This window comes from Tenacibaculum haliotis, assembly GCF_025215075.1.
Classification (GTDB): Bacteria; Bacteroidota; Bacteroidia; order Flavobacteriales; family Flavobacteriaceae; genus Polaribacter; species Polaribacter haliotis_B.
Window position 1 is genome coordinate 230687 of the sequence record NZ_JAOBTH010000027.1, and the last position, 115343, is coordinate 346029.

The following is a 115343-nucleotide window of genomic DNA, read 5'->3' on the forward strand; positions in this document are numbered from 1 at the left end:
GAACTAGGCATATCAAACATTGCGTCGGTTAAAATAGCTTCACATAACGAACGTAATCCACGAGCACCCAATTTATACTCAATTGCTTTATCAACAATATATTGTAATGCCTCTTCTGTTAAAGTAAACTCAACATCATCCATCGCAAATAACTTTGTATATTGCTTTATAATAGAATTTTTAGGTTCTGTTAAAATGGCGCGTAATGTTTTTGCATCTAACGGATTCATGTAACTTAATACAGGTAAACGACCGATGATTTCTGGAATTAATCCAAATGATTTTAAATCAGACGGAATGATGTATTGCAACAAGTTACTTTCATCAACCTTATCTTCATCTATTGAAGCACTATAACCAACTGCTTGCATATTTAAACGCTTACTGATGATTCTATCAATTCCTGAAAAAGCACCACCAGCGATAAATAAAATCTCTTTGGTATCTACTTCAATAAACTTCTGATCTGGATGCTTTCTTCCTCCTTTAGGAGCAACATTTACAACAGATCCTTCTAATAATTTTAATAACGCTTGCTGAACACCTTCCCCAGATACATCTCTAGTAATTGACGGGTTATCTCCTTTACGAGCTATTTTATCAATTTCATCAATAAAAACAATACCTCGTTGTGCTTTATCTACATCGTAATCTGCGGCTTGTAATAAGCGACTTAAAATACTTTCAACATCTTCACCTACGTAACCTGCTTGCGTTAAAACGGTAGCATCTACAATAGAAAATGGTACGTTTAACATTTTAGCAATTGTACGTGCTATTAATGTTTTACCAGTACCTGTTTCACCTACTAAAACAATGTTAGATTTTTCTATCTCAACCTCATCTTCATCATCTTTAGACTGTAATAATCGTTTATAGTGATTATAAACGGCTACCGACATTCCTCTTTTGGTTTCGCTTTGTCCAATGATATATTCATCTAAAAAAGCTTTAATTTCTTTTGGCTTTCTTAACGTTAAATCTTTAGATAATCCTTCTGATATAGCTCCTTTAACTTCTTCTTCTACTATTCCGTGTGCTTGCTCTATACATTTATCGCAAATGTGCGCATCCATACCCGCAATTAATAAATCGGTTTCTGGTTTTTTACGCCCACAAAAGGAACATTCTAAGTTTTCTTCTTTCGACATTTTATGCTACTTTATAACGTTATAACGAGTTTACAACGTAATCTCGTTATAACAGTAATATATTATTTTCTTGTTAAAATTTCATCTACCATTCCGTACGCTTTTGCTTCGTCGGCTTTCATCCAATAATCTCTATCAGAATCTTCTTGTACTTTTTCGAAAGTTTGTCCTGAATGATCTGCAATGATATCATATAATTCAGTTTTTAACTTCCCGATTTCTTTTACGGTAATTTCCATATCAGAAGCTTGTCCTTGTGCACCTCCCATTGGTTGGTGAATCATAATACGAGAATGTGGTAATGCAGAACGCTTCCCTTTAGCACCCGCACACATTAAAACAGCGCCCATAGATGCTGCCATACCTGTACAAATTGTTGCTACATCTGGCTTTATAAATTGCATGGTATCGTAAATACCTAAACCTGCATAAACGCCTCCTCCTGGAGAATTAATGTATATTGAAATATCTTTGCTTGCATCAACACTTTCTAAGAACAATAATTGTGCTTGAATTACATTGGCTACTTGGTCGTTAACTCCTGTACCTAAAAAGATAATTCTGTCCATCATTAAACGAGAAAAAACATCCATTTGGGTAATGTTCATCTGACGTTCTTCCATAATATATGGCGTTAAACTACTTGTTATTTTACCTAAATATGTACTATTTATTCCGTGCTCTTTTGTTGCGTATTTTTCGAATTCTTTTCCGTAATCCATTTTAAAAATGTTTTTTGGGTTATAAGGTGTAAATATAAGAACTATTTCGTTAGTATATTACTACTGTTTATGGCTAAAAAAACCTGAATTTACATTCAGGTTTTTTTATATTGTAACAACTTAAAACTGTTATTTATATACTTCTTTGATAAAGTCTTCGTAAGAAAGTTCTTTAGCATCGAAACTCATGTTCTCTTTATAAAAACCTAATAATTTTTGGCTAATTAATTGAGATTGTAATTTTTGAGCTTCTTCTTGGTTTTGTAATACTCTACCAGCAATATCGTCTAACTCTTTTTCTTCTGGATTCATGTTACCAAACTGTGCCATTTGCGAACGGATAAATCCTTTTGCATAATCCACTAATTCTTTATAATCAATCTTAATATCGTTATCCTTCATAACCTTTCCTTCGATTAATTGGTAACGTAAACCTTTTTCAGATTTATTATATTCAGCTACAGCTTCTTCAGCAGTTAATTGCTTTTCACCTGCAGTTTGTAACCACTTTTGTAAAAATTCAGTAGGTAACTCAAACTTTGTATTCTCTACTAAGTTTTCAGTAATTGCATTTAATAATTGCTGATCTGCTTGTTGCTGAAATTGTTTTTCTGCGTCTTCTTTAATTTTATCTTTTAAATCAGATACTGTACTTACACTTCCGTCAGCAAATAATTTATCAAATAATTCTTTGTCTAATTCTGCAGCTTCTGTTTTTGTTACTTCTTCAATTGTAAAAGCAACAGCAACATCTAAACCATGAACCGCTTCATGAGCAACACCTAAAGCATCTTGCAACTTGTGCTCATCTTCAAATAAGCTCTTTGTTTTTAACTCTAAAACATCACCAACCTTAGCACCTACAAACTTTTTTAAGTTTGTTTTACCTTTAATATCTTTTACAGAAATTGTTGATTTTTTATTAATTTCTTCTGCTTCGTTTGCAAATGTACCTGTAATGTTAGCTTCTTCTGTAGCTGCATCAATAGGTGATATTTTACCGTAACGTGTTTGAATATTTTCAACTTCTTTAGTTAATAACTCATCTGTAGCGATGATGTTATATTGCGTAACCTTATTTTTAGGCTTCAAGTTTACATCAAATTCAGGAGCTAGCCCTAATTCGAATTCAAAAGAAAACTTCTCCGCATCCCAATTAAAATTATCTTCTATTCTTGGTAATGGATTTCCTAAAATATCTAATTTTTCTTCGGCTAAATATTTATTTAATGATTGTTGTAAAAGTTTATTTACTTCATCAATCATTATTGATTTTCCGTATTGTTTCTTAACCATTCCCATTGGCACTTGGCCTTTTCTAAATCCTGGAATGTTTGCTTTTTTACGGTAATCTTCTAATTGCTTTGTTACTGTAGCTTGATAATCTTCAGCAACTATATCAACTTTTATAACTGCGTTTAACGCATCTACGTTTTGTTTTGTAATATTCATCTTAAAATATGTTTCTTTAAAATCGGGTGCAAAATTACTCTTTTATTTATTTAGAAACAAGACAATCAGTTACAAGAGCAAAGACTTGTTTTAAGCTTGCATCTTGATTCTTATCCTCTTGGCTCTTTTTACTTCTTCTCTTCTTTTAATAACGAGAACAAGAATGATCTGAATATTGATAACAACACACTAAATAAGAGTGCTGTGAAAAATCCGTTTACGGCAAAACCGCCTACCAAATTACTAGCGAATAATATAATAACAGCGTTAATTACAAACAAGAATAACCCAAGCGTTACAATAGTTGCTGGCAAAGTAAAAAACACTAATAACGGACGTACAAACATATTTAACAACGAAATTACTAACGCAACAATTACTGCGGTTACATAACTTGTTACCGTTACTCCTGGCAATACACTTGCTAATACGATAACTGCTAACGCGGTTAGCAATAATTTTAAAAATAGTTTCATTACTTTTATTGTTTTACTGATAAAAAGCGATAATCGTACCAAAAAAGATAACCTGTAAATTTGTCAGTTTTAAGTTGATATCTTTATTTTTTTAACCACACGAACCTAAACGATGAACAAAGACAATCTACAAAACTACATACAATCAATACTGCCAATGCCTAGTGAAAAAGCAAAATTATTGACAGAAAAATTCGAATTGATTGAAATTAAAAGCAATATTGATATTTTAACAGAGAACAAAACTCCGAGAGCGACTTATATATTAGAATCTGGACTCGTAAGATCTTACACAGTTGATAGTAATGGCAATGAAATTACTACCAATATTTTTTCTCCTTTTTGTTTTGTAAACGACTTTCTATCATTTTTTAAACAAAAACCTAGTAGCGAAAATTTTCAAAGCCTTACCGATTGTGTTTTATGGAAAATGAAATACGAAGATGTACAAGAAAGTTTTCATAGCATACCTGAATTTAGAGAGTTTGGTAGAATGATGTTGATTCTGAATTATTCTAACCTTAAAAATCGCATGCTAGGTATGATAAAAGATTCTGCCGAAAAACGTTATTTAAAATTAATGAAAAAGCAACCTGAAATCCTTAAAAGCGTGTCTTTAAAAATCGTAGCTTCTTATTTAGGTATTACCGATACTTCGTTAAGTAGAATCAGAAAAGAAATCTCCTTAAAATAATATAAATACACCTACATTTAGCATCAAAAAATCAAGTTGATTCCTAAAGCGTTTTCTACTAACTTCGCTAACTAAAATCACCCTTTTTCTAATTCACAAATGCGATATTTTATACACTTAGGATTCAATGGTACCGATTACAGCGGTTGGCAAAGACAGAATAACACCCAAAATACGGTTCAAGAAACCTTAGAGCAAACACTTTTTAAACTCTTTAAGAAAAGAATAAGCGTTTATGGTTGCGGCAGAACCGATGCTGGTGTACATGCTAGCCAATATGTTATAGACATTAATATTGATGAAGCACCTAAATTCGATTTAAAATTTAGGCTGAACAAAAATCTACCCAATAGCATCGCCGTTTTTGAAATATTTAAAGTCAACGAAGACCAATATGCGCGTTATGGAGCAGTATCACGCACCTACGATTACTTTATCCATTGGAAGAAAAACCCAATACTATTTCACAATAGTTCTTTTTATGAAGATTTAATACTAGACTTCGACTTAATAAAAAAAGCTGTGGCTCTTATTCGTAAAACTAGAGACTTTAAAGCATTATGCAAACAACCACATTTATACGATAATACACTGTGTGAGATAAGTAATTGCGAATTATTTATTGATGAAGCACAAGGACGCATGCGCTTTACAATCACCGGTAATCGTTTTTTACGCGGCATGGTAAGAATTTGTGTTTATTATTTACTAGAAGTCGGACGCTGTAAAATAACTTTAGATGAATTTAACGAAATTTTAAATCTGAAAAAAGAACAAAAAGTTAAGTATTCTGCGCACCCAAACGGTCTTTTTCTCAGTAAGGTGGAATACCCTTTTTTAAAGCTGGATGATTCATATAATTTGGTTAAAATGCTGAGTGTTGGATTGGAGTAATTAAACAGAAACACCTCCAAAAATCAATTTAAAAAACCGATAAGCGCTGTATAAAAATCCTTCGGATTTTCTGCATGTAGCCAGTGCCCTGCGTTGGCTATTTTTTTTATAGTAGAATTCGGAAAATGCGCATTGATAATCGGCTCTTCATTTACCGAAATATAACCTGAATTTTCACCTTTTAAAAACAAGGTTTCTCCTTCAAAAACGGTAAACGAAGGTAAGGCTTCACCAACTTCGTTATTATTTTCTGTTAATGATTTTAAATTAAAACGAAAAGCTAGTTCATCTTTCGTTTTTCTGTACACGTTTTTCAGTAAAAATTGTCGCACACCAGCTTCTGGAATTAATCCTGACAGTTTTTCATCAATCAGTTTTCGTGAATTTTGAATCGTAAAATCAACCGAATTTAAAGCTTCTAAAATATCATGATGATGTGGCGGATACATTCTTGGCGAAATATCAGCAACTATTAATTTATTTACCAATTCTGGATACTCAGTTGCGAATAACATTACTGTTTTTCCGCCCATTGAATGCCCTAATAAAGCTACCTTTTCTAAATTATGATGTTGTATGTAATTATACAAATCGGCAACCATTACTTCGTAATTAAATTCATCAGAATGAAAACTACGACCATGATTTCGTTGATCTATTAAATGCACCTCAAATCCGTCTTCACCTAATTTGTTCGCATGACTTTTCCAATTATCACCCATACCAAAATAACCGTGTAAAATTAACAACGGTTTTCCTTCACCTACTATTCTAGAATGTAAAATTTGCATCTTATTGTAATCTGTGTAAATACATATTTACCACGTTTTCTAAACCTAAATACAACGACTCAGAAATAAGCGCGTGCCCTATAGAAACTTCCGCCAAATTAGGGATATTCTCTTTAAAAAACTTGATGTTTTCTAAACTTAAATCATGTCCTGCGTTAATACCTAAACCTAATTTGTGTGCTAAAATTGCAGCATCAATATAAGGTTTTATAGCTTTTTTATTACCTAAATCAAATTGTGTAGCAAATTCTTCAGTATATAATTCAATACGATCTGCTCCTGTTTTGGCTGCGGCTTCAATCAACTTTAAATCTGTATCAATAAAAATTGAAGTTCTAATTCCGTTATTTTTAAATTCAGAAATAACTTCTTGTAAATACGATTGATTTGCAACAGTATCCCAACCAGCATTTGATGTTAAAGTATCTACACTATCTGGCACCAATGTTACTTGTGTTGGCTTTATTGCCAACACCATTTCCATGAATTGATCAATCGGGTTTCCTTCAATATTATATTCGGTAGTTACAATCGATTTTAAATCATAAGCATCTTGGTAACGAATATGGCGCTCATCTGGCCTTGGGTGAATTGTAATTCCTTCTGCGCCAAAATCCTGAATATCGACTGCTACCTTTAATAAATCAGGTGTATTTCCTCCTCTAGAATTACGCAACGTCGCAATTTTATTAATATTTACGCTTAACTTTGTCATCTCATAAAATTAGATTACAAAGATAAATCATTAAAACATTTTAAACTATATTCGTAGTAATGAATATCAACGATTTTATACTGAAAGAAATTAAAGCACTTACTTTAAAAAGCACTGTAAAAAGTGCTCAAAAAGTATGTAAAAACTTACCTATAACACATATTCCTATTGTTGAAAACGGAAAATTAGTTGGTTGCTTACCAGAAAGCGATATTCAAACTATTGAAGATAAAAATCAACAACTTAGTGAATACGCTTATTTGTTAGATCATTTTTATGCTAACGAGAAAACTACCTTACTCGATTTAATCGTGCTATTTGCTGATAATGACTGTAATTTAATTCCCGTTTTAAATAAAGAAATGCAGTATACTGGTTACTATGAATTAAGCGATGTTTTAGATGCTTTTGCTGATAGTCCTTTTTTACACAACGAAAGTGACACTTTAACCATAGAAAAAAGCAAAAATGATGCTTCAATGGGAGAAGTTGCCCAAATAATTGAAACCAATGGCGCTAAATTATTAGGACTCTATATTTCTTCTGAAAATCAAGATAACATTCAAATTACCTTAAAAATAATTACGGAAGAAATAAATGAAATCATTCAAACTTTTCGCAGGTACGATTATACTGTTATCACAAAACATGAGGATGATTTTTACTTAGAAGAATTAAAAGACAGAGCCTCTTATTTAAGAAAATACTTAGATATGTAATTTACATATCTCTATCCTAAAAAATTATTACAAGTGAAAAAAGTAGCTATTTACGGTCAAGCTTATACCATTTCTGCTGAAAAGGAAATTAAAATATTAGTATCGGCATTAGAGAAAAACAAGATTGTTGTTTTTTTTGAAAAAGAATTTTATGACTTATTGGTTGAAAATAATTCTTTGACAAAAAAATATCCTACATACGCTCATTTCAATGATTTATCTAACTCTTTTGATATGATGTTTACTATTGGAGGTGACGGAACATTCTTAAGAGCTGCAACTTATATTCGTGATTTAGACATTCCTTTTTTAGGAATTAATACTGGTAGACTCGGTTTTTTAGCTACGGTACAAAAAGATCAGATTGAAGAAGCGGTTGCTTTGTTATTAGAAAATAATTACACCATTCAAAAAAGGTCTTTATTACAAATAGAAACTACACCACAAACAGAAGAATTTACAGAACTAGATTTTGCTTTAAACGAAATAACTATCGCTCGTAGAAACACCACTTCTATGATTGGTGTAAAAACATATTTAAATCAAGAATACTTAACAAATTACTGGGCAGACGGCTTAATCATATCAACACCAACTGGGTCTACTGGTTATTCTTTAAGTTGTAATGGTCCTGTAATACTACCAGATTCTAAAAGCTTTGTTATCACCCCTATTGCACCACACAACCTAAACGCAAGGCCAATGGTAATACCAGACGACATTGTAATTCAATTAGAAGTAAGTGCTCGTGAAAAAGATTTTTTAATCTCGTTAGACTCTCGTATCACAACGATACCATTAGGAACACAAATAAAAATACAGAGAGCTTCTTTTACTATAAAAAGTATTTTACTTCAAAATCAATCACATCTAAAAACACTAAGAGGTAAGCTTTTATGGGGAGAAGATACTCGTAATGAATCTTTATAAATACACTTCATAGCAATAAAACCTCAAAAAAAAGGTTAATCAAGAAGGTATATTATTAACTTTTTAAAGCAAATTCATTTTACTATATTTGCACGCTATTTTTACAATGAAGAAACTTTTTTTATTCATATCATTTGCTTTAACAGCAATTACAATACAATCGCAAACTCACGAAGTAGGTGTTTTCGTTGGTGGCTCTAATTACATTGGTGATATAGGTCATACAAACTACATATATCCCAATAAAATTGGAGGTGGCTTAATATACAAATACAACCTAAATCCCAGAATCGCGTTAAGAGGAACTTACACATACATCCCTGTTTCTGGTAAAGATAGTGATGCAGAAAATTTATTCCGTCAAAAAAGAGGATATCAATTTACAAACAATATCCATGAATTTGCCGCTGGGTTAGAATTTAATTTTTTTGATTATAATATTAGCAACTACAATACAACCTTCACACCTTATTTATTAGCTGAAATTGCCGTTTTTAACTACTCGAGCCCTGTAAAAAGAACTTCTCCCACTACAATTCGTTTAAAAAATAAATTTTCATATTCTTTACCTGTAGGTATTGGTATTAAAGGGAGATTAGATGATCATTTAGCTATTGCATTTGAAACAGGAGTTCGTTTTACACTAGTAGACGATATTGATTTTACAACGGATAAAATAGCTAATTTAAATTTTGGCGGTACAGGAAATGACTGGTATGTATTTACTGGATTATCAATAGTATATTCTTTCGGACGACCTCCGTGTTATAAAGGATTAACAGAATAAAAATGAAAGACAAATTACATAGTATTAATTTACAGAAAGTTCCAAATCACATTGCCGTTATTATGGATGGCAATGGAAGATGGGCAAAAGGTAAAGGAATGCAACGTGTTTTTGGTCATAGAAATGCTTTAACTGCCATTAGAGAAACAGCTGATGCTGCGTCAGAAATTGGTATTAAATTCATTACTCTTTATGCCTTTTCTACTGAAAACTGGAACAGGCCTAAGTTAGAAGTAGATGCCTTAATGAGCCTACTTGTTAACACTTTAAAAAAAGAACTTCCAGATTTTCAGCGTAAAAATGTAAAAATAAATGCCATTGGTAATCTTACTAGCTTACCAAAAAATGCTCAGAAAATTTTAACTAAAGTTATTGATCAAACTAAAGACAATACCAAAATCACGTTAACCTTTGCTTTAAGCTATGGTTCGAGAGAAGAAATTGTTAATGCTTTCAAAAATATATCTGAAAAAGTTGTTAATAACGAGCTTGATATTGAAAAAATAGATGAAAAAATTATAAATAACCATTTATATACGTTTAATTTGCCCGACGTTGATTTAATGGTACGTACAAGTGGGGAACAAAGAATCAGTAATTTTTTACTTTGGCAACTAGCATATGCCGAATTATATTTTACAGAAATATTATGGCCAGATTTTAGAAGAGAAGATCTTTTTGACGCCGTAATAGATTATCAAAACAGAGAGAGAAGATTTGGAAAAACAAGTGAACAGATTGAGACCAATGAATAAATATTCTTATTTAGTAGTATTTTTAATCGCTTTTTTATCAGCGAATACACAAGCACAAGACATCATAACTAAAGACAGTACTGTCACAAGCAATGTAATCCCTTACAAAAAAGGAGAACAATATATCTTGGGTGGAATCACTGTAACTGGTCTACAAAAATTTAGTGAACAAACCATAAGGGTCTACACGGGTTTAATAGATGGGCAGCCTATAAAGTTACCTGGTGATAAACTTACCAGTGCTATTAAAAAACTTTATGAAAGTAAACAGTTTAGCGATGTTGATGTATATCTATCTAAAAAAGATGGAGAAACTGTTTATTTACTATTTGATGTTACCGAACTACCTCAATTAGCTGACATCTCAATTTCTGGTCTTAGTAAATCAAAAGCAAGAGAACTTAAAGAAGAAACTGAACTTAAAAAGGGTATTATGGTTACTGATAACCTAATCGTAACTACTAGAAATTATATAAAAAAGAAATATACTGATAAAGGTTTCTTAAAAACTAAAGTTTCTCTAACAACAAAAAAAGATACTTCTGACATAAACACTGTTAGTATGGATATCTTTGTTGATAAAGGAAAACGTATAAAAATTAAAGAAATTAATTTTATAGGAAACACGGCAATGTCTAATGGAGACTTGAGAGGATTCATGAAAAACACAAAACGTAAGGTTTTAGGTCGTTTTTGGAAATCTTCAAAGTATGTTTTAGATGATTATAAAGAAGATTTAGAAAGCATTCTTGAAAACTACAGTGAAAACGGATATCGTGATGCTCGTATTCTATCTGACAATCTTATTTGGAATGACGACAATACTATTAATTTAGAAATCACCCTAGAAGAAGGTCGTCAGTACCGTTTTGATGAGATTAAATTTATTGGAAACAAAAAATTCTCAGATGAATTCTTACAAAGGTTGTTACGAATTGATAAGGGGGATATCTACAATGGAAAAGTTTTAAAAGAACGTATTTCAGGAGATGGCTCACCTAACTCTCAAGACATTCAAACACTTTACCACAACAACGGATATTTATTTTCTCAGATAAACGCGATAGAAACAAAAGTAAAAAATGATTCTATTACTGTAGAAGTTCGTATTCGTGAAGATGAGCAAGCTACTATTAAGAAAGTATCAGTAGCTGGTAATGAAAAAACAAATGACCATGTTATTTACAGAGAATTACGTGTAAAACCAGGTGATTTATTTAGTCGTGAAAACATTATTCGTTCAATTCGTGAAATTGGTCAATTAGGATTTTTCGATGCCAATGTAACTCCTGATGTTAAACCTGATTATCAAAACAAAACTGCTGATATTGAGTTTTCAGTTGCAGAAAAAGGCGGTAGTCAAATAGAACTGCAAGGTGGTTATGGTGGTGGATCATTTATTGGTACCTTGGGATTATCTTTTAATAATTTCTCTATTAGAAATATTTTCAATAAAGAAGCCTATAAACCACTACCAATGGGTGATGGTCAAAAATTATCATTACGTTTACAAACAAGTAGAACCTATAACACCTATAGTTTCTCTTTTACAGAACCTTGGTTAGGGGGTAAAAAACCTCAATCTTTATCTTTCTCAATTTATTTATCTGATCAATATAGATATGACTATAATACAAACTCTGTTGATAAAAATCAAAGTTTGAGCATTATAGGTGCTTCAATCGGCCTAGGAAAGCGTTTAAATTGGCCTGATGATTACTTTTCTTTGTCTCAAAGTATAAGTTACCAAGGAATTGAGTTACATAATTATGGATACCGTGTAGGTTCTTCAAATGACGTTATTAGTGACGGTAATCTTAACAACCTAGCATATACAGTTGCTTTTGGTCGTAATTCAGCTGGTCCAAGTTTAATTTTCCCTTCATATGGTTCAGATTTTTCATTAACTGCCAAAGCTACTTTTCCATACTCATTAGTCAATGGCAAAGATTATGATGAACCTGAAAACCCAACTAACAGTGAAAGACAGGCTTATTTATCTGATAAATACAAATGGCTTGAGTATTATAAAATTACTGCAAAAGGAAAATGGTATACCTCTTTATCTGAAAATAATAAATTAGTCTTAATGTCTAATTTTGAAATGGGGTATTTAGGATCTTATAATAAAAAGCTAGGGTTAACACCTGTTGAAAGATATTTTGTTGGAGGAGACGGAATTGCTCAAGGGCAACTAGATGGCCGAGAAACTATCGGATTAAGAGGTTATGAAAACAATAGAGTATCTTCTCTTGATGGTGGTTCTATCTATAATAAATTTCAAATGGAATTACGTTATTCCATAACAGACAAACCTTCTGCATCAATTTATACTTTAGGGTTTTTAGAAGCAGGGAACTCTTATAACAATTTTAGCGAATTTAATCCGTTTAGACTGAAACGTTCTGCTGGATTAGGTGTCCGTATATTTATGCCTGCATTTGGTTTACTAGGTATAGACTTTGCTCATGGATTTGATCCATTACCTGGACTGACTGAAAAATCTGGTTGGCAAACACATTTTATTATTGGAAGACAGTTCTAAAACCTTACATTTGTAATGTGTCTGGTTTTTTGGCACGGTTTTTTCTAAACACATTATAGCAAGATGAAAAAAAACATTTTATCAATAGTTCTTTTACTTATTACTAGTAGTGTTGTTGTTGCACAAAAAAGTCAACGCATCGCCTATATCGACATGGAATATATACTTCAAAATATCCCTGAATATTTAGAAGCTCAAAATTCCTTAGATGCTAAAGTTTTAAAATGGAAAACGAAGTTAGACAAAGAAAGTAGAGCTATAGAAGTTCTAAAAACTGATCTAACAAACGAGAAAGCTATTTTAACAAAAGATTTAATTGATGAACGCGAAGAGGACATTACAATTCAACAAGAAGCTTTACGTAGATTAGAATCTTTATACTTTGGCCCTAAAGGTGATATGTATAATTTAAGAAGACAATTAATAAAGCCTATTCAAGATCAAGTTTTCAATGCTGTTCAAACAATTGCTTCAAGAAAAAAATATGATTTTGTTTTTGATAAATCTGGTGAGTTAGTAATGCTATATTCTAACAAAAAACACGATATTAGCGACCTTATTGTTAAAATGATTAATATTGATCAGAAGAAACAAGCAAAAAAAGATAAAGTTGCAGCAAAAAAGGAATTACTTAAAAATGAAGGCTTAAGTGATGCGCAAAAAGCAAAAACAGCTAAACAAGAAGCACTCAGAAAGAAAAAACAAAATGACAAGCTTGCTAAAATTAAGCTAATAGAAGAAAAAAGACAAGCGAAGCTACAAGAAAGGGCTAACAAAAGAAAATTGCTAATAGAAAAAAGAGAAGCCTTAAAACAAGCACAAGAAGAAGCTAAGAAACAAGCAATACAAGAGAATAAATAAATCAAGAATAGAGAACATTAAATTAAATTAAAACAAAGATGAAACATTTTAAGACGTTAGTATTAGTTGCAATTTTCACAATTGGATTAGGTAGTGTGGCAAATGCACAAAAAACTGCACATATAAATACAGATAAATTATTATCTGAAATGCCTGCAACTAAAGCTATGAAAGCTGAGTTAGAGAAATTAAATAAGACCTACCGTGACGACATTGAAGCTATGGCTAAAAAAGCAGAAGCTAAAATGAAAAAATACGAAGCAGAAAGTAAAAGTCAAACACAAGAAGTAAACCAAAAAAGAGCTATTGAAATTCAGCAAGACAGACAAAGAATTGGTCAGGCTCAGCAATCTGCTAGTCAGGAGATGCAGAAAAAATACCAAGAAAAAACAATTCCTATTTTAAAGAAAGCTGAGCAAGCAATTAAAGATGTTGCAGCTGCTAAAGGAATTATTTATGTATTTGATGCTGCTCCTGGTAAAGGATTAATCGTTTATGATAAAGGTGAAGACATTTACGGAGCTGTAAAAGCTAAATTAGGTTTCTAATAAAACCTTTAAAATATTTTATAAAAATCCTGCTGAATTCAGCAGGATTTTTATTTTTGTATATCTATGACTAAACAACAGCAACAACCTATTGGTATATTTGATTCAGGTATAGGAGGTACTTCTATTTGGAAAGAGATTCATGCGTTACTTCCAAACGAAAGCACTATTTACTTATCCGATAGTAAAAATGCTCCTTATGGACAAAAATCAAAAGAAGAAATACTTAATTTATCTATTAAAAACACTGAGTATTTAATTAATAAAGGTTGTAAGCTAATTGTAGTTGCTTGTAATACGGCAACCACAAACGCCATTGAATATTTAAGAAAAAACTATACTGTTCCTATCATAGGAATTGAACCAGCAATAAAATCGGCTTCAATTCAAACTAAAACTCAAATTATTGGTATTTTAGCTACAAAAGGAACACTTAACAGCGCTTTATTCGAAAAAACATCTGCTACTATTAACAACAACATTACAATCATTGAGCAGATAGGAAATGGTTTAGTTGAACTCATTGAGAACGGAAAAATTCATTCTTCAGAAATGACAACCTTATTAGAAAAACATTTAAGTGTTATCCTAAAATCAAATTGTGACTGTATTGTTTTAGGCTGTACACACTATCCTTATTTAATTCCTCAAATAAAAAAAATTATTGGAAACGATATAAAAATTATTGATTCTGGTGAGGCTGTTGCTAAACAAACAAAAAAGGTTTTACTAGAAAATAATTTGTTAGCTAATTCGAAAAATAACATTATCAATAAGTTTTACATCAATAAAGAAAAAAATGTATTGGAATATTTATTAAAAGATTACAGTAAAATTTCTATTGATATTTTAGATTTTTAAAAACTCCCGTTAATGTTTGGACACGCTGAAGCTCTACGTTTTCTGCATAAAACATCTATACCAAAAGAAACTTGGTGAAAACCTCCATTAGAAAAAACCACGTCTCCACTTTGTTGAGTGTACGTATACGCAAACATTAAGTTTTTGTAATTCACACCTACAATAGGAGTTATATAGCTTGCATCACCAAAAACACTGCTATCTAAACTTCTTCTATAAGATAAAGCTGCCCATAATTGGGTAGCTTCAAACTGCTTATAAACTTTAAAATTTAAATCAGCTATTTTCTCACCAGTTTGGTCTTTGTATTGCAACATAACAGAAGGTTCATATTGTAACTTATCTTCATCGCCAAAAAAGTAACCTGCTCCAATAATATAATTTCTTAAATTATAAGACTCAAAATCAGGATTTAAATCGTTTTTTGCAGACAACATAATATTTTTTACTGTAAAATAAGATGAAAAACCTTTATGATGGTATGCCATACCAAAATCGGCATTAAAATAAAAATCACTATTAATAACCTGACTAACTGCTGGATCGTTAACAAAATTTCGTTGATCAACTTCATTTTGAACTACTGACATTGAAAGACCAAATGACAACTGTTTAAACAAGTTTTCATTCCCCATATCTATATGATAGGCATAAGTTCCTTGTAATCCTTTTTGAGAGTGATAACCGTTTTTATCATTAAAAAGAATAAACCCATAACCTGCATTTGAGTTCTCATTAAATTTAGCATGAAAACTTGCAGTTTGTAACGAAGGTGCGTCTTTTACTCCAATCCATTGTTGACGTGCAGTTAAACGTAACTTTCCACAATCACCAATACCTGCTGCAGTTGGATGCAACAAATAAACATTGTCAGATAAATAATCTGCATAGATTGGCAATGTTTCTTGTCCATAAATTTTTGATATAAAAATCACAAAAAATAAGGCAATAATTTTTTTCATATTTCTCTCCTAATAAATAGCTCTCAAATATAACCAAGAGTCCTTAAAAACATCCTTAATTCTCAAAAAACTACTTTTATTCTTCATTTTTTAACATCTTAATAATTTAATCGATAATTAGATGGGGTTCTTCCTTTCAATTCTTTAAATTTTCTATTAAAATTAGAAATATTTATAAATCCAGATTTTTCAGACACCTCAATAATTGAATACTCACTATTTTTTAAAAATTTACAAGCAGTTTCAATTCTAAGCTCATTTAAAAAAGTGAAAAAAGTTTTATTTGTTCTTTGCTTAAAATATCTACAAAAAGCATTAGAAGTCATGTTTGCTACACCTGCTATATCATCTAACTCAATTTTATTAGTAAAATTACTCAAAGTATAATCCATAACATCCCTCATTCTTTTTCCTTCATTATCAGAATACCTTTTTTCATCCAAAAATGATGAAAGAGATATCGTCTCTGATTTCACAATAATAGTTAGTATCTTAATAAAAACAGTAAACTTAACGATATCCCTACTTTTTTTAATTTTTACAAATAAATTCTTTATTTTTTTTTGATTTGAAACTACACTAAAACTACTTTTAATCATGCTAAAAAACATCGAAATCTCCTTAAAATCATCTAATTCAAAAAAATGATCTCCAAATGATTTTTTTGTAAAAAAAAGAGAAATCATACAAGACTCTTTAATCAATGAATTATCACTTTTAAAAACATGCGGCTGATTACCTGCAAGTACTAAAACATCATCTTTTTTATATTCATTAACTGTATCTCCAACAATTAAAGTTCCTTCTCCTTTAAGAATATAACAAAGTTGAATTTCTTCATGTTGGTGTAATTTATCATAAAAAAAAGACCCTTTATCTTCTTGATAAATTAACCCTAGGTTTTTAGTTTTCGGAATTTTAAATGGTAAAACGATCATTCATCAGATTTTAAAACAAAACTATAATATATTATCCTAAAAATTAAACACTATTATTATTTAAGGTAAAATAATATGCTATATGGATAATAAATGAGAAATCTACTACGTGTATCAATTATAACTTTGCCTAAAAAAAACACCATGAGTATAAATTGGAAAGGAGTTATGCCAGCCGTAACCACAAAATTTACTAACGAGGATATTCTAGATTTTAATATGTTTGAAGTGAATATTAAAGCGCAATTAGAAGCTGGAGTTCACGGAATAGTTTTAGGAGGTACTTTAGGAGAAGCAAGTACATTGTCTGACCAAGAAAAAAGAACACTTACAAAAACCACTGTTGCATTAGTGAAAGAAAGAGTTCCTGTCCTAATAAATATTGCTGAACAAACAACCAAAGGAGCAATTTTAGCAGCACAAAAGGCCGAAGAAGACGGTGCTAAAGGATTAATGATGCTACCACCTATGCGTTACAATGCGGGAGACAGAGAAACTGTAACTTATTTTAAAGCTGTAGCTAACAATACATCTTTACCTATTATGGTGTACAACAACCCAGTTGATTATAAAGTTGAAGTTACTTTAAATATGTTTGATGAATTGCTAAAATGTGATAATATTGAAGCAGTTAAAGAATCTACCAGGGATATATCTAATGTAACAAGAATTAAAAATCGCTTTGGAAATAGATTGAAAATTATGACAGGTGTAGACACTATAGCTTTAGAAAGTTTACTGATGGGAGCTGATGGCTGGGTTGCTGGGTTAGTTTGTGCTTTCCCTAAAGAAACAGTTGCCATTTATGAGCTACAGAAAGCAGGAAAAATTAAAGAAGCTTTAGAAATTTATCGTTGGTTTTTACCATTGCTAGAGTTAGATATAAATTCTAAATTAGTACAAAACATAAAATTAGCTGAAGTGGCTACTGGTATAGGTACCGAAAATGTTCGCGCTCCTCGTTTACCTTTAATTGGTACCGAAAGAGCACAAGTATTAAAAATTATTGAAAACGGATTAAAAAATAGACCAACCTTACCTGATTATAAAAATTTATAAAATGATTACAGGAAAAAACTATATAGGAAGTACGTTAACCGCTTCAGGAAAAACAACATATACCACATTTAATCCTGAATTAAATAAGAAAAACAACACTGTTTTTACAGAGGCTACTGTTAATGAAATTAACGATGCCATTTCTTTAGCTTCAAAAGCATTTAAAGAGTACAGTATTGTTTCTGGAAAACAAAAAGCTGGTTTTTTAAATGCTATCGCAGATGAAATTTTAGCTTTAGATAATGAATTAATAAAAATGTATTGCTCTGAAACTGGTTTGCCAGAAGGCAGAGCAAAAGGAGAACGAGGAAGAACTATTAATCAACTACGATCTTTTGCTGATTTAGTTTCAGACGGTTCATGGGTTTCTGCAACAATTGATACTGCTATTCCAAATAGAGAACCAATACCAAAATCAGATATCCGAAAAATGAATATTCCTTTAGGACCAGTCGTTGTTTTCGGAGCAAGTAACTTCCCTTTAGCCTATTCAACCGCTGGAGGTGACACCGCTGCCGCATTTGCTGCTGGATGCCCCGTAATTGTAAAATCACATCCAATGCATGCGGGAACCGGTGAATTAATAGCATCAGCAATTATAAAGGCTGCTAAAAATACAGGAATGCCTAATGGTGTTTTCTCTAATTTAAATTCTAGCGGAATTGAAGTTGGACAACAATTAGTTGCTCATCCAAAAGTTAAAGCAGTAGGTTTTACAGGAAGCATAAAAGGCGGTAGAGCTTTGTTCGATTTGGCTGCAAAACGTGAGGAACCTATTCCTGTTTTTGCAGAAATGGGAAGCGTAAACCCAGTGATACTTTTTCCTAAAGCATTAGAAAATCGAGCAGAAACCTTAGCCACAACATATGCCAGTTCTATAACCGTAGGTACAGGGCAATTTTGTACAAACCCTGGTTTAATTTTAGGGATTAAAGGAGCTCATTTATCAAAATTCATTAATGATTTGGGTCATAAAATTGTAGCGATAAATCCTAGTTGTATGCTACATCCAAATATTATAAAAGCTTATGAGAATAATAAACAAACGGCAATTACTCAAAAAGGATTAACAGTTGTTGCTGATTACGAAAGCGAAGTCCAATCTAATTATGCTCACCAAGTAATTACAACTGTTAAAGGCGAAACATTTTTAAACAATCCAAAACTACATCAAGAAGTCTTTGGTCCTTTTTCTATGGTTGTACAATGTGAAAATGCAATTCAACTAGAAAAAATAATTTCGAAATTAGAAGGCCAATTAACAGGTACTATAATTTCTGATAAAAATGAAGTTGCTAATTATCCAACTATCATTTCTGCTTTACAAAACAGAGTTGGACGAATTATATTTAATGGCGTGCCAACAGGTGTAGAAGTTTGTCCATCTATGGTTCACGGTGGCCCATACCCTGCCTCTACAGATAGTAGGTTTACTGCTGTTGGAATTCATTCTATAAAACGTTGGGTACGTCCTTTTAGTTATCAAGATTGGCCAAATGAATTATTACCTGATGAATTAAAAAACGAAAACCCCTTGGTGATTTTACGTACAGTTAACGGTAGCACTACAAAACAACAAATACTTTAACAAAAATTAACACTTTCTTTAGAAAATCAAAAAAACTAAATATTACTTTTGAGTAAGCTAAAGAAATTGAAAACAAAGCCAGCTTCGTTTTTCTTAATTAGAGAGATTTTGAAGGGTTTTTTCTAGGAAGAATACAAGCTGGCGATTCAATTTAGCATGAAAAAAACTTTCTTTTGCGTTGATGCGCATACTTGCGGAAATCCCGTAAGAGTTATCACTGGTGGTAGTCCAAATTTAATTGGCGCTAACATGAGCGAAAAGCGACAACATTTTTTAAAAAAATATGATTGGATTCGTAAAGGATTAATGTTCGAACCTCGCGGACATGATATGATGAGTGGTTCAATATTATTTCCTCCTCACAATCCTAAAAATGATTTTGCTATTTTATTTATAGAAACTTCTGGTTGTTTACCAATGTGCGGTCATGGAACTATCGGAACCGTTACTATTGCAATTGAAGAAGGCTTAATTACTCCAAAAATTCCTGGAAAAATAAAAATGGAAGCTCCTGCTGGTTTGGTTAATATTGAATATGGTCAAACAGGTAAAAAAGTTGATTGGGTAAAATTAACGAATGTAAAAAGTTACTTAGCTGCTGAAAACTTAACAATTGATTGCCCAGAATTAGGTAAAATTACTTTTGATGTTGCTTACGGAGGTAATTATTATGCAATTGTAGATCCTCAGAAAAATTTTTCTGGAGTACATGATTTTACCGCTAGTAAAATCATTCAATATTCTCAAATTGTTAGAAATAGAATTAATGAGAAATATCCTGCTATGTTTATTCATCCTGAAAACAATACTATTAGAAATGTAACTCACATGCTATGGACAGGCAATCCGATTGACCCAACATCATCAGGAAGAAATGCTGTTTTTTATGGCGATAAAGCTATTGACAGAAGCCCTTGTGGCACAGGAACTTCAGCTCGTTTAGCACAACTATATGCTAAAGGGAAATTAAAAATTGGAGAAAAATTTATTCATGAAAGCTATATCGGAAGCAAATTTACTGGATGTGTAGAGGAAGAAACTTCTTTAAATGGTAAACTAGCAATTATACCAAGTATAAAAGGTTGGGCAAAAGTATTTGGGTATAACACGATTATTATTGATAGAGAAGATGATCCGTATGCTTATGGTTTTCAAGTAATATAATAACGTAATTCATTATTAATTTTCATGAAAATAATTAAAGAAAACATACTAAATAACCACTGTTATACTGTACTTGTTTATCAAAGGATAAATAAAAAACTAGGTATCGATTTTTCAAAAGAAGAAATTGAAATTTTTCTTGAAAAAATACTAAGGGAAACAAATTTAGAACACTACGAAAAGAAAGGTAAAAATTATTATATCACCAATAAAGAACACAATATAAAAATTACAATTAATTCAAATACTTTTAGAGTTATAACTGTAGATAAAATAACACATTAAATGTCGAAAAAAGTATTGATAATCGGAGGCGGTATTATAGGATTATGTACTGCTTATTATTTGCAAAAAAAAGGAAATAAGGTAACTATAATCGATAAATCCGATTTTACAAGCGGTGCTTCTTATGTAAATGCAGGTTTTATAACCCCAAGCCATATTATTTCTTTAGCAGCTCCGGGGATGATTAATAAAGGAATTAAATGGATGCTAAACCCTGAAAGTCCTTTTTATGTTAAACCTCGCTTAGATTATGATTTTTTAAAATGGAGTTGGTTGTTTAAAAAAGCTTCCACTACTCAAAAAGTAGAAAGTGCCATCAAAGTAATTAAAGATATTAACCTTCTTAGCAAAAATCTTTATGAAGACATCAAAGCTTCAAATGATTTCGATTTTTTTTATCAGCATAAAGGATTGTTAATGTGCTACCAAACTGATAAAGCTGGCGAAGAAGAATGGATTACTGGGCAACGCGGGATTAAAGAAGGGCTACATGTTGAAAATTTAACAAAAAAACAAGTTTTAAAGCTAGAACCTGATGCAGGTTTAAATATTAAAGGAGCCGTTTATTACCATTCTGATGCACATATGACACCCAATGAATTTATGCTTCAGTTAAAAAACTATTTAGTAAAAAACAATGTTACTATTTTGGCTAATGAAGAGGTTTTAGATATCAATTTACTGGGAGATAAAGTATCATCGATAAAAACTGATAAACAAGAATTATTTGCAGATGAGATTATTGTAGCTACAGGTTCTTGGTCACAAAAACTACTAAAAAAACTAAATACAACAATTCCGGTTCAGGCAGGAAAAGGGTATCGAATAAATGTGTCTAAAAAAACAGGGATTACAATTCCTGCTATTCTGATAGAAGCCAAAGTTGCAGTAACACCAATGAATGGATTTACGCGTTTTGCTGGCACTATGGAAGTTGATACAATTAACCATACTATAAATACACGAAGAGTTGATGCGATTGCAAAAGCTGGTGAAAAATATTATGATGGATTAAAAATTGAGCAACATGATATAGACAACGCCGCTTGTGGTTTAAGACCTTGTTCTCCTGACGGATTGCCATATATTGGACGCTTATCTAAAGTTAAAAATGTAACTATTGCAACAGGGCATGCAATGATGGGCTGGAGCTTAGGTCCAGCAACCGGAAAATTAGTTTCAGAAATTATATCCGAAGAAAAAACAAGTTTAAATATTACGCCTTTTAATCCAAATAGATTTGATTAAAAATAAAACATCCACTTTAAATTAAAGTGGATGTTTTTATTTTATTTCTTAAAATTAGCGATTCCTTTTTCTAACCAATTATAATATTCATCTACATCTGGTGTGTAAGATACAGGAACTATCAGATTAGATTCGTCATGCGCCATTAATACATAAAATGGTTGTGAATTTGCTTTGTATTTTATGGTTTGTAATTCACTCCACTTTTGTCCAATGTATTTTAATTTCTTCCCAGGGTTTAATTTAGAATTTACAACCTCATCTTCTTTTAAAGCTCTTTTATCATCCACATATAATGATATTAAAACAACCTTGCTTTTTAAAATATTTAGCACCTTAGGTTTTACCCAAACATTCTGCTCCATTTTACGACAATTTACACAAGCGTGCCCTGTAAAATCTATCATTACTGGTTTCCCTACTTTTTTAGCATATGCAAGCCCTTTGTCATAATCGTGAAAAGAAATAATATCATGAGGAGGCATTAAATGCGCTCCTTCTGGTAAACCGCTGTGAGTTTTTTCAGAATTAGTCTCTGAAACTACTAGTGTATTTTTCTTTGTAAACCCTACTCCATATGGAGACTCACTATAATGTTGTGGTGGCGGAAAAGCACTAATTAAATTTAAAGGTGCCCCCCATAAACCTGGTAACATATAAATAGTAAATGATCCTACAATTAACCCTAAAGAAAGCCTACCTACAGAAATATGTTTCTGTGGGCTATCATGAGGCAATTGAATTTTCCCTAATAAATAAAATGTTAAAGCTCCGAATATTGCAATCCAAATAGCAATAAAAACTTCTCTTTCTAATAGATGTAATTGTAAAACTAAATCGGCATTCGATAAGAATTTAAAAGCTAATGCTAATTCTAAAAATCCTAATACAACTTTCACTGTATTTAACCAACCTCCTGATTTTGGTAATGAATTTAACCAACCTGGAAAAGCTGCAAACAATGCAAATGGTATTGCGATAGCTGATGAAAATCCTAACATACCTATAATAGGTGCGATACCCCCTTTTGAGGCAGCCTCTACCAACAATGTTCCTACAATTGGCCCAGTACAAGAAAATGATACAATTGCTAAGGCTAATGCCATAAAAAAGATTCCTATTAAACCTCCTCTATCTGCTTGTGAATCTACTTTTGTTGCCCAAGAACTCGGCAATGTAATTTCAAAAGCACCTAAAAAAGACACTGCAAAAATTACTAAAATTAAAAAGAAAGCAATATTAAACCATACATTAGTTGACAAAGCATTTAAAGCATCAGCACCAAAAACACCTGTTACTACAGTACCTAATAATACATATATACCAATAATTGAAATTCCGTAAATAATTGCATTTTTTATTCCTTTTGCTTTGCTTTTACTTTGTTTCGTAAAGAAACTTACCGTCATTGGAATCATCGGGAAAACACAAGGTGTTAATAATGCTGCAAACCCTGATAAGAAAGCAATAAAGAAAATACTTAACAATCCTTTTTTATCTTCCTTAGTGTCATCATCTACTTTAGCAACATCAGAAGTTGTTTTCTTTTTAGATACACTTTTCGTTAAATCAAAAACCAACTCAATTTCTTTTGGCGGCAAACATTGTTCTTCAGTACAGGCAATAAACTCAACAAAAGCACTAACTGCTGTAATTGTAGGATCAACTAGTTCTATTTCTTGTTCAAAAACAGCTTTATGAGCAAAGGATTTTATATTCATTCCTGCTTCACTAAATAGTTTTGTAAACTTTACTTTTCCTTTAGGTTCTTTGGTATTTCCTATTATTTTTAAAGTTCCTCCATTATCATCATACGTAAAAGTTGTGGGTATAGGCCCACCTTTTGGCACTTCTTGAGAATACAAACTCCAACCATCTTCAATCGTTGCTACTGTTAGTAACTTATATTTTGAATCTGTAATTTTTTCTACTTTGGTTGTCCATTTAATCGGATTAAATATCTGGCCTGTTACCGTTAAATTTATCAATAAACTAAACAGTATTATAAATATTTTTTTCATCTAAATTTTATGGATATTTAATTAATAGCAAAAGATAAATCTATTTCTTTAGGAGGTAAACAATTTTCTCCCGAGCAAACCATATACTCAACAGTTCCTTTTATAATAAATTTTTCATTTGTTTTTAATCTAATACGTTGCTTAAAAACTGCTTTATTATCAAAATATTTAATGCGCATTTCAAACACCTCATCATCTACAACATGCCCTTCTCCTTCTTTGGTGTTTCCTTTTTTTAAGTAACGTTGATCTCCCGTAAATGAAAACACTGTAGGTAATGGGCCTCCTTCTGGAATTTCTTGAGAATAGATATACCACTCATGATCTAAGGTAGCCGTAGCTATTAATTCACTTTCTTTATCAGATATCTTTTTTACGCTAGTAGTCCATTTTACAGGATTATGAATTTGCCCATAAGAGACAAGGCTTATCGTAAAGATTAAGATTGTTATTAATTTCCTCATTTTTATACAATTAAAACTGTTATTCTATTTTTTGTAAAAATAGCATCTTTCTTGCTTAAATCAGCAACAATAAAAAAAGTTTAACTTTTTAATTTTTAAACAAAAAAAAAGAGCAATCATTGCTGATTACTCTTTACTAGTAGCGGGAACTGGACTCGAACCAGTGACCTTCGGGTTATGAGCCCGACGAGCTACCTACTGCTCTATCCCGCGATTTCGAGTGCAAAGATACTTCTTTTTATTCTTTATACCCAAATAAAAAGATATATTTATTAATATTTTTTAAACAAAAAAAAGAGCAATCATTTCTGATTACTCTTTACTTGTAGCGGGAACTGGACTCGAACCAGTGACCTTCGGGTTATGAGCCCGACGAGCTACCTACTGCTCTATCCCGCGATTTCGAGTGCAAATATACCCCTTTTAATTCCTCATATCCAAATAAAACTAGCTTTTAAAAAAATAAAATTAGTAACTCTAAGAATAACAGCATTATAAAAAAAAGTTTTTTTAATTCAAACAACTTATCTTTGCCGCATGACACATAAAGCAGGATTTGTAAACATCATCGGAAACCCAAATGTGGGAAAATCAACTTTAATGAACGCATTGGTTGGCGAGAAATTATCAATTATTACACCTAAAGCACAAACGACAAGACATCGTATTTTAGGAATTGTTAATGACGACAATCATCAAGTTGTTTTTTCTGACACTCCAGGAATCATTAAACCTGCTTATGAGCTACAACAATCTATGATGGATTTTGTAAAATCAGCTTTTGAAGATGCTGATGTATTAATTTACATGGTAGAAGTTGGCGAGAAAGAATTAAAAAATGAAGCATTCTTTAATAAAATCATTCACAGTGAGATTCCTGTTATCCTATTATTAAATAAGATAGACAAATCATCACAACAAGAAGTTGAAGATAAAATTGAATACTGGAAAAACAAAGTGCCTAATGCATTTGTTTATGTGATTTCTGCCTTAGAAAAATTTAATATCGATACTGTTTTTTCAAAAATAATAGAATTACTACCAGAAGCACCAGCCTTTTATCCGAAGGATCAATTAACAGATAAACCTGAACGTTTTTTTGTGAATGAGAAAATTCGCGAAAAAATTCTAACACATTATAAAAAAGAAATTCCGTATTCGATAGAAGTAGAAACTGAAGAATTTTTTGAGGAAGAAAGCATTATAAAAATCCGCTCGGTAATTATGGTGGAACGCGACACTCAAAAAGGAATAATTATTGGCCATAAAGGAACCGCTCTTAAACGTGTAGGAACAGAATCACGTAAAGACTTAGAGTTGTTTTTTGATAAAAAAGTATTTTTAGAACTTTACGTAAAAGTAAATAAGAATTGGCGTTCTAATGAACGACAGTTAAAACGTTTTGGCTATAAAGATTAATTTATTTTTCGCAATAATAACTTTGTAAAATTTTTTAATTCATCCATTTGCTTTTTACCTGTAGATTTACCTAAACTTCCTACAAGATAAAACGCCACCCATATAATGGGTAAAACAACCATCATTACTACGGGGAATATTGACTCCTTTTGTAAAGACCAATTGCTGTATGCCATTATTCCGAAAATTAAAAAAGCAATAGCAACAATAAAATGCAAGAACATAAAGAATGTCCATACTTGTGGCTTCGGACCAAATAGCCCTTTAATTAAAGAAGTTGTTTCAGATAATTTTTCTATTTCGAGATATAACTGAGGCGACCAAAAATGAGTTTCCTTTTTAGGCACATCAATAATTACATGATTGTCTACTATGCTCATTTCATAAACCGTTACATCTGATAAATGATTTTTAATTTCAGCCAACAAAATTGCAGAATTCATCTTAAAATCAATTTGAAACCTTGGCTTTAAAAAAATCTGATTATATAATTGATCATCCATACTTATAAATTATTCGCCTACAATGTAGTAAAAATAGTATACTATTTAAAATTCGGCTTAATTTCATAACGTAAGTTGTATCTTTGCACAAATTTTTGCATAATGAGTAGTATTGTAGCCATTGTTGGAAGACCTAATGTAGGTAAATCCACTTTATTTAACCGTTTAGTACAACGTCGTGAAGCTATCGTAGATTCTGTAAGTGGAGTTACGAGAGACAGACATTACGGAAAGTCTGAATGGAACGGAAAGGAATTTTCTGTAATTGATACTGGTGGATATGTTGTCGGGTCGGATGATATTTTTGAAGGAGAAATACGTAAACAAGTTCAGTTGGCAATTGATGAAGCTGATATTATTGTTTTTGTAGTTGATGTTGAGCAAGGAATTACTCCTATGGATGATGAAGTTGCTAAAATATTACGCCAAGTTAAGAAGCCACTAATTATGGCTGTTAACAAGGTAGATAATGCAATGCGTGATGCAGATGCTGTTGAATTTTACAACCTTGGTTTAGGTGAATACCACACCATTTCATCAATAAATGGTAGTGGAACAGGTGAATTATTAGATGCTGTTGCCAAAGAAATTCCTGAAGAAGAAGAGGTTGAAGAAAACGAACTTCCTCGTTTTGCTATTGTTGGTCGTCCTAATGCAGGAAAATCATCATTTATCAATGCGTTAATTGGCGAAGACAGAAACATTGTTACCAATATTGCGGGTACAACCAGAGATTCTATTGATACAAAATACAATCGTTTTGGTTTTGAATTTAACTTAGTAGATACTGCTGGGATTCGAAAAAAATCGAAAGTAAAAGAAGATTTAGAGTTTTATTCAGTAATGCGTGCAGTTCGTGCAATTGAACATTGTGATGTTGCAGTTTTAGTTATTGATGCAACTCGTGATTTTGAAGGACAAGATGAAAAAATATTTTGGTTAGCTGAGAAAAACAAAAAAGGAGTCGTTATACTTGTCAATAAATGGGATTTAATTGAGAAAGAAACGAATACCATGCGTGATTTTGAAGCAAAAATAAGACAGACCATTGCTCCTTTTAGTGATGTGCCTATTATCTTTACTTCAGTATTAACAAAGCAACGTATTTTTAAGGCAATCGAATCTGCAGTAGAAGTTTTTGAAAACAGAAAACGTCGTATTCAAACAAGTAAATTGAATGAAACAATGTTAGATATTTTGGCTCAAAACCCTCCACCTGCAATTAAAGGAAAATATGTAAAAATTAAATACTGTATGCAACTACCTACGTATACACCACAATTTGCATTTTTCGCTAATTTACCTCAGTACATTAGAGAGCCATACAGACGTTATTTAGAAAATCAACTTCGTGAGCGTTACAATTTTAATGGAGTACCTATTATTATTTATTTTAGACAGAAATAATAATAGCTTTAACATATTTTAACTATTTAAAAGTAGTTTTTTCAGTTCCTTTACGAATCATTAAATAATTCATAAAAAAGGCAATGAAAAAACTACTTTTTGTTTTTACGCTATTACTTACTACGAGTATTTTTGCACAATCTTATCCATTTAAAATTACAGGTAAGATAAATTCTGGAAAAGAAAAAACACCAATTGAAGCTGCTACAGTTCATTTAGAAAGAATAAAAGATAGTACTGTTGTTTCGTACACAATATCAAACGACAAAGGTATTTTTTCGTTAGAAGGAAAATCTTTTCATAAAGATTTAAAATTATTTGTTTCTTATATTGGAAAAGACAGCTATGCTAAAGCAATTTCTTTAGGTGAAAAAACAACTTTTAATTTAGGTATTATTAATCTAAAGGAAGAAAGCAACTTACTTAATGAAGTTGTTATTACCTCTAGAGCTCCTATTACCATAAAAAAAGACACATTAGAGTTTAACGTAAAATCTTTTAAAACAAAAAAAGATGCTAATGTTGAAGATTTATTAAAAAAATTACCTGGTGTAGAAGTTGATGAAGCTGGTAAAATTACTGTAAACGGAAAGGAAGTAAATAAAATTTTAGTAAACGGAAAACCTTTTTTTGGAAACGATCCTAGTATCACTACTAAAAACCTAACAAAAGAAATTATTGAAAAAGTTCAGATTACAGATACAAAATCAAAATCTGAAGCTTTTGCCGGTGAAAAAGGCGATGCCAATAATAAAACAATAAACCTTACTATAAAAAAAGAAAACAACAAAGGTTGGTTTGGTAGAGTTTCTGCTGGTGCAGGAACAGACAAGCGTTACGAAGGTGCAACGATGGTTAATCGTTTTAACAACGACCAACGTTTTAGTGTTTTGGCCAGCACAAACAACATTAACTCTCCTGGTTTTAGTTTTGGAGAGATTCAAAAAATGTTTGGTGGTGGAAATAATTGGATTGGCGGAAACGGTAGCTTCAGTATTAACGGAAGACGTTTTGGTGGTGGAAGCGGAATTGTAAAATCTAAAACTGCTGGTGCAACTTATGCTGATCAATACGGAAAAGGCTTGGATGTTAATGCTAATTATTTTTATTCTGGAAGTAATTCAAATGACGAATCAAAAAGCAATAAAGAATATACACTTCCTGACGGAAAATATTTCTCTAATGCTATCTCAAAATCAAATGATGAAAATCATAACCATAGTATTACTACTGAGTTTGATATCGAAATAGATTCAACCTTCTTAATTAATGTAAAACCTTCTTTTGTTTTTAATAAGAGAGAAGGAAGTAACAATAGGCAAGAAGAATCTTTAGATGAAAGTAATAACTTAACCAACAGTTACACCAGTAATTCTTACGCTAAATCTGAAGCTAACAATTTTAAAAACACTATTGATGTTACTAAAAAAATAGGGTCTAAAGGTGCGTTTATTAAAGCATCTATTACTAATCAAATAGATAAATCAGATACTGAAGAAGTAAACGAATCTACTATTGAAGTATTTGGTAGTAATGCTAGTATAGAAAATAGAGATCAAAAAAGTACTATCTCAAATAACTTAAATAGCTTTAATACAATGATAACTTATCGTTTTCCTTTAGCTAAAAAATTATTTTTGGATGCAAAATATAGTTATCAAAGTGATGAAAGAGAAAATAAAGAAGATACTTATGACTTTAATAACACTTCTCAGCAATATGCTGATTTTAATCAAAACTTAAGTTCTGATTTTACGTATAATGACATTGCAAAAACACCTTCTTTAGAATTGATTTACAAAACTAAAAAATGGCGTTTTAATTTCGAAACAGGTTATGTAAACAGAACTTTAGAGAACAACGATAAATTACGCCCTAATTTAAGTTTAAATAAGAAATTTAACAACATCGCTTTAGATGCAGGATTCAGGTATCGATTCGATTCAAAAGCTTCTATTTATTTCGATTATCGTTTAACAAACAGAGTTCCTGGCATTAATCAAATTCAACCTTTTGAAAACGTTAGCAATCCATCAAATATAATTACTGGTAACCCAGAATTAAAGCCAACGCAAAATCACCGAGCTTATATTAACTTCAATAAATATAATTGGCAAGCTGGTACTGGAATGTATCTGTATATAAGCGGAAGTATGTTTAAAAATCAAATTATTTCTAACACTACAATTTCTGATGAATTTATTAGAAATTCTACCTACGAAAATACTGATGGAGGTTACGACTTTTTTGGAGGAGGTAGCTATAGTAAAAAGGTAAAATTAGATTCTATTACTACTTTAAAACTTAGAGCAGGTTCAAATATCAGCATATATAAAAACTTTAATATTCTAAATAATATAAAAGAAGGGGCACAAACAACTGCGTTAAGGCCTAACTTAGGAGTAACTTTAGAGTGGAATAAACTTATTTCTATTGAAACACGCTATGACGTTTCTTTTTCGAAAACAAAATACGATATAAACACTACTCAAAATCAAGATTTCACAAGGCAGACATTAACGATAAGAACAAAAACAAATTTTCCTAAAAAATTAGAGTGGAGAAATGATATAAAATATACTTACAACCCTAATATTGTTGGTTTCGACAAAGCAGCTTGGTTTTGGAATGCAACCTTAGCTTATTCGGTATTAAAAGACCAAGGAACTATCAGTTTAAAAGCCTATGATTTATTAAATCAAAATACAAATGCGCAACGTAGAGCTAGTTCAAATTACATTGAAGATTCTCAAAGTACTGTGTTACAACAATATTTTATGTTAGGCTTTAGCTGGAAATTTAACAGCTTAGGTAAAAAGGGAAAGGTGCGAGATTACAATATGCATTTTTAATCACTAAATTATCACTTAAAAAAGTCCTTATTTTTATAATAAGGGCTTTTTTTATACCCGCATTAATGAAAGCTAAATAAGTCTTTTACGACTAACAGTTTACAATTTTGTAAATTTGCAATAGATTAATAAATAATTTCATGGTAATTAGAAAATTAAACACGTTTAAAGATATTGAATTACCCTTACAACTAAATATTAGTTTTAAGAAAATCTACGATATGTTTAAAGAGTATACAAGTGACAACTCTAAAAACCATCCTTTTAATACATCTGCAAGGGTTATCATAAATGAAGTTGAAAAACATCCTGAACTTATAAACGGATTTTCTGACCTCACATTATTAAAAAAACATGAAGGAATTATAGATGTTTTACTAGAAGCATTATTCCCTGAAATATTAACGCTAAACGAAATTAAAGCAGCTACCATTCCTTTTTCTTTTACTTCTTTTAAATTTACAAAACGTTTAGAAAACATTCTTAAAAACGCAGGAGAAGATTACGAACTAAAGGTTAGAGATTTTGAAGATGACAAAATGTATATTATGGCATGTACATTTATTTTAAATGCAGTATACCAACATCCTATTGATTTAAAACGTCCTTTTTTCTTTGATATTCCTGATAAAAATTTGGAAAAAATAAAACATTACCGAGTAGCTTTTAACGGTGATTTTATGGATGTTACTCCCTCTGCTACCGCACCAAAAATAACAGAAAGCGACATTAAAATTCTTTTAGATAATTATGATAACATTGATGCTTGGAAAGAAAAATTCCCACCAAACAGTTATATTTTTAAAGGATTTGGGTTAATGAATTTATTTGATGTTACCGCTGATGAAAATATTTCATCAATAAGAACGAGTCTTTTACAAAAAGATGACGGTAGTATTGTTGAAAAACTTCGTAAAGATTTAAGTGAGTTTTATAATATTAAAGATTTAAAAGTTGGCTTTTCTATCTTTGAAGTTTCTAATTTATCATTACAAAAAATAAGAGTTAAAAAATCTGAAAGTATTATTTTCTTAGATGATGAAAAAGAAATAACTTGTAGCACTTTTTTTTGTGATCATTTAATTTCTAAAATTTTTTACGAGCAACAAATAATTGCAATTTCTAACACTAAAAATTACGGAAAGTCATCAAACGAAAATGAATTTTCTCTTAGGTTAAAGAACAAGAATATTGGGAGTATTTTACTAATTCCAATCAAAGCGAGCGAAAATAACGATGTTGCTTTATTAGAAATAGCTTCACCAAGAGCATATGAATTAAACTCTGTAAATCAACAAAAACTATCTGATATTATTCCGGTTTTTAAGGCAGCCATCGATCGCTCTTCTAAAGAGTATTTAAATATTTTAGAAGCAACTATTCAAGAACATTACACTTCTTTACACCCAACCGTAAAATGGAAGTTTTATGAAGCTGCTGAGCAATACCAAACAGACCTTTATTCTAAAAAAGAAAATATAAAAATCGAACAAATTGTATTTAAAGATGTATACCCTTTGTTTGGTCAATCTGACATTAAAGGATCTTCTTTAGCCAGAAATAACGCTATTAAGGAAGATTTAATAATACAACTTACTTTAGCTATAGATGTACTTAAAAAAGCTTGTGAATCTGAGAAATTACCTATTTACAAAGAATTAATGTTTCGTGTAAATGAATACCTAAATGAAGTGACGAGTTGTTTAAAATCTGGAGATGAAATTGTCATCTTAAATTTTCTTAAAAATGAAATCTACCCTGTTTTCAAACATATTAAAGAAATTAATAACAGCTTAACAACCATTGTAAACACTTACATGGATCGTTTAGACAACAATTTACAGGTAGTTTATGAAAAACGAAAAGCATATGAACAAAGTGTTACTTTACTAAACGATAAATTAGCCAAATTTATAGATGCTAAACAAGAAGATGCGCAAGCAATGTTCCCGCATTATTTTGAGCGTTACAAAACAGATGGTGTAGAATACAATATGTATATCGGAGAATCTTTAACTAAAGATAAAAAGTTCGATGAAGTTTACTTATACAATCTTCGTTTGTGGCAATTAAAAGTTATGTGTGAGATGGAAAACGTGGCAAACACCACACGTAAATCAATGGAACATGATTTACAAGTTGCCTCTTTAATATTAGTGCATAGCAATCCATTATCTATAAAATTTAGAATGGATGAAAAACAATTTGATGTAGATGGTGCTTATAATATTCGATACGAAATTATAAAAAAACGAATAGACAAAGTTCATATTAAAGGAACTAATAAACGGCTTACAATTCCTGGTAAAATTGCCATCGTATACTCACAAGATAAAGATGCTAAAGAATACTTGAAATATATTAAATATTTACAATCTAAAAAATTATTAGGTGAAGTTGAAAATCTAGAACTCGAAAATTTACAAGGTGTTTCTGGACTAAAAGCTTTACGAGTAGCAGTAATTTACCAAGAAGATTTTGACAGTAAAAAAACAATCTCTATCGATGAATTAATGGCTGAATTTAAACAATAAAAAATAAACCCTCAGAATTAAATTCTGAGGGTTTATTTTTATAATATCCCTGCTGTTTCTTGTATTCTAAAAGCAACCGCAAAAGCAATTACACTTGCAATTATACCAATCATAAAAACGGTATAAGTAACTCGTAATAATTTATATTTCCTATTTAAAACTAAGCCTAAAAAATACAAATCTTTAGTAAGTGATCCGTATAAATAATCGCGATCTTTCATCATTTCATCCATTGCCCATTCAAAATCTGGCAAGTTCATTTGATGAAAATTTCCGAAGAATAATAAATTTACTTTTTTATTTGCAACATCTCCTTTTGTAAACTTACCTTCTGTTACATTTGGTCGCGTAGCCATTATTGATAAAATGATAGAAGCAACGGTAAACAAAATAAAAACAATTGACGGAATAATTAAATAATGATTCGACGGATTGTCTAATTTCGGAATTAAAGTAGACAGTGTCATCGAAATAATAATCGCATTTACCGATAATAAAATATTCGCTTTCGTATCTGCAATATCACTTAAAGTAATATGATTTCTTAAAGCCACACGAAACATTGTTTCTATACCTCGTTCTGGCAATTCTACTTTATTTTTTTTAAGTGCTAAGGCTTCTTTTTTCTGCTTTAACTTCGTGTTTTCTTGTGCTATTTTTTTTTGAGTTTTTAATAACTGTGCTAAATTCTTACTTTCTCCTTTTCCCCAATTTTTAGTCGCAAAATCAGTATGAAATCTATGATTTGTTAAAAACTGAATGTTTTCTTCATTCCACTTCTCATCAGAAACAATACATTCTTTAGTTAATTCCCATTCTTTTCTTAACAAAGAAGTGTAATCGCTAAAATTCTTACTTCCTAAATGAGAACAATCAGCATCACGAATTATTTTCTCTAATTCAGAAGTTGGTTTTACGCCCATTTTTGTTGCTAAAATTAGTTTTGAAACTTCTGAAACAACCTTTTCGGAAACGTTTTGCTCGTTAAAAAATGCTTCCGCAATCTTAACACTTTCGTTTTCATGATTTTCAATCGATTTTGTATAACCGGTATCATGAAACCAAGCAGCTAATAATAAATGGTTTGCAGATTCTTCATCAATCTTCAATCCCTCAATCAATATTTGAGTTTTCTCTACAACTCGCTGGGTATGAAATACACTATGATACACAAACGAAGATTCTAATTTTTCGTTTAAAAAATTAACTACGAAATTTTCAGCTTCAATTAATAAATTTTTCATCAAAATGGTTTTAACTATAGTAAAAATAATATTTAATTCTTACTAAGTGTAAGTTTGTCGAATATATTACGACTATCTTACTATATTTTTTGCCCAAAATTTTCGTATTTTTAATATTAACTAAAAAAAGGATTTTGATATGCTAACTTGGAAAAACATTATACATTTTGCTGTAAACGGAAATCCAACTCCATCAAAGAGGGTTGAAAAAACAGAAACTGAGTGGAAAGAGCTACTAACTCCTGAACAATTTAGAATTACACGATTAAAAGGAACCGAACGCCCTTTTTCTGGCGAATTATGTACATCTTACGATGAAGGGCAATACAATTGCACATGTTGTAACACCCCTTTGTTTGATTCGACAATTAAATTTGATTCAAGTTCTGGTTGGCCGAGTTTTACGCAACCTATTACCGAAAACGCCATTAAATACCACAAAGATAGTACACTAGGAATGGTTAGAGTAGAGGTTTTATGCAATACCTGCGATGCTCATTTAGGGCATGTTTTTCCTGACGGACCTGAGCCAAGTGGACTAAGATATTGTGTAAATTCAGAATCTATGCAGTTAGCTGAAAGTAATTAAACTTCACAACAAATAAGAACAAATGACAACTAAAAATTTACAAACAACTACTTTAGGTGGTGGATGTTTTTGGTGTACAGAAGCTGTTTTTCAAAAAGTAAAAGGAGTAGAAAAAGTAGTATCCGGTTACGCTGGCGGAAATGCTCCTGGTCATCCAACATATCGCGAGGTTTGCTCTGGCTTAACAGGTCATGCAGAAGTTATACAAATTACTTTTGATGCTACTATTATTTCTTACGAAGATATTTTAGTTATTTTTATGACCACACACGATCCTACAACCTTAAACCAACAAGGAGCCGATCGTGGAACAGAATATCGTTCTGTAATTTTTTATCACAACGATTCTCAAAAAGTATTGGCTACTGAAGTCTTAAAACAAATACAGCAATATTATGAGAACACAATTGTTACAGAAATAAGTGCTTATACCAATTTTTACAAAGCAACTCAAGAGCATCAAAATTATTATATCAAAAACACAAAGCAAGGATATTGTACATTTGTTATCGAGCCTAAATTAGCGAGACTTAGAAAATTACATGCTGATAAATTAAAGTAACCTCTATTCTCTTTTCAAAAAAATTATGAAACTAAATATTCAAGATACTTTTAACAACGAATTACCTGCTGATAAAATTACAGGAAGCGAACGCCGACAAGTTTTAGATGCTTGCTTTTCGTATGTTGAACCTAAAAAAACAGCTAATCCAACATTAATTCACGTTTCAAAAGAAATGTTAGAAGCTGTTGGTTTATCCGAAGAAAACGCAACATCTGATAATTTTTTAAATGTTTTTACAGGGAATAAAGTACTCGAAAACACACACCCGTTTGCCATGTGTTATGGCGGACATCAATTTGGAAATTGGGCAGGGCAATTAGGTGATGGTCGTGCCATTAATTTAACCGAAGTTGTACACAATAATCAACGTTGGGCAATTCAATTAAAAGGCGCAGGTGAAACTCCATATTCTCGAACCGCAGATGGTTTAGCCGTTTTACGTTCTTCAATTAGAGAGTATTTATGTAGCGAAGCCATGTTTCATTTAGGCGTTCCAACCACGCGTGCATTATCGTTAAGTTTATCTGGTGATGAAGTTTTACGAGATGTTTTATACGACGGAAATCCTGCATATGAAAAAGGAGCAATTGTAGCTCGTTTGGCGCCAAACTTTATCCGTTTTGGTAACTTTGAAATTTTATCTGCAAGGCAAAACCATCCTACTTTAAAAAAATTGGCTGATTATACTATCAAACATTTTTATCCTGAAATTACATCCGAAGGAAAACAAAAATATCTCGATTTTTTAACTGAAGTAAGAAATAAAACTATCGATATGATTGTGCATTGGCAACGCGTTGGTTTTGTACACGGAGTGATGAATACTGATAACATGTCGATTCTCGGATTAACAATCGATTTTGGTCCTTACGGATGGTTAGAAGGCTATGATTTTGGTTGGACACCAAATACAACAGACAATCAACATAAGCGATATCGCTACGGAAATCAGTCGCAAATCGGACTATGGAATTTATTTAAACTCGCAAATGCTTTGTATCCGCTTATTGAAGAAGTAGCTCCTTTACAAGAAATTTTAGATGTATATGCTGATATTTATAGCCAGAAGCAATATGAAATGATGAAATCTAAATTAGGTTTATTTTCTGAGGATGCAAACGATAAAGAGTTAATTGGGCGATTAGAAGAAACCTTGCAATTAACAGAAACTGACATGACGCTTTTCTTTAGAAATTTATCAACTTTTACTACAGAAGATGATTTTGAGAGCGCTTTCAAAAAAATTGAAATTGCTTTTTATACGATTGATGAAGTTAAAGGTGAAATTAAAAATCATTGGGCCGATTGGTTTAATCGTTATTTAAAAAGACTACAGCAAGAAACCTTTTCTGATCAAGAAAGAAAAGAAAAAATGGATTTAATAAATCCAAAATATGTACTTAGAAATTACATGGCGCAATTAGCAATTGATGCTGCTGATAAAGGCGATTATAAATTAATTGATGAATTATATCAACTATTAAAAAACCCGTATTCAGAACAACCAAAAAATGAAAAATGGTTCGCAAAACGACCAGAATGGGCTCGTCATAAAGTTGGCTGCTCTGCATTAAGTTGTAGTTCGTAAAAAATTGTATTTTTAAAGAATAGAAACTTACAGTGCTAAATGACATACGAATTCAAAGAAATTATACAGCAAGTTATTTTAAATCAACAAAAAGGCATACAAAACGTGTTAGCTACCGTTGTTGACTTAGATGGTTCTTCGTATAGAAAACCTGGAGTTAGAATGTTACTATCTGACAACGGAGAAATGATTGGAGCCGTTAGCGGAGGTTGTGTAGAAAAAGAAGTTCAACGAAGGGCACATTCGATTTTTGGAGATCATAAATCGAAAATTATAACCTACGATGGGCGTTATCGATTAGGTTGTGAAGGTATTTTATATATTTTATTAGAACCTATTAAAATTTCAACAGCATTTATTAACGCTTTTGCTAATAATTTATCGAATAGAAAATCATTTAACATCCAATCTTTTTATAAAAAAGAAGATGAAGTTTTCGGGAATTTTGGTTCTGTAATTCAGTTTAATAAAAATCAGAAATTTACTTTTTCTGAACATTTTAATCCAATAAAAAACGAACAATCACTTGTTTTTAAGCAAACTCTAAAACCTTTATTTCGTTTGTTGATTATTGGTGGAGAACACGATGCTGTAAAACTTTGTTCACAAGCAACTCAATTAGGTTGGGAGGTAGATGTAGTTACATCTATTAACGACCCAAAAGAATTAGTAGATTTTCCAACAGCAAAATCGGTAGTAGCACAAACTCCTGAAATTATTGATTTAAACGATGTCAATGAGCATACTGCAATTGTACTTATGAATCATAATTTCACGTATGATTTGCGTTGGCTCGTAAAATTACAAGGACAAAACCCTGTTTATATCGGTATTTTAGGTGCTGCCAAACGACGTGAAAAATTACTAAATGAATTGTTTGATTTTGCTCCTGAAATAAATGATGTTTTTTTAGACAAAATACACACACCTGCAGGTTTGCATATTGGTGCAGAAACTCCGGAAGAAATTGCATTGTCTATTTTAGCAGAAATTTTATCGGTAGTTCGTAAAAAAGAAGTGTTTTCTTTAAAAAAAATTACAGGTAAAATTCATAACTAATTTATGAAAAAAACTGCTATCTTAATACTTGCGGCAGGGAGTTCCAAAAGAATGGGAACTGCAAAACAACTACTTCCTTACAAAAAAACCACTTTATTAGGCTGGGCTATTTCGCAAGCAAAACAAACAAAAACAAGTAGTATATTTTGTGTTTTGGGAGCAAATGTAACAAATATTAAAGAAAAAATTAAGCAGCATAAAATTGATATTATTTTTAATACCAATTTTAAAAACGGATTAAGTAGTAGTATTGTTGCTGGAATCAATCATTTAATTGCTGAAAATTTTGATGCTGTTTTAATTATGTTAGCCGATCAACCAAATGTAAATTCAAGGTACTTAAATGAATTGATAATTACATCCGAAGAAAATCCCAAGAAAATAATAGTTTCTAATTATACAGATAAAATTGGAGTTCCCGCTATATTTCCAAAACACTATTTTAATCAATTAGTAAATTTAAAGGGAGATAAAGGTGCTTCGCTTTTTTTGAACAATCATGTATCTGAAACTATAAAAATGCCTCTTTTTAACTTAATTGATATTGACACCAAGGAAGATTATCAAAACCTTATAAAATAATGTATCCATATCACAACAAAATAAAACTGCGAATTAAAAATGGCGAGTTAATCAAGTTTGAAGATGTTAATAAACACAAACAAATCTCACCTTACTTAGTACTTTATTTTAATACCGAGTCTTATATAATACCTATTAGAGAACATCGATTTGAAGAATATAAATTACTTTTACAGTCCAATTAATCAGCTTATGAATTTTAGATCTTTTCTATATTTTATTACCCTCTTTTTATTAACTGGTTGCGCAACCTATAAGGCACAATATGCCTCTGATAAAAAAGGTGAAGAAATAAATTCTGATAAAAAAATTGCACACTCTTTTTATTTAGTTGGTGATGCTGGAAATTCCGATTTAGGCTCAGTATCGCCTGCTTTAGCATATCTAGATAAACATATTAGTAGCGCAACCGAAAACGCTACCCTACTTTTTTTAGGCGATAATGTTTACGAAACAGGTATTCCTTACGAAAACTCTAAGCAATATCCTTTAGCAAAGCATAGAATTGAAGCACAAACTGCTATTGCTAAAAAATTTGCTGGGAGATCTATTTTTATTCCTGGTAATCACGATTGGTATCATGGTTTAGACGGATTAAAAAGAGAGGAGAAATTGGTTGAAAAAGCATTAGGCAAGAACTCTTTTTTACCAGAAAGTGGCTGTCCTCTAAAAAAAGTAACCATCTCTAAAGATGTTGTTTTAATTATTGTCGATACACATTGGTATGTTACAAACTGGGACAATCACCCTAAAATAAACGACAATTGTGAGATAAAAACAAGAGTAAAATTTCTTGAAGAATTTAAAGGATTAATTAAAAAAGCAAGAGGCAAAACAACCATTATTGCAATGCATCACCCAATGTTTACAAATGGTTCTCACGGTGGTTATTATTCTTTTAAAAGTCATATGAGTCCGCTTCCAGTTTTAGGGACTTTAAAAAATGTTTTAAGGAAAACAACAGGAATTACCAATACCGATTTACAAAACAAAAAATACAACGAGTTAAAAAAACACATTGTAACATTAGCACAAGAAAACAATAAAACTATTTTTGTTTCGGGGCATGAGCATAGTTTACAATACATCGTTGAAGATAATATTCCGCAAATTATTAGCGGTTCTGGCTCTAAAACTACCGCTACCAAATTAACCGGAGGAGCTAAATTTACTTATGGAAATCAGGGTTTTGCTAAATTAGATATTTACGAAGATGGCTCTTCTAATGTTCGTTTTTATTCTGTGAACGACAAAAAAGTTGTTTACCAAACCAATGTTTTAAGGCCTGATAAAAAGAAAAATTTTACAACATATCCCGAAACCAAGATTTCAGAAAAATCTGCCGCAGTATACGCCAATAAAGAAGTAACAAGAAGTGGTTTTTATCGATATTTTTGGGGAGAACGCTACCGTAAACATTTCGGAACAAAAGTAACCGCACCAACAGTAAATTTAGACACTCTGTTTGGCGGATTAAGGCCTGTAAGAAAAGGTGGAGGAAATCAATCTAAATCTTTACGCTTACGCGATAAAAAAGGACGTGAATATGTAATGCGCGCTTTGCGTAAAAATGCAGTTCAGTATTTACAAGCCGTTGCTTTTAAAGATCAGTATTTAGAAGGTCAGCTTGATAAAACATATACCGAAGGTTTATTATTAGATGCCTTTACAGGTTCACATCCATACGCGCCATTTACAATTGCAACGCTGTCGGATGCAGTAGGTATTTATCATACAAATCCTGTTTTATATTATATTCCGAAACAAAATTCTTTAGGCTCTTTTAATACTGAATTTGGTAATGAATTGTATATGATTGAAGAGCGTGCTGCTTCTGGGCATGGAGATAAAGCTAGTTTTGGTTTTTCTGATGAAGTAATTAGTACCGATGATTTATTAAAAAACTTATCTAAAAACGAAAAACATAAGTTAGATGAAGCCGCTTATATTAAAGCGCGGTTATTTGATATGTTAATTGGTGATTGGGATAGACATGAGGATCAATGGCGTTGGGCAAAATTTAAAGAAAACGGAAACACTATTTACCGACCTATTCCTAGAGACAGAGATCAGGCTTTTTCAATAATGGGCGATGGTGCTTTATTAAATTTAGTTACCGAGATGATTCCCGCATTGCGTTTAATGCAAGCATATCAAGAAGATTTAAAAAGTCCGAAATGGTTTAATTTAGAGCCTTACCCTTTAGATATGTCATTAATAAATCAATCTGATAAAAGCGTTTGGAATACTCAAGTAAAACATATTACAACTAATATTACTGATGAAATTATAGATACTGCTTTTAAATATTTTCCGAAAGAAGTACAAGGTGAAACCATACAAATTATCAAGAAAAAATTACAAGGAAGAAGAAAGAATTTACAGAAAATAGCTGATAACTATTTTAATCACATTAATAAATTTCAAGTAATTAAAGGAACCGATAAAGACGATTGGTTTGAAATTGATAGACTACCAAACGGACAAACAAAAATTACTGCTTACAGAATTAAAAAAGGAGAAAAAGAAGCTATTTTTCATCAAAGAACTTATAAACATGCTCAAACAAAAGAAATTTGGATATATGGTTTAGATGATAATGATATGTTTGTAGTAAAAGGAACAGGAAAAAACTTGATAAAACTGAGAATTATAGGAGGTCAAAATAAAGACACTTACAACACCATTAATGGCAAAAAAGTAAAAATATATGATCATAAAACAAAGAAAAATACCTTCATTACCAATAATGGAGACATCAAATTAACGGATGATTATGAAACCAATGTATACAACTATAAGAAGTTAAAAAACAATGCAAATACTTTAACTCCCCTTATTGGTTTTAATCCCGATGATGGTTTTAAAATAGGACTTTCTAATACCTATACAACTAACGGATTTGAAAGGAATCCGTTTACCTCACTACACAACATTTCTGGAGCGTACTATTTTGCAACTAACGGATTTGAATTAAAATATGCTAGTGAATTTGCAAACATTATTGGTCATTGGAATCTTGGTTTTAATGCAATGTACACAAGCCCAAATTACGCTATAAATTTCTTCGGATATGGAAATAATACCGTTAATTTAGATGCCGATGAAACTAAAGAAAAAGACTATAATCGAGTTAAAATAAGAAAATTAATTGCAGGATCATTTATGCAATGGAAAGGTGATTTAGGTGCCGAAATAAAATTAGGTATCAACTATCAATCTTTTAAAATTGATAAAACCCTTAATCGATTTATCACAACACAGGCTGTTGACTTTAACAATCAGGACTTTTTAAATGCTGAAGCAAGTTACTCTTTTGAAAACACTGATAACCCTGCTTTTACAACAATGGGAATGAAAACTGAATTATATGTTGGCTATACCGCCAACTTAAGTAAAAACAACAAATTTGCTTATGTAATACCGTCCATTTCTTTTAATTATAAGTTAGCCGCTAGTGGTCAATTAGTATTTGCAACAAAGGTTAAAGGTCATTTTACTTATGGCAATGATTTTGAATTTTATCAAGGGGCAAATTTAGGTGCAAACAACGGTTTACGTGGTTACAGAAACGAACGGTTTACAGGTAAAGATGCATTTTATCATAGTTCAGATATTCGATTAAATTTAACAAGATTAAAAACAGGTTTATTACCATTACATATTGGTATATATGGAGGTTTTGATTACGGAAAAGTATGGCTAGATACTAACGATTCTAAAAAATGGAATACTTCTGTTGGTGGTGGTATTTTCTTTAACGCTGCTAATATGGCGACAGCAAATATTTCTGCCTTTAATAGTAATGATGGTTTACGAATAGCTTTTGCTATGGGATTTAATTTTTAATTTTATGATAACACAACAAGTAGTATTAATATCTGGAGCTCTATTTGGAATGCTCGCTGTAATTTTTGGAGCCTATGGAGCACACGCTTTAAAGAAAATTTTATCTGAAGACCAGCTAAAATCGTTTGAAACAGGTGTAAAATACCAAGTGTATCACGCAATTGTTTTATTATTTGTAGGAAGCTATTTTAAAGGTTCAAATCAATTAATGAACTACTCTTTTATTTTTGGTATCATTCTTTTTTCTTTTAGTATTTACGGATTGGTCTTATCTGACGCAAAAGGCAAAAAAATGAAATTCCTTGGTCCAATAACGCCATTAGGAGGTTTATTATTGGTTACTGGATGGGCTACATTAATATACCAAATAAGTCAAACTGTAAACTTTTAACAGCTTACAGTTTGACAGCAAAATAAGCCTCATGAGGATAAGGATATTTTTAATCTACATTTTGAGCATCACTAATCACTCTATCTATAAACTCTGTTTTTATATATAGTTGTTTTGCTAAATTATGTAGCACATTTACTTCTTCTTCATCTATTTGACCATCTGCATACGAGATTATAGATAAATCTCTAAGCATATTTAATTTTTGCATTACAGATAGTACAACATCTAATTCTTTTGCTAAATCAATTATCTCTGTAATAATATCATCTTCTGTTAATCCTTTAACTGTTAACATACATTCTGCAAAAATTGCAGGAGAAACAATACTACTTAAGGCTTGTATTTCAGAATCGTCTACGGTTCCATCAGCTTTAGATATCATATATCCACCTAAAAACATAAAACGTTGTATTTTATCAGAATGCTCAGTTTCGTTTTCTAAATCTTCTGGTTCCATTAGAGATAAAATTCGTTTAATTTCTAACTCCATAGCTTCTTCTGTAATCCCTCCTTTTATAGATGGATTAAATAAACCATAGGTTTCACTTTTATTAAACAATTCTAGCGCTTTAATTCTAAGTGGACTAAACGGATGACTACTATACCAATCTGATGGGTCGTGTGTATCGTCTTTTAAAACTGCTTCTAAATCTGAAAACTGCTCTATGTACGCGTTTAGTTTAAAATCTAATGAATCTGTAGTTACTCCTGATGATAATTTAAAAAATGTACGCCCTGCTGCTTCAAAGCTTTGACAACATAATAATCCTGCCCTATCTGCACTAATTTCGGCATTTCTATTCCATGCATATAATTTCATTGCATAGATTGGCGCTAATTCGTTTTCTCCTTCATCTAAAATGTGCTTAACTGGATAGTTAAAATGCTCAAAAAGCACATGCCCAATTTCATGACCTACCACAAAGGCCAATTCATCCTTTTTAAAACGTTCTAAAAGACCAGAAGATAAAATAATGTATAATTTGTCTTCATCTGGCGGATAACAAGCTGCATTAAAAGTATCACTTTGGTACACAAAAAATTCTATATCAGATTTTAACTTTAAAACCTCTTTACAATGCAAACCTATTTCATGTAAAACAGGTGCCAAGGTTTTTGTTAATCGTAAACTTGATTTTAATAAATGACGACGTGATTTAAAAACAGGGTTGTTATCTTTTATTTTGGTTAATATTTTTTGAATTAACTCATCTTCTTGAAAAGTTAAAACATAATCTCTATCACCATCATAAACCAAGGCATTTAAATCAATATCTGCTCTAGAGTTATCATAAACCTCAACGATATTTTCAGTAATATTTTTTAAGTTTAAGGCATTTATTATTTCAATACCCTTTGTATATTGCTCTATTAATTGTTTTGCTGTATCCTGAAAAGCAGTACTTACGGCTTGTAATTTTTCTGTGTCACCATTTGCTTGTGCTTCAGCTAAATCTTCTAGCATCTTATTCTGAGCAATAGTAAGTGCTTCTTGATGCTCTTTTTCTAATTCAGTTAAACTTTTAGATTTATATTCGTTCATTTTTTTTATTTAAAATATTAGACTTACCTATTTACACGTAACCTTACTATACGTTTGTTGCTATTTTAGAATTAGATGCTTTTAACAAGCGATTTTTCAAGTCGAAAATCCCTAGAATCTGGTCGTTCCCTTTAGTAGCCAAAATATTATTACCAGACAATGCTACTTTATATCCTTTTTGATTTAAATAAGAGAATAAAGCATGTTTATGCCCAAAATCCATTCTGGTAATAGTTTTTGCAAAATGTGAACAAATAAGAGCTGGCTCAGTAATTTCTTTCGCGTCTACTAACTCAGATGTTAGCAATACATAAACTTTTATTCCTTTAAAATTTAAAGGAGCATAACAACTCGATACAACGACACCATTAGCTACAAAAGAAAAATAATGCCCTGGATCATTTTCTGTTTCAATCTTTGGCATTGTTAAATCTTCAATATCATATTTTTCGCCCATTTTTTTTAAAGCTAAAGAAGCTTCTAAAAATTGTTCTGGAATTCCGCTTTGTTTATTTGCCCATGCCCAAAGCCATGATTGTTCTTTTTCAGAATATGTTCCTAGCACCTGCATTCTAAAAACATGCTCACCATATGTTACCGTTCCTTCTAACATATCACAAGACCAACCTAAATCTTCAACAACTTCTTGAAAATGGTCTTGACGTTCAAAAGTTAATGCTACCGACTGGTTATGTAATTGTGATAAATTTACTTTGGGTTGTTCATTTTTCGACCCCTCTTTTATTTGCTCTTCTTCCCTTCTATTAACTAAATCTGTACCTGGATATTCAAATGAAATATTATTAATTTCAGATCGAAAAAAAATATTTTCAATCCTTTCTTTGAATATTATTGGCATTGATACTTTCTTTAATTTATTACTTTCAGAAAATGCTTGTGGTCCAATAGAGTCTACACTTTCTGGAATACTCAAAAACGCTAAGTTATTCCCAGCAAAAGCAGATTCTCCTATTTTTTTAAGACTTAATGGTAATTTTACTTCTGTAATGCCACTATTAGAAAAACAGTAGTTTGGTATTTCTATCATATTTTCGGAAAGAGTCAATGTCGAAATAGTATTTCTAGAAAAAGCCCCATCTCCAATTACAACAAGGCTATTTGGCAACGTAAGTGTTTTTAATTGATTTCCATAAAAAGCATCTTCACCTACTTCAATTAAACCTTCTGGTAAATTAATATGAGTAAGTTTATTACCATCTAATGCTTGCTTTCCTATACTTAACAATGTTTTAGGAAGTACTACTTTCTCTAAATTCATTTCTTGAAATGAATACGGAGCTAATTTTGTTACCTTTTTATTGTTAATCAGTTCAGGAATTACAATTGTTGTTTGGTCATCATTGTACTTAGTAATTGTTATTGCCCCATTAACTTCTTCGAATGAAAAAGCATTTTTATTTTTACTAAAATCAACAGAGGGGCCATTTAGGTTTTCATCTGCTTCTGAAAAACGCTCTAAATTATCCTCCAATAATGTAATAATACGTTTAGTTCTACTTTCTATCGCATCAGCATTAATAACTGGGCTATGATCTATTTTTAAAACCCCTTCTTCGAAATTAATCGCATTCTCTGGGTTACTTTCATTTTTACTGTTTTCAATAACAATTTTTCTCAATCCTTTTCTTAATAATTCTCCCCCTAGTTCGTCTATATTAATAGCTTTTAGCCCGTCTATTAATGGCTGAAAGTAAACTTTAACAAAAGTATCGTTGTATAAATGTGAAAAACGATCTTCTTGTAAAGTATCCCATGCGATAGAAATTAGTACATCAAAATTTGCTGCTTTAAAAATCTGCTCTTCAATTTTTGGGTATAACTCATTTTGAAATGCTTTAATAATTCTTTTTTCTCTTAGTCCCATAATAATATTATGTATGTTTTTTTATAATTTTCTTAATCCTTATTCAAATATAAAGTCTAATGATTAGCTCCCTTTTATTGCTTTTATATACGCAGTAATTTATTTTATAAGCGTATTTCACAAAACTGATTCAATTTTCTCTACTAGAATATTTTTTAATTTTTCTGGTAGTGCTTTTTTAGTGTCAATAGACATCTCTAAAACATTATCTACCTTCTTTACTTTAAAGTTTGCTGCTTGAACAATAGTTATACTTGTTATAGTTTTCCAAATATCTAATGCCATTGAGTCATTACACACCAATACTACTGCTTGTAAAAGAGAGTTTACTATATCTTTACAATTCAACCGAACGTTTAACTCTTGTAATGCAACTTTATCTACACTTAAATTAATTGGTACATTTAATGTTTTTTGTTGTTTATTAATCCATCTTTTTAACTCTAAACCACTTATTGTTTCATTAGAATTAATGGGTCTGCTCACACTACCGTCAGACAATGCTACAACTAATTGTTTCGGATATTTAATACCTAATAAACAAACCTCCTGAACATTAAAAAAGAAAACTTCATTGTTTTGAGTTCTTAAACATACCGCTATTTGATATTCTTCTTTTAATACATCAACAATAAAACCTTCTAAATATGTTCCGTTTTTAAGCGTTAAAGTAATCGCTACTTCTTCTTTCTCTTTAAAAATAAGATCTATTATTGCAGCAGGTGATTTTGCCTTAAACTTATTTATATATGATGTTTCCATTCTTTTTTATTTAATTATTGAGCCTAAATAAAACTTTACTAGTTTTATAATTTTAAAGAGACAGGTATTGTTCTTATTTAGAAAAAAATAAGGTGCAAGAAAATGTTAAAGTGAAATAGCCATAAAACGATTAATTAACAAACCTTTTTAATATTTTTTGAAGTTAAATAAGCTCTAGAGTTTCCTTCTTTATAATAAGGCCTATGCAATTTTTTTTATTTAGCATCCCATTCAAATACTATTGAAACTGTTTTTATTTCTACCAATCTTAACGCTACTAGAAACAGGTTGAAATTTACATTCGTTGTATTAAAGTTACGTTTGAACACAACAATTTCATATTTTACTTTATGATGTAACTCTAAATACTCCACTAATTTTTTTTAGCAACTTTAGTTGCTATACCACATGAATAAAACGTACTGATAACTAGTAAAAATACTCCTAGGTATAGCCCTTTTAACATATCTTTTTTTTAAAGCCTCCTTTTTTAAATTAAAAAAGGAGGCTTTATTTTTATAAATTATTTTCTAATAAGCTAGTAAGTACCTTAGTTCTTGAACTTACATCATCCGCATTTAAAATCGGACTATGGTTTATTTGTAAAACCCCTTCTGAAAAAGTATATGCATTTGTAGGATTGTGATGATTGTCGTTATTAACAATTACTACTTTTTTTAAGCTTTCTTTCAAAGCTTCTTTACCCATATCATCTGCCGTTATAGCTGAAAAGCTTTCAATTAATGGCTGAAAGTAAATTTTAGGATAGCTATCGCTATATAAATGTAAAAAACGATCTTCAAATAAAGTTTCCCACGCTGTTTCTAAAGTAATATCAAAACCAGCTGCTACATTAATTTGTTCTTTTAAAGCTGGATATTGCTCCTCTTGAAACGTTTTTGTAAATCTCTTTTCTTTAAGTCCCATTTTAATTGTTTTAAGGTTATTTTTAATTTATACCTCAAAACTATATCGAAAAAATAGTTTTTAAAAAACAGTTTTATAATCGTTACTTCTTGTTTTGTATTTGCTGAAATTGATTTAGAAACTGCTTTAAATAACTCTTTTTTCTAGATGCTAATGGTATCTTCTCTCCTCCTGTTAACACAACTGTATTTGTTGTTACCGAAGCTATATATTTTATATTTATTAAATGAGATTGATGTATTCTAACAAAAGTATGTTCGCTTAAAATATTTTCGTAATATTTTAAGTTTCTTGCACTCATTATTTTTTTTCTTTTAGTATGAAAGGTAGTATAGCTCCCATCTGATTGACAGCGTATAATTTCATCTACTTGCAAAAAATGTTGTTCATCTGTTGTTTTTATTAGCAGTGTTTTCTGTGCTTCTTTTTTATCTAACTCAACAACCTTATCTACAACCTTTAAATAATGTTGTTCTTTTTCATAACCAATTCTAAAACGTTCTATACACTTACTTAACTCATCTGAATCTATTGGTTTTAATAAATAATCAACAGTATCAAACTTTATAGCTTTTATAGCAAACTCATCAAAAGCAGTTGTAAATATTATTTTAAAATTAATAGTTTCTAGGGCTTCTAATATTTGAAAAGCAGTACCCCCTATTAATTCTATATCCATAAAAACCAAATCTGGTGTATTGTTTTTTAAGAATACAATAGCATCATTTACATTATCTATTGTTGCTATAATTTCAATATCTTTTTGGGTATATTGAATTAGTTTACTTAAGGTATTTAAGGCATTAAACTCATCTTCTATTAATACTGTCTTTATCATTTATACGGTAAGTTTAAAAAACACTTTTGTTCCTATTGATTTTTTTTCATCATTATATAAATCTTCAATCTTAAAAGACTTTTCCTCTCCTTTGCCTCTTGTTTTTAATCGTTCTATAAAAACAGCTGTTGCATGCAATTTTTCTGATACTTTAACATCTTTTTGTTTTATAGTTCTTCCAACCCCATTATCAAGAATTTCAAAATACAAACCCTCTTTTTCTTTATCAATTTTTAAAGCTAAAACTCCGTCTGTTTTTTTTCCTTTAAGACCATACTCAATCGCATTCTCTACAAAAGGCTGCAAAAGCATTGGAGGCATTTTAAGTTCTTTTATATTACAATTCTCTGATATATCTATTGTATACTTAAATGCATTATTAAAACGTAGTTGTTGTGTTTCAATATAATTAGAAATCATTTTAATTTCTTCTTCTAATGATATTTCTTCTTTTCTAACATAATCAAAATTCTGACGAATTAATTTAGAGAACTTAGCTATATAATTCGAAGATTTTAAAAAATCCCCTTCTAAGATGATGTTTTGAATTGCTGCCAGAGTATTAAATATAAAGTGAGGATTCATTTGTACTCTTAACAAACGTTGCTCTAACTTCGATGCTTTATTTAAAGCTCTTAGTTTATTATTGTAATTAAAAAAAACAGCTATAATAAGTAGTAATACTAACGAAACAATAACACTTACACCTAAAAACAGATTTTGCTTACTTGTTTCTTTTTGATGTTTTAAAGCGATCTCCTTTTCTTTTACTTTATAATTTACATTCGCAAAATGAAGTAGTTTTTCTTTCTCACTTTTATTCAATTGAATTTTAACACTATCACGTATAATTTGATGAAATAAAGCTTCTTCAAAGTTTTTTTCTAAAAGAGCAACAGCTATTAATTTATCTCTAATGTCTGTTTCTTCTTCTATGTTACCTTTATCTCTATAAATATTTAACGCCTTCTTATAATTTACTTTAGCAGAATCTAATCTATTCGTTACTAAAAACAAAGCTCCTAAACCTTTATAAGGTGCTGCATTTATAGCTTTAATATTTTTATTTAAAGTAATAGCTCCTCTTAGAAATTTTTCTGATTGCTTAAACTCCCTCGCTTCTAAATAAGTAAATCCTATATTATTTAAAACCCGTACAATAGTTTTAGGATCCTTAATTTTCTCACTTAATTTTAAAGCTTCTGAAAATTTTTGCAATGCTTTATTATATTCTTTTAACTGTAAATGTATCGTTGCTATATTTCCTTTTACAGCAATAATAGATATAATGTCTTCTGTGTTTGAAAATAGTTTTTCCGATTGCTTTATATATAAAAACGCTTTTTTGTAATCTTTTAACCTAAAATGTAATTGAAATAATTGATTGTTTGCTTTTGCCTGTAATCTATTATTATTTATAAGTTCACCAATATGCAAAGCCTCGATAGCGTATTCTTGTGCTTTTTCAAATTCTCTTAATTTAATACAGGTGTTACTTAACGTTATTAAACTTCTCCCTTTATTATAGTTATCGTTAAATTTAGAAAATAGCGTGTATGTTTTTAAATGAATATTTTTTGCTTTTATAAACTCATCATTCAAATAATACACTTCCCCTTTTTCAAATAAAAGTAGCGCTTCTTCCGCAGTATTTAAGTCAGTAACATTTAACAGTAAACTATCAATTCTTTTTATTGCTTTTTCAGGTTGCTTTTGAGAGTCTTTTTGTAATGTTAACAATTGCTTTTCTAATACTGATCTAATACTATTAGGCTTAGAACATCTTATTGCAAACACACAAAAAACAAACACAAAAACAACTTGTAAAAAACGCTTAAAAGTGGAATACATAAAAGGTTATTTTATTTTTTTATAACAGCTAAAATAACCATAATAATGGCATATTTTAAAAAATACCACTTACTTTTATTCAAATATAAAATAGGTAATAGCACTTATAAAATCATTCTCTTAGCAAAAGAAAAACGCTATAATTTTACACTATGAGCTAAAAGAAATAACACTTTATTAGCTTTTGAAGCACAAAAAAACATATCTTATTAAAAATGGATAAAGAACACTTAATAAAACAGCAAGAAAAACGTTACAACAACTTAAATTTTGCAGTAGCTATAAAGAAAGATAACAACGGCATCATTCAAAATTTTATTGACAGCGAAGAAGAAGCTCGTTTACATGATTTTCAGGGACAATTTTACCCTTCGTTTCATTATGAAATTAACAGAGTAATGAAAACAAAGATGACAAAAATATCGCAAAAAAATATTTACCTCGCCTATTATTACAGAATAAAATTAGGTATTTGGGATGTACCTAGCAAACTAAATTTTCCTTTATTTTTGGCTGCTGTAGAAAAAAACATATTAGACAATGACATGGATAAAACCTATGTTAGCGCATCTAAAATGTATTTACTTTTCGACTTTAAAAATAATAGTGATTTACCTAAAATAGCAACTCTCTCTTATGAGGATTATATAGCATCAATTAAATTCTTAAATTTAAGTAATAGTTATTTATGCTATCCGAATCTACGTAAAAAAAGAATTCGTTTTGCTCCTTTTTTATCAAACAAACTACTTTTAACGCGTATTAAAAATGGCTTATATTTTTATTTAGATAGTGATTTTGAAACTGCGGCTTCACTTGTTCTTTTGTTATTAGACACTAATGAAACCTCTAAAAAAGCATTACTAAATTTACATAAAAAAGAACTAAAAAACACACAAGTTTGGTTATTAGGGAGTTTTTACAAAGATTTTCAATCTGAAGAGATAAATAAACCTGTTTTAATTGATTTGTATGACAAGTTTCCGAAAGAGTGGATAGATGAGTATCAAAAAACTAATTACTATTAATTTAAAGAAAACTCGTATAATTTTCCGCCTAACGATTTTGTTTTTTCATCTGTAATATAAAGTGTTATATTGTCTTTAAAACTGACACTTTCTTTCTGAGAAATATATCCTAAAGAAAACTCTTTTACATCACCAGAGAAAAAATCATCATCAACAAAATTGGTAAATATAAATACCGATTGATGATTTAACAAAGCTACTTTTTTCCCGTTATGAGAAATTGCTGCTGCAGTTATCGAACAGTGTAAATCTGTACAGGTTTTAAAAGTTGAAATGCGTTTTGCAACATGATTTCCTTTTACTGCAGGAATCTTATATAAGGTAGTTTCACCATACCTACCTTTCACTCTACTTTTTGTAAAAATATATAAAAACCCGCTTTTATACACCAAGCTTTCAGCATCAAAAAAACGATCTTTCTTTTTCGGCGGAAATTTAATTTGATTCGGATATGAAAACTTAATTTTTTCAACCTCAACTTTATCTTTTATTAATAAATCTTGGTGCTTAATTTTAAGTATTCTTAAATTTTTTCGCTTATTATTATTGTTTCCAAAATCGGCTATATATAAGTTTCCTTCTTCATCTGAAGTAATATCTTCCCAATCATTATTTTTAGCTTTTACAATAATCTCTCTAATTATTTTACCTTGGTTATCAACTTCATAAATAATTGGCTTATTACCACTATCATTCAACATCCAAAGCAAATCAACGTTTTTTACTTTTTCAATTCCAGAAACTTCATGTAAAGAATTTGGTAAATTGGCTAGCACTTTTAATTGCCCAAAATTTTGACAACTAACAAAGCATAATAAAGAAAGATAAATTAGACTTTTTTTTACCATCTATATTTAATTTTACCAACTACCACCAGCACCACCACCGCTAAATCCGCCGCCGCCAAATCCTCCACCGAATCCGCCGCCAAATCCTCCAGACGAGCCACCGAAACCACCACCGCTTCCAAATCCGCCACGACCTGAATTGCTTAAAATTATGGTTTCTAAAATATCTCTTGATGTTGAGCGTTTGTAATTTCGTTTTCCTCCTCCTCTATTTCCTTTGTTTCCTCTAGAAATAACGATAAAAAAGATGATGACAATAATTATAAAAAAGATAAAACTTGGGTCAAAACCTTTCGCCTTTTTTTTACGTTCACCTTTATACTCACCATTTAAAACTTTAAAAATAGCATTCGAACCTGCGTCTAATCCAGCGTAGAAATCACCTCTTTTAAATTGCGGAATAATATAATTTCTGGTGATTTCACCTACAATTCCGGCTGTTAATTTATGTTCTACTCCGTATCCAGGAGAAATCCATATTTTTCGATCGTTCTTTGCTAAAAGTATAAAAACACCGTTATCTTCCTTTGCCTGACCAATTCCCCATTTATGTGCCCATCTGGGAGTTAAAATTCCGATACTTTCTCCGTTGGTTGTATCGATAATTCCTACCACAATTTGTGTAGAAGTAGTATCTGAGTATTTAACTAATTTATTTTCTAAAGTTGCTTTTTGAGCATCAGAAAGTAAACCAACATAATCGTAAACACTTGTTTGTTCTTTTGGTTTATCTGGAATTTTATATCCCTGAGAAAATGCTGTTTGAGTAAACAACAATCCGATTACAAAAAATAAAATATGTATAGTTTTCTTCAAGCTTATTTATCCTTTAGATATTTCGTTAGACAATTCGTCTTCGTCATCATTTTGCCAAGGAAAATGAGTTTTTAATTCTTGTCCTGCTTTTAAAACCCCTTCAACAATTCCTTTTTTGAAATCGCCTTGTTTAAAGTGACTTTGCATGGTGTTTTTTGTCGTGTCCCAAAAATTAGTTGGCACTACTTTATTGATACCTTCATCACCATAAATCACAAATTTATGATCTTCAACAGCTACGTAAATTAAAACAGCATTCTGTTGTTTGGTTTCAAACATTTTTAAAGAATGAAATACTTCTAAAGCACGATTAAAAGCATCATCTTTATTTGATGATGCTTCTATGTGTACTCTTATTTCACCAGAAGTATTCAATTCAGCTACTCTAATAGCTGAAACAATTTCTTGTTCTTCTTCTTTGGTAAGAAAATCTTCTACTTTAGACATTTTTATTTTTTAGTACCAAAATCGAAATTAACATCCGGCGCTTTTTCTGCACCTGCTTCAGCTTCAAAATAAGGCTTCCCTTCAAAACCAAACCATCCTGCTAAGATTGAATTAGGAAATACTTTTACGTGATTATTATATGGCTTAATAGCCTCGTTAAAACGAGTTCTAACCGTTAATATTTGATTCTCTGTACTTGCTAATTCGTCTTGTAATTTTAAGAAATTCTGATTTGCTTTTAAATCAGGATAACGTTCTACAGAAACTAATAATTTAGATAACGCACCGCTTAAACCAGCTTGTGCTTTTTGAAATTGAGCCATATTTTCTGGTGTTAAATCTCCAGCATTAATCGTTGTAGAGGTAGCTTTTGCTCTCGCTTCTATCACTTGAGTTAATGTTTCTTTTTCAAAATCGGCAGCTCCTTGTACTGTTTTTACTAAATTACCGATCAAGTCACTTCTTCTTTGATATGCAGTTTCTACATTACCCCAAGCCTCAGCTACATTTTCATTTAACCTTACTGCTGTATTGTTAAATCCTACAACCCATTTAAAAGTTGCGAATACAACTACTCCAACAATAACTAAAGGCACTAACCATTTTTTCATAATTTTTGATTTTTTTTATAATTGATTTTTGATTTTTTGTAATTCCGCTTTTACTCTTTCTAACCTACTAATAACTTCGTGATTATTAATCACATCATCCGGATTCCTTTTTAATTTTTGCTTTGCGCCTTCTAAAGTAAATCCTCTTTCTTTTACTAGGTTAAAAATTAATTTAAAATTCTCAATATCATCTTTGGTAAATAATCGATTTCCTTTTGCGTTTTTTTTGGGTTTAATTACCTCAAACTCTTGTTCCCAAAAACGAATTAAAGAAACATTCACACCAAAAGCATTAGATACTTCGCCTATTCTATAATATCTTTTTTCAGGTAATTCTACATACATTTTTCAGCAAATTCTAATTAATCGTATGATTGCCCTTTTTGTTGTGAAGCCTTTTGCATAGCTATAAACTCTTCTGGAGTTAAATCTCCATAATAATAGTAAATAGGGTTTACAGGTCTTCCGTTTTTATGCACTTCATAATGTAAATGCGCTGCTGCTGAACGCCCTGTATTTCCTACATAGCCAATTACATCTCCTCTCTTCACTTTTTGCCCCTTATTAGCTGCTATTTTACTCATGTGTGCATAAATGGTTACGTAGCCATAACCATGATCTACATATACAACATTACCAAAAGTAGCGCTACGATGTGCTTTTTTTATAACTCCGTTACCGGATGCAAAAATAGGAGTACCTTTTGGAGACGTAAAATCCATTCCGTTATGCATTTTCCACGATTTTAAAATAGGGTGTAAACGCATACCGTAACCAGAAGCCATCCTTTTTAAATCTTCATTTTTTACAGGTTGAATTGCTGGTATTGACGCAAGCATTTTCTCCTTTTCTTTCGCTAAACTAACAATTTCGTCTAATGATTTTGATTGTACGACCATTTGTTTCGATAATATTTCTATCTCTTTAGTCACATTAGTAATCATTGCACTATTCTTAAAACCTTCTAAATGCTTATATCTATTTACACCACCAAAACCAGCTTTACGTTGTTCATCGGGTATCGGGCTAGCTTCAAAATATGTTCTATAAATATTATCATCTCTCTCTTGTAGTTCCGATAATCTTTCAGACAATACACCGAGCTCTTTATTCATCAGCTCTGTATGCAATTTAAAGTTTTCAAGCTCTCTTTTTTGAGCTCTCTCATTCGGCGACATTAAAAATTGACTAAACCCAATAAATCCGAAAAAAGCAATTAATAACGCCCCCACAACTCCTAGGAAAGACTTTTTAAATGTTTCACTTTTTTTCGACTCTATTTTCCGATATGATAAGGTCTCGGGGTCGTAATAATATTTTACTTTCGCCATAATGCTAAATGTACTATTTTTGTGCTCGTTAAACAAGCAACTTTATTTAAGGGGTTGTGTTTGGAAACACACAAATTTACAAAATGTTTTAAAACTACTTTTCTTTAGTTGTTTTTTAATGATTATTTAACAAAATTTCGAGCTCAAATCGTATGAAATCTCAAGAAATAAGATCTAAATTTTTAGAATTTTATAAATCTAAAAACCATAATATCGTTCCTTCTGCGCCAATGGTATTAAAAAATGACCCTACTTTAATGTTTGTTAATGCAGGGATGGTACCTTTTAAAGAATATTTTTTAGGACAAAAAAAAGTTGTAAGTAGTAGGGTTGCCGATTCTCAAAAATGCTTGCGTGTTTCTGGAAAACATAATGATTTAGAAGAGGTTGGTAAAGATACCTATCATCACACATTGTTTGAAATGCTTGGAAATTGGTCTTTTGGTGACTACTTTAAAGAAGAAGCAATTGCTTGGGCTTGGGAATTACTTACCGAAGTTTATAAAATAGATAAAGACATTTTATATGTTACTATTTTTGAAGGCGACGAAAAAGAAGGATTAAAAAAAGATACGGAAGCTTATGATATTTGGAAACAATACATCGCTGAAGATCGTATTTTATTAGGTAATAAAAAAGATAATTTCTGGGAAATGGGTGCGCAAGGACCTTGTGGACCTTGTTCAGAAATTCATATAGATATCCGCTCTGCGGAAGAAAAAGCAAAAGTATCGGGTGCATCACTGGTTAATTTAGATCATCCACATGTTGTTGAAGTATGGAACTTAGTTTTTATGCAGTACAACCGTAAAGCAAACGGAAGTTTAGAAAACTTACCTTCAACACATATTGATACTGGTATGGGGTTTGAGCGTTTATGTATGGCATTGCAAGGTGTGCAATCTAATTATGATACTGATGTTTTTACACCGATTATTAGAGAAATCGAAACCATTACAGGTGTAAAATATGAAGATACTACCGTTTCTGGAGACGAAACCGATATTGCAATTCGTGTTATTGCCGATCATGTTCGTGCTGTAGCATTTTCTATTGCCGATGGTCAATTACCAAGTAATACTGGTGCTGGTTATGTTATTAGAAGAATATTAAGAAGAGCTATTCGTTATGGTTTTACTTTTTTAAACCAAAAAGAACCTTTTATCTACAAATTAGTAGAAACATTAAGTGAGCAAATGGGAGATGCTTTCCCTGAAATAAAAGCACAAGAGCAATTAGCACATAATGTTATTAAAGAAGAAGAGCATTCTTTCTTAAAAACATTAGAACAAGGTTTGCTTTTATTAGATACGATAACTGCGAATGCTGCTGATAAATTAATTTCTGGAAAAAAGGTATTTGAACTAAAAGATACTTATGGTTTTCCTGAAGATTTAACGGCTTTAGTTTTATCTGAAAAAGGATTTAGCTACAATGAAGAAGAATATAAAACAGCTTTAAAAGAGCAACAAGATAGAGGAAGAGCTGCAACTGCGATTGAAACTGACGATTGGAATGTTTTAATAGAAGATGATGAGGAAGAGTTTATAGGTTACGATACTTTAACTGCTGATGTTAAGTTAACACGTTACAGAAAAGTAACTACCAAAAAAGATGGTGAGCAATACCAATTGGTATTTAATATGACGCCTTTTTATCCTGAAGGTGGAGGCCAAGTTGGTGATGTAGGTTATATAGAAACGTCTAACGGAGATGTAATTTATGTAGTTAACACTAAGAAAGAAAATAACCTTATTATTCACTACACTAAAAATTTACCAGATAATTTATCAGAGAAATTTAAAGCAGTAGTAAATGAAGAGGCTAGAAATTTATCTGCAAGTAATCATACTGCAACGCATTTATTACATCAAGCATTACGTACTATTTTAGGAACACATGTTGAACAAAAAGGATCATTAGTAAGTCCAAAACACTTACGTTTTGATTTTTCTCATTTTTCTAAAGTAGATGCTGATCAATTACAAGAAATAGAAAACTTTGTAAATGCTCGTATTCGTGAAAATCTTTCTTTAGTTGAAAGAAGAAACATACCAATGCAACAAGCTATTGACGAAGGTGCTATTGCTTTATTTGGAGAAAAATACGGAGATTCTGTAAGAGCTATTAAGTTTGGGCAATCTATGGAGTTATGTGGAGGTACTCACGTAGCACAAACTGGTGATATTTGGTATTTTAAAATTAAATCTGAAGGAGCTGTTGCTTCTGGAATCAGAAGAATTGAAGCGATTACAAATGTTGCTGTTGGAAATTATTTTGAGGATGTTGAACGTAACTTTTCTGCAGTAAAACAATTATTAAAAAATCCTAAAGACGTTGCCAAATCTGTAAATAGTTTACAAGATGAAAATGCAGCTTTAAAAAAGCAAGTAGAGCAATTATTAAAAGAAAAAGCTCAAAACTTATCTGGTGAATTAAGAAATCAATTACAAGAAGTAAATGGAGTACAGTTTTTAGCAACTAAAGTAGATTTAGATGCTAACGGAATTAAAAACTTAGCTTTTGCTTTAGGTAAAGAGTTTCAAAACTTATTTTTATTCTTTGCTTCATCAGAAAAAGCTGACAAAGCAATGTTAACATGTTATATTTCTAAAGAATTAGCTGCAGAACGTGGTTATGATGCTGGAAAAGTAGTTAGAGAACTAGGAAAACTGATTCACGGTGGTGGTGGTGGACAAAATTTCTTTGCTACTGCTGGTGGTAAAAACCCAGGCGGAATTCCGAAAGCTTTAGAAAAAGCGAAAGACTATATTGTTTAATCATAATACAAACAATACTTTATAGCAGCTAAAAAATTATAAATAAGTTTAGCCCCGATTGAAGCGTTTGTTTGAGCTCTTTTTTGATTTTTCTTCAAAAAAAGCGAGTGCGTAAAGCGGGAAATTGCTTCAAATAAAAATAATATTAAAAAGGTTCAAAGATTTAATTCTTTGAACCTTTTTATTTTCTACTTAAGCCTGTTTAAATTTGATTTAAAAAATGTTTTGTAGCTAAAAAAAAGAATCGTCAAACTGAATTTATTTCTGTTTCACCCCCTAATTTGCTTTAGTTATTATCTTTATGCGATACTGAATTAAATTCAGCATGACGAGAACTTAGTCTATATTTAATATTAAATAAGCTCTTAATTTAATGCTTTTTTATAAGTTGCAATAGCTCTTTCTCGTGCAAACTTATGTTCAACCATTGGTTGTGGGTATGTTAGTTCATCAAAATCTTCAACCCATTTTCTAATATATTGTAAGTCTTTATCAAACTTCTTTAACTGTGCTTCTGGGTTAAAAACTCTAAAATACGGAGCCGCATCGCAACCTGTACCTGCTGCCCACTGCCAGTTTCCGTTATTAGCCGATAATTCATAATCTAGTAATTTCTCTGCAAAATAAGCTTCGCCCCAACGCCAATCTATTAATAAGTGCTTGCATAAAAAACCAGCAGTAACCATACGTACACGATTATGCATGTAACCCGTTTTATTTAATTGTCGCATACCAGCATCAACCATTGGGTAGCCTGTTTCTCCTTTACACCACTTCTTAAATTCAGCTTCATTATTTCTCCACGGAATGGCATCATATTTTTGCTTAAAGTTATTAGTAACCACTTTAGGAAAATGAAACAGTACTTGCATAAAAAACTCTCGCCAGATTAATTCGCTTAAGAACGTTGCGTTTGTTTTTAAAGCAAATTGAACCATTTTTCGAGCACTTACTAAACCAAACCGAAAGTAAGGTGACAAATACGATGTTTTATCTTGCGATGGAAAATCTCTTACAGTATCATACTCATCTAAATTTGATAAATTATATGGTTTTACTTTGATAGAACTTTCTTGAAAACCTATTGTTTCTAAACTTGGAAAATCGGCATTGAATTGATGAAAATTATGAAACTCAATTTTATATTCTTCTGTGTCTTTTTCTTCTGAAAAATGCTGCAACCATTTGTTTTTATAAGGAGTAAAAACAGTGTAAGGCAAACCATCATTTTTTACAATTTCAGTTTCTTCAAAAATTACTTGGTCCTTAAAAGTTTTAAACTGAATGTTTTTAGACGCTAAAACTTCATCAACTTTCGCATCTCTTTTTATAGCATAAGGTTCGTAATCTTTATTTGTATAAACAGCTTCAATTTGGTAAACATTAGATAACTTTTCCCAAACCTCAATAGGACTTCCTTTTTCAATTAATAACGAAGATTTTTGTAATTTTAATTTTTCATCAATCGTATTTAAAGCTTTGTAAATAAATGAGATTCGTGCATCATCTTTAGGCAGTTTATCTAAAATTTCTTCATCAAAAATAAATACAGGAATTATTTTACTTCCAGCTTTTGAAGCTTCCGATAAACCTTTGTTGTCTTCTAATCGTAAATCTCTACGAAACCAAAAAAAAGATATTTTACTTTCCATTAAATAGTTTTTCTAAAGTTACAAAACGATGCTCAAAAATCCCTTTTAATTGTTTTTTTATAAATATTGCTTGCGCTATATGTCCTAAAAAACCAAACGGAATTTTATATGAAATTTTATCTTCCATTAAGGTTTTTCCGTTTGGCAATTCTTTAAACCAATGTTCATGATGCCACATTTTGTATGGTCCAAAACGTTGCTCATCTATAAAAAATTCTTTGTCTTTTACTTGAGTGATTTCTGTTACCCAACTCAATTTAATTCCTGGTAAAATTCCAACTTTATAAGTGATTATTTGGCCAGCATATGCTCTTTTATCAACTTTGGTTGTTATTTTAAACCCCATGTGAGGTGGCGTTATTTTTTCTAAATTTTCTGGCGAACTAAAAAAGCCCCATGCCTTTTCTAAAGAAACATCTATAGTTTGTTTGGCTGTTAGTGTATAAATACCAGAGTGTTTTTTAAAATAAATCATTTTATTGTTTTTTCATCCAGATTTGATCTGAGTTTAATTGAAAGCTTCCTACGAAATTAAAATTACATTCTTCAGGAGCTAATATCGAAAGAAAGAACTCTTGATTTTTCCTTTTGTACAAATGATATAGCTCTCCAACAATTGGTTGAAAATTAAACTTAGCATTATAAATAATCTCGTTGTATTGATGCTGCTTTTGTAAAGCGTTATACTGCTCTTTTATTTCATTAAAAATCGTATAAAATTGAGAATTTGCTTTTTTAATTTGTTGATTTTTCCAGTTTACAGCATTTCCTGCTTTTATTGCCGGAGCTGTAAAACTAGTTGCATACGGTTTTAAAAACGCATCATAAATATTAGTATCACTGTTAAAAACTACATTGTCTGGTTTTTTTCCCATTTATAATAGTTTTGTAATTTTTGAACTCATAGGCTTTGTGGTTGAATAAAAAACATCAATAAATCTTCCCTCTTCATCTACTAAATACTTTTGAAAATTCCATTTTACTGAAGAATTCATTTTACCGTTCTTACTTTTTTGTGTTAACCATTGGTATAATGAATGTTGCTTATCTCCTTTAACATCAATTTTTTCGGTCAGAGGAAAATCTACGCCGTAATTTAAACGACAAAATGATTGTATCTCTGACTCTTTACCTGGTTCTTGACCACCAAATTGGTTACATGGCAAACCTATAACTACTAATTTATCTTTGTGCTTAGCATACAACTCTTGTAAACCATCATATTGCTTTGTAAATCCACATTTAGAAGCTACATTAACGAACAGTATTTTTTTTCCTTTGTATTGGTTAAGATCTAATTGTTTCCCATCAATTCCTTCAATCTTTATATCATACAAAGACTCTTTAGATGCTACAGTTTGTGCGTTTCCTAAAAAACTAAATAATGCCATAAGTATAGTTATTTTTAATGTTTTCATTTATTTAAGTGCTATTTTTTCTATTGATAGTTTAAAATTTTCATTCTTTTTATTCCCTATCAGAATAGCTATTTCGGTTATTGTAGTTGCCGAAAAATTGTCAACATTTAATTTATAACCTCTAAAAGAAGCATAAAATTTATTTAATGGCAACTCTATTTCTTCTGTACTTTTTGATGTTTGAAAAGATTGGATGTACCAAAATCGCTGATTATTTTTAGCTTTAATTCTAAACTGATATTTTTTACCGTCTCCTTTTAGCTTGAGAATAACTTTAGTTTTATCTGTATTAAAATTAATATTTAGAGGTAATCGAGTCATTGCAAACCCACCGTTATTATCTAAAGAAACATTACCAGAAAAAATCATCTTTTTTTCTTCATCAAGCTTCATTGAAGAGTTAGATATTCCTCCCATAACGTCATCATTAGCTATGTACCAACGTTGGTTACTACTATTTTTATCAAAAATTATAATTTCATCATTCATACATAAAAAAACACTAAGTATTACCAACCATTTCATTTGCTATGTGTTTTTATTAGTAGTCTCTTAAATTTTTTATCGTTTAGAAATTTTATTATTACTTATACTTTTTTGTCTTGTACACTTAAATCTTCCTTTTTCGAATTCTCGTTTTGCTTGGTGCTTCGTACTTCTGCCCTGAACTCTTGCTCTCCATAATTTAAAACTAGAGAGCTTTAATTCTTTACGCATTAATTCAATTACTTGTTGTTCTTTTAGTCCAAATTGAAACTTTATAGCATCAAAAGTGGTTCGATCTTCCCATGCCATTTCTATTATTCTATCTAAATCTCTATAAGTCATAATATTGAAAAATTAATAAGCTCGCTTTTATTTATTGATTAGAGCATTTATCATTCCTTTAAAAACAAAGGCATGAAAAGGTAAAACTGAATACCAATATAAACGCCCTAAGACACCTTTAGGTCTAAACACGGCTCTTTGGTATAGTTTATCTTTTACAATTTTAAATTCTAACCAAGCCTCACCTGGTAACTTCATTTCGGCAAATAACAACAATCGTTTTTCTTTCTTATCAGCTAACAATACACGCCAAAAATCTAATGGATCACCTGCTTCTAAATTTGTATCATGTGTTCTTCCTCTACGCAAACCTACTCCTCCAAATATTTTATCTACATAGCCTCTTATTTTCCATAAGCCATTAAAACTATACCATCCGTTTTTACCTCCGATAGACCAAATTTTATTTATAGTAAAGTCTTCATCTGTGATTTTCACAGAACGAATGTCTTTAAAACAACCATACTGCGGTATTTGAATATGATCAGACAATTGGTCTTTAAAAGTACCGCTACTAATTGCATCTTTCCAACTTGATACAACAGCGTTTTGTTCTATTCTTTGAAATGCTAACTTTACCGCATCTTTATAACAAATAGGCTGTACATCTAAAAGTTGATTAATATTACTAGCTTTAGCAATTACTTCAACCTTCATACTATCCACTAATGCTTGTGCCAGATTAAATGATGTTGATGTAACGAAATACAACCAATACGATGATAATTTTGGAGTTAACAACGGTAATGTAAAAATGTATCTTTTAAAGCCTCTTACCTCTGCAAATTGCAAAAGCATTTGTTTGTAAGTAAGTATTTCTGTTCCACAAATATCAAAAGACTTATTATATAATTCTTTGTTTCCAACTGCTCGTTCTAAAAAGGCTAAAACATCTCTAATAGCAATAGGTTGTGATTTAGTATTTAACCATTTTGGAGTAACCATTAATGGTAATTTCTCTACAATATCTCTAATAATCTCAAAAGATGCACTACCACTACCTACAATAATACCAGCTCTAAATGTTATAAGTCCGTATTTTTTTGATTGCAAATTCTGTTCAACTTGAAAACGAGAAGCTAAGTGTTTAGATAAAGAACTATCATTAACAATACCACTTAAATATACAACTTGCTTACAATTCGTTTTTTCAACTAAGTTTTTAAAATTTTTAGCGCAACGTTGTTCTAAATCTTCAAAATTAATAGCGTCAGTTGCCATTGAATGAATTAAATAATAGGCAACATCTATATCTGAAGGAAAAACAACATCCTCCGTGTTTAAAAAATCTACTTTTATAAACTCAATGTTTTTTTTATATTCTATTTCATCAGGAACTCGATTTAAATCACGTACACAACACACCAATTGATGTCCTGCTTCTTGCAATTTCAACACCAATCTTTTAGCTATATAACCTGTGGTTCCTGTGATTAGAATTTTCATTTATTTTGGTCTTTGATATGATAATCGTTTATATTTCTCTGCAACCATATAGGTATCTAAACCATTTACTGCTGCAATTTTCTCTTTTGATAGATTTAAAAAACCATCTTCTGAAAGCATTGAATCTTTAAAATACAAGTCGGTTACTTCTCCTAAAACCAAAATAGTTCCGTTTGCTTTTATATGATATTCTTCTAGAAATTTCATTCCTATTTGCAAAGGTGACTCTGTTACGTAAGGAGCGTGAAAATTATCTTTATATTCTGGTGATAAATCAGTTTTATCAAATTCTGATATTCCTGATTCATATTTCGCTGATGTATGGTGCGCATCTTCAATTATACTTTCACAAATTGCATTTATAGTGTAAAAACCTGTTTTTTTTATATTGTCGTATGTGTTACGAACTACTGTGGTAGGACGTAATACAAATCCTAAAATTGCAGGACTAGAACCATAATGAACCACTGAACTAAAAACTGCCAAATTTGTTACTCCATCCTCAGATTCTGTAGCAATAAGGTTTGCTGATTTATAACCCGAAATACTGTTCATTAAGTTTATTTTATATAGATGCTCCATCTCATCTATTGCCTCTCTAGATAAATGCATTATATATTTTTATAATTATTAATTTTAATATTTGTAGCTTTTAAATCGTGCATTAAATTATACAATCCAAAAAAGGTTCTGTTAATGTAAATAAAATGCTTTGAACCTCTATTTCCATTCATTTTTTTCAACTCTGTACTTTTAGAATATTTCTCGCCTAACGCTGCTATTTTACCGAAGAAATTTTCATCAGAAAAATCAAATTCTTCTTGTTGAAACGGCTGCGTAAATAAAGATAACATCTCATAAAACAATTCTTTAAAAAAGATTATTTCTTCCTCAGTATCATCCTTTCTTAAAATTTCTAATTCATATAACTTACTTTCAAAAAAAGCTGGATTATCGATATTATCTCGCACTGCTAATTCGAAATATGGTACATAAAAACTTTGAGGTACTTCTTTCATACATCCAAAATCAATAACAATTAGATCGTTTTCTGGTGAAACCAAAAAATTACCAGGATGCGGGTCGGCATGTACTTTTTTTAAGACATGTAATTGGTACATGTAAAAATCCCATAATGCTTGTCCTAACTTATTTGAAGTTTCTTGATTCAATCCTTTTTGGGTAAACTCAGAAAGATGAACACCATCCATCCAATCCATCGTTAAAATTCGATCAGAAGAGAATTCTTCGTAATACTTCGGGAATTTTAAGTTTGGTATCTTATTACATGCATTTGCTATCTCATTACTTTGAGCTAATTCTAGTATATAATTAGTTTCTTCTAATAATTTATTTTCAACCTCTTTAAAATACTCATCAGAACCTTCACCCTTTATATTAAACATTTTCATTGCAATTGGTTTTACCATTGCTAAATCGGTAGAGATACTATTCGCAACACCTGGGTATTGAATTTTAACTGCCAATGTTTTGTTGTTTACTGTAGCTCTATGCACTTGACCGATACTTGCCGCATTTACAGATGCTACTGTAAACGTATCAAAAACCTCTTCAGGTGTTTTCTTAAAATATTTTTGAAATGTTTTTACAACTAAAGGACCAGAAAGAGGCGGAACTGAAAATTGCGATAATGAAAACTTTTCTACATAAGCGTTTGGCAACAAGCTTTTTTCCATGCTTAGCATTTGCGCTACTTTTAATGCCGATCCTTTCAATTCTTTTAAACCGTCGTAAATATCAGTTGCATTGTCTTCATTTAATTGATTTCGTGCTTCTTCTTCACTTTTTGTTATTTTATTTCCATAGTATTTAGCATAGTTTACTCCTACTTTAATTCCTGTAGTAACTAATTTGGTTGCTCTTTCTATTTTAGATGTGGGTATTTTGTCTAGCCTTTTCATACAGATGCTCCTTTTTCTTTCCACAAAAACTTTGCTAAATCTATTACACTCTTTACAGGTGCAATTTGCTGAATATCAAAACTCGCTTTAACCGATTTTTCTATAAAGACATCCGTTTTTTCAAAGTTTGATGACTCATCATCAATCCAAAATTTCAGCACCATTAATAACTGAATCCAATAACCTTCTGAGATTGTTTTATCTTGAATTTCGTTTACTTTATCATTCTTAAAATCTATTTTTTCTAAACTAATACCACTTACAAAATGCACAAACTCTGTTCGTAATTTTTTTAAAACTGATAATTTTGAAAAGTTTGATTTCACATCTTTAAACTGAAACAAAACGTAAGATCTGTTTGCTGTTAACAATTCAAAGAAAGTATAATAGAAGCTTAGTAATTTATCTTTTGATGAATACTCTTTGTAAGCTTCGGTTTTATGCAATAAATGAATTGTTTCTTTTGCAAAAATTGCGAAAATTGATTTTTCTAAACTTTCAAAACTTGAATAGTGCTTGTAAAACTCTGACTCTTCAAAATTATTATCTTCTGCAAATGAATAAATAGAAGATGGTTTTCCTGATATTAAAACTGAGTTCATATACCATTCTACTATTTTCTCTTGGGTAATATTCTTTTTTTTTGCCATAATCTTAATTATTAAATACGATATACGCGTTTAAACTTGTTGCAATAGTCATCCATATTAAGTACGGAAGTATTAGTAATGTGAATAATTTTATTCTTTTTAAGTGTTCAAACGTAAAATAGCCTATTAACAACCATAATAAAGTGATTGAAATTAGGGCAACAATTGTTAATTGCTGGTTGAAAAAAAAGTAATTCCAACTTACATTTAAAATCCACTGAGCTGTATATAGTAGAAGTAATTTTTTATCTAAAATTTTATACTCGAAACTTAATTTGGTCATATAAAATGAAAACAATAACATTATCGTTGTCCAAGCCGCTCCGAAAACCCAACCTTCGGGTGTCCATGGTGCTTTATTTAAAGAAAGATACCAATCTTTTTGAGGGCCATTTTCCATTAACAATGTTCCTATGCCTAATGCTAAAAAATTAACTACTAGAAATAATAAAAACCGTATATATTTATTTTTGTTCAAACTTTTTAATTTTTAAATAATTGAATATCAATTGTGCTGAAAACAACATGCTAAATGCGTAAAAAACATCTTCAAACGGAATTGTAAACAATCTAAAATTTAAATTCTCAGCATTGTTATACCAAACAACTGGTTCATCTATAAAGCTACCTGTTAAAATTCCGTTTACGATTAAAAACGGAATTAAGATGACTAAAAAACTAGGAAAATACTCTTGTAATGTTGTTAAATGATATCTTAATCCGTAAAAAATTAATACTAAAAAGAGTATAAAGTTTATCGTTGTATATAGTTTTCCGAAATTAAAAATCAATAAAACTAATGCTGTAAGAATCAATAAAAAACTGATAATTATTGCCGCCCCTTTAGATAATTTGAATTTGGGTACTAAATATTTTAATACTTCATGAGTAAACAAACAAGCGTAGGGAATACAAAAGAAAAACAACCATTCTTCAATAGGCATTTTAAAAATTTCTATTGATAAATGATAATTTGAATTAAATCCCCAAACTCCATATTTTGTAAACAATCCGTCCCAAATTAAAAAAGGAATTGCAACCAATAATATACTTATAAAAGCTTGTTTAAAGTATTGAATAAAATGGAATTTTTTTTCAATTACACTATACAATAACGGAATACTTAAACTACCTAATGTTAATATGAGATATAAATATTGACTCATTGTCTTTTTTTAAAATATTTAAAAGGTACAAATAACATTCCGAAACATTCACCATCTGGTTTACCTAAATGTTTATGGTGAATTTTGTGTGCTTTTCTTAATCCTTTTAAGTATTGATTATTGGTGTTTTTAAACCATTTAAATCGTCTATGAATTAAAACATCATGTACTAAAAAATAGGCTAATCCATATAATAAGATACCCAACCCTATGAAAAACATGTAATTTAGTTCCGGTCTAATTCCAAAATAAAAAAGCATAATACTGGGCGTTGCAAATACTACAAAAAAGGCGTCATTTTTTTCAAAAACATGTGGATATCCTGGCTGATGATGATCTTCGTGCAAAAACCAGCCGAAACCATGCATTATATATTTATGAGTACACCAAGTAATTCCTTCCATTAACATAAACACAGATAGTGTAATTAAGATGTAGTAAAACCAAATCATAGTGACGTATTTTTAATGATAAACTTATCTAAATAATCAGAGCTATCTTTCTTTTTAAGTATTATTTTTAAGAATGATTTATCTTCTTGTATATTTTTATTGTATCCTAAAATTTTAGGAGTTTTTTCTTGTATAACTAATCTAACATATCTTAAATGAATATTGTTAGGATGAGTTTTAATCAACTCATCTAACCTCTTCTTTTCTTTGTTAAAAATACTTAATTTACTCCAAGGAAAAGTTTTATACTTTGCTTGTTTCATTTGTAGTGAAATTACATACGCTTGTATATTTATGTTTTTTTTTTCTTGATATGTTTCAATATACCTCAACTCATCTTTTTTAGATAAGACACTATGATATTTAACAACATAATCTGGGGTGACATCTTGATAATTAACTAAAAAAAAACATAACAGTAATAAAAAATTTAAATTCATTAAATTAAATTTAGTTTATACTTTACATAACTTCTGGCTAGTAAATTTAGCTTCATTGAATTTGAAATACGCACTCTTTTTTCCATAATTTCGGTATGATGTACGGCTTTTAATTTTTTTAACAATCTATTATAATATCGGTAAGCCATATATACACCAAACTTTGCTTCAACAGGTAATTTTAAAATTCCGTTCTGAAAAGCATGCTCAAAGTCTGACTCAATATCTTTAATAATTGCTAATTTTGATTGTTTATCAAAATTTTTAAAATTCACATTAGGGAAATACGATCTATTTAAATCTTCAAAATCATCTTTCAAATCGCGTAAAAAATTCACTTTTTGAAATGCCGACCCTAATCGTTGTGCAGCATCCTTAAGACTATCATATTTTTCTTGATTTCCATTAACAAAAACCTTTAAACACATCAACCCAACAACATCTGCCGAACCATAAATATACTCTTTATACTCCGCTTCTGTTTCATAAGTAGTTTTATACAAATCAGCTTTCATGCTTTTTAAGAAAGCCTCAACCATACTATTTGGTATATTATATTTATTAACGGTATGGATAAAAGAGTTTACAATAGGGTTTAAACTAATACCACTTTTTTTAGCTGAGTAGTAATCGTTTTCAAACGCTAATAATAGCGTCTCTTTATCAAATTCATGAAAAGAGTCTACAATTTCATCAGCAAACCGAACAAAGCCATAAATATTATAAATTGCTCCTCTAATACTTGGTGCTAGCATTCTTGTAGCCAACGAAAAAGATGTACTATAACTTTTTGTTACAAGCTTACTACTTGCATAAGAAACTTCATCAAACAGTTGTTTTTTCATAATTAATGGTGGTTTTTAATAATTAAATCAGAAGCAATTTTACCAGATATTAAAGCTGGTGGTACTCCTGGCCCTGGAACTGTTAACTGCCCTGTAAAAAATAATTTTTTTACTTTTTTACTTTTTATCTTTGGTCTTAAAAAGGCAGTTTGTGTTAAAATATTGGCCAACCCATACGCATTACCTTTATATGAGTTATAATCTTTCTTAAAATCATTAACACAAAAACTTTCTTTAAATAAGATATGTTCTTTAACAGATTGCCCTGTTAACTTCTCTAGTCGGTTTAAAATAATATTAAAATATTCTTCCCTAATCTCTGGAGTATCATTTATACCTGGAGCTAATGGTATTAAGAAAGTTGCAGCTTCTTTACCCGCTGGCGAAAAAGAACCATCTGTTATAGAGGGGAAGCTTGCATAAAATAACGGTTCTTTAGGCCAACTAGGGGTATCATAAATAGTTTTTGCATGTACATCAAAATCAGTATCGAAAAATAATGTATGATGACAAACATTTTCTAATTTTTTATCAAAACCTACATAAAATAATAGTGATGATGGTGCGAATACTTTTTTATCCCAATACTTTTCAGAATACTGCCTATATTTCTTTGGCAATAGTGTTTCTGTATGATGATAATCCGCACCACTTAAAACAATATCTGAAGAAACAAATTCTTTATTTACAACCATTCCTGTTGCTTCACCAACTTCATTTACAACAACCTCCTCTACATTTGAGTTCACCTTAAAATCAACTCCTAAATCAGTAGCTAGCGTTATCATTGCTTCAATTACTTTATACATTCCACCCTTTGGATGCCATGTACCTAAACCAAAATCAGCATAGTTCATAAAATTGTAAAATGCAGGAGTATTACTTGGTTTAGCTCCTAAAAATAAAACAGGAAACTCTAAAATTTGAATTAATTTCTTACTTTTTATTTTTTTTCTAACTTGTGTTCTTATAGTAGAGAAAAACTGTGTTATTTTTCCAATAGTAACAGGTGTTACTAATTCTAATGGAGAAACCCCTGGCTTATAAACCAAATCGTTTATAGAAACATCATAATTATATGCTGCTGATTTTAAAAAAGTTTTTAAGTGTGCTGCACTCCCTTTTTCCTCCCTTTCAAAAACTTCATATATCTCCTCTAAACTTCCAGGTATTGTAATTGAGTCTTTAACATCGAAATACACCTGGTATGCTGGAGTTAACTTTTCTAACTCATAATAATCTGAAGGTTTTTTTCCAAAATCAGCAAAAAATTTCTCAAAAACATCTGGCATCCAATACCAAGTAGGTCCAATATCAAAAGTAAATCCATCTTTTATTAATTGCCTAGCTCTACCTCCTACGGTTTCATTTTTCTCTAAAACAACAACTTCATTACCTGCTTTCGCTAAATAACACGCTGCCGCAAGAGAAGAAAAACCTGAACCTATTATTAATATTTTTTTTTCAATGCGCTACCTTATTAATTAATATTAGTTGCTCAATTAATTTTCTATTAAGATAATAAATATATTGAGTCAATCAAATTTACATTTTTTGTTTAACAAAAACAAAAAAAGAGTAAACAAAATAAAATTAATCAAAAAAAATTACAATGTTTTTAACAATGATACTACTGATGGATATAGAGAAATATCAGCTTCAAAATCAATTTCTTTTACTTTTAAAGTTTTACTACCAACAGCAATTAATCTATGTTCTGTTCCCTTAATAATATCATTAATTTCCTGAAAATAACTTACAATCTTGTCATCATAAGGTTGAACAGTTAATGATGTTATAAAGCAAATTTTAGTATCACTTTCAAAAAAATAATCAAGATTACTTAATGGCAAGCTTTGCCCTAGATAGATTGTTGAATTTCCCCTTAAAACAAGCTCATAGTTTAAATACATCAACCCAAGCTCGTGTATCTCATTTTCTGGCAAAAATAAAACATAAGTAGTCTCTGAATTAATGACAGAATACTCTAATTTCTCTGTGTTAATTTGAATTTTTTGTGCAATTAAATTAGCAATAAAATGCTCATGTGAAGGCAACAATGTATCAGTTTGCCACAATAAGCCTATATGCCCTAAAAAAGGGATAAAAACATCCTTAAAAATCTCTCTAAATGTTTTTTTATTTAACAGCTTATTATACGTGCTATTAAACAAGACTTTATCAAACTGAAACATAGAGAGCTTAAACGAATTAATAGCCTCATCATCAACAGCCACTTTAAATGCCAACTCTCTTGCCTTAACAATAATCGTTTCATTAGACATTTCAGCTATTTTAGAAATCTTATGATTATTTATATTTAACAAAACAACATTTAATAATTTCTGTAAATTATCTGATGAATAATATCGAATATTAGTATCTGTTCTTTCTGGCGATAATAACCCATATCGTTTCTCCCAAATACGAATAGTATGTGCTTTTACTCCTGAAATATTTTCAAGATCTTTAATTGTAAAAGAATTTTTAATATTGTTCAATTTATACCTCTTTTAATTAAACAAAGATATCTTTTTTATCTCAAAAAAAGTTTACTAATTATTGCTAACGATTTTATCTTTATTTTTGAACTGAATTTTATCTTGCATCAATGATTCTTCACACTCAAATTCCTTTAAAAAAACAACAATTACATCAAATTAACTACAACTCGAAATTCTTGTTATTGGGTTCTTGTTTTTCAGAAAATATTGGAAATAAATTAGCGTATTACAAATTTCAATCCGCAGTAAATCCGTTTGGTATTTTATTTCAACCTAAAGCGATTGAAACACTAATTACAAATGCTATCAATCAGAAAAAATATAGTGATGAAGACATTTTTTTTCATAACGAACGCTGGCATAATTTTGAAGCACATTCTTCCTTAAGTTCTACGGATAAAAACGAAATAACAAACAATTTAAATACTGCCAATACAGCAACACTTAACTATTTAAAAAAATCGACTCATATTGTAATAACATTGGGGACTTCATGGGTATATCGCTACATTGAAACGGATACTATTGTTGCCAATTGTCATAAAATTCCACAAAAAAAATTTTTAAAAGAAATTTTATCTGTCGAAGAAATTACGGAAAGTTTAGAAGCGATTATCGCCTTAATTAAAACAACAAACAACAAGGTTTCTATCATTTTTACCGTTTCGCCAGTTCGTCATTTAAAAGATGGTTTTATAGAAAATCAACGTAGTAAGGCGCATTTACTTTCGGCGATTCATCAAATTATTGAACCTCGAAATAACACGCATTATTTTCCTTCATATGAAATTATGATGGATGAATTACGAGATTATCGTTTCTATGCAGAAGATATGATTCACCCGAATAAAACAGCAATTGATTATATTTGGGAACGTTTTTCTGAAGTTTGGATTTCTGAAGAGACTCAACAAACCATGAAAGATGTAGCAACTATTCAGAAAGGATTAACGCATCGTTCTTTCAATCCTACTTCTGAAGCGCATTTAAAATTTTTAAAAAACCTTCAACAAAAAAAGGAAACACTTGAAAAAGCATTTCCTTTTATGAAATTTTTATGATTATCCGTACTAAAATGTAATCGTCAACCTGAGCTCGTCTCAGCCTCTCATCAAAAATCACTATGTATTATAATGAGATTCCGAAATAAATTCGGAATGACGTTGAAATTATATTTTTTACTTAAAACGGAAATTCAATATGTTTTTTAGTTATTTAACCAAATACTGATCTACATTTTGCCAAGGCCCACCGTTAATCACATCAATTCCTTGATTTGCTAAAAACTGCATTGCTTGTCCGCTTCTTCCGCCACTTTTACAAACCGCAATTACTGGTTTATTCCAAGATTTAATCTCCTCTACATTTACGGGTATTACAGTTAAAACAATATGTTTTGCTCCTTCAGAATGCCCTTCGTTCCACTCAGCTAAAGTACGTACATCTAAAACTACTGCATCTTTATCTAAATATTCTTGTATTTCGTTTGCCATGTTTTTCTTTCTAAATAAATTAAATAATCCCATCCGTTTGCTATTATTAAGACAACAAATGTAATCCGTTTTCAATTAAAGTTCTGTAACTCTTGTTACTTTTTAAACTTGTTAAATATTCTTTAAGTTCTGTTTTCACTTTAAAATTTTGCTTTAAAGCCAATTCATACAATTCTAAAGACAACAACCAATCCTCTTTAAAATCGTTTTTTAGTTTTGTAAAAACTACTGATATTTCTTTTTCTGAAACCTCAGCAGCATTTCTCATTTTTCTCACTTCATCATATAACCTATATAATTCTTTTTGCGAAGAAGTATATGCTATTTTATGTGTTTTTGTTTCTGATACTTTCCCTAAGTTCTCGAAAGAAGCTACATCCGCAGGTCCTGAATATGCAGAAACCACTTCTTTACCAATTGCCATGTCATAAATTCCCCATGCTGGTTGAAATAAGACTTGCTCTTTATAAGTAACTGTGCAATTTTTTAAAGAAACTATTAGAATTTTACCTCTTAAATCACGAGTACCTGTAATTACTTTTCCTTTTACAACTACACCACTTTCAAACTCTAGCATTAAATCTTCGCCTTCATAAATTCCGTATGCTTTTAAATCACGCGGACTCATGTCTTCAATATGTAAATTGATCCCTTTTAATTTCCCTACTGGACATCCAAAACCTTCGGCGTGGTATGTAATTCCATGCCCTATCAATTCTTTATCTCTATTTGCTAAAGCTGTTGGACCTGTAGTTTGCATATACGCCACTTTCCCTTTTGCATCTTCAATTACATTTGTAAATATTCCTGACACTTGAATTCCTGTGCTTAGTTCTATGGTTCCTAAATTGTTAGAATCAATTAATTTTTGAACCCCTTTTAAACCACCTGTTCTAAGCGCCATTGTATTTGCAAATTCATTTAAAACCATGCTTAAATGTGCAAAATTAGGCGTTACAAATAATTGCGGTTGTGGTTTTGTTATATCAAAACTCATATTTGCAGCATCAACAGAATAGGCTACTTTTTTAACCTCTTCTTTCATACACCACATACTTTCTCCTATTGATGACAATAAGCCTGCTCCGTATATCTTCGGATCATCGAGTTCACCAATTAAACCATACTCAACAGTCCACCAGTGTAAGTTTCTTATTTGTGCCATTTCTGACAATTCACCCATATTATCTTGCAGCCACTCTACTTTTTCTTGAGCTTCATTAATTTCTTTTTCTGTTGAATTTGGATTCTCTTTTAAAATAGATAATAATCTAATTGCCTCATACATTTCATAATCTTTCGATGATGAAATTGCCTTAGATCCTATTTCTCCAAATCGACGCAAATATTCAGAATATTCAGGATTTGCTATAATTGGCGCATGCCCAGCAGCTTCATGAATAATATCTGGCGCAGGTGTATATTCGATATGATTTATGGTTCGCATATCCGAAGCAATTACCAATACATTATAGGCTTGAAACTCCATGAATGCATTTGGCGGAATAAAACCATCAACCGAAACTGCAGCCCAACCGATTTCTTTTAAAATACGATTCATGCCTTCCATATAAGGAATCGTTTCTAAAGAAACACCTGTTTTTTCTAATCCTTTTAAATAAGAAGTATGAGCAACTTTACCTAAATAATCAACATTCATACGCATTACATAACGCCAAACTGCTTGATTTTGGGCTGTATATTCGTGGTACGGTTGTTTAACTACAAATTTATGTAAGTGTTTCGGTAATTTTTTAGTTACTTCATTTAACTCAAAATGAGATTCCATATTGTTGTTTGTTTTGCTTGGTAAATTTAAGTTTTTTATAGTTCACAAAAAATCGATATTCGTTAAATTATATATTTTGTACATTTACTTTTATCCTAAAAATAAAAACTATGAGAAATCGCGGGAGTTTAAAAATTAGACTTTTAATTGGTGCTGCCATTGCACTCTTCGCTTTAATAAAATATTGTGCTAGTTCTGAAACGAATCCGTACACTGGAAAAACACAACATATTGCTATTTCTCCAAAACAAGAAATTGCGATTGGGTTAAGCAGTGCACCGCAAATGACACAACAACATGGTGGCTTATATCCGAGTCAAAAATACCAAGACTTGGTAGATCACGTTGGTAAAAAATTACTTAAAAATAGTATTGCTAAAAACTCTGGTTATCCATTCGATTTCCATTTACTAAAAGATGAACGAACTATTAATGCTTTTGCATTGCCTGGCGGACAAGTATTTATCACTTTCGCATTATTTTCTAAGCTAAAAAACGAAGATCAATTGGCAGGGGTTTTAGGTCATGAAATTGGTCATGTTATTGGGCGTCATTCGGCTGCTCGCATGGCAAAACAAGATTTAACGCAAGGCTTACTTTCTGGTGCCTCGGTTGGTTTTGACCCTAGTACCGCGCAGGGAATGACATCTATTGCAAATGTTGTTAATATGAAATATGGTAGAGATGATGAATTAGAAAGTGATGATTTAGGTGTTAAATTAATGGTAGATGCTGGGTACAATCCTGAAAGTTTAATTGGCGTGATGGAAATTTTAAAACAAGCTGCTGGACCTAACAGAACTCCAGAATTTCAAAGCACACATCCAGATCCTGAAAATAGGATCGAAAAAATTAACGAAGCTATTCGTAAATACAGAAAATAATTGCGATAATACTACATAATAAAATTAGACCTCACAGGTTTTAAAAACCTGTGAGGTCTTTTTGATAAATTAAAAAAACACAAACTACTTTAGATTAAAATGAATAAACAACAAGTAAACTTAGCCCTGATTGAAGCATTTGTTTGAGCTCTTTTTTATTTTTCTTAAAAAAAGCGAGTGCAGAAAGCAGGAAACAGCTTCGCCTTATATATAGGAAACAATCGATTTCGTTATTTTTTAAAAAAGAGGTAAAAATCTTTCTTACTTTTGTTTTTCAACACACAACAAATGAACAAGAAAGTAATTTTAATGATTCTTGATGGCTGGGGAATTACCCAAGACCCGAAAGTATCTGCCATATACAACGCCAAAACTCCTTTTATAAATTCGTTATATGATAAATTTCCGCACGCCGAATTACGTACCGATGGCGAACATGTAGGTTTACCCGAAGGACAAATGGGAAATTCGGAAGTTGGACACATGAATTTAGGTGCTGGTAGAATTGTATATCAAAACCTTGCTAAAATTAACAAAGCGATTGATGATGGTACTTTAGCCCAAGAAACGGAATTACTAAATGCTTTTGAATATGCTAAAAAAAATAATAAAAATGTTCATTTTTTAGGGTTGGTTTCTAATGGCGGTATTCATTCTCACATCAATCATTTAAAAGGATTGCTTAGTGCTGCTGACAATTATAATTTAAAAAATGTGTTTCTTCATGCTTTTACTGACGGACGAGATTGCGACCCAAAATCAGGAAAATTTTTTATCAATGACATTGAAGAACACATGCAAAAAACTATCGGAGAATTGGCTTCTATTACGGGTCGTTATTATGCAATGGATCGTGATAATCGCTGGGAAAGAGTACAGTTAGCTTATGATGCTTTAATTAATGGTAAAGGTGATTTTTCTTCGGATGCTTCTCAAAGTATTCAAAACAGCTATAATGAATCGGTTACTGATGAATTTATCAAACCAATTATTATGGTTGATGAAAACAACCAACCTAAAGCAACCATTAAAGAAGATGATGTGGTTATCTTTTTTAATTTTAGAACCGACAGAGGTCGTGAACTAACCGAAGCTTTAAATCAAAAAGATTTTCCTGAACTAAACATGAAAAAAATACCATTGTATTTTGTTACCATGACAAATTATGATGAAACTTTTAATAATATTAAAGTTATTTACAATAGCGACAATATTGAAAATACCTTAGGAGAAGTTTTAGAAACGGCAGGAAAAACACAAATTAGAATTGCTGAAACAGAAAAATATCCGCATGTAACATTTTTCTTTTCTGGTGGAAGAGAAAAAGAATTTAACGGTGAAAAACGATTATTATGTCCATCACCAAAAGTAGCTACCTACGATTTACAACCAGAAATGAGTGCCTTTGAAATTCGTGATGCCATTGTGCCTGAGTTAAAAAAAGGAGCAGTAGATTTTGTGTGTTTAAACTTTGCCAACGGCGATATGGTTGGTCATACTGGTGTTTTTAAAGCAGCTGTAAAAGCTTGTGAAACTGTTGATAATTGTGTAGAGAGTGTAATCACCAACGCTTTAGAAAACGATTACACCACTATTTTAATAGCCGATCATGGTAATTGCGAAACAATGATGAATCCTGACGGAACTCCTCATACCGCACACACCACAAACCCTGTACCTATGATTTTAATTGATAAAGAGTTAAAATCTATAAAAAATGGTGTTTTAGGTGATATTGCACCAACTATTTTACGACTAATGAACGTAGAACAACCTAAAGAGATGACTCAAAACTCACTTATTTAAAATATTATTGATGAAAAAAATTATTTACATATTAATTGCCTTATTTATTGTTTCATGTGCACCAATCCAAAAAAAAGCATCTGCTGTAAAAGATAAAGATGGTAACTTAGTTGGCATTGCTACTAAAAAAGATTTTCAACAAGAGCCTTACGCTTCTGAATGGTTTAATGACTTTTATAGTTATTATGAAGTAGACGAAAATATTACCAATCAATTAAAACCACATTTAAAAGACGTTACTATTAAAGGATTTATGGGAACCTGGTGTGGCGATAGCAAAAGAGAAATACCTAATTTTTACAAATTATTAGATAAATCTGAATTTAATTACAAAAACTTAGAATTAGTAACCGTAAATCGCCAGAAAAAAGCAAACGGATTAGAAAAAGGATTTAATGTAATTAGAGTGCCAACCTTTATTTTTTATAAAGATGGTAAAGAAATTGGGCGTTTTGTAGAGCATGCTGTTGATAATAGTACGATTGAAGAAGATGTTTTAAAAATAATTTCTGGTAAACCATACACCCATCCATATCAAAAATAACCGTAAATTTGCGCTTCAATATTTTTTAAGATGATCATATCAAAAACTAGAGAGGAAATAGAAATTATGCGCGAAAGTGCATTAGTAGTATCAAGAACCTTAGGAATGCTTGCCAAAGAAGTAAAACCTGGAGTTACTACTTTACAACTTGATAAACTTGCCGAAGATTTTATTCGTGAGCAAGATGCTATTCCTGGTTTTTTAGGTTTGTATGATTTCCCGAACACACTTTGTATGAGTCCGAATTCACAAATTGTTCACGGAATTCCAAATAAAAACCCTTTACAAGAAGGTGACATTATTTCTATTGACTGTGGTGCTATTAAAAATGGTTTTTATGGCGATCATGCATATACTTTTGCTGTAGGTGAAATTGCAGCCGAAACAAAAAAACTTTTAGACGTTACAAGAGAGAGTTTATATGTTGGTATTCGTGAACTAAAAGTTGGTAATCGTGTTGGTGATGTTGGTTTTGCTATTCAAAATTTTACTGAAAAACATGGCTACGGAGTCGTTCGTGAATTGGTTGGTCATGGTTTAGGGCGCGTAATGCACGAAGATCCTGAAATGCCAAATTATGGTCGTAGAGGTCGTGGTAAAAAATTTATTGAAGGGATGGTGGTTGCCATCGAACCTATGACAAACTTAGGTACTCATAAAATACTACAACATAACGACGGTTGGACAATTACTACTTTAGACGGTAAACCTTCTGCTCATTTTGAACATGATGTTGCTATTGTTAATGGGAAACCTGAATTACTTTCTACATTTAAATATGTACACGAAGCCCTAGGTATTGAAACTAACGAAGAAGACGAATTTAGAGCTTAATAATTATGAAGTTAAAATACATCATAACACTTTTTGTAATCGGAATTATTTTAATTACTCTTGGAGCATTATTTAAAGTGATGCACTTAATGGGCGGCTCACAATTATTAACCGCAGGAACAGTTTTACAAATAATTGCTTTCATTTTATTTATCATAAAATTGTTTACCAACAAAAAATTTAAAGACACTTTAAATCAATAATTGAAAGTTTTTAAATCCATATTAAATACCATTCCCAGGCCTTTATTAATTAAAGCGAGCTATTTGGTTCGCCCAGTAATTGCTTGGTGGTTAAAAGGCGATAAATTCACCGATCCTATTGATGGAAAATCATTTCGGAAATTTTTACCGTATGGCTACGGTGTACAACGAGAAAACGCGCTTTCACCTTCTACATTATCTTTAGAAAGACATCGTTTATTGTGGATCTATTTACAAAATGAAACTGATTTTTTTTCTTCGGATAAAAAATTAAAAGTGTTACATATTGCTCCAGAACAATGCTTTTTAGATATTTTTAGAAAACAGAAAAACCTAGAGTATATTACTTCAGATTTAGAATCGCCAATTGCAGATGTAAAGGCTGATATTTGCGATTTACCCTTTAAGGATAATGAATTTGATGTGGTGTTTTGCAACCATGTTTTAGAACACATTCCTAATGATACAAAAGCAATGCAAGAATTGTATCGCGTAATGAGAGTTGGCGGATTCGGAATTTTTCAGATTCCACAAGACTTATCAAGAGAAAAAACTTTTGAAGATGATTCTATTACCGACCGTAAAGAGCGTGCCGAAATATTTGGACAGTACGATCATGTTCGTGTGTATGGGCGTGATTATTTTAACAAGCTTCGTTCCATAGGTTTTAAAGTTGATGAAGTTGATTTTACAAAAAAAATCACTCCAGAAAAACTAGAACGATTTGCTTTAATGAAAGGCGAAATTTTGCCTGTGTGTTTTAAAGGTTAATTCACGAACTCTTTTAATTTATTATTTTCATCATTGTACAATAAAACCACTTTTAGCTCTGGGTGTTTTTGTAAAAATATTTTTGTTTTTTCCAAACCCATTGCTAAAAAAGCAGTTGCATATGCATCTACGTCAGCACAATCTCCTTTTAAACGAACGGAAACACTTAACAAGTTACTCTCAGAAGCCAATCCTGTTTTCGGATTTACGGTATGCACTATTTTTTCTCCTTTAGCATTTACTTTAAATTTTCTATAATTCCCAGAAGTAGCCATTGACTCATCATCTAGCATTATCACTTTCTGAACTGATCGAGTTCCATCTACATTAGGCTTTTCAATAGCAACTTTCCATAATTTTGAATTCTTTTTTCCTCTTGCTCTTATCTCACCTCCTATTTCTATCAAATAATTAGTCACTTTTTTACTTTCTAAAAACCAACCAATAACATCAACACCATATCCTTTAGCAAAAGCATTCACATTAAATTCAATATGATTTGAATCACGATATACTTTACTATTTTTAAGCATTACCTTATCAAAACCAACACCAATCATCAGGTTGTTGATTTCTTCGGATGATAAATTTTTAATTTCATTACCCGAACCAAAACCATAGGCATTGATTAATTTGCCTATTGTTGGGTCAAAATAACCATCCGTCTCTTTATATATTCTTTTCGCTTTATCAAAAACATCTATAAACATAGCATCAACAACAATAGTTGAATCTCCTTTGTTAATTTTAGAAATATCAGAAGTAGGCATATATGTTGATAATGATTTATTCACCAAATAAAATAAGCTATCAATCGATTTTTGATAATCAACACCGTTTAAATAAGTAATATGATAAGTTGTTCCGAAAACGAAACCTTCTAACTTAACTTCACCAACCCACTTTTCTTGTTTACAAGCTGTTAATAAAACGATTATTACTGCAGCGGCGTAAAATATTTTTTTAATCATCTTTTTTAAATTTGTTGACAAAAATAATCGATTATTACTTCATAAAAGATTGTTAATTCTCTTTTTTGTAACTTCATTTTTATAAATTTGTCTTACTATTACACAAATAACCCTCACACTAAAAAACAATATAAAAATGAAAAAAATATTTTTATTTCTTACAACCGCATTTTTAATAACATCTTGTGCTTCTACAAAAGAACTAGAAGCTATAAAAGCAAAACATGAACAAACAAAAGAAGAGTTGGTAGCTGTAAAAGCGAACTTAACAAAGTGTTTGGTTGAAAAAGAAAGCTGCGAAGACAAAGTTTCTACATTAAAATCATCTGTAGGTGATTTAAAAGCGGATAAACAAAACACACTTCAACAAGTAGAAAACTTGACTGTTTTAACAAAAGGAGCTAATGATAATATTAAAGAAACATTAACTCAGTTAAGTAAAAAAGATAAATACATTAATAGAATTAGAGCTGCTGCCTCTAAAAAAGATTCATTAAACTTAGTGGTTGCTTTTCATTTAAAGAAGGAATTACAACAGGGTATTGATGATGAAGATATTCAAGTTAATGTTGAGAAAACAGTGGTTTTCATCTCTATTTCTGATAAATTATTATTCAAAAGCGGAAGCTATACTATTTCAGAGAAAGCTTCAAAAGTTTTAGAAAAAGTAGCTACAGTTGTAAACGGTCAGCCAGAAATGGATGTAATGATTGAAGGGCACACAGATAACACTCCAGTATCAAAAGGATCTAGCATCAAAGATAATTGGGGTTTAAGTGTTTTACGTGCAACTTCTATTGTTCGTGAATTACAAAATAAATACAGCGTAGCACCTAGCAGATTAATTGCAGCAGGTAGAGGTAGTTATGTACCTTTAACTACAAACGACACTCCTGAAAATAAAGCAAAAAACAGAAGAACAAAAATCATTATTCTTCCTCGTTTAAATCAATTTTTTGAATTGTTAGAGCAAAAAGCTGAGTAATCACAAACTCTCATAATATTAAAAAGACTACTCTAACGGGTAGTCTTTTTTTATTCAAAAAAAGTAACGTTCTTTGTGTTCTAGAACCAAATTTATCATGCTAAATATTATTTTACCGAAGAGATTTCAACTATTAAAAACATTTAGTTTAACTATTTTATTTTTTGCATTTATAGTTCGATTTGTTTTATACATTTTAGCTTTTAAACACATCGATTTTTCGTTAATAAAACTAATGAAAATATTTTTTATTGGCTTATTTTTCGACATCAATAATCTACTTTATTTAATTAGTATCTATGCAATATACCTACTAATTATTCCTTCAAAATTTCACGGGAGTTTACTCGATAAAATCATTACCAAATTCTCTTACGGACTTTTCTTATTTGTTTTTATTTTTTCTTTTTTAGCTGAAATTCCTTTTTGGGACGAATACCAAAGACGTTATAATTTTATTGCCGTTGATTACCTTTTATACACCTATGAGGTTATTGAAAATATTCATCAATCGTTCCCTTTACCCTTATTGATTGGGATTATTGTTTTAGTATTGGTTTTTAGTATTCGTTTCGCATCAAAGAGAAACGCTTATAAAAACACTTTTAATAATTCCGACACTTTTAAATCGAAACTTATTCCTACATTAATCATATTAATTAGTTTAGGTTTTTGCCATAACTACATTACAAATAATAATGCAGAAGCATTTACAAGCATCAATGAAAACGAACTCGCTAAATCTGGCATGTATTCATTTTTCGCTGCTTATGAAAGTAATGAACTGGACTATAACGAGTTTTACGCAACACTTCCGAAGAAAAAAACGTACAAATTACTTTCAGAAAACATAAAAGCATCTAACGACAGCTTACTAGCAAAAGATAACATATACCGATATACAAAAAACGACAGCACAGAACTAAAACCTAATGTAATTTTCATAGGCTTAGAAAGTATCAATGCTCGTTTTATGCAAAGCTTTACAAGTACAAAAAACTGGACTCCAACCTTAGATTCACTAGCTAATAACTCAGTATTCTTCACAAGTTTATATGCTACAGGAACAAGAACTATTAGAGGTATTGAAGCTATCAGTTTAGCTATTCCTCCAACACCTGGCCGAAGTATTGTTAAACGCGAAAACAATGATAATTTAGCTACTATTGGTGATGTTTTTAAACAAAAAGGGTATAGCAGAACTTTCTTTTATGGAGGTGATGGTCATTTTGATAATATGACAAATTATTTTAGCTACAACGGATTTGATATTGTTGACAGAAGAAAATCACATCGTTTAAAAGAAGAACTACCTACTAATAGAACACGCATTGAAGATGATGAAATGACTTTTGAAAATGCTTGGGCAGTTTGTGATCAAGATCTTTTTAATAAAGTATTAAAAGTTACTGACGAAAAAGCAAAAAGTAAGCAGCCTTTTTTTAGTTTTATCATGACAAGCTCAAATCACAAACCCTATACATATCCTGATAATGTTGTAGATGTTCCTTCAGGGAAAAACGTAGAAGGAGCCATAAAATATTTAGACAAAAGTTTAAATGAATTCTTAACAAAAGCTAAAACAAAAGCTTGGTATAAAAACACAGTATTTGTTATTATGTCTGATCACTGTGGTTTTAGTGCTGGTAGAACTGAAATAAACGTAAGAAATCATCATATTCCTGCTTTCATTACCAATTTAAAAAACCAAACCCCAATTAAAATAGATAAATTAAGTTCTCAAATAGATATATTTCCAACCCTATTCGGATACTTAAACTGGTCTTATAACACGAAGTTATTCGGAACAGACATCAATAAAATGCAGCCAGAAGATGAACGCGCATTTATAGGAAATCATCGTAAGGTAGGTTTATTAAAAAAAGAGAAGTTATTACTATTAGAAACCAACAAAAAACATAAATCGTACCGTTGGAATAAAGATAAAAATGAAATCACACCAACAAAAACAGATTCTTTATTCTTAAACGAAACAATCTCCTATTATCAAGCCGCTTTTGACCTATTTAAAAACGGAAAATTAAAAGTTAAAAATTAAACTAACACGCTATTTGTCAATCAAATAATTAACCGTACATTTGCAGACCTTTTTTAAGGATAAATTAATATATTAATAAACAAAAACTAATCGTGTAATTATGAACACATTAAGTTACAAAACGGTATCAGCAAACAAAAACACTGTTAATAAAGAGTGGGTTTTAGTTGATGCGGACGGGCAAACGTTGGGTCGTCTAGCTTCTAAAATAGCAATGCTAATTAGAGGTAAGTACAAGCCAAATTATACTCCTCACGTAGATTGTGGAGACAACGTGGTTGTTATCAACGCAGAAAAAATTGTTTTAACTGGTAAAAAGTGGACTGACAAGTCTTACATCCGTCACACAGGATATCCAGGTGGACAAAGATCATTAACTGCTACAGAAATGTTCGAAAAAGATCCTACAAGATTAATCGAAAAAGCAGTAAAAGGAATGTTACCTAAAAACAAATTAGGTAGTGCATTATACAAAAACTTGTATGCTTATGCAGGTACTGAGCACCAACAAACTGCTCAAAACCCAAAAGCTATTAACCTTAACGATCTTAAATAATGGAAACTGTACACAAAATAGGTAGAAGAAAAACAGCTGTTGCTCGTATTTATCTTTCAGAAGGTAAAGGAAACATTACTGTAAATAAAAAAGAGTACAAAAACTACTTTACAACAGGAACTTTACAATACAAGATCCAACAACCTTTAATGTTAACTGAGAACTTAGAGTCTTATGACATTAAAGTAAATGTATATGGTGGTGGTATTACAGGTCAAGCAGAAGCAATTCGTTTAGCAATTACTAGAGCATTAGTAGCTATTAACGAAGAGCACAGAGCTGTGTTAAAGCCAGAAGGTTTATTAACTCGTGACCCTAGAATGGTTGAACGTAAGAAATTCGGTCAGAAGAAAGCACGTAAGAAATTTCAGTTCTCTAAGCGTTAATATTTATCAATGCTTTGCAAAAAGCTTTGGTTTTGTATTTTCAAAAAGAGACTGTTATAAATTAATTTTTAACAGTTTAGTATCTAAATATTTCAGACTTAATATAACTACTGAAATATTGTGAAAACAGAACGTAAACACATTTTATTAAAATGGCAAATATTCAAGAATTATTAGAAAGTGGAGTGCACTTCGGTCACTTAACTAGAAAATGGAACCCTAACATGGCTCCTTATATTTATACTGAGCGTAATGGTGTTCACATCATCGATTTGTATAAAACATCTGCTAAAATTGATGAAGCTGCATTAGCTTTACAAAAAATAGCAAGCTCTGGTCGTAAGATCTTATTCGTTGCAACTAAAAAGCAAGCGAAAGATATCGTAGCTGAAAGAGCAACAAACATTAACATGCCTTTTATTACTGAGCGTTGGCCAGGTGGTATGTTAACAAACTTCGTAACTATTCGTAAAGCTGTTAAGAAAATGGCTACTATTGATAGAATGAAGCAAGATGGTTCTTTTGATGCATTATCAAAAAGAGAAAAATTACAAATCAACCGTCAGAGAGCTAAATTAGAGAAGAATTTAGGTTCTATTTCTGATATGACTCGTTTACCTGCAGCTGTTTTTGTAATTGATGTAAAAAAAGAGCACATTGCTGTTGCTGAAGCACAAAAATTAAACATTCCAATCTTTGCATTAGTTGATACAAACTCTGATCCAAGACCAGTTGATTTTGTAATTCCTGCAAACGATGATGCTTCAAAATCTATTGATAAAGTATTATCTTATATTACTGATGCTATCAATGAAGGCTTAACTGAAAGAAAAGCTGACAAAGAAAAGACAAAAGTAGAAAAAGCGCCTGCTAAAACAGAAGCTAAAGAAGAAAAAGTAGCTACCGAAGCAGCACCTGCTAAGGAAGAAACTAAATAATTTCAATTTAAAGGTTTCATTAAATTGAAACCTTTAAATTTTTTACAACAATATATTTACAACTAAAAATAACTACAGAAATGTCAGTAAAAATTAGCGCTGCAGACGTAAAAAAATTAAGAGAAACTACCGGAGCTGGTATGATGGATTGTAAAAATGCATTAGTAGAAGCTGAAGGGAACTTTGATAAAGCAATTGATGTTTTACGTAAAAAAGGACAAAAAATAGCTGCTAAAAGAGCAGATAGAGAGTCTACTGAAGGTGTTGCAATCACTAAAATTAGTGATGACAATACTTACGGTGTTGCTATTGTATTAGCATGTGAAACAGATTTCGTATCTAAAAATGATTCATTTAAAGATTTAGCTTCTCAATTTGTTGCTATTGCTTTTAATACTAAAAGTAAAGAAGAATTTTTAGCTGCTGATTTTGGTGGAGTAACTGTTGCTGAGAAGTTAATCGAGCAAACAGGAGTTATCGGTGAAAAAATCGATATTACTTCTTTCGAAAGACTTGAAGCACCTTATGTAGGAGCTTATACTCATATCGGTAAAATTGCTGCTATGGTTGGTTTATCTGAATCTATAGATAAAGCTGCTGAGTTATCAAAAGACTTAGCTATGCAAGCTGCTTCTATGGGAGCAACTTCTTTATCTTACAAAGGTTTTGATCCTGCTTATGTAGAATCTGAAACTGAAGCAAGAATTGCTGCTATCGTAAAAGACAATGAAGAATTAGTTCGTTTAGGTAAAACTTTAAAGAACGTTCCTCAATATGTATCTAGATTACAATTAACTGATGCTGCTTTAGCTAAAGCTGAAGAAGAAGCTAAAGAACAATTAAAATCAGAAGGTAAACCAGAGAAAATTTGGGATAAAATTTTACCAGGAAAAATGGAAAGATTTATTTCTGATAATACAACTTTAGATCAAGAACAATGTTTATTAGATCAAAAGTTTATTAAAGACGAAAAGAAAACTGTTGCAGAATATGTTTCTTCTTTTGGTGACGTAGAAGTTAAAAACTTCGTAAGAATCACTTTAGGATAATTCTTACCAATATCTTTATAATTAAAACCATCCAATTTTTTGGATGGTTTTTTTTATTTTATCAAAATTTAAACTCAAAAAAAAAACGTAGTTTTGCATAACTTTCAACAAAACTATGCAATACAAGAGAATCCTTTTAAAATTAAGTGGCGAATCATTAATGGGAGACCGTCAATACGGTATCGACCCAAAGAGACTTAAAGAATACGCACAAGAAATTAAACAAGTACTAGAAAAAAATGTTGAAATTGCTATCGTTATTGGTGGTGGAAATATTTTTAGAGGAGTAGCTGGTGCTGGTCAAGGTATGGACCGCGTACAAGGTGACCATATGGGAATGTTAGCAACCTGTATTAATGGTTTAGCTTTACAAAGTGCCTTAGAAGACGAAGGAATTCATACGCGCTTACAAACAGCTATTGAAATTAAAGAAATAGCAGAACCTTATATTAAACGTCGTGCAAATCGTCATTTAGAAAAAGGGCGCGTGGTTATTTTTGGTGGAGGAACAGGAAATCCTTATTTTACAACTGATACCGCAGCTGTATTAAGAGCAATTGAAGTAAATGCAGATGCAATATTAAAAGGTACACGTGTTGATGGTATTTACAACGCAGATCCAGAAAAGGATGAAAACGCTGTAAAGTATGACAAAATAACATTTAAAGATGTTATTAAAAAAGACTTAAAAGTAATGGACATGACCGCATTTACTTTAAGTGAAGAAAATAAATTACCAATTATTGTTTTTGATATGAATAAAAAAGGTAATTTATTAAAATTAGTTACCGGAGAAAAAATTGGAACGATAGTTAATAACGAATAAACTCAAAGAACCTTCTTATTTTTTAAAGAAGGCAATAAAACGAACAAAATGAACGAAGAGATAGATTTTATTTTAGATTCGGCCAAAGAGGCAATGAACAACGCTATAGCGCACTTAGAAAAAGAATTACGCACTATTAGAGCTGGTAAAGCTTCGCCTGCAATGCTTGCAAATGTACAAGTAGATTACTATGGCTCTGCAACACCTTTAGGACAAGTAGCTAATGTAAGTACTGCAGATGCAAGAACCATTACAGTTCAGCCTTGGGAAAAAAACATGTTACAAGAAATAGAAAAAGCTATTATGCTTGCAAACTTAGGTTTTAACCCAATGAATAATGGTGATAATATTATTATTAATGTACCTGCGTTAACTGAAGAGCGTCGTAAAGAATTAGCTAAACAAGCTAAAGCAGAATCTGAACATGCAAAAGTAGGAGTTCGTAATGCACGTAAAGATGCAAACAACGACATTAAAAAAACTGATATTTCTGATGATTCAAAAAAAGATGCAGAAGCTGAAGTTCAAAAAATAACAGATGTTTTTATTAAAGATATTGATGCTAAAGTATCTGTAAAAGAAAAAGAGATAATGACAGTTTAATTATTTCTAACAAACTTTAAAAAGAGTGTCTTTATGACACTCTTTTTTTTTCGTTTAATTGGTTCATTTACCATAACTTTGCAAAAAATATTTGAATGACTTTTTGGACTAAAATCGCTGGATTTATTTTACGAAACCGATACTTGGTTTTAATTGCTGTTGCTATTATCACAGCACTTTTAGTTTCTCAAATGAAGTACATGCGCTTCTCATATACTGAGGCAAATTTACTACCTAAAGATCACGAAGCAAACATACAATACGATCAGTTTTTAGATATTTTTGGAGAAGAAGGTAACTTAGTTATTTTAGGAGTTAAAGATTCAACTATTTTTACACCTGCTAAGTTTAATGCTTGGAATAATCTTGTAAAAACTTTAGACAGCGTAAAACAAGTAGATTTCACACTATCTATTGCAGATGTTAAGCAATTGAAAGCTGATAGAAAACAACGAAAATTTGTTCTCGAACCACTATTTGATAAAGCACCTACTACCAACGAAGAGGTAAATAAAATAAAAAAACAACTCTTCGAAAAACTCCCTTTTTACGACAACTTACTTTACAATGAACAAGGTACTTTACAAACTGCCATTTACATAAATAAAGACATTGTAAACACCCCAGCTAGAAGAGATTTTATTGCTGAAATTTTAATACCTACTGTTGAAAAATTTGAGAAAGAGCATCAAATAGATGTCCGCATGTCTGGAATGCCATACATACGCACCATAAACTCTCAGAATATAATTGATGAAATGCAGCTCTTTGTATTAGGAGCTTTAGGTATTACAGCTGTTATTTTCTTTTTCTTTTTTCGTTCTTTTAGAGCAACATTTATCACATTATTAGTTGTAGGTATTGGTGTTGTTTGGGCTTTCGGATTTATTGGTTTATTTAGATATGAAATCACTGTATTATCCGCTTTAATTCCGCCATTAATTATTGTAATCGGAGTACCAAACGCTGTTTTCCTTATCAATAAATATCAGCAAGAAATAAAAAAACACGGTAACCAAGCAAAGTCATTACAACGTGTAATTTCTAAAATTGGTAATGCTACATTAATGACAAATATTACAACAGCATCAGGTTTTGCAACCTTTGTTTTTGTAAAAAGTCAGCTACTTAGAGAATTCGGAATTTTAGCTTCAGTAAATATCATTAGTATTTTTATTTTAGCTTTATTAATCGTTCCGATTATATACAGTTTCATGCCTCGCCCTGAAAAAAAACATTTAAATCACTTAGAAAAAAAGTGGATGGGAAATGTTGTTTTTTGGATGGAACGAATGGTAAAACAACGACGTATTACTATTTATATTACTACAGTAATCGTTATCATGCTAAGTATGGTCGGTTTGTTTCAAATTCGTGTTTCTGGTAGTTTAATTGAAGACATGCCTAAAGGAATGCAGTTTTATAAAGACATTAAGTTTTTTGAAACTGAGTTTGGCGGAATTATGCCTCTAGAAATTTTGATTGATACCAAAAGAGAAAAGGGTGTAATGAAACTTTCTACGCTAAAAAAGATGGAAAAGTTAAATGAAACTATTGAAACTTTTCCTGAGTTATCGAAACCTATTTCTATCACCAACTTAGTTAAATATTCTAAACAAGCTTACTATAAAGGAAACCCGAAATATTATCAATTGCCAACCAGTCAGGAAAAAGCACACATTTTTGCTTACACCAAAAACTCTGACAGCAATTCGGGTATGCTGAAAAATTTTGTTGATAGTACAGGTCGTTACGCACGTATCACAACTTTCATGAAAGATGTTGGTACCGATAAGATGGATATTATTCAAGATCGCCTAAATGCGGTTATAAAGAAGCAATTTCCTGAAGAAAAGTTTACTGTTTCTATGACAGGAAAAGCATTAGTTTTCTTGAAAGGAACTAACTATTTAATTAAAAACTTAGTAATTTCTTTATCACTTGCCATATTATTGATTTCAATTTTTATGGCGTGGATGTTCCGATCTTATAAAATGATTTTTATATCATTAATCCCCAATATGCTTCCGTTATTAATTACGGCTGGCCTAATGGGTTTCTTTAGTATCCCTATAAAACCATCTACAATTTTAGTTTTTAGTATTGCTTTTGGAATTTCTGTGGATGACACTATTCACTTTTTAGCAAAATACCGACAAGAATTACTAGCTAATAATTGGAAAGTAAAACCAGCTGTTTATTCAGCATTACAAGAAACTGGAGTGAGTATGTTTTATACATCAATCGTATTATTCTTTGGCTTCTTAGTTTTTACACTTTCTAGTTTCGGAGGTACAATTGCTTTGGGAGGCTTAGTTTCAGTTACCTTACTATTAGCAATGGTATCTAACTTATTGTTATTACCTTCTCTCCTTTTGTCTTTCGAAAAGAAAATAGCGAATAAAAGAGTTTTAAAAGATACCAAATTTAAAATACTACCTCCAAAAGAGGATATAAATAAAAGTAAATAAGATTCTTTTAAATTAATTTTTACAACTATAAAAAAGGGTTAGCAATTGCTAACCCTTTTTACATTCTTTTTCACAATACCTTAATATAGTCTTTTTCACAACTATTCTTTTTAATTTCCAAAAATATACTTACTATTGTAGTATATTTTTTACTTTTAATCCCCTTAAAGTACAATACAAATGTACATTCAATTTAATGTTTAGGCAACTGCGTCTTTACACAGGTTGTATAGATTTATGGATATAGCACCAAATAGTATTGGAGAATACACTAAAAAAAGAGTATCAGATACTCCTATAGATAAGAATTCAGAAGCATATAACTTCTATAAAAAAACAATACCTAAATTCATAGGAGAGGCCATATATATCTATTCTTTTAAAGAAGAGAAAATGTTATATGCTCATGGTTGGGAAGAGTTATTAGGGTACAAAAATGAAGAAATAACAATGCTTAAAATAGTAAGCTGTACCTCTCCCCGACATTTTAATTTTTCTAATGAACTTAATGATAAAGCACTTCAGTTTTTAAAAACAAAAACAACAGAACTAGAAAAATATAGTTTTACACTAGAACTTGAAAAAATTGATAAAAATGGTGCTATTGTTCCGTTATTTTCTAGGGTTGGTATTTTTAAATCTTCAGAAGGAAAGGTTGAAGAAATAATTGGTGTTTCTCAAATCATAAAATCGCTTAAGCATAGTAATGTAATGCAATATGCTGCATATGGTCCAGACACCTCAGATTTTGAAGAAATCTTAAACAAAGAATTATTTAAACATTTTGCTATTTCTAGAAAAGAAAAAGAAGCACTAAGTATGGCTGCCAAAGGCCTTGCCTTTAAAGAAATCGCCAACGAATTAAAGGTAAGTCAATCGGCAATTGAAAAACGAATTATACCATTATACAAACGTTTTAAAGTAAAAAGCTTACCCCATTTAATTAGTTTTGCTCACACAAATCACATTCTTTAGCATTTAATGGATTAGATTTATCTTTTTGATTTTAGCTGCATTTACCCCTATTTCGAGTAGCATTTCCGTCCATTTATCCTCCTGACTTAAGGTGTTTTCATTGCCTAAAATCCAAATAATATTTTTATTTGCAATAATGTCGCAATTTTCTTTATTAATTTCACCTGTATTAGTGGGATCTAAAAATTGTAGAATCTTTTTTGGTGTAATTAACTCTTCTTCTATTGGCTTACCCGGATTCACGTCATCAATTACCAAATAATCACTTTCTTTCCACGACCAAATTCTATGGATATTTAATTTTGTATTTTCTTCAATAAAGAAAAAACTAAATAACTTCATAGCACTCGTATACAAACAAATTTTATGCTTTATTGATAATTCATTTAAAACTCCTACTCCTAAACTAGTTTTTCCACAGAATTGTGAACCGAAAACTAGCAAATGATTTCCAAAATCATTTGCTTCAATAAAATTAAAAACATCCTTTTTTTCTACTTCTTTAATTTTAAAATTCCATTGACTTAATCGAAATTGAAACGGATAATTAGCATAATGTTGGTACATTTTAGTCAGATACCAATAACTTGAAGCTCTTAATAAATAAAGAAAAAGACCAACGACAATGATTATTGTAAGTTTATCTTGTAATCCGTTTATATATAAACTGTATAGTACTGCACCAAACCCAAAAAAGGCAACATCTGTAATTGTATCATACGCTATGTTTAACCATTTTGGATTAAATATATATTTTTCTTTTTTAGGAATGAAAAACATCTTGTTTGAAGATGTTTTTTTAGTTAGCAATGGTCCTAAAAAATTATACGTTTCAAATAAAAACCAAAATAAAGTTACCATAAGACACGCGTAAATAGGATTTTCGTATCCTTTTATATCTTTAATATTATCATATAAGATAAAAGAAGGCACAAAGCCTAACGCCATATGACCAAATTGATTTGCTAACCAGGAATATGTTAATGTTACCCCCCTATGAGAATCTTTACCTATTAAATCTTTTTTAAACTGATTTAAAACAGTTTTTCTTTTAATTTTATCCATCTTTATAAATACAGTTGTAAAAATACACTACTTTTAAAAGTATCTTATGAAAATCAATTATAATCTACATTGATTGTTTTATTTCAAAAAAGTATCTTTGCTTCTCAATTTTTTAGAAGATGAAAAGAAGTAGCGTTAAAGAATTATTACATTCTGATAAATTTTTACAAGAAGTACATGTAAAAGGATGGGTTAGAACCTTTAGAAGCAATCGTTTTATTGCTTTAAATGATGGCTCTACCATTAATAACATTCAATGTGTTGTAGATTTTGAAAACACAGATGAAGAACTTTTAAAAAGAATTACAACAAGTGCTGCGGTAAGTATTACTGGTACTTTAGTTGAAAGTGAAGGAAAAGGACAAAGTGTAGAGGTTAAGGTTACTAAATTAGAAATATTAGGAGATTCTAATCCAGATGAATATCCTATTCAACCTAAAAAACACAGTTTAGAGTTTTTAAGAGAAAATGCACATTTACGTATTAGAACCAATACATTTAGTGCGGTTATGAGAGTTCGTTCTGCCTTATCTTTTGGAGTTCACAAATACTTTCAAGAAAACGGATTTAACTACGTTAACACACCAATAATTACAGGGTCGGATGCTGAAGGTGCAGGAGAAATGTTTCATGTATCAAATTTCGAAACAAATAAAGCACCTTTAAACGAAGAGGGAGACATAGATTATACCAAAGATTTTTTCGGTAAAGAAACCAACTTAACAGTTTCTGGTCAGTTAGAAGCTGAAACTTACGCAATGGCTTTAGGAAAAGTGTATACTTTTGGCCCTACTTTTAGAGCTGAAAACTCTAATACAACACGTCATTTAGCAGAATTTTGGATGATTGAACCTGAGGTTGCATTTAATGATTTAGATGCAAATATGGATTTATCCGAAGATTTCATTAAATCGGTTTTAAGTTACGTTTTAGAAAACTGCAAAGACGATTTAGAATTTTTAGACAATCGTTTAACTCAAGAAGAAAAATCAAAACCACAAGCAGAACGTAGCGACATGGGATTAATTGAAAAATTAAACTTTGTTGCAGAAAATAACTTTAAAAGAGTAAGTTATACAGAAGCTTTTGATATTTTACGTAACTGTAAACCAAATAAAAAGAAGAAATTTCAGTTTCCTATTACAGAATGGGGAGTTGATTTACAATCAGAACACGAGCGTTATTTAGTTGAAAAACACTTTAAATGTCCAGTAATTTTATTTGATTACCCAGCTACGATTAAAGCTTTTTACATGCGTTTAAACGACGATGGTAAAACAGTACGTGCAATGGATGTTTTATTTCCTGGAATCGGAGAAATGGTTGGTGGATCGCAAAGAGAAGAGCGTTTAGATGTTTTAAAATCTAAAATGGCTGATTTAAATATAGACGAAGAAGAATTATGGTGGTATTTAGACACTCGTAAATTCGGAACAGCAGTGCATTCTGGTTTTGGTTTAGGCTTTGAGCGTTTAGTTTTATTCACAACAGGTATGAGTAATATACGTGATGTTATTCCTTTTCCTAGAACGCCACAAAACGCAGAGTTTTAAAGAAATCATAAAATTATATACTACAATCGTCATTCCTCACAGAATGACGATTTCTTTTTAACCTATTTCATATATTTGTAAGTATGTTAAAACAAGGTTTACATTATAAGTTACTTCAAAAATTATCTCCACAACAAATTCAGTTGATGAAGTTAATTCAATTACCTACACAAGCTTTTGAAGAAAGATTAGAACAAGAGATTGAAGAAAATCCTGCTTTAGATACTGGTAAAGAAGAACCAGAAAACTTCGAAGACACTTTAACAAATGCTGATGATTATGATGAAGGAAGTGAAAAAATTGACACTGACGATATAAATATTGATGAGTATTTAAGTGACGATGAATACCCGAGTTATAAAACACAAGCTAACAATTATTCGGCAGATGATGAAGACAAACAAGTTCCTTATGCAGCAGGAACAAGTTTTCATCAATCATTAAATAGCCAATTAAATACTTTTAGAATTAATGAAGAGGAACGTGCTATTGCTGATTTTTTAGTTGGTAGTATAGATGATAGCGGATATATTCGTAGAGAAATTATCGATTTAGTAGATGATTTAGCTTTCACTCAAAACGTATTTACGACTGAAGATGAAGTAGAAAAAATTTTACTTAACGTAGTCCAAAAATTAGATCCGGTTGGTGTTGGCGCACGTGATTTAAAAGAATGTTTGATTATTCAATTAAAAACAAAATCAGAAAAAGAAACTAGAGCTTTAGCTATTGATATTCTTGAAAATGCGTTTGATCACTTTGTAAAAAAACATTACAAAAAACTTCTAGAAAAGTTTACTATTGATGAAGAGCAACTAAAAGAAATAATTACCGAAATAGGTAAATTAAACCCAAAACCTGGTAGTTCTTATGCTGGAAACAACAAGATAGCAGAACAAATCGTACCTGACTTTTCTATTCAAATTATTGATGGTGTTTTAGAACTTACTTTAAATTCTCGTAACGCGCCTGAATTACATGTTTCACGTGAATATAACAACATGTTAAAAGGTTATAGTGATGCTAAAACCAAAAGTAAAAGCCAAAAAGATGCAGTATTATTTATTAAGCAAAAATTAGATTCTGCAAAATGGTTTATTGATGCTATAAAGCAACGCCAACAAACATTATTAGTTACCATGAATGCTATTATGCATCGCCAAGAAGCTTATTTTTTAACAGGTGATGAACGTAAGTTAAAACCTATGATTTTAAAGGATATTGCTGACGAAATTCACATGGATGTTTCAACGGTTTCTAGGGTTGCTAATAGTAAATATGTTTCTACTCCTTACGGAACAAAACTAATAAAAGCATTCTTCTCTGAATCGATGAAGAACGATCAAGGAGAAGATGTCTCAACACGAGAAATCAAAAAAATACTTGAAACAGTAATTCAAGAAGAAGACAAACGAAAACCACTTACTGATGAAAAATTGGCTAAACTTTTAAAAGAAAAAGGATACCCAATTGCTAGGCGAACAGTTGCTAAATACCGTGAACAGTTGGATATATCTGTTGCACGATTACGTAAAGAAATATAATGCGTTGGCATAAATTCATATCTACTATTTTACATCCAATTGTAATACCTACAATTGGTATTATTCTGTATTTCATCATAACGCCTATTAATTTAAGTCGACATCAACAATACACAATATTAGGTGTTGTATTTGTTGTTACTTATGTTATACCAATACTTTTATTAATCCTTTTAAAAGCTATCGGCTATATAAAATCATATCAAGTACACGGAATTAAAGAACGCAAAATTCCGATATTTTTTATGATGACTTTACTATTTTTTTTAGGTAAGTTTTTTCTAGAAACAACCATTATTAGAGATTTAAGTTACCTCTTCTTTGGAGTTGTATTTGGATTGGGTTGCATTTACATTCTTTTTATCACAAAAATAAAAACAAGCTTACATTTATTGTCTATTGGAGCAGCAACAGGATATTTTTTACTCTTTCAGCAAATACACAATACTTTTATTTTGCCAATTATTATTGTGTTTATATTACTTTCTGGACTCCTAGCAAGCTCTAGACTTCACTTAAAATCTCATTCTGTAAAAGAAGTGTATCTTGGTTTTTTTATTGGCTTAATAAGCCCATTTATCGCTTATTACTTATTATAGTAAATAAAAGCTTAATCCGAATCGTGCAATCTTAGTATTAATTTTATTTCCGTTTAAATAAGCATTTTTAAAAATAGGAGTTAATCCGTAATATGCATGAAAATTAAAAGTTCCATATCCTACAGAAAGAATTACACCAGTTTGAAACTTATTATATTTATTTAAGTTAGAGATATCAATTTTCACCCCAGCATCAGTGTAATTGAAATTATTACTTATGTTGTAACTTAACTTAACACCTGTATAAAATCGCCAGAAAGAGTAAGTATTTACTGTTGATGATCTCCAACGAAATTGTAAAGGCATTTCAATATTATGTAGCTTTAGCTTATTATAGCTAATTGTATTATCTACTTGAAAATTATTTAAACTTCCTTCAACGACTTTTAAACCATGATTAAAAGAATCGAAACCATAGCCCACTCCAATACCCAATGCTATTTTTCCGCTTTTAATTAGCGGAATATCTTTTATATAACCAGCTGAAAACCCGAATGAAAAACCACTTTTACCTACTTCTTTTGGCTGATTATTCAATCCGTTATAGGAAACATTAATATACAATTGATCTTCCCAATAGCGCTGCCCTACCTCTAAAGAATCCTTTTGAGCATAGCTATTTATTGATAAAAAAAATAAAAAAAAAGGTATAATGTATTTCATATTACTTAACTAACGTTAAATATAAGATTAATTGTATAAAAAAAGAGCAATCTTCCGATTGCTCTTTTTTTTATTTAGCTAAAAAGTAATTACTTTTTAATATCACTTGCTTTGTGAGTAGATAAACTTAATTTAAGGGCATTTACATCTCTTAATTTCTCACGAATATCGGCTAATGTACCAACACTCGATTCTTTATCCATCTTAATAGATGTGGTCATAAATGGAACTTCAGCTTCTGATACATTTCCTCTTTCTAAGAAAATAAAAGAAGGTACATCATCTGGTGTAGCAATCTTATCGTTTAACTGAATTCTATTAAAACCTGTACCATATTTAGCATCTTTTGCCTTACCAACATAAATTGTACTCACTAAACTTTTACGTTCTAGTTTCTTTACTTCACTTGCACTAGGTAAACGTGGAGCTTCGATTGCTAAATCGCTCTCTCTCATTACTGTTGTTACCATGAAGAAGAATAATAACATAAAAACAATATCAGGTAGTGAAGAAGTATTCACTGCTGGCATCTCTTTTTTCTTCTTATTAAATTTAGACATACTTAAATTGTTTTAATACTATTGTACATTAGTTGGTTCTGTATCAGATATAATTTGAGGATAACTACTCTTAATATCTTCTACTTTTTTTCTTAATGCATCATCTTTTCTTGCACTTGCTTTAAAAGCTTTATCTAATTCTGTAAAACTCATACCGTATTTTTCTTGGCATAATTTATTACGTAATTCTGCATATGCTTTTAAAAGTTCATTTTGAACAGATACATACATTCCAAATTCAGTACCTCTATCACTTTCAACAGCGATAATTGCTTTGTTTGGATGATCTGATGAACTAGGATCTTTTGCTCCTTTACAATAGGTACAAGATGCTCCTGCATCTTTCCCTGGCATTGGGTTACCAATACCACCACCGTTATCTATAAATTTAATAGCTGCATCTTTTAAGTCTTTTAACTCCATTCCTTCATTCTCTACGAATAACTGATTGTTTCTGTTAATACTAACTTGAAAAATGTTCTTTTCTTTTACAATAGGTGGCTTAACATCTGTTTTTTCAGCTAACTTTTTAGGGATACCTGAATCAACATCCATTGTTGTTGTTACAAGGAAAAATATAAGTAGCAAGAATGCAATATCTGCCATCGAACCTGCATTAATTTCTGGATTTTCTCTTCTTGCCATAATAAATTACGATTTAACGATTCCTTTTAATAAATCTACTACAAAGAATGCTCCTGCAATAGCACCTAAAATCATGGTAAAACTAATTCCTGTTCCTACCCATTTAGAAATACTTCCTTCTGCAACTAGCTCTCCGCCATCAGCTCCTATTACTTGTCCGTTTGAAGACAACATATAAGACACTACAAAAAGCACCGCTAAAGCTGCAATACCCAATGCCGTTTTCTTTAAAGCAGCAGGGTTTTTAAACATACTTAATAGTGAAATCACTATAGCAACGATTACGATTCCGATTAGTAAATAATATGAATAACTTACTAAAGGAGAAACAGCATCTGAAACAGCTTCTTTATTATCAGGATCTATTATTACAACGTTTACAAATAACGCGATACCAATTAATGATATTGCAGCTACAAGTAATGTTAATACTTTATTATTCATACGATTGATTATTTTTTATACTTAGCTAATAAGTCGATTAAAGAAATAGAAGCATCTTCCATGTTGTTTACAATACTATCGATTTTAGAAACGATGTAATTATAAAAAATCTGTAAAATAATTGCTGCTACAAGACCAAATACAGTTGTTAAAAGTGCAATTTTAATACCACCTGCTACTACTGCTGGAGAAATATCATTTGCTACTGCGATTTTATCAAAAGCTTCAATCATACCAATTACAGTACCCATAAAACCTAACATCGGTGCTAATGCAATAAATAAAGATAACCAAGAAACATTTTTCTCTAATAATCCCATTTGTACACCACCATAACCTACTACTGCTTTTTCAGCAGCTTCTAAACCTTCATCAGCTCTTTCTAAACCTTGGTAAAAAATAGAAGCAACAGGTCCTTTTGTATTTCTACAAACCTCTTTAGCAGCTTCAACACCACCAGAACTTAAGGCATCATCAACACTAGCTACTAATTTCTTAGTATTCGTTGTTGCCATGTTTAAATAAATGATTCTTTCAATTGCAATTGCTAAACCTAAAATTAAAGCGACCAATACGATACCCATAAACTGAGGATCTCCTTCAATAAAACGTTGTTTTAATTCTTGGTGAAAAGTTTTCTCTGCATCTTGAGCATTAGCAGACTGAATAGCCCCTAAAAACATAAATCCTGCAACAGTTAGGAAATTTACTACTTTCTTCATTTTGTTATAATTAATTTTAATAGTTAACGGGTTAAAAATACAAATTTTGTTATAAAAAACTCTTTTTTTTATCAAAAAGTAGTTCTTTGCTTGTACTTATTACACTTTTAATTTTCTATGTGGCAAGTAACAAAAAAATCTTGGTACATTAAAAAAAACTGTGTTATTTATAGGTTTTTTATTGTTTCCTCTACTATTTCAAGTAGTTACACACGTTAAAAATGAATTAAAAAACATGTTTTAACTAATTTCTCCTCTTAATGAAGTTTCAAAATAATGCTTAAATTGTTCTTTTGACAGCTTCTCTCCCAATAAATACATCATTTTTGCAACTGCGGTTTCGGTTGTGATATCTTTTCCATCAACAATTCCGATTCGTTTTAAGTCTGAACTTGTTTCGTAATGTCCTAAAATCACACTTCCTCCTGCACATTGGGTTACATTCACAATATAAGTGCCTTCAGCTACGGCTTTTTCTAATAAATCAATAAACCATTTTTCTGTAGGGGCATTTCCTGCTCCGTAAGTTTCTAAAACCACCCCTTTTAAATTAGGAATACTTATAAAACTTTTTACTACAGATGCCGTTATGCCTGGGAATAATTTTAAAATAGCTACGTTATTATCTAAATTCTTTCTAAAAACAAGTTTTTTACCTTCACTTTTTGGCGTAAACAACATTGGATAATTAAAATTTAAATGAACACCACTTACCACTAAAGGTGGATAATTCATCGAAGCAAAAGCTTCAAATTGCTCGGCATTTATTTTTGTTGTTCTATTTGCTCGGTATAATTTATACTCAAAATACAAGCCAACTTCCTGAATTACTGGCTTTCCGTTTTCGTAAGTTGAGGCTACTTGTATTGAGGTAATTAAATTTTCTTTTGCATCTGTTCGTAAATCTCCAATTGGTAATTGAGAACCTGTAAAAATTACAGGTTTCTCTAAGTTTTCAAACATAAAACTAATTGCTGATGATGTATACGACATCGTATCAGAACCTGTAAGTACTACAAAACCATCAAATTTATTGTAATTATCAGAAATAATTTGAGCAATATCAATATAATAGTTCACACTCATGTTTGATGAATCAATAGGTTCATCAAAAGAAATCGTATCAATATCACAATGTAATTGTTGCAATTCAGGAATTTTACTAGATATCTGACTAAAATCAAACGCCTTTAATGCTCCGGTTTTATAATCTTTAACCATACCTATGGTTCCTCCTGTATATACTATTAAAATTTTAGGCTTATTTGACATTATGACACTTTTATTATAGGTAATTTAATATTGGAATAATTTATGTTGTAAATTTATCAAACAAAATTGACACAAAAATTTAAATCTAAATAAATATGATAGGATTTTATATTCTAATAGGTATTATCTCTTTATTCAGCTGGATAGTAAGTAATACACTTAAAAGGAAGTTTAAGAAATATTCACAAGTTCATTTACGTAATGGTATGAGCGGAGCAGAAATAGCTCAAAAAATGCTAAACGACCATGGTATTAATGACGTAAAAGTAATTTCTACACCAGGTATGTTGACAGATCATTACAATCCACAAAATAAAACAGTAAATTTAAGTGAAGGTGTTTACAATCAACGTAACGCATCGGCTGCTGCAGTTGCTGCTCACGAGGTTGGCCATGCTGTACAACATGCAAAAGCATATCAATGGTTAACGATGCGATCTAAATTAGTACCTATTGTTAGTATTTCTTCTCGTTTTTCTCAATGGATGATTATTGGTGGTCTTATTTTAGGAGCGGGTGCTGGTCAGCCAGGAATTGGACAAATGGTTGCTATTGGCGGACTTGTTTTTATGGCAATGGGAACTTTGTTTAGTTTTATTACACTTCCGGTAGAATATGACGCAAGTAATAGAGCTTTAGCTTGGTTAGAAAATAAACATATTGTAACTCGTGAAGAATTAGCGGGCTCTAAAGATGCTTTAAAATGGGCTGCAAGAACATACTTAATTGCCGCATTAGGTTCTTTAGCAATGCTTTTATACTGGGCGTTACGTATTTTAGGAAGTAGAGATTAAGCATCTTAGATGCTTTTGTATTTCTTTCTAAATAAAAAATGCTCTCGGAAAACCGAGAGCATTTTTTATATTTATATATCTTAGTCTTAAGACTTAATCATTTAGTTTTAAAACTGCCATAAATGCTTCTTGTGGAATTTCTACATTACCAACCTGACGCATTCTCTTTTTACCTTTCTTTTGCTTTTCTAATAACTTACGTTTACGAGAAATATCTCCACCATAACATTTTGCCGTTACATCTTTACGTAATGCTTTTGTTGTTTCACGTGCTATAATTTTAGCTCCGATTGCCGCCTGAATAGGAATATCAAACTGTTGTCTTGGTATTAAAGTTTTTAGCTTTTCAACTATTTTCTTACCAATTGTATAGGCATTATCAGCATGTAATAAAGCTGATAAAGCATCTACTGGAGAACCATTTAGTAAAATATCTACACGAACTAACTTAGAAGTACGCATTCCTATCGGAGAATAATCAAATGATGCATATCCTTTAGAAACTGTTTTTAATCGATCATAGAAATCGAAAACAATTTCTGCCAAAGGCATATCAAAAATTAATTCAACTCTTTCTGTTGTTAGGTAAGTTTGATTTACGATCTCTCCTCTTTTTTCTATACAAAGCGACATTACTTGTCCAACAAAATCAGATTTTGTAATTATTGATGCTTTTATAAAAGGTTCCTCTACTTTCTCTAATCTAGACGGATCTGGTAAATCTGTTGGATTATTTAACAATACTATTTCCGTCGGATTTTTCTTCGTGTATGCGTGATAAGAAACGTTTGGCACTGTAGTAATTACAGTCATATTAAATTCACGCTCTAAACGCTCTTGGATAATTTCCATATGTAACATTCCTAAGAATCCACATCGAAAACCAAAACCTAACGCTGCCGAACTTTCTGGTTGAAACACTAAAGAAGCATCATTTAACTGTAACTTTTCCATAGAATTACGAAGCTCTTCATAATCCTCAGTATCTACAGGATAAATACCAGCAAAAACCATTGGCTTTACGTCTTCAAATCCGTCAATACGATCTGCTGTCGGATTTTCAAAATCTGTAATTGTATCTCCAACTTTTACTTCTTTTGCAGCTTTAATACCTGTAATTAAATACCCTACATCTCCTGTTTTCACCTCTTGTTTTACAACTTGTTCTAACTTTAAAGTACCAACTTCATCGGCCCCATATTCCTTATCAGTAGACATGAATTTAATACGTTGATTCTTTTTAATAGAACCATCAATTACTCTAAAGTAAGTTTCAATCCCTCTATATGAATTATAAACCGAGTCAAAAATTAATGCTTTTAATGGTGCATCTGGGTTTCCTTGCGGTGGCGGAACTTTTGCTATAATTGCAGCTAAAATATTATCTACACCAAAACCTGTTTTTCCACTTGCGTGAATTACATCTTCGGGTTCACAACCTAATAAATCAACAATATCATCTGTAACCTCTTCAGGATTTGCAGATGGTAAATCAACTTTATTTAAAACTGGAATAATTTCCAAGTCGTTATCTAAAGCCAAATATAAATTAGAAATTGTTTGCGCCTGAATACTTTGCGCTGCATCAACAATTAACAAAGCACCTTCACAAGCTGCTATTGAACGAGATACTTCGTAAGAAAAATCTACGTGCCCAGGTGTATCAATTAAATTTAAAATATAATCTTCACCTTCAAACGTATACTCCATTTGAATTGCGTGCGACTTAATGGTAATACCACGTTCACGCTCTAAATCCATACTATCTAATAACTGCGATTTTTTTTCTCTCTCAGTTACTGCTCCTGTATAATCTAGTAATCTATCGGCAAGTGTACTTTTACCGTGATCAATATGTGCAATAATGCAAAAATTTCTTATTTTCTTCATTCGTCGTATTTCTAGCCTCTTATGACTGACAAAGATACTTTATTGAAAAACGTTGTACAATTAAATATTTATTCAATAAAAAATAAAAAGTAACTTTGCACCATGGTAAAAATTGGTAATATAGAACTTCCTGATTTTCCGCTATTATTAGCGCCGATGGAAGATGTGAGTGATCCACCGTTTAGAGCATTGTGTAAAGAGAACGGTGCTGATGTTGTTTATACTGAGTTTATTTCTTCGGAAGGACTGATTCGCGACGCTGCAAAAAGCGTAATGAAGTTAGATATTTACGAAAAAGAACGCCCTGTTGGAATTCAGATTTTTGGTGCAAACCTAGAATCGATGTTAAAAACGGTAGAGATTGTAGAAAAATCGAAGCCTGATATTATTGATATTAACTTCGGATGCCCTGTTAAAAAAGTAGTTTCTAAAGGTGCTGGCGCAGGAATTTTAAAAGACATCGATTTAATGGTTTCTCTTACTGAAGCCATGGTAAAACACACCAATTTACCTGTTACTGTAAAAACTCGTTTAGGTTGGGATCATGATTCTATTAAGATTATAGAAGTTGCCGAACGCTTACAAGATGTTGGTTGTGCTGCAATTTCTATTCACGGTCGTACGCGTGCACAAATGTATAAAGGTGATGCTGATTGGGCACCAATTGCTCAAGTTAAAAATAATCAAAGAATGCACATTCCTGTGTTTGGAAATGGCGACGTTACTTCGCCAGAAAAAGCAATGGAAATGCGCGATAAATACGGATTAGATGGCTGTATGATTGGTAGAGCCGCTATTGGTTATCCTTGGTTTTTTAACGAAGTAAAACACTATTTTAAAACAGGTGAATATTTAGCAAAACCAACCATTGCGCAGCGAGTAGAAATGGCTCGTAGACATTTACAAATGGCTATTGATTGGAAAGGACCTGTTTTAGGAGTTTTTGAAACCAGAAGACACTATACTAACTATTTTAAAGGAATTCCGCATTTTAAAGAATACCGTATGAAAATGGTTACTTCGGATGATGCAAAAGATGTTTTTGCTGCTTTTGATGAAGTAGAAGCTAAATTCGGAAATATGATTATTCCTGAAATAGGTTAAGTTTATTTCTCAATAAAATCTTTAGAAATTCTTGAACTTGCTACTTTAGCAGCGATAAAACCAAGTGTTGAAATGGTAAGAATTACCACTAGTAAATTCACCCATCTAAATTCAACTGGATAAGCTAAGCTTTCGGTAATCATAAATAGTTCGTAACGCTGTTGTATTAACACTAATAAAACACCAATAACGACACCTACAATCATACCCACAATGGTTAATAAAAAACCTTGAAGGATGAATATTTTTTTAATTTCATCAATACTTGCACCTAAGTTGTATAAAGTTTTAAGGTTTTGACGCTTATCAATAATCATCATAATTATCGACCCTATTACATTAAACAAGGCGATAGCAATTATTAGTGTGAAAATTAAATACGAAATGAAATTTTCGGTATTAATAACCTTATAATACAAGGCATTTAATTGCGCTCTTGTTTTTACGTTAAAAGCAGTCCCTAAATTATTTTGTAATTCTTCTTGAAAATCATCTAAATCAATATTTTCTTTTAGTTTTAACTCTATTCCCGAAATTTGATTCTCATCATAATTCAATAATTCCTGCGCTAAAGATAACTCAGTAAAAACATATTTATTTTGAAACTCTTCTGAACCCGAATACGCTCCGATAATTTGTGTAGATACAGATCGAAAAGCATTATTTACATTTACAAACCCTTTACCTGGCTTTGGCACCATAATTTGCAAAGGCTCTCCAAAATTTAAAATACTTAACGAGAGTTTATACGAAATTCCGTAACCAATAACTGCTGTGTTTTTAAACTCAGGATCTACCCAAGTTCCTACAGCTAACAGAGAATCAACAGGAATAATACCTACATAATTTTCATCAACTCCTTTTATGTAGGCTATCTGGCTCTTGTCTTTGTACTTTAAAAAGACACGTTCTTCTATAATTTTTGAAATGGTCTTTATTTCGGTATTCTGAATTAATTGTTGATGAACAGCATTAGAATACTCAAAAGACTTCCCTTTTACAGTGGTTATTTTTATATCTGGATCAGATGCGTCAAGTAGTGAATCACTAAATGTTCTTAACCCTGAAAAACCAGATAAAATTACAAATAATGCTAAAGCACCTATTACAACGCCAAAAACAGCAATAAATGTAATAATATTTATTGCGTTTGTACTTGTTTTAGAAAACAGGTATCTTTTAGCTATGTATAAAGAAAATTTCAATTTTAATAAATCTTAAATATTATTTTAAATAAAATTTATTAACGTTTTTGGCGACGTGGTAAAACATCTGGATTTTTAATAGGATCTACATCATCACCTTTTAAAGATTTATCAATATCTTCGATATAATCTAAACTATCATCACCAAAAAACAATAATTCTGGCATTCTTCTTAATTGATGTCTTGTTCTTTTCGCCATTTCATGACGAATCAATGGTGTGTTCGACTTTACACCGTCAACAATTTCATCTCTTTTATCAGAAGGAAATACGCTTAAATATACTTTCGCAACACCTAAATCTGCAGTAACCGAAACTTTAGATACCGATATAATCACTCCTTTCATTCCATCTTGTGCAGCACGTTGTAAAACATCTACCAAATCTTCTTGTAATACTCCTGCAATTTTTCGTTGCCTATTCGTTTCTTCCATGCTGCAAATTTAAGGATAAAATTACGGAGTGTAAATTTTATTTTTTATTGCATACATTACCAAGCCTACTCTATTTCTTACATTAAGTTTTGTAAACAAGCTATCTCGATAGCCATCTATAGTTTTAGGGCTTAAAAACATCTTTTCAGCAATTTCTTTATAGGTTAACTCAGAACAAGCTAACTTCATGAATTTCATTTCATTATCTTTAAACGAAACATTTTTTTCTCCATTTTTTCCTGAAACTGAATCTAATAATAATGTGGTAACATTCTTTGTATGATAAAAGCCATTATCCATCATTTCTATCAGTGCTTTTTCTAACACTTCCTTTTGAGTATCTTTCAATAAATAGCCAACAGCACCAGCTTTTAACATTTTTAAAATGGTATTATCTGTATCCTCAACTGATAACGCCATTACATGCACATGTGGATGATGCTCAACAATCCATGCAGTTGTTTCAATACCGTTCATTACCGGCATATTAACGTCTACCAGTACTATATCTGGAATATTTTTAGGTGATGCAGAAAATTTATCGGAGACTTCTTTTCCGTTTTTACTGGTATATAACACTTTAAATTTATCAAAAGTATTAACCATCCCTTCAATGGCTTGAGACAATAACGTATGATCATCCACAACAACAACCGAATACTTCATAATTTTGTAGGTTTAATTAGTTTTGTTGAAAGGGGAAAATAAATTTGGTTTCTAAATATAGTAATTTATTATTAAACTTGTTCCTTTTTGTGGTTTTGACTTCATTTTAACCACTGCATTTATAAGCTTTGCTCTTGCTTTTATATTTTGTAGTCCAATACCTTTTATGTTTTTTTTATTCATTTCAAAACCAACGCCATTATCTTTAGCTATAATCTCTATAGCAGACTCGTTATAAGACACATAAACATCCAACTTTGTTCCTTTTGAATGTTTTATTGTATTTGAAAAAAATTCTTGCAACATTCTAAAAATAATAATTCCATGTTTTTGGTTAATTATTTTTTCTTCTCCCGTAATCACTAAAGTTGATTCAATATAATTTAGTCTATTAAAACGTTCAACCTCTAATACTAAAGCTTCTTTTAATCTTATATTATTTATAAAATCTGGGTTTATTGATTTAGACAGCGCTCTTATTTCTGTTAAACTCCTCGTTATTGTTTGAGAAATCTCCTCCATGTTTTCGGGTGACGCATGCTGCATCTGTATCTTTGCTAAAGTTAAAAGTTGCCCGATATTATCATGTAATTCCCAACTAATATTTCGCAAAGTTTCTTCACGTATCTCTATTTGAGTTTCTGCAATTTCTTTTTCATAACGTTTCTTGTTCTCTTCCCTTTCTAATAATAATTTGTTTTTACGACGTTGAAAAACGGTAAAAAGAATAATTAAAAAAACAACTCCAAGCACCGTTAAAACAGTTACTCCTATAAGTGCTATATGTTTTTCTTCCAACATGTTATAATTCCATAAATAAAACAACTATGCATAATAATTGTAAGTACTATTTGTATTGCAAATACATCAATATTATTTTCTGTGTATACAAACTCAGAAACTGCTGTTAATGGCAGTGTACCTAAATAGTACAACAGAAACCCAACCGTAATCCAAAAAGTAATATCTTTTTGATAATTTAATATTTTATCAGACAATAAAAATTCTCTTAAATATAAAACAAAATTTATACTAACTAATATAGCCCCAATAACAAGTATAGAAACGATATATTTTGACATGACTTCTTGCCCATAATAAAATCCTAAAACACAATAAACTATATTAAAAATAATTAAAGCACATTTAATATATACCTGTGTTAGTTTTTCTTTAGAAATGTCTTTATAAAATAAAAAGATAAGATTGTATTCAAAAAAGACTAAAACATTATAAATGAAATTGGTAAATATTCCTGGTTCATTAATAAAATTTCTGTAGAACAAAATAAAAAACTCTATTAAAGCTATTAAGCATACGTAGCATAAGAAATATCTTATTTTTTCATAACGAAACGATTTCCTGTATTTTATAAGATATAAAACAGGAGAGATAAACATTAAAGTATATGCGATGTTTAAAAGTTTCATTTTACTAGTATTACATTGGTGGCCTAGAAGCTAATCTGTTAGACCCTGAACTAATTTCATTTTCCTGAAAAGATTTTTCAACTATTGTTTCTTTATTTTTCGACACCTTACTATTATCATATAACCATTTATACCCTTTTTTAGCGAGTATTGACTTAAAGGTTATTGGATTCCCTTTTACAGATTTTAACGGATCAAATGTCACAAAATATTCTCCATCAATGGTGGTCGTTGGCATAAATATTAAAGTTTGATATCCAGCTTCTTTGGAATTTGATTTCTTATTAGGATATGCTGCCGAAATAATATTAATACCTGTTAATGGTATGTTTTTTTGCACACATAAGTTTTCAATATACCCTAAATAGTTTTTTAATTCCTCTATCGGATACGTATTTACTCTTGTATCTTCAAAACCTAAAGATTTTTCTAACACAAATTTTCTAGTAGAATCATAAGCTTCTAACATATTTACAATTTCATTGTATTTAATCATGTTTGTTGGCCTTCCTTTATCAGTATAATTAAAAGTCCCTTCAATCACTTTATGCTCACTTTTTTCGTGGCTACGCTTGCACTCATGTTTCTCACAAGAAGTCATAAAAAGTATAAAAGCTATCGCATAAACAACAACTAATAGCTTTAATAAAACAGTTTTTTTCATCGTAATTTTATTTTTTAACATGCTTAAAGATAGCTTCTTATTATTTAACAAGACAAACAATATTTACAAAAACGGATACTAAAGCACACCAAAACAAAGAACTAACAAATAAAGTCAGCTATAAAAACAGGAAAAACACTTTAAAGACCGCAATGGTTTTACTGATTTTTATCATAGCATACACTCTTGTATTTACTACGTTAATTCCTAATAGATTTTATTATTTTTACAAAATGAATAATATAGAACACATTGGTATTGCCGTAAAAGATTTAGAAAAATCAAATGAATTATTTGCTTCACTTTTTGGGAAACCTCATTATAAAACTGAAGAAGTAGCAAGTGAGGGCGTAAAAACTTCTTTTTTTAAATCAGGAGTAAATAAAATAGAGTTATTAGAGGCCACAAAACCCGAAAGTCCCATTGCTAAATTTATAGAAAAAAAAGGAGAAGGCGTTCATCATATTGCCTTTGCTGTTAACGATATTAAAGCAGAAATAAAACGATTACAAAAAGAAGGTTTTACGGTATTAAATGAAACCCCTAAAAAAGGAGCAGACAATAAACTCGTTGCTTTTTTACACCCTAAAACAACAAACGGAGTTTTAATTGAGTTATGTCAAGAAATCGAATAACACATTCATTTAAAATTTCTTAAATATTTGTATCTTGCAAAGTCTAAAACGCATATTAAACAATGACAACCTCTTTTGATTCTTTTCAAAAACGCCGTTTACAATCATCCTATGTTTCTGTAGTCGTAAGTATTGCATTGGTGCTTTTTATGATGGGTGTTTTAGGTTTAATTTTACTAAAATCTACTAAAGTAGCCAATCACTTTAAAGAAAAAGTAGTGATGACACTATTTTTAAAAGATGATGTAACCGACAAACAATTAAAAAAATTTAAGGAAACCATTCAAAAAGAAAGCTACACCAATAAAGTTGTATATATAACAAAAAGTGAAGCTGCTAAAACTTACAAAAAAGATTTAGGTGAAGATTTTTTAAAATTTTTAGGAGACAATCCGCTTAAAAACGGAATTGACATTTACTTAAAAGCAGCTTTTGTTACTCCTGAAAAAATGGATGGAATTAAAAAGTCTTTTGATAAAAACAAATTTGTTGCAGAAGTAAATTACGACAAACCTTTAGTTCAATTACTAACAAAAAACATTCAAAAAATAAGCTTCTGGTTATTAGTTTTAAGTGGTTTCTTTGGTTTAGTAGCTATAATCTTAATCAACAGTTCTATTCGATTATCTATTTACTCTAAAAGATTTAATATTAAAACCATGCAAATGGTTGGTGCTACCAAAAGTTTTATTCGTAAACCTTTTATTTGGCAAAGTATTAAACTAGGTGTCTTAGGCGCTTTCATCTCTTTAATTGGCTTGGCTTTTGTAATTTATTATACAAATAAATACATTCCTTCTTTAGAGTTATTAACCGATTACGTTTCATTAGCGTATGTAGCTGGCGGAGTTTTATTCACCGCCTTTTTTATTACATGGATAAGCACCTTTTTTGCTACTCAACGTTTTTTAAACTTACAAACGAACGACTTGTATTACTAAGATTATATGAAAAAAGAAAACACTCCGAAACAAGAATTTTTATTCGGCAAACGAAATTATGTTATTATGCTAATTGGTTTAGCTGTTATCTCTTTAGGTTTTATTTTGATGGCAGGTGGCGGTAGCGACGATCCTAATGTATTTAACAAAGAAATTTATAGCTGGCGCAGAATTCGTTTAGCACCAACTTTAGTTCTTATTGGTTTAGGTATTGAAATTTATGCTATTTTCGCCAATCCTAAAAAATAAGTATGGATTTATTAGAAGCTATTATTCTTGGAATTATTCAAGGGCTTACCGAATTTTTACCAGTATCATCAAGTGGTCATTTAGAACTAGCAAAAGCTATTTTAGGCGACACCTCAGTACCCGAAGAAAGCTTAACTTTTACTGTTGTATTGCATTTTGCAACCGCTTTAAGTACTTTGGTTGTTTTTAAGAAAGAAGTTGCTGAAATTTTTAAAGGATTGTTCCAATTTAAATGGAATGAAGAAATGAAATTTTCTTTAAAAATTATTATTTCTATGATTCCGGCAGTAATTATTGGATTATTATTTGAAGAACAATTAGAGTCTTTTTTTGGCGGAAAAATACTATTTGTAGGTATTATGTTATTAGTTACAGCTGTTTTATTATTATTTGCTGATAAGGCTAAAAACACCAACAAGGAAGTTTCTTTCAATAACTCATTACTTATAGGTATTTCGCAAGCAATTGCAATGTTACCTGGTATTTCTCGATCAGGGGCAACTATTTCTACGTCTGTTTTACTTGGTATTGATCGCAGTAAAGCAGCTCGATTTTCGTTTTTAATGGTAGTGCCACTTATCTTCGGTAAAATAGCAAAAGACTTACTTAGCGGAGATATTAATTTTCAATCTTCCGAAATTGTTCCAATATCAGCAGGATTTATAGCTGCTTTTTTAGCAGGTTTAGTTGCTTGTAATTGGATGATTGCACTCGTTAAAAAAAGCAAATTATCATACTTTTCAATTTACTGCGCAATTGTAGGATTAATTGCTATCGGATACTCTTTATTAAACTAATATGAAAACGGAAGAAGATTACAAAAACGGACAAGTTTTATTGATTGATAAACCATTAGAATGGACTTCTTTTCAGGTGGTTAATAAACTGCGTTGGGAAATAAGACAACGTTTCAATATCAAAAAAATAAAAGTTGGGCATGCTGGAACTTTAGATCCATTGGCAACAGGTTTATTGATACTTTGTACAGGTAAAAAAACTAAAATAATTGATACGTATCAAGGTCAAATAAAAGAATATACAGGTACTATTACTTTGGGCGGAACAACACCAAGTTATGATTTAGAAACAGAAGTGAATGAAACTTTTTCTACGGATCATATTACCGAAGAATTGATTCATGAAACGACTAAGCAGTTTACAGGAATAATTCAGCAAAAACCACCTATTTTTTCAGCGATAAAAAAAGAAGGCGTACGCTTATATGAACTAGCTAGAAAAGGAGAAACTACCGAAATAAAAACAAGAGAAGTTACGATTCCTGTATTTGAAATCACCAATATTAATGGTAATAATATTGACTTTAGAGTTGTTTGTAGCAAAGGAACTTACATTCGTTCTTTGGCTTATGATTTTGGAATTGCTTTAAAATCAGGTGCTCATTTATCAGCATTAAGAAGAACTAAAATTGGTGATTTTCATGTTGATAATGCAGTAAGCGTAGATGCTTTTATAAAATCTTTAGAAGCAGAATAGATTTCACACCAAATTAACATCATAAAAAAAGACTGGAATATCAATATTTATTAAATTGATATTCCAGTCTTTTTTTAATTAATTAAGATAGATAAAAGTATATTATGACTTCTTCTTCTTTAAAAAACGATTATACCAACTTTCTAAAATTGATACTTCCCAGTGATTTTCTAATTCTTGTTTTGTTTGAATTAAGTTATCAAAAACAATCGTTTTTTCTGTCACTGCTTTATTTTTAATCAACTTTTTAAAATCTTTCAACTCTTTATACTGTGTATATTCACCTTGCTTAAAACACACATTCATTCTGTCTAACAATTCAACATCGTATTGTTGTTGTAATTGCAATATAAAACCAACTTGTGTATCAATATCAGCATTAGACAACTCCGCATTTTCTTCCGCAGAAAAAATAATAAAACGATTATATTTTACATCAAATGAAGCTTTAAAACCTTCATCATCTGCTTTCCAATTTTCAGTAAAAGTTTTTAACTGTTCATTTAATCCATCTATTTCCTGCGGATAAAATTTTCTGTTACATGGATAAATCCAAACTTTTGCATCTTCTGATAAAGTACTAAATTCTACTAACATAATTATTCTTTCTAAACCGCAAATATACAGAAAACAAAACCTCCTTCTTGAGAATCAAAAAGGAGATTTATTATTTATAAAAAATGATTCTTATTTAAAAAATGAAACAAGATTTTCTTGAACATCTTCACCTTTGTTTTTATTATACCAAATCTGTAAGTCTTTTTTAAAATTGGCATCTAAACTACCATGTTCTGCTTTATAATCAGCTACCATTTTAGTTGCAATAGTTGGTCTTGGTCCCCAAGTATCAATCACCTGATTATTTTTACTTAAAGCTATTAATTTAGGAATAGACCTACCGCCGTTGGTTAAAAACTCATCCATTAGCTCAAGATTTTCATCTCTTAAAACAATTTTTAATTGAATGTTTGAATTTTCTTCAGCTATTTTATTGATAACAGGTAAGTTTTGAGCCGCATCACCGCACCAACCTTCTGTTAAAACCAACCAAGTTTGTGGCTCTTTTATGTCTTTTAATTTAGCTATCGTTTCTTCTGAAATTTTTATAGTTTTATCTAAACGTTTCATTCGTTTATCGTTTAACAAACTATAATTTAATAAATCGTCAGACTGGTTTGGCCCTGTTGATTTACCTTCATCTAATAGGTTTTTTACTAAAACCCTATATTCCGAATATGAAATGGCTTTTTCTAAACTATTTTCTATAATTTTTTTCATCTTACTAATCTCTTATGATACAAATGTATTTCTTCTCTTTAAAATACAAAGCAACTTAAGTTACAGTACCTAAAAAGAGCTTTTATAGACGTAGTTAAATTAAAAAACTTACACTTCTTCTAATTTCTGTTTTTCTAATGCTTGTAAATTCGTAACAATATCTTTTGTCATAGATGCTAAATCGAATTTATGATTCCATTCCCAATCTTTTCTTGCGTGAGAATCGTCAATAATTTGAGGCCAACTATCAGCAATAGCTTGTCTAAAATCTGGCTTATAACTAATTTCAAACTCAGGAATATATTTTTTAATTTCTGCTGCAATTTCTTTCGGTGTAAAACTAATAGCCGCTAAATTGTAAGAAGTTCTTGTTTTTATTTTTTCAGTATCAGCTTGCATAATCTGAATAGTTGCATTTATAGCATCATCCATATACATCATTGGCAAACGGGTGTTTTCTGATAAAAAACACTCATAAGTTCCTTTTTTTAAAGCATCAAAATAAATATCAACTGCATAATCTGTAGTTCCTCCTCCAGGTAATGTTTCCCAGCTAATAATACCAGGGTAACGAATACTACGCACATCTACTCCATATTTTTCATGATAGTAATTACACCAATGTTCACCAGCAACCTTACTTATTCCGTATACTGTTGACGGCTCCATAATTGTTTGTTGAGGCGTATTTATTTTTGGTGACGTTGGTCCAAATGAAGCCATAGAGCTTGGCCAATATACTTTTTGAATGTGTTTTTCTCGCGCTATTTCTAAAACAGCTAATAAAGAAGACATATTTAAATCCCACCCTTTTAATGGATATTTTTCTGCTGTTGCAGATAGCATTGCTGCCATTAAATATACTTGCGTTACTTTATATTTCTCAACTACTTCGAAAATTCGCTCTTTACTAGTAGCATCAATAATTTCGAAAGGTCCTGAAGTCATCATTTCTTCGTTTCCTTCTCTAATATCAGAAGCTATTACATTCTCGTTTCCGTATAAAGAACGTAGCTTTTCTGTTAATGCTGTTCCAATTTGCCCGCAGGCACCTAAAATTAATATAGTATCGTTCATTTTTAAAAATTCAAAAATATAGGATTGCAAAGTTATTAAATTTCATAATTCGTAAAAAATATTTCTA

General features: G+C 30.7%; 116 protein-coding genes and 2 tRNA genes (1 of these 118 cut by a window edge). 55 read left to right on the forward strand and 63 right to left on the reverse strand.

Features of this window, described 5'->3' with window-relative positions; translation table 11 throughout:
- The 4 genes from clpX to N2251_RS08700 all read right to left on the reverse strand — a co-directional run.
- Positions 1-1151: the 5' portion of an ATP-dependent Clp protease ATP-binding subunit ClpX gene (gene clpX / locus N2251_RS08685; protein ID WP_260586339.1), read on the reverse strand. It extends 88 nt beyond the left edge of the window; the window shows 1151 of its 1239 coding nt (coding positions 1-1151); its start codon is at positions 1149-1151; its stop codon lies off the left edge, out of view.
- A 62-nt stretch (positions 1152-1213) separates the two neighbouring features.
- Positions 1214-1873: an ATP-dependent Clp endopeptidase proteolytic subunit ClpP gene (gene clpP / locus N2251_RS08690; protein WP_260586340.1), complete on the reverse strand. Its 660-nt coding sequence runs from the start codon at positions 1871-1873 to the stop codon at positions 1214-1216.
- A 129-nt stretch (positions 1874-2002) separates the two neighbouring features.
- Entirely contained in the window at positions 2003-3325 is a 1323-nt protein-coding gene (tig, locus tag N2251_RS08695) for a trigger factor (protein WP_260586341.1), read from the reverse strand.
- 128 nt (positions 3326-3453) lie between these two features.
- Entirely contained in the window at positions 3454-3801 is a 348-nt protein-coding gene (locus N2251_RS08700) for a phage holin family protein (RefSeq protein ID WP_260586342.1), read from the reverse strand.
- Between the two features lie 112 nt (positions 3802-3913).
- On the opposite strand from N2251_RS08700, the gene N2251_RS08705 reads away from it, so the two are divergent.
- Positions 3914-4495, forward strand: coding sequence for a Crp/Fnr family transcriptional regulator (locus N2251_RS08705; RefSeq protein ID WP_260586343.1), 582 nt, complete (start codon positions 3914-3916; stop codon positions 4493-4495).
- A gap of 99 nt (positions 4496-4594) precedes the next feature.
- Entirely contained in the window at positions 4595-5389 is a 795-nt protein-coding gene (gene truA, locus N2251_RS08710) for a tRNA pseudouridine(38-40) synthase TruA (RefSeq protein WP_260586344.1), read from the forward strand.
- Between the two features lie 23 nt (positions 5390-5412).
- On the opposite strand, the gene N2251_RS08715 is transcribed toward truA, so the two are convergent.
- Together N2251_RS08715 and N2251_RS08720 are read right to left on the reverse strand one after the other, a co-directional pair.
- Positions 5413-6180 carry an alpha/beta fold hydrolase gene (locus N2251_RS08715; RefSeq protein ID WP_260586345.1) on the reverse strand — a complete coding sequence of 256 codons (768 nt, stop codon included), beginning with the start codon at positions 6178-6180 and terminating at the stop codon, positions 5413-5415.
- A 1-nt stretch (position 6181) separates the two neighbouring features.
- Positions 6182-6895 carry a pyridoxine 5'-phosphate synthase gene (locus N2251_RS08720; RefSeq protein ID WP_260586346.1) on the reverse strand — a complete coding sequence of 238 codons (714 nt, stop codon included), beginning with the start codon at positions 6893-6895 and terminating at the stop codon, positions 6182-6184.
- Positions 6896-6954: 59 nt separating this feature from the next.
- On the opposite strand from N2251_RS08720, the gene N2251_RS08725 reads away from it, so the two are divergent.
- The 8 genes from N2251_RS08725 (at position 6955) to murI (ending at position 14901) form a co-directional block, all read left to right on the forward strand.
- A complete protein-coding gene (locus tag N2251_RS08725) occupies positions 6955-7614 on the forward strand; it encodes a CBS domain-containing protein (RefSeq protein WP_260586347.1) in 660 nt (219 codons plus the stop codon).
- Between the two features lie 33 nt (positions 7615-7647).
- Positions 7648-8544: an NAD kinase gene (locus tag N2251_RS08730; RefSeq protein ID WP_260586348.1), complete on the forward strand. Its 897-nt coding sequence runs from the start codon at positions 7648-7650 to the stop codon at positions 8542-8544.
- 106 nt (positions 8545-8650) lie between these two features.
- Complete coding sequence (gene porG, locus N2251_RS08735) at positions 8651-9331, forward strand: type IX secretion system protein PorG (protein WP_260586349.1); 681 nt, start codon at positions 8651-8653, stop codon at positions 9329-9331.
- A gap of 2 nt (positions 9332-9333) precedes the next feature.
- Positions 9334-10086 (forward strand): undecaprenyl pyrophosphate synthase, encoded by a 753-nt coding sequence (uppS, locus tag N2251_RS08740; protein ID WP_260586350.1) that lies wholly within the window; start codon positions 9334-9336, stop codon positions 10084-10086.
- Positions 10079-12631 carry an outer membrane protein assembly factor BamA gene (bamA, locus tag N2251_RS08745; protein ID WP_260586351.1) on the forward strand — a complete coding sequence of 851 codons (2553 nt, stop codon included), beginning with the start codon at positions 10079-10081 and terminating at the stop codon, positions 12629-12631. Before uppS ends, bamA begins: the two co-directional genes overlap by 8 nt.
- A gap of 63 nt (positions 12632-12694) precedes the next feature.
- A complete protein-coding gene (locus N2251_RS08750) occupies positions 12695-13492 on the forward strand; it encodes an OmpH/Skp family outer membrane protein (protein WP_260586352.1) in 798 nt (265 codons plus the stop codon).
- A gap of 38 nt (positions 13493-13530) precedes the next feature.
- A complete protein-coding gene (locus N2251_RS08755) occupies positions 13531-14040 on the forward strand; it encodes an OmpH/Skp family outer membrane protein (protein WP_260586353.1) in 510 nt (169 codons plus the stop codon).
- A 66-nt stretch (positions 14041-14106) separates the two neighbouring features.
- Positions 14107-14901: a glutamate racemase gene (gene murI / locus N2251_RS08760; RefSeq protein ID WP_260586354.1), complete on the forward strand. Its 795-nt coding sequence runs from the start codon at positions 14107-14109 to the stop codon at positions 14899-14901.
- Here murI and N2251_RS08765 read toward each other — a convergent pair.
- The gene (locus N2251_RS08765; protein ID WP_260586355.1) at positions 14898-15863 is read right to left on the reverse strand and encodes a PorP/SprF family type IX secretion system membrane protein; all 966 of its coding nucleotides are present in this window, start codon (positions 15861-15863) and stop codon (positions 14898-14900) included. The two genes, murI and N2251_RS08765, sit on opposite strands and share 4 nt — an antisense overlap.
- 98 nt (positions 15864-15961) lie before the next feature.
- Complete coding sequence (locus tag N2251_RS08770; protein WP_260586356.1) at positions 15962-16801, reverse strand: AraC family transcriptional regulator; 840 nt, start codon at positions 16799-16801, stop codon at positions 15962-15964.
- Positions 16802-16945: 144 nt separating this feature from the next.
- Here N2251_RS08770 and N2251_RS08775 point away from each other — a divergent pair, with 144 nt between their 5' ends.
- The 5 genes from N2251_RS08775 (at position 16946) to N2251_RS08795 (ending at position 22145) form a co-directional block, all read left to right on the forward strand.
- Positions 16946-17860 carry a dihydrodipicolinate synthase family protein gene (locus tag N2251_RS08775; protein WP_260586357.1) on the forward strand — a complete coding sequence of 305 codons (915 nt, stop codon included), beginning with the start codon at positions 16946-16948 and terminating at the stop codon, positions 17858-17860.
- 1 nt (position 17861) lies between these two features.
- A complete protein-coding gene (locus tag N2251_RS08780) occupies positions 17862-19448 on the forward strand; it encodes an aldehyde dehydrogenase (NADP(+)) (protein ID WP_260586358.1) in 1587 nt (528 codons plus the stop codon).
- Between the two features lie 156 nt (positions 19449-19604).
- On the forward strand, positions 19605-20612 hold the full coding sequence (locus N2251_RS08785) for a 4-hydroxyproline epimerase (RefSeq protein ID WP_260586359.1): 1008 nt from the start codon (positions 19605-19607) through the stop codon (positions 20610-20612).
- Between the two features lie 24 nt (positions 20613-20636).
- The gene (locus tag N2251_RS08790) at positions 20637-20897 is read left to right on the forward strand and encodes a DUF3781 domain-containing protein (protein ID WP_260586360.1); all 261 of its coding nucleotides are present in this window, start codon (positions 20637-20639) and stop codon (positions 20895-20897) included.
- A complete protein-coding gene (locus N2251_RS08795) occupies positions 20898-22145 on the forward strand; it encodes an NAD(P)/FAD-dependent oxidoreductase (protein WP_260586361.1) in 1248 nt (415 codons plus the stop codon).
- A gap of 41 nt (positions 22146-22186) precedes the next feature.
- Here N2251_RS08795 and N2251_RS08800 read toward each other — a convergent pair whose 3' ends face one another.
- The 4 genes from N2251_RS08800 to N2251_RS08815 all read right to left on the reverse strand — a co-directional run bounded on the left by N2251_RS08800 (position 22187) and on the right by N2251_RS08815 (position 25029).
- Positions 22187-24166: a protein-disulfide reductase DsbD family protein gene (locus N2251_RS08800; RefSeq protein ID WP_260586362.1), complete on the reverse strand. Its 1980-nt coding sequence runs from the start codon at positions 24164-24166 to the stop codon at positions 22187-22189.
- 17 nt (positions 24167-24183) lie between these two features.
- Positions 24184-24630: a protein-disulfide reductase DsbD domain-containing protein gene (locus tag N2251_RS08805; protein WP_260586363.1), complete on the reverse strand. Its 447-nt coding sequence runs from the start codon at positions 24628-24630 to the stop codon at positions 24184-24186.
- A 140-nt stretch (positions 24631-24770) separates the two neighbouring features.
- Positions 24771-24843 (reverse strand) — tRNA-Met (locus N2251_RS08810).
- 113 nt (positions 24844-24956) lie between these two features.
- Positions 24957-25029 (reverse strand) — tRNA-Met (locus N2251_RS08815).
- A gap of 138 nt (positions 25030-25167) precedes the next feature.
- On the opposite strand from N2251_RS08815, the gene era reads away from it, so the two are divergent.
- Positions 25168-26049, forward strand: coding sequence for a GTPase Era (gene era / locus N2251_RS08820; protein ID WP_260586364.1), 882 nt, complete (start codon positions 25168-25170; stop codon positions 26047-26049).
- Here the strand turns inward: era and N2251_RS08825 are convergent.
- Complete coding sequence (locus tag N2251_RS08825; RefSeq protein ID WP_260586365.1) at positions 26046-26552, reverse strand: GTP-binding protein; 507 nt, start codon at positions 26550-26552, stop codon at positions 26046-26048. The genes era and N2251_RS08825 overlap by 4 nt on opposite strands.
- A 102-nt stretch (positions 26553-26654) precedes the next feature.
- On the opposite strand from N2251_RS08825, the gene der reads away from it, so the two are divergent.
- The 3 genes from der to N2251_RS08840 all read left to right on the forward strand — a co-directional run bounded on the left by der (position 26655) and on the right by N2251_RS08840 (position 33345).
- Positions 26655-27959: a ribosome biogenesis GTPase Der gene (gene der / locus N2251_RS08830; RefSeq protein WP_260586366.1), complete on the forward strand. Its 1305-nt coding sequence runs from the start codon at positions 26655-26657 to the stop codon at positions 27957-27959.
- Between the two features lie 83 nt (positions 27960-28042).
- Positions 28043-30811, forward strand: a complete 2769-nt coding sequence (locus tag N2251_RS08835; RefSeq protein ID WP_260586367.1) for an outer membrane beta-barrel protein — start codon at positions 28043-28045, stop codon at positions 30809-30811.
- Between the two features lie 140 nt (positions 30812-30951).
- Positions 30952-33345: a GAF domain-containing protein gene (locus N2251_RS08840; protein ID WP_260586368.1), complete on the forward strand. Its 2394-nt coding sequence runs from the start codon at positions 30952-30954 to the stop codon at positions 33343-33345.
- Positions 33346-33383: 38 nt separating this feature from the next.
- Here N2251_RS08840 and N2251_RS08845 read toward each other — a convergent pair whose 3' ends face one another.
- A complete protein-coding gene (locus N2251_RS08845; RefSeq protein WP_260586369.1) occupies positions 33384-34589 on the reverse strand; it encodes a Pycsar system effector family protein in 1206 nt (401 codons plus the stop codon).
- A 139-nt stretch (positions 34590-34728) separates the two neighbouring features.
- On the opposite strand from N2251_RS08845, the gene msrB reads away from it, so the two are divergent.
- The 7 genes from msrB to N2251_RS08880 all read left to right on the forward strand — a co-directional run bounded on the left by msrB (position 34729) and on the right by N2251_RS08880 (position 43212).
- Positions 34729-35178 (forward strand): peptide-methionine (R)-S-oxide reductase MsrB, encoded by a 450-nt coding sequence (gene msrB / locus N2251_RS08850; RefSeq protein WP_260586370.1) that lies wholly within the window; start codon positions 34729-34731, stop codon positions 35176-35178.
- Positions 35179-35200: 22 nt separating this feature from the next.
- Positions 35201-35740, forward strand: coding sequence for a peptide-methionine (S)-S-oxide reductase MsrA (gene msrA / locus N2251_RS08855; RefSeq protein WP_260586371.1), 540 nt, complete (start codon positions 35201-35203; stop codon positions 35738-35740).
- Between the two features lie 25 nt (positions 35741-35765).
- Entirely contained in the window at positions 35766-37331 is a 1566-nt protein-coding gene (locus N2251_RS08860) for a protein adenylyltransferase SelO (protein WP_260586372.1), read from the forward strand.
- A gap of 39 nt (positions 37332-37370) precedes the next feature.
- Positions 37371-38390 (forward strand): XdhC family protein, encoded by a 1020-nt coding sequence (locus N2251_RS08865; RefSeq protein ID WP_260586373.1) that lies wholly within the window; start codon positions 37371-37373, stop codon positions 38388-38390.
- A gap of 3 nt (positions 38391-38393) precedes the next feature.
- Entirely contained in the window at positions 38394-38972 is a 579-nt protein-coding gene (locus N2251_RS08870; protein ID WP_260586374.1) for a nucleotidyltransferase family protein, read from the forward strand.
- A 192-nt stretch (positions 38973-39164) separates the two neighbouring features.
- Positions 39165-42821, forward strand: a complete 3657-nt coding sequence (locus N2251_RS08875; RefSeq protein ID WP_260586375.1) for a metallophosphoesterase — start codon at positions 39165-39167, stop codon at positions 42819-42821.
- A 4-nt stretch (positions 42822-42825) separates the two neighbouring features.
- A complete protein-coding gene (locus tag N2251_RS08880; protein WP_260586376.1) occupies positions 42826-43212 on the forward strand; it encodes a DUF423 domain-containing protein in 387 nt (128 codons plus the stop codon).
- 49 nt (positions 43213-43261) lie between these two features.
- Here the strand turns inward: N2251_RS08880 and N2251_RS08885 are convergent, their stop codons facing one another.
- The 6 genes from N2251_RS08885 to N2251_RS08910 all read right to left on the reverse strand — a co-directional run bounded on the left by N2251_RS08885 (position 43262) and on the right by N2251_RS08910 (position 51021).
- Positions 43262-44758, reverse strand: coding sequence for a M48 family metallopeptidase (locus tag N2251_RS08885; RefSeq protein ID WP_260586377.1), 1497 nt, complete (start codon positions 44756-44758; stop codon positions 43262-43264).
- A gap of 46 nt (positions 44759-44804) precedes the next feature.
- Positions 44805-46643, reverse strand: a complete 1839-nt coding sequence (locus N2251_RS08890) for a leucine-rich repeat domain-containing protein (protein ID WP_260586378.1) — start codon at positions 46641-46643, stop codon at positions 44805-44807.
- Positions 46644-46760: 117 nt separating this feature from the next.
- The gene (locus N2251_RS08895) at positions 46761-47405 is read right to left on the reverse strand and encodes a hypothetical protein (protein ID WP_260586379.1); all 645 of its coding nucleotides are present in this window, start codon (positions 47403-47405) and stop codon (positions 46761-46763) included.
- A gap of 516 nt (positions 47406-47921) precedes the next feature.
- Positions 47922-48332, reverse strand: coding sequence for a hypothetical protein (locus N2251_RS08900; RefSeq protein WP_028890295.1), 411 nt, complete (start codon positions 48330-48332; stop codon positions 47922-47924).
- 82 nt (positions 48333-48414) lie between these two features.
- A complete protein-coding gene (locus tag N2251_RS08905; protein ID WP_260586380.1) occupies positions 48415-49170 on the reverse strand; it encodes a LytR/AlgR family response regulator transcription factor in 756 nt (251 codons plus the stop codon).
- Positions 49171-51021, reverse strand: a complete 1851-nt coding sequence (locus tag N2251_RS08910; protein ID WP_260586381.1) for a tetratricopeptide repeat-containing sensor histidine kinase — start codon at positions 51019-51021, stop codon at positions 49171-49173.
- A gap of 215 nt (positions 51022-51236) precedes the next feature.
- Here N2251_RS08910 and N2251_RS08915 point away from each other — a divergent pair, with 215 nt between their 5' ends.
- Positions 51237-52049, forward strand: a complete 813-nt coding sequence (locus tag N2251_RS08915) for a hypothetical protein (protein WP_260586382.1) — start codon at positions 51237-51239, stop codon at positions 52047-52049.
- On the opposite strand, the gene N2251_RS08920 is transcribed toward N2251_RS08915, so the two are convergent.
- The 6 genes from N2251_RS08920 to N2251_RS08945 are packed head-to-tail and all read right to left on the reverse strand — an operon-like array spanning position 52046 to position 56102.
- Complete coding sequence (locus N2251_RS08920; RefSeq protein WP_260586383.1) at positions 52046-52897, reverse strand: YjiK family protein; 852 nt, start codon at positions 52895-52897, stop codon at positions 52046-52048. The genes N2251_RS08915 and N2251_RS08920 overlap by 4 nt on opposite strands.
- Positions 52898-52909: 12 nt before the next feature.
- Positions 52910-53713, reverse strand: a complete 804-nt coding sequence (locus N2251_RS08925) for a TPM domain-containing protein (RefSeq protein ID WP_260586384.1) — start codon at positions 53711-53713, stop codon at positions 52910-52912.
- Positions 53714-53719: 6 nt separating this feature from the next.
- Positions 53720-54160: a TPM domain-containing protein gene (locus N2251_RS08930; RefSeq protein ID WP_260586385.1), complete on the reverse strand. Its 441-nt coding sequence runs from the start codon at positions 54158-54160 to the stop codon at positions 53720-53722.
- 2 nt (positions 54161-54162) lie between these two features.
- A complete protein-coding gene (locus N2251_RS08935; protein ID WP_260586386.1) occupies positions 54163-54771 on the reverse strand; it encodes a LemA family protein in 609 nt (202 codons plus the stop codon).
- Between the two features lie 15 nt (positions 54772-54786).
- Positions 54787-55116 (reverse strand): MerR family transcriptional regulator, encoded by a 330-nt coding sequence (locus N2251_RS08940; RefSeq protein ID WP_260586387.1) that lies wholly within the window; start codon positions 55114-55116, stop codon positions 54787-54789.
- Positions 55117-55133: 17 nt separating this feature from the next.
- Positions 55134-56102 carry a M23 family metallopeptidase gene (locus tag N2251_RS08945; protein ID WP_260586388.1) on the reverse strand — a complete coding sequence of 323 codons (969 nt, stop codon included), beginning with the start codon at positions 56100-56102 and terminating at the stop codon, positions 55134-55136.
- 152 nt (positions 56103-56254) lie between these two features.
- Here N2251_RS08945 and alaS point away from each other — a divergent pair, with 152 nt between their 5' ends.
- Entirely contained in the window at positions 56255-58882 is a 2628-nt protein-coding gene (alaS, locus tag N2251_RS08950) for an alanine--tRNA ligase (RefSeq protein ID WP_260586389.1), read from the forward strand.
- A gap of 365 nt (positions 58883-59247) precedes the next feature.
- Here the strand turns inward: alaS and N2251_RS08955 are convergent, their stop codons facing one another.
- The 17 genes from N2251_RS08955 to N2251_RS09035 all read right to left on the reverse strand — a co-directional run bounded on the left by N2251_RS08955 (position 59248) and on the right by N2251_RS09035 (position 72202).
- Positions 59248-60534 carry a cryptochrome/photolyase family protein gene (locus N2251_RS08955; RefSeq protein ID WP_260586390.1) on the reverse strand — a complete coding sequence of 429 codons (1287 nt, stop codon included), beginning with the start codon at positions 60532-60534 and terminating at the stop codon, positions 59248-59250.
- Positions 60524-61009 carry an SRPBCC family protein gene (locus N2251_RS08960; protein WP_260586391.1) on the reverse strand — a complete coding sequence of 162 codons (486 nt, stop codon included), beginning with the start codon at positions 61007-61009 and terminating at the stop codon, positions 60524-60526. Before N2251_RS08960 ends, N2251_RS08955 begins: the two co-directional genes overlap by 11 nt.
- Position 61010: 1 nt before the next feature.
- Positions 61011-61409 (reverse strand): DUF2452 domain-containing protein, encoded by a 399-nt coding sequence (locus tag N2251_RS08965; RefSeq protein WP_260586392.1) that lies wholly within the window; start codon positions 61407-61409, stop codon positions 61011-61013.
- Positions 61410-61925 (reverse strand): glutathione peroxidase, encoded by a 516-nt coding sequence (locus N2251_RS08970; RefSeq protein WP_245662330.1) that lies wholly within the window; start codon positions 61923-61925, stop codon positions 61410-61412.
- A gap of 27 nt (positions 61926-61952) precedes the next feature.
- The gene (locus N2251_RS08975; protein WP_260586393.1) at positions 61953-62477 is read right to left on the reverse strand and encodes a CIA30 family protein; all 525 of its coding nucleotides are present in this window, start codon (positions 62475-62477) and stop codon (positions 61953-61955) included.
- 36 nt (positions 62478-62513) lie between these two features.
- The gene (locus N2251_RS08980) at positions 62514-62780 is read right to left on the reverse strand and encodes a TIGR03643 family protein (protein ID WP_260586394.1); all 267 of its coding nucleotides are present in this window, start codon (positions 62778-62780) and stop codon (positions 62514-62516) included.
- Positions 62781-62807: 27 nt separating this feature from the next.
- Positions 62808-64226: an SDR family oxidoreductase gene (locus tag N2251_RS08985; protein ID WP_260586395.1), complete on the reverse strand. Its 1419-nt coding sequence runs from the start codon at positions 64224-64226 to the stop codon at positions 62808-62810.
- Positions 64227-64838 (reverse strand): flavin reductase family protein, encoded by a 612-nt coding sequence (locus N2251_RS08990; RefSeq protein ID WP_260586396.1) that lies wholly within the window; start codon positions 64836-64838, stop codon positions 64227-64229.
- The gene (locus N2251_RS08995; RefSeq protein ID WP_068702810.1) at positions 64838-66148 is read right to left on the reverse strand and encodes an ABC1 kinase family protein; all 1311 of its coding nucleotides are present in this window, start codon (positions 66146-66148) and stop codon (positions 64838-64840) included. Before N2251_RS08995 ends, N2251_RS08990 begins: the two co-directional genes overlap by 1 nt.
- Positions 66145-66798, reverse strand: coding sequence for a TetR family transcriptional regulator C-terminal domain-containing protein (locus N2251_RS09000; RefSeq protein WP_260586397.1), 654 nt, complete (start codon positions 66796-66798; stop codon positions 66145-66147). The genes N2251_RS08995 and N2251_RS09000 overlap by 4 nt, the downstream gene beginning before the upstream one ends.
- Positions 66799-66802: 4 nt before the next feature.
- Positions 66803-67276: a TspO/MBR family protein gene (locus N2251_RS09005; RefSeq protein ID WP_260586398.1), complete on the reverse strand. Its 474-nt coding sequence runs from the start codon at positions 67274-67276 to the stop codon at positions 66803-66805.
- The gene (locus N2251_RS09010) at positions 67263-67964 is read right to left on the reverse strand and encodes a lycopene cyclase domain-containing protein (RefSeq protein ID WP_260586399.1); all 702 of its coding nucleotides are present in this window, start codon (positions 67962-67964) and stop codon (positions 67263-67265) included. The genes N2251_RS09005 and N2251_RS09010 overlap by 14 nt, the downstream gene beginning before the upstream one ends.
- On the reverse strand, positions 67961-68416 hold the full coding sequence (locus tag N2251_RS09015; protein ID WP_260586400.1) for a sterol desaturase family protein: 456 nt from the start codon (positions 68414-68416) through the stop codon (positions 67961-67963). Before N2251_RS09015 ends, N2251_RS09010 begins: the two co-directional genes overlap by 4 nt.
- Positions 68413-68856 (reverse strand): hypothetical protein, encoded by a 444-nt coding sequence (locus N2251_RS09020; protein WP_260586401.1) that lies wholly within the window; start codon positions 68854-68856, stop codon positions 68413-68415. Before N2251_RS09020 ends, N2251_RS09015 begins: the two co-directional genes overlap by 4 nt.
- Positions 68856-69701: a phytoene/squalene synthase family protein gene (locus tag N2251_RS09025; protein WP_260586402.1), complete on the reverse strand. Its 846-nt coding sequence runs from the start codon at positions 69699-69701 to the stop codon at positions 68856-68858. The genes N2251_RS09020 and N2251_RS09025 overlap by 1 nt, the downstream gene beginning before the upstream one ends.
- A 2-nt stretch (positions 69702-69703) precedes the next feature.
- Positions 69704-71170 carry a bifunctional phytoene desaturase/3,4-desaturase gene (crtID, locus tag N2251_RS09030; RefSeq protein WP_260586498.1) on the reverse strand — a complete coding sequence of 489 codons (1467 nt, stop codon included), beginning with the start codon at positions 71168-71170 and terminating at the stop codon, positions 69704-69706.
- Between the two features lie 138 nt (positions 71171-71308).
- Complete coding sequence (locus N2251_RS09035) at positions 71309-72202, reverse strand: MerR family transcriptional regulator (protein ID WP_260586403.1); 894 nt, start codon at positions 72200-72202, stop codon at positions 71309-71311.
- 110 nt (positions 72203-72312) lie between these two features.
- Between N2251_RS09035 and N2251_RS09040 the strand changes: the two genes are divergently transcribed.
- Positions 72313-73266: a GSCFA domain-containing protein gene (locus N2251_RS09040; RefSeq protein ID WP_260586404.1), complete on the forward strand. Its 954-nt coding sequence runs from the start codon at positions 72313-72315 to the stop codon at positions 73264-73266.
- A gap of 150 nt (positions 73267-73416) precedes the next feature.
- On the opposite strand, the gene N2251_RS09045 is transcribed toward N2251_RS09040, so the two are convergent.
- Both N2251_RS09045 and N2251_RS09050 read right to left on the reverse strand, forming a co-directional pair.
- Positions 73417-73698, reverse strand: a complete 282-nt coding sequence (locus tag N2251_RS09045; protein ID WP_260586405.1) for a rhodanese-like domain-containing protein — start codon at positions 73696-73698, stop codon at positions 73417-73419.
- Positions 73699-73744: 46 nt separating this feature from the next.
- Positions 73745-75487, reverse strand: a complete 1743-nt coding sequence (locus N2251_RS09050) for an aromatic amino acid hydroxylase (RefSeq protein ID WP_260586406.1) — start codon at positions 75485-75487, stop codon at positions 73745-73747.
- A gap of 110 nt (positions 75488-75597) precedes the next feature.
- Between N2251_RS09050 and N2251_RS09055 the strand changes: the two genes are divergently transcribed.
- From N2251_RS09055 to N2251_RS09080, 6 genes are all read left to right on the forward strand, one after another.
- On the forward strand, positions 75598-76371 hold the full coding sequence (locus tag N2251_RS09055; protein ID WP_260586407.1) for a M48 family metalloprotease: 774 nt from the start codon (positions 75598-75600) through the stop codon (positions 76369-76371).
- Between the two features lie 288 nt (positions 76372-76659).
- Complete coding sequence (gpmI, locus tag N2251_RS09060; protein WP_260586408.1) at positions 76660-78177, forward strand: 2,3-bisphosphoglycerate-independent phosphoglycerate mutase; 1518 nt, start codon at positions 76660-76662, stop codon at positions 78175-78177.
- Between the two features lie 10 nt (positions 78178-78187).
- Positions 78188-78721, forward strand: a complete 534-nt coding sequence (locus N2251_RS09065; protein ID WP_260586409.1) for a TlpA family protein disulfide reductase — start codon at positions 78188-78190, stop codon at positions 78719-78721.
- A 30-nt stretch (positions 78722-78751) separates the two neighbouring features.
- On the forward strand, positions 78752-79555 hold the full coding sequence (gene map, locus N2251_RS09070; RefSeq protein ID WP_260586410.1) for a type I methionyl aminopeptidase: 804 nt from the start codon (positions 78752-78754) through the stop codon (positions 79553-79555).
- Between the two features lie 5 nt (positions 79556-79560).
- On the forward strand, positions 79561-79758 hold the full coding sequence (locus N2251_RS09075) for a gliding motility protein GldL (RefSeq protein ID WP_260586411.1): 198 nt from the start codon (positions 79561-79563) through the stop codon (positions 79756-79758).
- A complete protein-coding gene (locus N2251_RS09080; RefSeq protein ID WP_260586412.1) occupies positions 79759-80529 on the forward strand; it encodes a class I SAM-dependent methyltransferase in 771 nt (256 codons plus the stop codon).
- Here N2251_RS09080 and N2251_RS09085 read toward each other — a convergent pair.
- On the reverse strand, positions 80526-81500 hold the full coding sequence (locus tag N2251_RS09085; protein WP_260586413.1) for an FAD:protein FMN transferase: 975 nt from the start codon (positions 81498-81500) through the stop codon (positions 80526-80528). The two genes, N2251_RS09080 and N2251_RS09085, sit on opposite strands and share 4 nt — an antisense overlap.
- A 136-nt stretch (positions 81501-81636) precedes the next feature.
- Here N2251_RS09085 and N2251_RS09090 point away from each other — a divergent pair, with 136 nt between their 5' ends.
- From N2251_RS09090 to N2251_RS09135, 10 genes are all read left to right on the forward strand, one after another.
- A complete protein-coding gene (locus tag N2251_RS09090; RefSeq protein ID WP_218771515.1) occupies positions 81637-82485 on the forward strand; it encodes an OmpA/MotB family protein in 849 nt (282 codons plus the stop codon).
- Between the two features lie 235 nt (positions 82486-82720).
- Complete coding sequence (locus tag N2251_RS09095) at positions 82721-84544, forward strand: LTA synthase family protein (protein WP_260586414.1); 1824 nt, start codon at positions 82721-82723, stop codon at positions 84542-84544.
- Positions 84545-84644: 100 nt separating this feature from the next.
- A complete protein-coding gene (rplM, locus tag N2251_RS09100; protein ID WP_028888421.1) occupies positions 84645-85100 on the forward strand; it encodes a 50S ribosomal protein L13 in 456 nt (151 codons plus the stop codon).
- Positions 85100-85486, forward strand: coding sequence for a 30S ribosomal protein S9 (gene rpsI / locus N2251_RS09105; protein WP_028888420.1), 387 nt, complete (start codon positions 85100-85102; stop codon positions 85484-85486). The genes rplM and rpsI overlap by 1 nt, the downstream gene beginning before the upstream one ends.
- A 152-nt stretch (positions 85487-85638) precedes the next feature.
- On the forward strand, positions 85639-86424 hold the full coding sequence (gene rpsB, locus N2251_RS09110; RefSeq protein ID WP_218771517.1) for a 30S ribosomal protein S2: 786 nt from the start codon (positions 85639-85641) through the stop codon (positions 86422-86424).
- An 80-nt stretch (positions 86425-86504) separates the two neighbouring features.
- The gene (gene tsf / locus N2251_RS09115; RefSeq protein ID WP_218771518.1) at positions 86505-87473 is read left to right on the forward strand and encodes a translation elongation factor Ts; all 969 of its coding nucleotides are present in this window, start codon (positions 86505-86507) and stop codon (positions 87471-87473) included.
- 115 nt (positions 87474-87588) lie between these two features.
- On the forward strand, positions 87589-88299 hold the full coding sequence (pyrH, locus tag N2251_RS09120) for a UMP kinase (protein WP_260586415.1): 711 nt from the start codon (positions 87589-87591) through the stop codon (positions 88297-88299).
- A gap of 48 nt (positions 88300-88347) precedes the next feature.
- Complete coding sequence (gene frr, locus N2251_RS09125; RefSeq protein WP_260586416.1) at positions 88348-88902, forward strand: ribosome recycling factor; 555 nt, start codon at positions 88348-88350, stop codon at positions 88900-88902.
- A 95-nt stretch (positions 88903-88997) separates the two neighbouring features.
- Positions 88998-91373: an efflux RND transporter permease subunit gene (locus N2251_RS09130; RefSeq protein ID WP_260586417.1), complete on the forward strand. Its 2376-nt coding sequence runs from the start codon at positions 88998-89000 to the stop codon at positions 91371-91373.
- A gap of 237 nt (positions 91374-91610) precedes the next feature.
- Positions 91611-92348, forward strand: a complete 738-nt coding sequence (locus N2251_RS09135) for a helix-turn-helix transcriptional regulator (RefSeq protein WP_260586418.1) — start codon at positions 91611-91613, stop codon at positions 92346-92348.
- A 3-nt stretch (positions 92349-92351) separates the two neighbouring features.
- Here N2251_RS09135 and N2251_RS09140 read toward each other — a convergent pair whose 3' ends face one another.
- Positions 92352-93413, reverse strand: coding sequence for a hypothetical protein (locus N2251_RS09140; RefSeq protein WP_260586419.1), 1062 nt, complete (start codon positions 93411-93413; stop codon positions 92352-92354).
- A gap of 119 nt (positions 93414-93532) precedes the next feature.
- On the opposite strand from N2251_RS09140, the gene asnS reads away from it, so the two are divergent.
- The 3 genes from asnS (at position 93533) to N2251_RS09155 (ending at position 97109) form a co-directional block, all read left to right on the forward strand.
- Positions 93533-94966: an asparagine--tRNA ligase gene (gene asnS / locus N2251_RS09145; protein ID WP_260586420.1), complete on the forward strand. Its 1434-nt coding sequence runs from the start codon at positions 93533-93535 to the stop codon at positions 94964-94966.
- 83 nt (positions 94967-95049) lie between these two features.
- Positions 95050-96510, forward strand: a complete 1461-nt coding sequence (gene rpoN / locus N2251_RS09150) for an RNA polymerase factor sigma-54 (protein ID WP_260586421.1) — start codon at positions 95050-95052, stop codon at positions 96508-96510.
- Positions 96510-97109, forward strand: coding sequence for a hypothetical protein (locus N2251_RS09155; RefSeq protein WP_260586422.1), 600 nt, complete (start codon positions 96510-96512; stop codon positions 97107-97109). Before rpoN ends, N2251_RS09155 begins: the two co-directional genes overlap by 1 nt.
- On the opposite strand, the gene N2251_RS09160 is transcribed toward N2251_RS09155, so the two are convergent.
- From N2251_RS09160 to N2251_RS09185, 6 genes are all read right to left on the reverse strand, one after another.
- Positions 97104-97772, reverse strand: a complete 669-nt coding sequence (locus N2251_RS09160; RefSeq protein ID WP_260586423.1) for a porin family protein — start codon at positions 97770-97772, stop codon at positions 97104-97106. The genes N2251_RS09155 and N2251_RS09160 overlap by 6 nt on opposite strands.
- An 89-nt stretch (positions 97773-97861) precedes the next feature.
- Positions 97862-98332, reverse strand: coding sequence for an ExbD/TolR family protein (locus N2251_RS09165; RefSeq protein ID WP_260586424.1), 471 nt, complete (start codon positions 98330-98332; stop codon positions 97862-97864).
- An 18-nt stretch (positions 98333-98350) separates the two neighbouring features.
- Positions 98351-98977: an ExbD/TolR family protein gene (locus tag N2251_RS09170; protein WP_260586425.1), complete on the reverse strand. Its 627-nt coding sequence runs from the start codon at positions 98975-98977 to the stop codon at positions 98351-98353.
- A 6-nt stretch (positions 98978-98983) separates the two neighbouring features.
- Positions 98984-99421 (reverse strand): hypothetical protein, encoded by a 438-nt coding sequence (locus N2251_RS09175; RefSeq protein WP_260586426.1) that lies wholly within the window; start codon positions 99419-99421, stop codon positions 98984-98986.
- Between the two features lie 8 nt (positions 99422-99429).
- The gene (locus tag N2251_RS09180) at positions 99430-100143 is read right to left on the reverse strand and encodes a MotA/TolQ/ExbB proton channel family protein (protein WP_260586427.1); all 714 of its coding nucleotides are present in this window, start codon (positions 100141-100143) and stop codon (positions 99430-99432) included.
- A 240-nt stretch (positions 100144-100383) separates the two neighbouring features.
- Positions 100384-101415 (reverse strand): asparaginase, encoded by a 1032-nt coding sequence (locus N2251_RS09185; protein ID WP_260586428.1) that lies wholly within the window; start codon positions 101413-101415, stop codon positions 100384-100386.
- Positions 101416-101510: 95 nt separating this feature from the next.
- Between N2251_RS09185 and N2251_RS09190 the strand changes: the two genes are divergently transcribed.
- Positions 101511-102209 carry a zinc metallopeptidase gene (locus tag N2251_RS09190; protein WP_260586429.1) on the forward strand — a complete coding sequence of 233 codons (699 nt, stop codon included), beginning with the start codon at positions 101511-101513 and terminating at the stop codon, positions 102207-102209.
- A gap of 93 nt (positions 102210-102302) precedes the next feature.
- Here N2251_RS09190 and lepA read toward each other — a convergent pair whose 3' ends face one another.
- The gene (gene lepA / locus N2251_RS09195) at positions 102303-104099 is read right to left on the reverse strand and encodes a translation elongation factor 4 (RefSeq protein ID WP_260586430.1); all 1797 of its coding nucleotides are present in this window, start codon (positions 104097-104099) and stop codon (positions 102303-102305) included.
- 102 nt (positions 104100-104201) lie between these two features.
- On the opposite strand from lepA, the gene dusB reads away from it, so the two are divergent.
- Positions 104202-105203 (forward strand): tRNA dihydrouridine synthase DusB, encoded by a 1002-nt coding sequence (dusB, locus tag N2251_RS09200; protein WP_260586431.1) that lies wholly within the window; start codon positions 104202-104204, stop codon positions 105201-105203.
- 2 nt (positions 105204-105205) lie between these two features.
- On the opposite strand, the gene N2251_RS09205 is transcribed toward dusB, so the two are convergent.
- Genes N2251_RS09205 through N2251_RS09230 form a run of 6 tightly spaced genes read right to left on the reverse strand, consistent with a single transcriptional unit; the run spans position 105206 to position 109602 of the window.
- Positions 105206-106408, reverse strand: coding sequence for an ABC transporter permease (locus N2251_RS09205; RefSeq protein WP_260586432.1), 1203 nt, complete (start codon positions 106406-106408; stop codon positions 105206-105208).
- Between the two features lie 38 nt (positions 106409-106446).
- Complete coding sequence (rbfA, locus tag N2251_RS09210; RefSeq protein WP_218771535.1) at positions 106447-106842, reverse strand: 30S ribosome-binding factor RbfA; 396 nt, start codon at positions 106840-106842, stop codon at positions 106447-106449.
- Positions 106843-106863: 21 nt separating this feature from the next.
- A complete protein-coding gene (locus tag N2251_RS09215; RefSeq protein ID WP_260586499.1) occupies positions 106864-107511 on the reverse strand; it encodes a response regulator transcription factor in 648 nt (215 codons plus the stop codon).
- Between the two features lie 48 nt (positions 107512-107559).
- Positions 107560-108309, reverse strand: a complete 750-nt coding sequence (locus N2251_RS09220; RefSeq protein WP_260586433.1) for a sensor histidine kinase — start codon at positions 108307-108309, stop codon at positions 107560-107562.
- Positions 108288-108938, reverse strand: a complete 651-nt coding sequence (locus tag N2251_RS09225; protein WP_260586434.1) for a hypothetical protein — start codon at positions 108936-108938, stop codon at positions 108288-108290. The genes N2251_RS09220 and N2251_RS09225 overlap by 22 nt, the downstream gene beginning before the upstream one ends.
- Positions 108939-108948: 10 nt before the next feature.
- Positions 108949-109602 carry a hypothetical protein gene (locus N2251_RS09230; RefSeq protein WP_260586435.1) on the reverse strand — a complete coding sequence of 218 codons (654 nt, stop codon included), beginning with the start codon at positions 109600-109602 and terminating at the stop codon, positions 108949-108951.
- Between the two features lie 233 nt (positions 109603-109835).
- Between N2251_RS09230 and mce the strand changes: the two genes are divergently transcribed.
- The 5 genes from mce to truB all read left to right on the forward strand — a co-directional run bounded on the left by mce (position 109836) and on the right by truB (position 112921).
- Positions 109836-110237 (forward strand): methylmalonyl-CoA epimerase, encoded by a 402-nt coding sequence (gene mce, locus N2251_RS09235; protein WP_260586436.1) that lies wholly within the window; start codon positions 109836-109838, stop codon positions 110235-110237.
- 62 nt (positions 110238-110299) lie between these two features.
- The gene (locus tag N2251_RS09240; protein ID WP_260586437.1) at positions 110300-111178 is read left to right on the forward strand and encodes a cell division protein FtsX; all 879 of its coding nucleotides are present in this window, start codon (positions 110300-110302) and stop codon (positions 111176-111178) included.
- Between the two features lie 6 nt (positions 111179-111184).
- Complete coding sequence (locus N2251_RS09245; RefSeq protein WP_260586438.1) at positions 111185-111427, forward strand: DUF3098 domain-containing protein; 243 nt, start codon at positions 111185-111187, stop codon at positions 111425-111427.
- A 2-nt stretch (positions 111428-111429) separates the two neighbouring features.
- Entirely contained in the window at positions 111430-112224 is a 795-nt protein-coding gene (locus tag N2251_RS09250) for an undecaprenyl-diphosphate phosphatase (protein ID WP_260586439.1), read from the forward strand.
- Between the two features lies 1 nt (position 112225).
- Positions 112226-112921 (forward strand): tRNA pseudouridine(55) synthase TruB, encoded by a 696-nt coding sequence (truB, locus tag N2251_RS09255; protein ID WP_260586440.1) that lies wholly within the window; start codon positions 112226-112228, stop codon positions 112919-112921.
- 102 nt (positions 112922-113023) lie between these two features.
- On the opposite strand, the gene N2251_RS09260 is transcribed toward truB, so the two are convergent.
- From N2251_RS09260 to N2251_RS09270, 3 genes are all read right to left on the reverse strand, one after another.
- Complete coding sequence (locus N2251_RS09260) at positions 113024-113518, reverse strand: ABC transporter ATPase (protein WP_260586441.1); 495 nt, start codon at positions 113516-113518, stop codon at positions 113024-113026.
- A 90-nt stretch (positions 113519-113608) separates the two neighbouring features.
- On the reverse strand, positions 113609-114199 hold the full coding sequence (locus N2251_RS09265) for a thioredoxin family protein (protein WP_260586442.1): 591 nt from the start codon (positions 114197-114199) through the stop codon (positions 113609-113611).
- Positions 114200-114307: 108 nt separating this feature from the next.
- Positions 114308-115276, reverse strand: coding sequence for an NAD-dependent epimerase/dehydratase family protein (locus N2251_RS09270; RefSeq protein WP_260586443.1), 969 nt, complete (start codon positions 115274-115276; stop codon positions 114308-114310).
- Positions 115277-115343 lie beyond the last annotated feature (67 nt).

Excerpts from the sequence above, each read along its gene's own strand:
- clpP (WP_260586340.1), bottom strand. The coding sequence starts at position 1,873 with ATGGATTACGGAAAAGAATTCGAAAAATACGCAACAAAAGAGCACGGA.
- tig (WP_260586341.1), bottom strand. The coding sequence starts at position 3,325 with ATGAATATTACAAAACAAAACGTAGATGCGTTAAACGCAGTTATAAAA.
- N2251_RS08700 (WP_260586342.1), bottom strand. The coding sequence starts at position 3,801 with ATGAAACTATTTTTAAAATTATTGCTAACCGCGTTAGCAGTTATCGTA.
- N2251_RS08705 (WP_260586343.1), top strand. The coding sequence starts at position 3,914 with ATGAACAAAGACAATCTACAAAACTACATACAATCAATACTGCCAATG.
- truA (WP_260586344.1), top strand. The coding sequence starts at position 4,595 with ATGCGATATTTTATACACTTAGGATTCAATGGTACCGATTACAGCGGT.
- N2251_RS08715 (WP_260586345.1), bottom strand. The coding sequence starts at position 6,180 with ATGCAAATTTTACATTCTAGAATAGTAGGTGAAGGAAAACCGTTGTTA.
- N2251_RS08720 (WP_260586346.1), bottom strand. The coding sequence starts at position 6,895 with ATGACAAAGTTAAGCGTAAATATTAATAAAATTGCGACGTTGCGTAAT.
- N2251_RS08725 (WP_260586347.1), top strand. The coding sequence starts at position 6,955 with ATGAATATCAACGATTTTATACTGAAAGAAATTAAAGCACTTACTTTA.
- porG (WP_260586349.1), top strand. The coding sequence starts at position 8,651 with ATGAAGAAACTTTTTTTATTCATATCATTTGCTTTAACAGCAATTACA.
- uppS (WP_260586350.1), top strand. The coding sequence starts at position 9,334 with ATGAAAGACAAATTACATAGTATTAATTTACAGAAAGTTCCAAATCAC.
- bamA (WP_260586351.1), top strand. The coding sequence starts at position 10,079 with ATGAATAAATATTCTTATTTAGTAGTATTTTTAATCGCTTTTTTATCA.
- N2251_RS08750 (WP_260586352.1), top strand. The coding sequence starts at position 12,695 with ATGAAAAAAAACATTTTATCAATAGTTCTTTTACTTATTACTAGTAGT.
- N2251_RS08755 (WP_260586353.1), top strand. The coding sequence starts at position 13,531 with ATGAAACATTTTAAGACGTTAGTATTAGTTGCAATTTTCACAATTGGA.
- murI (WP_260586354.1), top strand. The coding sequence starts at position 14,107 with ATGACTAAACAACAGCAACAACCTATTGGTATATTTGATTCAGGTATA.
- N2251_RS08765 (WP_260586355.1), bottom strand. The coding sequence starts at position 15,863 with ATGAAAAAAATTATTGCCTTATTTTTTGTGATTTTTATATCAAAAATT.
- N2251_RS08770 (WP_260586356.1), bottom strand. The coding sequence starts at position 16,801 with ATGATCGTTTTACCATTTAAAATTCCGAAAACTAAAAACCTAGGGTTA.
- N2251_RS08775 (WP_260586357.1), top strand. The coding sequence starts at position 16,946 with ATGAGTATAAATTGGAAAGGAGTTATGCCAGCCGTAACCACAAAATTT.
- N2251_RS08780 (WP_260586358.1), top strand. The coding sequence starts at position 17,862 with ATGATTACAGGAAAAAACTATATAGGAAGTACGTTAACCGCTTCAGGA.
- N2251_RS08785 (WP_260586359.1), top strand. The coding sequence starts at position 19,605 with ATGAAAAAAACTTTCTTTTGCGTTGATGCGCATACTTGCGGAAATCCC.
- N2251_RS08790 (WP_260586360.1), top strand. The coding sequence starts at position 20,637 with ATGAAAATAATTAAAGAAAACATACTAAATAACCACTGTTATACTGTA.
- N2251_RS08795 (WP_260586361.1), top strand. The coding sequence starts at position 20,898 with ATGTCGAAAAAAGTATTGATAATCGGAGGCGGTATTATAGGATTATGT.
- N2251_RS08800 (WP_260586362.1), bottom strand. The coding sequence starts at position 24,166 with ATGAAAAAAATATTTATAATACTGTTTAGTTTATTGATAAATTTAACG.
- N2251_RS08805 (WP_260586363.1), bottom strand. The coding sequence starts at position 24,630 with ATGAGGAAATTAATAACAATCTTAATCTTTACGATAAGCCTTGTCTCT.
- era (WP_260586364.1), top strand. The coding sequence starts at position 25,168 with ATGACACATAAAGCAGGATTTGTAAACATCATCGGAAACCCAAATGTG.
- N2251_RS08825 (WP_260586365.1), bottom strand. The coding sequence starts at position 26,552 with ATGGATGATCAATTATATAATCAGATTTTTTTAAAGCCAAGGTTTCAA.
- der (WP_260586366.1), top strand. The coding sequence starts at position 26,655 with ATGAGTAGTATTGTAGCCATTGTTGGAAGACCTAATGTAGGTAAATCC.
- N2251_RS08835 (WP_260586367.1), top strand. The coding sequence starts at position 28,043 with ATGAAAAAACTACTTTTTGTTTTTACGCTATTACTTACTACGAGTATT.
- N2251_RS08840 (WP_260586368.1), top strand. The coding sequence starts at position 30,952 with ATGGTAATTAGAAAATTAAACACGTTTAAAGATATTGAATTACCCTTA.
- N2251_RS08845 (WP_260586369.1), bottom strand. The coding sequence starts at position 34,589 with ATGAAAAATTTATTAATTGAAGCTGAAAATTTCGTAGTTAATTTTTTA.
- msrB (WP_260586370.1), top strand. The coding sequence starts at position 34,729 with ATGCTAACTTGGAAAAACATTATACATTTTGCTGTAAACGGAAATCCA.
- msrA (WP_260586371.1), top strand. The coding sequence starts at position 35,201 with ATGACAACTAAAAATTTACAAACAACTACTTTAGGTGGTGGATGTTTT.
- N2251_RS08860 (WP_260586372.1), top strand. The coding sequence starts at position 35,766 with ATGAAACTAAATATTCAAGATACTTTTAACAACGAATTACCTGCTGAT.
- N2251_RS08865 (WP_260586373.1), top strand. The coding sequence starts at position 37,371 with ATGACATACGAATTCAAAGAAATTATACAGCAAGTTATTTTAAATCAA.
- N2251_RS08870 (WP_260586374.1), top strand. The coding sequence starts at position 38,394 with ATGAAAAAAACTGCTATCTTAATACTTGCGGCAGGGAGTTCCAAAAGA.
- N2251_RS08875 (WP_260586375.1), top strand. The coding sequence starts at position 39,165 with ATGAATTTTAGATCTTTTCTATATTTTATTACCCTCTTTTTATTAACT.
- N2251_RS08880 (WP_260586376.1), top strand. The coding sequence starts at position 42,826 with ATGATAACACAACAAGTAGTATTAATATCTGGAGCTCTATTTGGAATG.
- N2251_RS08885 (WP_260586377.1), bottom strand. The coding sequence starts at position 44,758 with ATGAACGAATATAAATCTAAAAGTTTAACTGAATTAGAAAAAGAGCAT.
- N2251_RS08890 (WP_260586378.1), bottom strand. The coding sequence starts at position 46,643 with ATGGGACTAAGAGAAAAAAGAATTATTAAAGCATTTCAAAATGAGTTA.
- N2251_RS08895 (WP_260586379.1), bottom strand. The coding sequence starts at position 47,405 with ATGGAAACATCATATATAAATAAGTTTAAGGCAAAATCACCTGCTGCA.
- N2251_RS08900 (WP_028890295.1), bottom strand. The coding sequence starts at position 48,332 with ATGGGACTTAAAGAAAAGAGATTTACAAAAACGTTTCAAGAGGAGCAA.
- N2251_RS08905 (WP_260586380.1), bottom strand. The coding sequence starts at position 49,170 with ATGATAAAGACAGTATTAATAGAAGATGAGTTTAATGCCTTAAATACC.
- N2251_RS08910 (WP_260586381.1), bottom strand. The coding sequence starts at position 51,021 with ATGTATTCCACTTTTAAGCGTTTTTTACAAGTTGTTTTTGTGTTTGTT.
- N2251_RS08915 (WP_260586382.1), top strand. The coding sequence starts at position 51,237 with ATGGATAAAGAACACTTAATAAAACAGCAAGAAAAACGTTACAACAAC.
- N2251_RS08920 (WP_260586383.1), bottom strand. The coding sequence starts at position 52,897 with ATGGTAAAAAAAAGTCTAATTTATCTTTCTTTATTATGCTTTGTTAGT.
- N2251_RS08930 (WP_260586385.1), bottom strand. The coding sequence starts at position 54,160 with ATGTCTAAAGTAGAAGATTTTCTTACCAAAGAAGAAGAACAAGAAATT.
- N2251_RS08935 (WP_260586386.1), bottom strand. The coding sequence starts at position 54,771 with ATGAAAAAATGGTTAGTGCCTTTAGTTATTGTTGGAGTAGTTGTATTC.
- N2251_RS08940 (WP_260586387.1), bottom strand. The coding sequence starts at position 55,116 with ATGTATGTAGAATTACCTGAAAAAAGATATTATAGAATAGGCGAAGTA.
- N2251_RS08945 (WP_260586388.1), bottom strand. The coding sequence starts at position 56,102 with ATGGCGAAAGTAAAATATTATTACGACCCCGAGACCTTATCATATCGG.
- alaS (WP_260586389.1), top strand. The coding sequence starts at position 56,255 with ATGAAATCTCAAGAAATAAGATCTAAATTTTTAGAATTTTATAAATCT.
- N2251_RS08955 (WP_260586390.1), bottom strand. The coding sequence starts at position 60,534 with ATGGAAAGTAAAATATCTTTTTTTTGGTTTCGTAGAGATTTACGATTA.
- N2251_RS08960 (WP_260586391.1), bottom strand. The coding sequence starts at position 61,009 with ATGATTTATTTTAAAAAACACTCTGGTATTTATACACTAACAGCCAAA.
- N2251_RS08965 (WP_260586392.1), bottom strand. The coding sequence starts at position 61,409 with ATGGGAAAAAAACCAGACAATGTAGTTTTTAACAGTGATACTAATATT.
- N2251_RS08970 (WP_245662330.1), bottom strand. The coding sequence starts at position 61,925 with ATGGCATTATTTAGTTTTTTAGGAAACGCACAAACTGTAGCATCTAAA.
- N2251_RS08975 (WP_260586393.1), bottom strand. The coding sequence starts at position 62,477 with ATGAAATGGTTGGTAATACTTAGTGTTTTTTTATGTATGAATGATGAA.
- N2251_RS08980 (WP_260586394.1), bottom strand. The coding sequence starts at position 62,780 with ATGACTTATAGAGATTTAGATAGAATAATAGAAATGGCATGGGAAGAT.
- N2251_RS08985 (WP_260586395.1), bottom strand. The coding sequence starts at position 64,226 with ATGAAAATTCTAATCACAGGAACCACAGGTTATATAGCTAAAAGATTG.
- N2251_RS08990 (WP_260586396.1), bottom strand. The coding sequence starts at position 64,838 with ATGCATTTATCTAGAGAGGCAATAGATGAGATGGAGCATCTATATAAA.
- N2251_RS08995 (WP_068702810.1), bottom strand. The coding sequence starts at position 66,148 with ATGAAAAGGCTAGACAAAATACCCACATCTAAAATAGAAAGAGCAACC.
- N2251_RS09000 (WP_260586397.1), bottom strand. The coding sequence starts at position 66,798 with ATGGCAAAAAAAAAGAATATTACCCAAGAGAAAATAGTAGAATGGTAT.
- N2251_RS09010 (WP_260586399.1), bottom strand. The coding sequence starts at position 67,964 with ATGAGTCAATATTTATATCTCATATTAACATTAGGTAGTTTAAGTATT.
- N2251_RS09015 (WP_260586400.1), bottom strand. The coding sequence starts at position 68,416 with ATGATTTGGTTTTACTACATCTTAATTACACTATCTGTGTTTATGTTA.
- N2251_RS09020 (WP_260586401.1), bottom strand. The coding sequence starts at position 68,856 with ATGAATTTAAATTTTTTATTACTGTTATGTTTTTTTTTAGTTAATTAT.
- N2251_RS09025 (WP_260586402.1), bottom strand. The coding sequence starts at position 69,701 with ATGAAAAAACAACTGTTTGATGAAGTTTCTTATGCAAGTAGTAAGCTT.
- N2251_RS09040 (WP_260586404.1), top strand. The coding sequence starts at position 72,313 with ATGATTCTTCACACTCAAATTCCTTTAAAAAAACAACAATTACATCAA.
- N2251_RS09045 (WP_260586405.1), bottom strand. The coding sequence starts at position 73,698 with ATGGCAAACGAAATACAAGAATATTTAGATAAAGATGCAGTAGTTTTA.
- N2251_RS09050 (WP_260586406.1), bottom strand. The coding sequence starts at position 75,487 with ATGGAATCTCATTTTGAGTTAAATGAAGTAACTAAAAAATTACCGAAA.
- N2251_RS09055 (WP_260586407.1), top strand. The coding sequence starts at position 75,598 with ATGAGAAATCGCGGGAGTTTAAAAATTAGACTTTTAATTGGTGCTGCC.
- gpmI (WP_260586408.1), top strand. The coding sequence starts at position 76,660 with ATGAACAAGAAAGTAATTTTAATGATTCTTGATGGCTGGGGAATTACC.
- N2251_RS09065 (WP_260586409.1), top strand. The coding sequence starts at position 78,188 with ATGAAAAAAATTATTTACATATTAATTGCCTTATTTATTGTTTCATGT.
- map (WP_260586410.1), top strand. The coding sequence starts at position 78,752 with ATGATCATATCAAAAACTAGAGAGGAAATAGAAATTATGCGCGAAAGT.
- N2251_RS09075 (WP_260586411.1), top strand. The coding sequence starts at position 79,561 with ATGAAGTTAAAATACATCATAACACTTTTTGTAATCGGAATTATTTTA.
- N2251_RS09085 (WP_260586413.1), bottom strand. The coding sequence starts at position 81,500 with ATGATTAAAAAAATATTTTACGCCGCTGCAGTAATAATCGTTTTATTA.
- N2251_RS09090 (WP_218771515.1), top strand. The coding sequence starts at position 81,637 with ATGAAAAAAATATTTTTATTTCTTACAACCGCATTTTTAATAACATCT.
- N2251_RS09095 (WP_260586414.1), top strand. The coding sequence starts at position 82,721 with ATGAAAATATTTTTTATTGGCTTATTTTTCGACATCAATAATCTACTT.
- rplM (WP_028888421.1), top strand. The coding sequence starts at position 84,645 with ATGAACACATTAAGTTACAAAACGGTATCAGCAAACAAAAACACTGTT.
- rpsI (WP_028888420.1), top strand. The coding sequence starts at position 85,100 with ATGGAAACTGTACACAAAATAGGTAGAAGAAAAACAGCTGTTGCTCGT.
- rpsB (WP_218771517.1), top strand. The coding sequence starts at position 85,639 with ATGGCAAATATTCAAGAATTATTAGAAAGTGGAGTGCACTTCGGTCAC.
- tsf (WP_218771518.1), top strand. The coding sequence starts at position 86,505 with ATGTCAGTAAAAATTAGCGCTGCAGACGTAAAAAAATTAAGAGAAACT.
- pyrH (WP_260586415.1), top strand. The coding sequence starts at position 87,589 with ATGCAATACAAGAGAATCCTTTTAAAATTAAGTGGCGAATCATTAATG.
- frr (WP_260586416.1), top strand. The coding sequence starts at position 88,348 with ATGAACGAAGAGATAGATTTTATTTTAGATTCGGCCAAAGAGGCAATG.
- N2251_RS09130 (WP_260586417.1), top strand. The coding sequence starts at position 88,998 with ATGACTTTTTGGACTAAAATCGCTGGATTTATTTTACGAAACCGATAC.
- N2251_RS09135 (WP_260586418.1), top strand. The coding sequence starts at position 91,611 with ATGGATATAGCACCAAATAGTATTGGAGAATACACTAAAAAAAGAGTA.
- N2251_RS09140 (WP_260586419.1), bottom strand. The coding sequence starts at position 93,413 with ATGGATAAAATTAAAAGAAAAACTGTTTTAAATCAGTTTAAAAAAGAT.
- asnS (WP_260586420.1), top strand. The coding sequence starts at position 93,533 with ATGAAAAGAAGTAGCGTTAAAGAATTATTACATTCTGATAAATTTTTA.
- rpoN (WP_260586421.1), top strand. The coding sequence starts at position 95,050 with ATGTTAAAACAAGGTTTACATTATAAGTTACTTCAAAAATTATCTCCA.
- N2251_RS09155 (WP_260586422.1), top strand. The coding sequence starts at position 96,510 with ATGCGTTGGCATAAATTCATATCTACTATTTTACATCCAATTGTAATA.
- N2251_RS09160 (WP_260586423.1), bottom strand. The coding sequence starts at position 97,772 with ATGAAATACATTATACCTTTTTTTTTATTTTTTTTATCAATAAATAGC.
- N2251_RS09165 (WP_260586424.1), bottom strand. The coding sequence starts at position 98,332 with ATGTCTAAATTTAATAAGAAGAAAAAAGAGATGCCAGCAGTGAATACT.
- N2251_RS09170 (WP_260586425.1), bottom strand. The coding sequence starts at position 98,977 with ATGGCAAGAAGAGAAAATCCAGAAATTAATGCAGGTTCGATGGCAGAT.
- N2251_RS09175 (WP_260586426.1), bottom strand. The coding sequence starts at position 99,421 with ATGAATAATAAAGTATTAACATTACTTGTAGCTGCAATATCATTAATT.
- N2251_RS09180 (WP_260586427.1), bottom strand. The coding sequence starts at position 100,143 with ATGAAGAAAGTAGTAAATTTCCTAACTGTTGCAGGATTTATGTTTTTA.
- N2251_RS09185 (WP_260586428.1), bottom strand. The coding sequence starts at position 101,415 with ATGTCAAATAAGCCTAAAATTTTAATAGTATATACAGGAGGAACCATA.
- N2251_RS09190 (WP_260586429.1), top strand. The coding sequence starts at position 101,511 with ATGATAGGATTTTATATTCTAATAGGTATTATCTCTTTATTCAGCTGG.
- lepA (WP_260586430.1), bottom strand. The coding sequence starts at position 104,099 with ATGAAGAAAATAAGAAATTTTTGCATTATTGCACATATTGATCACGGT.
- dusB (WP_260586431.1), top strand. The coding sequence starts at position 104,202 with ATGGTAAAAATTGGTAATATAGAACTTCCTGATTTTCCGCTATTATTA.
- rbfA (WP_218771535.1), bottom strand. The coding sequence starts at position 106,842 with ATGGAAGAAACGAATAGGCAACGAAAAATTGCAGGAGTATTACAAGAA.
- N2251_RS09220 (WP_260586433.1), bottom strand. The coding sequence starts at position 108,309 with ATGTTGGAAGAAAAACATATAGCACTTATAGGAGTAACTGTTTTAACG.
- N2251_RS09225 (WP_260586434.1), bottom strand. The coding sequence starts at position 108,938 with ATGAAACTTTTAAACATCGCATATACTTTAATGTTTATCTCTCCTGTT.
- N2251_RS09230 (WP_260586435.1), bottom strand. The coding sequence starts at position 109,602 with ATGAAAAAAACTGTTTTATTAAAGCTATTAGTTGTTGTTTATGCGATA.
- mce (WP_260586436.1), top strand. The coding sequence starts at position 109,836 with ATGAATAATATAGAACACATTGGTATTGCCGTAAAAGATTTAGAAAAA.
- N2251_RS09240 (WP_260586437.1), top strand. The coding sequence starts at position 110,300 with ATGACAACCTCTTTTGATTCTTTTCAAAAACGCCGTTTACAATCATCC.
- N2251_RS09245 (WP_260586438.1), top strand. The coding sequence starts at position 111,185 with ATGAAAAAAGAAAACACTCCGAAACAAGAATTTTTATTCGGCAAACGA.
- N2251_RS09250 (WP_260586439.1), top strand. The coding sequence starts at position 111,430 with ATGGATTTATTAGAAGCTATTATTCTTGGAATTATTCAAGGGCTTACC.
- truB (WP_260586440.1), top strand. The coding sequence starts at position 112,226 with ATGAAAACGGAAGAAGATTACAAAAACGGACAAGTTTTATTGATTGAT.
- N2251_RS09260 (WP_260586441.1), bottom strand. The coding sequence starts at position 113,518 with ATGTTAGTAGAATTTAGTACTTTATCAGAAGATGCAAAAGTTTGGATT.
- N2251_RS09265 (WP_260586442.1), bottom strand. The coding sequence starts at position 114,199 with ATGAAAAAAATTATAGAAAATAGTTTAGAAAAAGCCATTTCATATTCG.
- N2251_RS09270 (WP_260586443.1), bottom strand. The coding sequence starts at position 115,276 with ATGAACGATACTATATTAATTTTAGGTGCCTGCGGGCAAATTGGAACA.